The organism is Amycolatopsis sp. NPDC000009 (genome assembly GCF_055563465.1).
In genome coordinates, this window is sequence record NZ_JBVHDI010000011.1 from 113,354 (window position 1) to 226,990 (window position 113,637).

Genomic DNA, 113,637 nt, shown 5'->3' on the forward strand with positions numbered 1-113,637 from the left:
CGTGTAGTCCCGCGGGTCGTCGATCTCGCGGACGCGGACCTCGCCGTCGGAACCGCCGGAGAGCACCAGTTTGCCGTCCGCGCCGAAGGCCAGCGAGCGCACCACGCCGGTGTGCCCGGGGAAGACGAGGGCGGGATCGCCCTTGCGCCCCCACAACCGGACCATCTCGCCTTCGGCGGACAGCACCTGCTCGCCGTCGGCCGAGATCGCGACCACATGGACCGCTCCGGCGCCGCCGAATCGGTAGTGGGAAACGATTTCCCGGTCCCACAGCCGCACGCCACCGGCGTCGTCCCCGGCGACGACGACCCGGCCGTCCGGGGTCACCGCGACCGACTCGACCTCCGGACCGCCGGTGCGCAGGGCCCGTACCGTCGCGCCGTCCAGCCGCCGGACCTCGACGGTGCTTCCCGCGCCGGACACGGCGAAGTCCTTCGCCACCGCGACCGCCACCGTCCGCCTGGTGGTCTGGACCTCCGGGGGATGCGCGCCGGTACCGGTGATCCGCCAGCGCCGCACCGTCGCCCCATCGCAACCGACCACGTACTGACCCGAGATACCCACCGCGAGCACCGGCCGATCATGGCCGCTCAGTGCGAAACGCTGCTCTCCGGTCTCCAGGTCCCAGACCCGCACGGTCCGGTCCGCACCCCCGGTGACCAGCCGGTTTCCCTTCACCGCGACCGCGAGGATCGGTTCTTCGTGTCCGGTGAAACGCGCCGTCGTCATAACGGCACAGTCTTCCGGTCGCGTCAAGATCATGGTTAACGACAGGCGACTATCGGCGGGTACCCCGGCGACCTCGAAAGGTTCAGTGTCGACACTGCTCCGAAATTCCAGCACGCCTTAAACGCGAGGAGTTCAACGTGCTTCGACGTACCTTCGCCGCGGTGCTCACCGGCGCCGCGCTCTCCGTCTCGATGCTCTCGGCCCCCTCCGCCGGTGCCGCCGAGATCATGGCGACGACCCTGACCTACGACGACAGCCAGGCCGCGGAGTTCAAGGACGCGGTGGCCGCCGGCGTCAACGTCTGGAACACCAACGTCACCAACGTCCGTATCGTGAAGGCGACGCCGGGGCAGCGGGTCAACATCCGGGTCATCGCCGACAACGGCTGGCCGCGCGCCACGCTCGGCCCGGTCCGCCCAAGCGGCACGGTCACCGTGTGGATGGGCAGGCAGGCCGTCCAGCAGGGCTATTACACGCCGCGGATCGCTTCCCACGAACTCGGGCACAGCCTCGGCCTGCCCGACGTGAAGCCCGGCCCGTGCTCGTCGCTGATGTCCGGCTCGACCGGCGGGGTCAGCTGCAAGAGCGTGAACCCGAACGCGCAGGAGAAGGCCAGGGTCCAGCAGCTCTACGCCGGCACCGCGGTGCCGAGCGCCGACGCGGGCAAGGTCCTCGCGGACGTCGGCTGATCCCGTGCCAGGGGGTGCCCGCCCGGCACCCCCTGGACTGGGATCTTCACTCTTTCGCCGTGATCGCCGCCGCCGGGCACGACTGCACGGCGTCGCCGATCTCTGCCGGTTCCGGGTCCAGCAACCGGACCCGGCCGTCCACCTCGTCCTGTTCGAACACCGCGGGCGCGGTCAGCACGCACATTCCGGCGCCCACACAGCGTTCCCGGTCCACTTCGAGTTTCATCGCGATCAGTCCCAGGCCACCGGGAGCGCGTACACCCCGTAGATGTCGGAGTCCGTCCGCATCGGGATCTCGCCGGCCGGAACGGCGAGACGCAGCTTCGGGAACCTGGCGAGCAGCCCAGTGAAGGCGACCTTCATCTGGACCCGCGCGAGCTGCTGGCCGAGGCACTGGTGGACCCCGTGCCCGAAGGAGCCGTGCCCGGCGGCGTTCCGGCGGACGTCGAGCCGGTCGGGTTCCGGGAACTTCAGCGGATCACGGTTGGCGGCCTGTGCCGAAAGCGCGACCACCTCCCCGGCCTTGACGAGCTGCCCGCCGATCTCGACGTCCTCGAGCGCGGTGCGCGCGCCGGTGTGCGCGATGGTCAGATAGCGCAGCAATTCCTCGATCGCGCCTTCGACGCGTTCCGGGTCCTCGCGGATCGCCGCGAGCTGGTCCGGATGTTGCAGCAAAGCGAAAGTGCCCAGCGCGAGCATGTTGGCCGTCGTGTCCAAACCGGCGCCCAGCAAGAGGAACGCGATACTGGTGAGCTCCTCGTCGGTGAGCTCCGTCGTCGTCAGTTCACCGAGGATGTCGTCGGTCGGCGCGGCCCGTTTCGCCACGATGAGTTCGTACAGGTAACCCCCCAGCGCGTTGATCGCGGCTTCCTTCTCCTCGGCCGGCGCGTCCGGCAGGTTCAGTGGCAGGACGTTGCGGCGGAAGAACTCGTGGTCTTCGTAGGGCACGCCGAGCAGCTCGCAGATCATCAGCGCGGGAATGGGCTGCGCGAACGCCTGCACCAGGTCGGCCGACGTCCCTTGCCGCTCCATCGCGTCGAGATATTCGGTGGTCACCTGCTCCACCCGCGCGGAGAGCAGCCGCATCCGGCGGACGGTGAACTTGCCGGTGAGCAGCTTGCGGTACCGCGCGTGCTCCGCACCGTCCATTCTGATGAACATTCCCGGGGCCGCCGGCGGAATCTCCACCATCGCGGCCGCACCCGGCAGCGGCGAGTGCATCAGCTCCTGCCGGGCACTGAACCGCGGATCCGCGAGGACGGCGCGGACGATCGCGTGCCCTGTCGCAAGCCAGCCTTCATGCCCGTCGGGGAACGTCAGCCGGACGAGCGGATGCTCGTCGCGCAGCGCGCCGAGCTCGGCGGGCGGGTCGAACGGGCAGCCCCGCGGCCGATCGAGGGGAAGCTCGGTGAGTTGTGGGACCGAAGTGGTCATGTCTGTTCCTCCCAGTTTTTACCGATACCCAAAGGCTACGTTGCATTTACGTTCGCCTCAAAGCTATGGGCTGGCCTTTTTGCTGTTGTTGCTGGTAGATTTCCTGAGATCGTTGCAACGGTCGTGCCAGTGAACGCAACGTCTCGTTGCAATGATCTGCGCGTGAACGCACAGGAGGTGCCATGCCGGGCGGCAGGCTGACCCAGGAGGATCGACGGCTGATCGCGGCCTGGCTCAAGGACGGTCTCGGTTACGCCGAGATCGCCCGGCGGCTCGGGCGGCCGACGTCGACGATCAGCCGCGAGGTCGCGCGCAACAGCGGCCGTTCCGGCTACCGCGCCGAAGAAGCGAACCGCGTCACCGGCGAACGCGCGCGCCGCCGCAAACCGCAACCGCGCGCCGTCCCCGTCGTCGACAACGGCTACGGACGCGACCCGGAAGCCGTACGCGCCTTCGAAACCGACTTCGCCGAGATGATCGTGGCGACCGGATTGCCCCGGATGACCGCGCGGGTCCTCGCCTGCCTGGCCGTCAGCGACGACGGCGTGCTCACCGCCGCCGACCTCGCCCGGCGGCTCCAGGTCAGCCCGGCCTCGATCTCGAACGCCGTCGCCTACCTCGAAGCGCAGGCCATGCTCAAACGGGAACGCGACGGCCGCCGGGAGCAATACGTCATCGACGAGGAAATGCCCCAGCGGGTGTGGGCCGAAAGCGTCCGCTCGAACCAGGAATGGGTCAAGGTCTCCCGCCAGGGCGCCGAAGTCCTCGGCGTCGCGACCCCCGCGGGCGCCCGCATGGACGACCTCTCCCGATTCCACGCGCGCATCAACGAAATCATGCTGGACGACCGCGTCGCGGTCTTCGCCGGTGACGCGCTGACCGTGCTCGCCGCACTCCTGCACGCCGGACGAGGGCTGCCCGTTTCGGCTCTCGCGTCCGCGCTGGACTGGCCGTCCGATCGGGTTTCGGCCGCCTTGCGGGTGGCGCAGGAGCATCCGCACATCGCCGGACCGGTGAGGCTGGATTCTCGTTGTGGGGAGTATCGGGCGGTTCCGTTGGTGGAACGGCTGACGGCTGGGCAGTTGGCCGCGTTGGGATCTTGAGTGATTTCGGGTGGCTCGGGTGGTTCGCGTATGCGATGGCTGCGTCCGGTCTGGGGGCTCGGGGACATGCCGCCTGTGGCCGCTTTTCGGCGACGCGGACCTGATGAGGTGAGTGGTCAGCGGTAAGGCTTGAGCACCGATGCGGAACATGCCCGTCGCCGGTTTCCGGCAACCCGGGCCTGAAGACGGGACTCGACGACAGCAACGCTTCAGCGCCAAGGACGAAACACGCCCGTCGCCACGTTCCGGCAACCTGGGACTGGTCAGCGGCAGCCCTTAAGCCGAACACCGCCCGTTGCCGCTCACCGGCAACCCGGGCCTGAAGACGGGACTCGACGACAGCAACACTTCAGCACCAAGGCGAAACACGCCCGTCGCCACTTTCCGACAACCCGGGACTGGCCAGCGGCAGCCCTCAAACAGAACACCACCCGTCGCCGCTTACCGGCAATGAGGCTCAGAACGGTGGCGGTTCGTCGGCGAGCGGTGTCCTTGGGCGCGGTAGGTGAAGTGGCGGGGGTGAGCTGTCGTAGCTCTGCCCGGTGGGGGTGGTGATGGTGAGGGTGCCGTCGGCGGCGAGGCGGTAGGTCCAGCCGGGTTCGTCTTTGAGGCGGTGGTCTCGTCGGCAGAGATCGACCAGTTCGTCGGCGTTGGTGTGGCCGCCGTGCTGCCAGGGCACGGAATGATCGATGTCGCATGCTTGCGCGGGACGGTGGCAGCCGGGTCTTCGGCATTCGCGGTCCCGCACGCGGACGAACTCGTCCAAGCCGGCGGTGGGACGGTACCGGCCCCGCCCGAGGTCGAGGACCTGGCCGGAAAGCGGGTCGGTGATGATGCGGCGTAGCACGGTGTTCGGGCCGGTGGCGATGTGCCGGGCCAGTGCGGCGGGAACTGTGCCGTGTCCGGCCAGCTCCGCCGGGTCGTCGTTGAGGCCCAGATAGGTGAACAGGTCCATGTACAGGAACACTTCGGTGCGCTCGCTGGTGCCGCCTTGGCCGCCGAGCAGGAGGTCGAGCGCGACGTCGGCACGCAGTTGGTCCAGCGTGCGGGTCTCCTCCCCGGTCTTGAGCGTCCGGGCTTCCCGGTCGATACGCCGGTAGGCGGCGGTGACTTTCTCGACCGGCCCGTCTTCGATCTCGATCGACGCCACTCCCGTTTCACCTTGCCGCAAGGTCAGGCGACGGCCTTCGCGATGCCGTTCGGCCCGTGCTTCGGCGCCCTCGCGGTCGACGGTCGTCGCCGCGTGGTTCGCCGCTTTCCTGATCTGATCAGGGTTCCTGCCCGGCAAACGCTCCTCCAAGAGGGCATCGACGGCACGGGCGTCCTCGTCCGACAGCCACGCGGTGGCCGCGGCGACCTTCATCGCTCCGAAGCCGCTCACTTCTCCTTGGTCCATCAAGGACAGAGTGCGAGGCAGGCGGGTGGTCAACGCATCGGCCGCGGCGACCATCGCACCGGCATGATTGTCGTTGGCAGACAAGGCGAAGGCGACCTCCTGCGTGACGCTTGATGCCCCGTCGCGATGCCGGTTCAACTGGGACAGCGCCCGGAACCGGACCGCTTCCAGCCGTGCGATCCCGGCCGACGCCGCTTGCGCGACCGCGACGGAATCCTTGTCGTCCAAAGAAATGACCGAAGCGTTCACCGCTTTCAGCACCTCGGGGTCGGTGAGTCTTTCCAGTAGCGCCACAGGCGCGGATTTTGTGTCCACCGCACGACCATACGACCGGCCACCGACAGTTTCCGGCCTTGCGCGTGGGGCAGGGCGTTGCCGATTTTCGGCAACGAGGAAAGACCACCCAAGCAGCATCACCGACTACCGACAACTAGGACACGAAGCGGGCCGCCCGTGCGGCATCGCCGATGTCCGGCAACGAAGGTCTCAACGGACGCATGCCGTCAGCGACCTCCAAGCATCATCACCGACTAACGACAACGAAGCATCCGGCGCGACCATGTATGGCGGCGAAAGTCGCGTCGCCGATTCTCGGCAACAAGGTTTCAGCAGAGACACGCTGGCAGCGGCGCCGTTGCCGAATTCCGGCAACAAGGTCCCACCAGAGACCCGGCATCTGCAACCACCCGGTCACGTAGCCGATTCCTGGCAACGAAGGCGGCCACCAACCAGCATCGCCGACGGAACCGCCACCCGACCCCCCGGCAACAACCGAACAAGCCCTACATCACGTCCCGCACGACCATCCGCTCCGAAGCCCGCTCGATAGCCGCCTCGACCGCCCCCACCCGGTCCGCCAGCAGGCCCATCGCGCCGACCGCGCGGCTCATCGGGTCCTCGTCGTCGCCGCCCAGCGCTTGGGCACGCAGGTAGGCCGCCTTCACGTCAGCCCACCGTTGCGCCTCCGCGGCGCTCAGCCGTCCGCGCAGTTCGGCCAGTTTGAGCAGGTTCGCTTCGGCTCCCGAGGTGAGTGTCTGCGCTTCGCCGGCGTAGTGGTCGTCGATCAGCGCTTCCAGTTCCGCGTCGTTCATCGCTGGCACGATCCGGCCGGCGAGCTTGTTCATGTTCCGGTACGAGCCCTGGAGCTGGAACGGCGGTTCGACCCGGGACGAGTCCGCTTGCGCGGCCGAAGCGATGTACGCCTGGTTGTTCGTCAGGACGATCCGCTGCGCCTTGATCAGTTTCCGCAGCACGGCAAGGATCTGCTCGAGTTCGGTCGCCGAGTAGGCGTGCTTCAGCTGATCCGCCCGCACCGAACCGTCGCCGCGCGCCAGCCGCACGAGAATGTCCACATCGGACCGTTCGTGCGAGACGAGCGGGGCCAGCACGGTGTTCGCGGTGAGCGAGTTCTCGATGTAGCTCAGCGCGAACAGCTCTTCCTTGCCCGACAGCACGTCGCCGAGGTTCCACACGTCGGCACGGTTGGCGAGCATGTCCGGGATCCGGAACCGTTTGCCCTGTTCGGTGTACGGGTTGCCCGCCATGCAGACCGCGAACCGCTTGCCCCGCAGGTCGTAGGTCCGCGTCCGGCCTTCCCATACGCCTTCCATCCGCCGTTGCGCGTCGCACAGCGAGATGAACTTCTGCAGCAGTTCCGGCGAGGTGTGCTGGATGTCGTCGAGATACAGCAGCACGTTGTTGCCCTGCTCCAGCGCGAACGAGATCTTCTCGACCTCTTGCCGCGCCGTCGCGTTGGGCGCGTCCGCCGGATCCACCGAAGTGACCTCGTGCCCGAGCGCGGGCCCGTTCACCTTCACGAACACCAGCCCGAGGCGGCTGGCGACGTACTCCATCAGCGTCGTCTTGCCGTAGCCGGGCGGCGAGATGAGCAGCAACAGACCGGACTGGTCAGTACGCCGCGCGTCGCCGGTCGCGCCGAGTTGCTTGGCGAGGTTGTCGCCGATCAACGGCAGATAGACCTCGTCGAGCAACCTGTTGCGCACGAAGGCGCTCATCACCTTCGGCTTGTACTCGGTGAGCCGCAGCCTGTCCCGTTCGGCCGCCACCAGATCGTTGCGCAGCCGTTGGTACGCCCGGAAACCCGGCACCCGATCACGCCGGAACCGCAGCGTTCTGGCCAGCGTCTCGTCGAGCCGCAGCGCCAGGGACCGGTTCACGATCCGCGGATGCGAGCCGAGCAGACCGTCCACAGTGGCCGAAAGCTCCGCCGAGGAGTCGTACCGGGGCAGGTCGGCCAGTTCGATCGCGACGGCCTCCGCCAGCTCGTCGTCCGGCAACCCAGAGGAGTCCACAAAGGACCGTAACCAGGCTTCGGCGAGCTGGTGACGATCCGCGAGGCCTTCGAGGGCACGCAGGTCGTCGGCGAAGCTCCGGCGGTCGAGCCGGAACTTGTCGAGCAGTGCCCGCGCGCCACCACTGGTGACGAAACCCGGCGACGCGTCGGCCAGCTCTTCGAACAGGTACTCGCCGGCGAGTTCGAGCTCCAGCGTCAGCCCCGACGACGCGGCGAACGCGGTCATCGCCTCGGTGAGTTCCCGCGCCAGCGCGTCGATCGCCGTGGTGTGTCCGAACGCCTCCCGGACTCGCGCGAGCGACGCGGCGCGGGTCGTCCACGCGGACTTCGCCGCTTCTTCGGCACCGAAAGCCCAGAACAGCTGAGCGGCGGCACGAGCGGCGGGCGGATATCGCAGCAGCCCGGCGGCGGACCGCAGGCGCAGCAGCGCGGCCAGGATCGCGGCGGCGTCGTGGTCGTGCACGCCGCGCGCGTATCCCTCGTCGTAACGGTCGCCCGCGGCACGGCGGACGACCTCAAGGAGGTCGGCCTCGACCAGATCCGGCTGTTCGGCCAGGATCGACGTCGCCAGATACTCCGCGCGATAGACCTCGGGCGATTCCGAGACCAGCAGCTGGTCCCAGTACGGCCGCGTCTCCTCGAACGCGGAATCCCTTACCGGCGAACGGTAATCGGTGCCGGTGATGGCGAACTTCATCCCGCCGTCGTGCGGCACCAGGGTGAGGTCGATGTCCTGTGTGTTGACCGCGAAGGTGTTGCGGCCCAGGCGGATCGTCTCCCCGCCCTCGCCATAGAGGTCGAGCCGGTCACGCAGCGCGCGCCCGGCTTCCTGGCGGGCGGCCTTGACCCGGCCTTCCAGCTCTTCGGCACGCACCTGGTCGCCGAGGTCGCGCAGTTCGGCGACGACGCTGCGCAGCTTCGCGACCATCGGATCGGCGGCGAAGTAGGTGTTGATCTCGTCGACCGAACCGAGCGTGCCGACCCTGCGAGTCACACTGGCGAGGATCCGCTCGGCCGAATCGACCAGCCGGTCCGCGCGCCGGGCCCGCTCGTCGAGCAGCGCCTGCTTGCGCGAGGAGAACGCCTCGTAGACGTCGGTGCGCTTCTCCCCGAGCGAGACCAGGAAATCGTCGAACTCGCCGAACCGCGATTCGAGGTTTTCCAGCTGCAGCAGCAATCTGCCGAGCTGCTCGTCGCAGCGGTCCGGGGTGTCCGCGACCGCGAGACCGCCGGTGATCGCCTGCGCGAGCAGCGCGAACTCGGCGGCGAACTCCGCCCGGCCCTCGGTCTCCAGCAGCTCCTTGCGCCGCGCTTCGAGGGTGGCTCGTGCCCGGTTGACCGCGCCGACGACCTCGCCGACGCGTTCGAGGATCTTCGTCCGCACCACGGCGTCCGCGATCTCCAGGCCACCGACGACGTCGGTGAGCACTTCGAGCCCGCCGGACTGCTCGTCCAGCCGCTCGGCGACCGGGACGGCTTCGGCGACGGTGGAGATCGCGCCAGCGGCTTCGATCAGCCCGTCGACCTCGGCGTGGTAGCTCGTGAACGCGTCCTCACCCTGGAGGAACCGCACGGCGCGCTGAGCTGCCTCGCCGAATTCCGTGTCGAGGTCGGCGATCAATTTGTCGACACGGCCGGTGTCGACATACCGAAGTTCTCGCACGGTGACGAGATGGCCTCGCGCGCGGTGCATTTCGGCGAGCCTGCGCACCCATGCGTCGGCCGCGTTCAGCGCCTCACCCCGGACCCGCCGCACGAGCGACGCGGTCTCCGCGGCGGCCTCTTCGACGGCTTCGGCCGCCTGCGAGGTGAGTGTGGTGACCGTCTCGAACTCGTCGAGCACCTGCTCCGCGGTGACCCGGACGTCCGACAGCGGCGACCGCAGATCACCGAGTTCGGCCTCGCCGAGCCAGTGGTAGTGGTCGAAGACCCGTGCGCACGCGGCGATCAGGGCCTCGAACACCGCCGCCGACGGCGCCATCTCGTCGACCATCCGGCCGATCGAGAGGCAGTCGGAGATCCCGCGGACCAGATCGGCGTTGCCGACCCGCTCCAGCGGTCCGGTGCCAGCCGGCTGCGACGCGGCGAACGTGTCCGATTGGAACGGCGTCCGCCACACCTGCATCGGGTGCACACGGCTCGGCTCGTCGGAGAGCGCGCGGAACAGCACCATCGTGCCGTCGTCGAACAGCGAGAACCCGTGGCACGGGATCGGGTTCGAGACCTCCTTGCGGATCACGTTGTACGGCAGGAGCAGCGAGCGACCCTCGGCCCGCGCGTGGAAGACGTAGAGCACGTCCTCCCCGTTGGGCGAGCGGACCACGCGCTCGAATTCGAGCTCGTCCACGGTGGTGTCGAACGTCTTGCTGACACCCGTGTCGAGGTAGTAGCCGCCGGGGAAGATGATCCCGTGGTCCTCGGGCAGCCGCTGGCACGCCTGCCCGATCCCGTCGAGGCGCACCACGTCCCGCGTACGGGTGTTGAACACCAGGTACCGGTACACGGTCTCCTTGTAGGGCAGGATCCGCAGCAGGATCAGCGGGCCGATCCTGGCGTAGGAGACCTCGGCGTCGGCGAGGCTCTGCAACGGCTCGTCGACCGGTTCGGCGTAGACGCCCTCACCGGATTCGGTGTTGTTCTCGACCTTGATCGTCAGGTTGCCGCCGACGGTCTCGACGAACACGTCGTCCTCGATCGAGATGTGCGGATGCCGCCCGAGGACGTGCTGCTCGCGGCTGGTCTCGATCCATTCGAAATCGTGCGACGGCGGGAAGACGTGGTCGCGTTCCCCGCGGCTGTCCATATAGGACACCTTGCCGTCGGCGGCGATACCCCAGCGCAGCACCCGGATGTCCTCGGTCCGCGGGCCGATCTGGAACACCGCGAGCAGCTTGCCCTCGACCCGCCGCAACTGCAGCAGCCTCGCCTGCCGGTAGTACCGGTACAGCTCGGCGAAGTCACGGACGAACTGCTCGTCGCGCAACAGCTCCGGCAGCTCTTCGGCAGGCACGTCGTCGAAGCGGAAAGCCTCGTCGTCATGGCTGAAGCCATGCAGCGAAAAGACGTCGTCGACCGTCGTCTCGGGTTTGAGCCCGATGAAGACGTTGTAGCCGAACAACATCCGCCCGCCGACCGACACGACGTCCCGCGGCACGCAGTTGTTCGCGGTACGGATCCGCTCCGTGCCGATCAGCGCGAGCTGCGCGCTGCCGAAGACGCCGAGCCGCGCCGTGTTGAGCTCGTCCGCGCGTTTCGCCAGCTCGGCGGCCTGTGCGGCGAGCCGGGCGCGGAGCACCTCGTAGGTGCCCGCGTCCAGCTGCTCCGTTCCCGCCGCCGGTTCGGTCGTCGTCACTGCTTCGCGGGGGTGAGGGCGGCGACGGACTTGTCAGCGAGGCCGAGCCGCTGCGCCATGGCCAGCAACTCCTGCACCTTGCCGCTGTCCGGGCCGCCCGCCTGCAGCTGCTTGGCCAGGAAGGCCGACAGCGTCAGGTTCTTCACGTCCTCCGTGCTCACCGAGCCGACCAGTTTGGTCAGGTCGTCGGTGAAACTGCCCGAACCGTCGAGCCACGCCTTCCCGAGCGTCTGGACGACGTCCGAGTGCTCGACGAAGCCGTCCACGCTCTTGCCGAGCCCGATCGAGCCGATGACCTTCTCGAAGAACATCGTCTCGCCGCCGACGATGTCGATGTCGGCCTTCTCCAGCCCGATGCCCAGCACCGTGGCCTGTGCCTCGGCGACCTCGCGCTGCACGTTGAGCGCGGCGAGCCGGATCTCCTTCTCGGCCTCGAGGCGCAGGCGGTACTCCTCGTGCTGGCGGCTGGCGGAGTCGAGCGCGGCCATCGCGGCGGCCTTCTCGGTGAGACCTTCGGCCTCGCCCTTGAGCTTGTCGCGCATCGCGTCGGCGAGGACGATCGCCTTCTCGCGCTCGACGATGGCCTCGGCGCGGCCGACCTTCTCCAGCGCGTCGGCGTCGCGTTCCTTGACCTGCGCGGCGGCCAGCCCGACGGCGGCCTCCTCGGCTTGGATGCCTTCGGCCAGGCGGATCTTCGCCCTGGTCTCCAGCTCGGCGGCCTGCTGGCGAGCCTCGGCCAGCGTCAGCTCTTCGCGGGCCTTGTGCTTCGACGCGGCCTCGGCGGCTTCCGCGGCCTTGATGTCCTTGACGAGGTTTTCCTGCGCCTCCGCCTCGGCGCGGATGATGATGGCCTCGCGCTGACGCTGCGCCTCTTCGACGACGCGGAGCTTCTTGATGTTCTCTTCCTGCTCCGCGACGGTCTTCTCGACCGCGATCCGCTCGCGGATCACCTCGGCGATGGACCGCTTCTCGGTCTCGACTTCCTTGTCCTTGGCGATCCGGGACAGCTCGGTCTCGCGTTCGCGGCCGATGACCTCGAGCAGCCTGTCCTTCTCGATGCGCTCGCTCTCGATGGCGATCACGCGTTCGCGGTTCTTGCCCGCGACCTCGATCTCACGCTGCTGGTTCTGGTGCTGGATGCCCAGCTGCTCGTCGGTGCGCAGGCCGGCGGCCTGCGACTTCAGCCGCTCCTCGGCCTGGACCTTGGCGATCTCGGCCTCTTCGCGCGCCCGCATGGTCTCGACCTCGCGGCGCTGCTTGATCTCGGCGTCGGCCTGCCGCCGCTCCAGTTCGAGGATCGCCTCCTTGGCGTCCACGTTCTGGCGGGTGATCTCCTTCTCCTCGCTGCGGCGGAACTCGTTGGTCCGCACGTGCTCGATCGCGGTCAGCTCGGTGATCTTGCGGATACCCTGCGCGTCGAGGATGTTCGCGGAGTCGAGCTGCGCCATCGGCGTCTGCTCGAGGTAGTCGATGGCCGCGTCCTCCAGGCTGTACCCGTTGAGGTCGGTGCCGATGACGCGGATGATCTGGTCGCGGAATTCGTGGCGTTTGGTGTAGAGGTCCACGAAGTCCAGCTGCTTGCCGACGGTCTTCAGCGCCTCGGAGAACTTGGCGTTGAACAGCTCCTGCAGGGTCGCCTCGTCGCTGGCGCGTTCGGTGCCGATGGCCTGCGCGACCTTGATCACGTCCTCGACGGTCTTGTTGACCCGCACGAAGAACGAGATCCGGATGTCGGCGCGGATGTTGTCCCGGCAGATCAGGCCCTCACGGCCGGTCCGGGTGATCTCCATGGCCTTGACCGAGGTGTCCATGATCTCGGCCTTGTGCAGCACCGGCAGGACGATCGCGCCGGTGAACGTCACGTCGACGCGGCGGACCTTCGAGATGATCAGTGCCTTACCCTGCGGCACCTTCTTGAACAACCTGGTGATCGTGAAGAGCAAGACCAGGAGGATGACAACTATCACGGCGATCAGTACGCCGGCCCCCACGCTGATGGCACCCATAGTGTTCCTTTTCTGCTTCAGATGTCCAAAGACTCGACCCAGAAGAACTCGCGTTCGGAGTCGTAGTCGTAGAGAACTACGCGGCTGCCCGCCGTCAGGTTGCCTTCACCCGCCTGGCGAACGTCCACAATGGCCGTCGACCCGTCGGCGGCGGCGACCTCGGCCTGACCGAAGTCGTGCGTGACCGACGACGTGCGGATGACCGCTGTCCTTCCGACGAAATCCTTCCGGCTCGGTTCCCTCGCGGGACCGAATACCCGGCGTAGTGGCACCACGATCACCCTCGTCCCGAGTGTGCCGAGGACGAGCGCGACGGCGAGCACGCCGGCCCCGAGCCCGATCCTCGATGGTGTCGAAAGCTCAAGGTCATCGAGAAGAACCGTCCCTGCCAGGCTGGCGAACCAGGTGAATGCGATCAGCAACGAGAGCGAAATGGACAGTGGGACGCCGCCGAAGCCCGCCAGGAGCCCGTCGCCGCCGTCGAAGTCGCCGACATCGACCGCACCGAGCAGTGCCAGCAGCCAGTAGCCGATCACCACGATCAGCAGGAAGCTGAAGAGCACGGCCGGGAACCCCAGAGCCGCGGTGACGAACCCGCCCATCGCCGTCGTTCCCTCCCCCTTACCCCGGGTCAGGACTATAACCAGCGCGTGACGTCCGGCGGGCCGTTTTCGGCTACGAGTGGGTCACAGTCACTCCTCGCGAGGAGTGACTGATCGCGAGGGAGCGTTACGCCGACCGGCCGCCCGGAAGCCATCCGGTTGGACCTGTCGCACCCTCGGAGCGCGCCCTACTCTCCAGTATTGAGAGTGACACAGGACACACCACGGTCTTGGGAGGCTCCATGGGGTGGCACGTTCGCGAAACGATCGACGAGGATCGGCGCGAACGGCGGATCCGCCATGTCACCCGATGTCTGAGTTGCACGCTCACTTGTGTCCATTGTGGACTTCCCGCTAGATTCTCCGTTCCCCCAGGGCATCCCGGGCTCGGCGTCGTCGAACATCTCCCCGGCGTGACCACCCCCGGTCTACCGGATCTGGCTCTGCTGCACCGATTCTGCCGGGACAACCTCGCCGCCGAGCCGGGTATCGCGCTCAGGCGCGCCTACCTCGGCCTGGCGACCGAACTCTTCGAAACGGGACGGCGGATCCGCCGTCACCGCAGGCTCGGCGTGCATCCGCCACGGCCGGGACATCTGGAGGCCTACCGGAAACGGTGGCGAGTGGCCAAGATGCGGTACGCCTGCAAGGCGTGCCGGTACTACACCGGCTCTCACTGAGCCGATTCTCCCCCGGAGGACTCGTGCTCGTTCGTCTCATCCTCGGTCTGCTCATCACCGTCGCCGGCCTCGCCTTCGCCGCCCGCCGCGCCGCCTGGCTCGCCAAACTGATCCGCTCCGGCCAGCCGGACGAGAAGCGCTCCGACGTCATGGCCGTCCGCGCGAAAACGCATCTGGCCGAGGTCTTCGGGCAGCGCAAGCTGCTGAAGTGGTCCGTCCCCGGGCTCGCGCATCTGTTCACGTTCTGGGGTTTCGTGATCCTCGGATCCGTCTACGTCGAGGCGTACGGCGCCCTGTTCGACCACGACTTCCACATCCCGCTCATCGGGCACTGGGCGGTATTGGGCTTCCTCCAGGACTTCATCGCGGTGGCGGTGCTCGTCTCGCTCGCGGTCTTCGCGGTCATCAGGATCCGCCAGGCACCCGAACGGAAAGAACGTGCGTCGCGCTTCTTCGGCTCACACACCGGCGGCGCCTGGCTGATCCTGTTCATGATCTTCAACGTGATCTGGACGATGTTCCTCTTCCGGGGCGCGTCGGCGGCGGTCGGCGTCTTCCCGTACGAGTCGGGCGCGTGGGTTTCCCTCGGTGTGGGCGAACTCCTGGAGCCGCTCGGCCCCACGGTCACCGAGCCGCTGGAGACCGTCGGGCTGCTGCTGCACATCGGCGTGATGCTGGCGTTCCTGTCGATCGTGCTCTACTCCAAGCACCTGCACATCTTCCTGGCGCCGGTCAACGTCACGGCGAAGCGGCTCCCGGACGCGCTCGGCCCGCTGCTGCCGATGGAGTCCGGCGGCAAGCCGATCGACTTCGAGGATCCCGGCGAGGACGACACGTTCGGCCGCGGCAAGATCGAGGACTTCACCTGGAAGGGCATGCTCGACTTCGCCACCTGCACCGAATGCGGCCGCTGCCAGTCGCAGTGCCCGGCGTGGAACACCGGGAAACCCTTGTCCCCCAAGCTGTTGATCATGGATCTGCGCGACCATCTCTTCGAGAAGGCGCCGTACATCCTCGACCGCGAGGAAGCGCCGGAAGAACGTCCCCTGGTCGGCACCAAGGAGGACTTCGGCGTCATCGATCCGGACGTCCTCTGGTCGTGCACCACCTGCGGCGCCTGCGTCGAGCAGTGCCCGGTCGACATCGAGCACGTCGACCACGTCGTGGACATGCGCCGCTACCAGGTGATGATCGAGTCGGCGTTCCCGAGCGAACTCGGCGTGTTGTTCAAGAACCTCGAAACCAAGGGAAATCCCTGGGGCCAGAACAACTCCGACCGCCTCGCGTGGACGAAGGACCTCGGCTTCGAGGTGCCGGTCTTCGACGGCGAACTCGCCGACGACGTCGAGTACGTCTACTGGGTCGGCTGCGCGGGCGCTTTCGACGACAACGCGCGCAAGACCGTCCGCGCCACCGCCGAGCTGCTGCATCTCGCCGGGGTGAAGTACACGATCCTCGGCACCGACGAGTCGTGCACCGGCGACCCGGCGCGCCGCTCCGGCAACGAGTTCCTCTTCCAGATGCTCGCGCAGCAGACGGTCGAGACGCTGAACGCGGTGTTCGAGGGCCGCGAACCGGGGACCCGCAAGATCGTCACCACCTGCCCGCACTGCCTCAACACCCTCGGCCGCGAGTACCCCCAGCTCGACGGGAACTACGAGGTCCTGCACCACACGCAACTGCTGAACCGGCTCGTCCGCGCGGGCAAGCTGACCCCGGTCAAACCGGTGGACGCCGGCCCGGTGACCTACCACGACCCGTGTTACCTCGGCCGCCACAACAAGGTCTACGAGCCGCCGCGCGAACTCGTCGGCGCGACCGGGGCCACGCTCAGCGAGATGCCCCGGCACGCGGACCGCTCGCTCTGCTGCGGCGCCGGCGGCGCGCGGATGTGGATGGAGGAGCAGATCGGCAAGCGCATCAACCTCGAACGCGTCGACGAAGCGCTCGGCACGGACGCCGAGACCATCGTCACCGGCTGCCCGTTCTGCCGCGTGATGCTGAACGACGGCCTCGTGCAGCGGCAGAGCGAGCAGCGTGGCGAGAACGTCACCGTGCGCGACGTCTCCCAGCTCCTGCTGGAGACGGTGAAGGAACGCGACCGGAGCAACACCGAGATTTAAGGCACACGAGAGTTGGAAGTTCGGCGCACCGAACTCTAAACTCGCGGTATGGCGAATCTGCGCAAGACCGTGTGCGCGCTGGCGGCGTCCGCACTCGTCCTGTCCGCTTGCGGCGGTCCCGCCGGAGGGACGGACGACAAGCGGCCGGTCGTGCTGACCACGTTCACGGTCCTGGCGGACATCGCCTCGAACGTCGCGGGCGACAAGCTCCGGGTCGAGTCGATCACCAAACCCGGCGCCGAAATCCACGGCTACGAGCCCACTCCGGACGACATCAAGAAGGCGGCGAAGGCCGACCTGATCCTCGACAACGGGCTGAACCTGGAGGCGTGGTTCGCCCGGTTCGTCAAGGAGATCGACGCGCCGCACAAGGTGGTCAGCGAGGGCGTCCAGCCCATCGCCATCGGTGAGGACGCCTATCAGGGAAAGCCGAACCCGCACGCGTGGATGTCTCCGACGAATGTGGGTATCTACGTGGACAACATGGTGAAGGCGTTCAGCGAGCTCTCCTCCGGTGACGCCGCCGTGTTCAAGGCCAACGGAGACGCCTACAAGGCGAAGCTGAAGGAGGTGCGGGACGAGATGACGGGCGCGCTGAGCGGCCTGCCGCAGAACGAGCGGGCGCTGGTCACCTGCGAAGGCGCCTTCTCCTATCTCGCGCGCGACACCGGCCTCACCGAGCGGTACATCTGGGCGGTCAACGCCGAACAGCAGGCCACCCCGCAGCAGATCACCCGCGCCATCGAATTCGTCAAGCAGAACAAGGTCCCCGCGGTGTTCTGCGAGTCGACCGTCTCCGACGCCCCGATGCAGCAGGTCGTCTCCGCGACCGGCGCCGCGTTCGGCGGCGTCCTCTACGTGGATTCCCTGTCCGGCCCAGAAGGCCCGGTGCCGACCTACCTCGACCTCATCCGCCACGACTCGAAGACGATCGTCGCCGCGCTCACCGGAGCGAAGCCGTGACGGCCGCGATCCGCGTCGAAGCCGTCACGGTCCACTACGGCGACGTCCTCGCGCTCGACGGTGTCGACGTCACGCTCGAACACGGTCACGTCTGCGGGCTGGTCGGGATGAACGGCTCCGGCAAGTCGACGCTGTTCAAGACCATCATGGGCATGGTCCGGCCGGACACCGGCACGGTGTCGATCGACGGCGGCACCCCCGCCCGGGCCCGCAAGACCGGCGTGATCGGCTACGTGCCGCAGAGCGAGGACGTCGACTGGTCGTTCCCGCTGTCGGTGCGGGACGTCGTGATGACCGGCCGCTACGGACGGCTCGGCTTCACCCGGCGGCCGCGCCGCGCCGACCACGAAGCCGTCGACCACGCGCTGGAGCGGGTCGAACTGACCGAACTCGCCGGACGCCAGATCGGCCAGTTGTCCGGCGGACAGCGCAAACGCGCGTTCGTCGCGCGCGGTATCGCGCAAGGCGCCCGTGTCCTGCTGCTGGACGAGCCGTTCGCCGGTGTGGACAAGCGGTCCGAAGCCACGATCACCCGGCTGCTCAAGGAACTCGCGGCCGACGGCGCCGCGGTCCTGATCTCCACGCACGACCTGCACGCGCTGCCCGGGCTGGCCGACGAGGCGATCCTGCTGATGCGCAAGGTGCTCGCGCACGGCTCCCCCGGTGAGGTGCTCCGGCCGGAGAACCTCGCGCTGGCCTTCGGACTCGATGTCCTGCAACGGGAAGAAGAACCCGCGTGAGTCTCTACGACCTCTTCCTCGAACCGCTGAGCTACGACTTCATGGTGCGGGCGCTGGCGTCCACGGTCATCGCGTCGGCGGTCTGCGCGGTGCTCTCCTGCTGGCTGGTGCTGATCGGCTGGTCGCTGATGGGCGACGCGGTCTCGCACGCCGTGCTGCCCGGCGTCGTGCTGGCGTACGTCCTCGGCGCGCCCTTCGCACTGGGCGCCGTCGTCTTCGGTTTCCTCGCCGTGGCGCTGATCGGGGTCGTCCGCGACACCAGCCGTGTCAAGGAGGACGCCGCGATCGGCATCGTGTTCACCACGCTGTTCGCGCTCGGGCTCGTGCTGATCTCGGTGACCCCGAGCCAGACCGACCTGAACCACATCATCTTCGGCAACCTGCTGGGCGTCGACACCTCGGACCTGATCCAGATCGGCGTCCTCGGCGCGATCACGCTCACCCTGCTGGTGCTCAAACGCCGGGATTTCACCTTGTACGCCTTCGATCCCACGCACGCGCACGCCATCGGGCTGAACCCGCGGGTGCTCGGCGCCGCGCTGCTCGGCCTGCTCGCGCTGACCGCCGTGGTGGCGCTGCAGGTGGTCGGCGTGATCCTCGTCGTGGCCATGCTGATCATCCCCGGTGCGACGGCGTACCTGCTGACCGACCGGTTCGGCCGGATGCTCGTGATCGCGCCGTCGTTCTCGGTACTCGCGGCGGTGGCCGGGCTGTACCTGAGCTATCACCTCGACACCGCGTCCGGCGGGATGATCGTGCTGGTGCAGGGCGCCGGGTTCACGCTGGTGTACCTGTTCGGACCGCGGCACGGGATCGTCGGGAAGCGGCTGGCCAAGCGCCGGCGGGAGCTGTCCCGGGCGGCGTGATCAGACGGCGTTCTCGCGTGATCAGACGGACGACACGTGTGATCAGGCGGACGACACGCGGCGGAGTCCGCCCAGTCACGCGTAACCGGACAATCACCCCGCGCGCTGTGTCTCTCGTGACATGGGTCCGAGCCTTCTCTTAGGTTAGGCTCCCCTCATGTCTACGGAAGACGCGCTGCTCACCGGCCATGACCTGGTGCTCGCGCACCAAGAGCGGGCCGTGGTGGACGGGGTGTCCCTGTCCCTGCGCGCCGGCCTGGTGACCGCGCTGGTCGGGCCGAACGGCTCCGGCAAGTCGACGCTCCTGCGTTCGCTGGCGCGGCTGCACAAGCCCCGCGAGGGCGGTGTCCGCCTCGGAGAACGCGCCGTCTGGGGCGGGAACGCGTTGTCCGGCAAGGAATTCGCCCGGCGGGTCACGTTGCTGACCCAGCACCGGCCCACGCCGAGCGGCGTTTCGGTGCGCGACGTCGTCTCCTACGGCCGGTACCCGTACCGCTCGGGCTGGCGCGGGGTCGACATCGACGGCGCGGCCGCGATCCGCCGCGCGATGGAGCTGACCGGGGTGACACCGATGGCCGAACGCGGCGTCGACGAGCTCTCCGGCGGCGAACTCCAGCGAGTCTGGCTCGCGTCCTGTCTCGCCCAGCAGACCTCCGTGCTGCTGCTCGACGAGCCCACCAACCATCTCGACCTGCGCTATCAGGTCGAGATCCTCGACGTCGTCCGCGATCTGGCCAACGAAGGCGTCGCGGTCGGCGTGGTGCTGCACGACCTCGACCACGCGGCGATCATCGCCGACGAGGTCGTGCTGCTGAGCGAGGGAACCATCGTGGCCACGGGTGACATCGGGCAGGTGCTCACCACCGAGCACCTCTCCCAGGCCTACGGCGTCACCGTCCACGTCGCGAACGACCCGGTGACGGGCGCGATCCACTGCAGGCCACTCGGGCGGCATTCGCCCCGGCCCGCCTGAGAAATCCAGGAAGAACCATGCGTTTGCTGACCCCTGCCGCCCTCGTCGCGGCGACGGCCCTGCTGCTGTCCGCCTGCGGCACCACCGAGAACACCGCGACCGCGCCGAGCGACACCGCCGCCGCGAGCGGGCCGGTCACGGTGACCGACGCTCGCGGAAAGGCCGTCAACCTCAAGGCCCCGGCCAAGCGGGTCGTCGCGCTCGAGTGGGGCGAGGCCGAGATGGTCGCGTCGCTCGGGGTCATGCCGGTCGGCGCCGCGGACGTCGCGGGCTACAACGTCTGGGACAAGGCCGTCCCGCTGACCGCCGAGGTCAAGGACGTCGGCAAGCGCAACGAGCCCAGCGTCGACGCGATCGTCGGGCTGAACCCCGACGTCGTCATCATGGCCGAGGAGCGCGACTCGACGCTGGTGCCGCAGATCGAGAAGTACGTGCCGGTCGTGGTCACCAAGTCCAGCGACGCGAGCCGCAACTTCGACCGCCTGCGCGAGGACTTCAAGCTGATCGCGAAGACGGTCGGCAAGGAGTCCGAAGCGGACCAGCAACTGTCCGAAATGGACGCCAAACTCGCCGAGGGCAAAAAGGCCGTCGAGGCCAAGGGCGCCGCGGGCACCCCGTTCCTGATGGCCGACGGCTACCTCGAAGGCAGCACCGTCAGCATCCGCCCGTTCGGCAAGGGTTCGCTGGTCTCCGACACCGCCGAGGCCGTCGGCCTGAAGAACGCCTGGACCGGCAAGGTCGACCCGCAGTGGGGCCTCGGCCAGACCGACGTCGAAGGCCTCACCGCGCTCACCGACCCGAAGACCGTGCTGTTCTACAGCGCGGCCGAAGAGGACGTCTTCACCACCGGGCTCGCGCAGAACCCCGTCTACCAGCGCCTGCCGTTCGTGGTCTCGAAGAAGATCCACAAGCTCCAGGCCGGGACGTGGACCTTCGGCGGGCCGAAGTCGATCATCATGACCGCCGACCAGATCGTGAAGGCAGTCACGACCTGATGCGTGCCCGCACCATCGCGGTGTCGGCGGGACTGGTGCTGCTCATCCTCGTCCTCGCCGGCATCCACCTGACCCAGGGCACCTCGACGTCCGGCCCGCTGGACGTGGTGAAGGCGATCTTCGGCCAGGGCGACGCGCAGACCCTCGCGGTACTCGAGGGTTCGCGCGTCCCCCGCCTGCTCGCCGCCTTGCTGCTCGGGGTCGCGCTCGGCGTCGCCGGCGCGGGAATGCAGTCCGTGGCACGGAATCCGCTCGCCTCGCCGGACACGCTCGCGGTCAACGCGGGCGCGCATTTCGCCGTGGTGGCCATCTCCGCGTTCGGGCTTTCGCTGCCGCTCGTGCCGGTGGGCGGGGCGGCGTTCGCGGGCGGGCTCGTCGCGGCCGTCGTCGTGCTGAGCCTGGCGGGCGGCGGTTCGGCGAGCCCGCGGCTGGTGCTCGTGGGCTCGGCGATGCTGCTGGCGCTCCACTCGGTGACCATTCTGCTGCTGCTCCTGTTCGAGCAGGAGACGAATGGGTTGTTCGCCTGGGGCAGCGGCTCGCTCACCGTCTCCGATCTGCGGGCGACCGGCCAGATGACGCCGATCGTGGTGATCGCCGTGGCGGCGCTCATCGCGATGGGCCGCAAACTCGACGTCCTCGCCCTCGGCGACGACAACGCGACCCTGCTCGGCCTGCGGGTCCGCCGCACCAGGGTCGGCGCGGTCGTGCTGACCGTCGCGCTGACCGCGGCGGCGGTGACCGTCGCCGGACCGGTCGGGTTCGTCGGGCTGAGCGCGCCGGTGATCACGCGGCTGCTGCTGCCGATCGCCAAACACCGCGCGCTGCTGCCGGTGTCCGGGCTGGTCGGCGTCGTGACGGTGCTCGGCGCCGACGTCGTCCTGCGGGCGATCATGGGTTCGGCCGAGGCCGTGCGGGTGCCGACCGGGGTGGTGACCACGCTCGTCGGCGCCGTCGTGATGGTGTGGCTGGCGCGGCGCGGCCGGGGAAGCGGCTCGCGCCGCCCAGCTCCGGCCGGCCGCGTCGGGGTCGCCGGATCGACCCGGCGGCTCGTGACCATTTCCGTCGCCCTGGTGGCGCTACTGGCCGTCGTCCCGTTGGTGGGCCTGATGCTGGGCGACCGGATGGTGCTGCTCGGCGACCTCGCGAACTGGGTCACCGGCAACACCGGGACGGCGCTGACCTTCGTGCTGGACCAACGGCTTCCGCGGGTGCTGGCCGCGCTGCTCGCCGGTGCCGCGCTGGCGGTCGCGGGCTGCGGGATCCAGTCGGTCAGCCGCAACCCGCTCGCCGAACCCGGGTTGCTCGGCATCACCGCGGGCGCCGGGCTCGGTGCGATCGCGCTGATCACGATCGTCCCCGCCGTCGGCGCCTGGTCGATCGCCGGTGCCGCCGGTCTCGGCGCGGCCGTGGTGTTCGTGCTGGTCTACGGGCTGGCTTGGCGTGCGGGGCTGGATTCGGACCGGCTGGTGATCATCGGCATCGCGGTCTGGTCGGCCGGGATGGCGCTGATCAACCTGCTGATCGTGGTCTCCGACCCGTGGAACTCGGCCAAGGCGCTGACGTGGCTTTCGGGGTCGACCTACGGCCGCACGCTGGAGCAGGTCGCGCCCGTGGCGCTGGCACTCCTCGCGCTGATGCCGTTGCTGTGGGCCAAGCATCGCGAACTTGATCTGCACGCCCTCGACGAGGACACCCCACGCGTGCTCGGGATGCGCATCGAGCGGTCCCGGCTGCTCGTGCTGGGTGCTTCCGGGATCCTGGCGGCCACCGCGGTGTCCGCGATCGGCGTGGTCGTGTTCGTCGGGCTGGTCGCGCCGCATCTGGCGCGGTCGCTGGTCGGCGGACGGCACGGCCGGGTGCTCCCGGTGGCCGCCGCGCTCGGGGCGCTGCTGGTGAGCGTCGCGGACACCCTCGGACGGACGGTCATCGCGCCCGCCCAGATCCCGGCGGGTCTGGTCATCGCGATGGTCGGGACGCCGTATTTCGTGCTGGTGCTCTGGCGGACCCGGCCGTAGCTGTCCGTGAAGGCCTCCTTCCCTACTTTGAGGGTAGGGAAGGAGGCCTTCACGGAACTACAGGGTCTTCTGGAGGTGCGTGGCAAGCAGCTTCGTGAAGCGGGCGGGGTCGCCCAGTTCACCGCCTTCGGCGAGCAAAGCCATGCCGTACAACAGTTCCGCGGTCTCCGCGAGGCCCTCGGACTCGCCCTGCGAGGCGAACGAGGACCGCAGCCCGGACACCAGCGGATGGCCGGGGTTGAGCTCCAGGATCCGCTTGATCTGCGGCATTTCCTGGCCCATCGCGCGGTACATCTTCTCCAGCGTCGGGGTGACGTCGTTCGTGTCGCCGACGATGCAGGCCGGCGACGTGGTCAGCCGCGACGAGAGCCGGACCTCCTTGACCTGGTCGGAAAGGGTCTTCGTCAGCCAGGTCAGCAGCCCGGAGAACTCCTCCTTCTGCTCGTCGGTGGTGTCGGAGTCGAGTTCGACCTCGCCCTTCGCGACCGACTGGAACTGCTTCTCCTCGAAGCCCGGAACCGCGTCGACCCACATCTCGTCGATCGGGTCGGTGAGCACGAGCACCTCGTACCCCTTGGCCTGGAAGGCTTCCAGATGCGGCGAGTTCTCGATGCTCTGCCGCGATTCGCCGGTCAGGTAGTAGATGTGCTCCTGGCCGTCCTTCATCCGCTCGACGTACTCACGCAGCGACGTGAGCTTCTCGGGATCGTTCGTCGAGGCGAACGAGCAGATGTCGAGGATCGCGGTGCGGTTCTCGTGGTCGTCCAGCAGGCCTTCCTTGACGGCGCGGCCGAACTCCTTCCAGAACGTCTCGTACTTGTAGGGGTTCTCGTCGGCCATCATGGTCTTGACCGTCGAGAGGACCTTCTTGACCAGGCGACGGCGGATCAGCTGGATCTGCCGGTCCTGCTGCAGGATCTCGCGCGAGACGTTGAGCGAGAGGTCCTGCGCGTCGACGACGCCCTTCACGAAGCGCAGGTACTCCGGCATCAGCGCTTCGCAGTCGTCCATGATGAAGACACGCTTCACGTACAGCTGGACGCCGCGTTTGCGCTCCCGCATGAACAGGTCGAGCGGCGCGTGGCCGGGCAGGAACAGCAGCGCCTGGTACTCGAAGGTGCCCTCGGCCTGGAGCCGGATCGTCTCCAGCGGGTCGTTCCAGTCGTGCGCGACGTGCTTGTAGAACTCGTTGTACTCGTCTTCGGTGACGTCGCTCGACGAGCGGGCCCACAGCGCCTTCATCGAGTTGACCGTGACGGTCTCTTCGCCTTCGGCCATCCGGATCGGCCAGGTGATGAAGTCCGAGTACTTCTTGACGATCTGCTTGATCTTCGTGGCCGAGGTGTAGTCGAAGAGCTGGTCTTCGGCGTCCTCGGGCTTGAGGTGCAGGACGACCGACGTGCCCTGCGGCAGGTCGGGGACCGTTTCGATGGTGTACGTGCCCTCGCCCTCGGACTCCCAGCGGACGCCCTCGTCCGATCCGGCGCGGCGGGTCAGCAGCGTGACCTTGTCGGCCACCATGAAGCTGGCGTAGAAGCCGATGCCGAATTGACCGATGAGATCCTGCGAAGCCGCGGAATCCTTGGTCTCCTTCAGTTTCTTCAGGAATTCGGCGGTGCCGGATTTCGCGATCGTGCCGATCAGCGCCACGACGTCGTCCCGGCTCATCCCGATTCCGTTGTCGCGCACGGTGAGGGTGCGGTTTTCGGGGTCGGTCGCGATCTCGATGTGGAGATCGCCGGTATCCGCCTGGAGGTCCTTGTCGCGGAACGCTTCGAGGCGGAGTTTGTCCAGTGCGTCGGAGGCGTTGGACACCAGTTCCCGCAGGAAGGTGTCCTTGTTCGAGTAGATCGAGTGGATCATCAGCTGAAGCAGCTGACGTGCCTCCGACTGGAACTCGAGTGTTTCGGCAGAGGTTGTCACGCACCGATATTACCCAGCGTCGAACGGGCTCAGGCCAGCCTCTGCCGGGCCACCTCGGCCAGCCCCTCCCCGGTGGCCTGTTCGATCGTCGTGACGGCTGATCGGCCGTCGGTCTCGACGGTCGCGATGACATTGCCGAAATGCGGTCCCGACGTCTTCCGCCATTCGAGAGGAAGAGGTTCGACACCGCCGCGCTCGGCCCAGCGGCGCGCCAGCGACGCCAGCCGGGCTGACCACGTGGCGCCGAAGGCCAGCCGGAGCGGCCGCGGCATCGCGTTGTGCACCGGCGAGCAGGTGAGCTGGTAAACCGCCGAGGTCACCGGCTCCGGGTACCGCGCCTCGGCGATGTAGGCGTGGTGGACGTCGCCGGAGAGCACCGCGATGGTGGCGGGCGGATCGTCCCGGCGTCCCTCGCGCGCGATCATCGCGGCGAGCCGGTCGAACGACGCGCGGAACGACGCCCAGTGCTCGAGGTCGCCCGCCTGCCGGATCTTCTCCGCGAGCCTGCCCCGCCAGCCGGGGCGTGCACAGGCGCGCTCGTTCAGCGATTGCAGGTGGGAGATCACCGGCGGCAGCAGCCACGGCAGCGAGGAGCCGATCAGCAGGTGATCACAGGGTGACGCGGCGTTGTTCTCGATCCAGTCGAACTCGTCGTCGTCCACCATGCACCGGGCGCCGCCCGCCAGGATCCGCCCGGCCCGGCTGTCGATGACCAGCAGCCGCACGGAGCCGAAGTCGCGGCGGTAACTCCATCGCGCGCCCTTGGTGCCGTCGCGGTCGTCGTCGGCTTCGTCGGCGAACTCGGTGAGCAGGCCGGCGTTGTCCCCGCCGGAGGCGATGGCCTTCTGGAAGGTCGGGTCCTCGGCGAGCTCGGCGGGGCCGAGGTTCCCGAGATGCTGGTAGACCCAGTACGACATGATCGCCCCGCGCAGGCGCTCCCGCCACCACGGCTGCGCGCGCATCTGCTGCCGCCAGGTGTGGGAGGTGTTCCAGTCGTCGCGGACGTCGTGGTCGTCGAAGATCATCGACGTCGGCACGGTGGACAGCAGCCAGCGGATCGACGGCTCGCCCCACGCTTCGAGGTAGAGGTGGGTGTACTCCTCGAAGTCCGTCACCTCCGTGCCCGGCGGTTTCGAGGTGTCGCGACGCCGCTTCAGCCATTCCTGCGTCTCGTCGGTGGTCTCGTCGGCGTAGACCTGGTCGCCCAGCATCAGCAACGCCTGCGGCCACCCGGTTTCCTCGCCGTCGGCCATCCGGCGGGCGTACGCGGCCAGCGCGTCCGGGCCGAAGGCGTCGTCTTCGTGCGGTTTGCGGCAGGAGCCGAACACGAGCCGGACCCGGGACTCCTCCGGGGGCAACGTCCGGATCCGGCTGGCCGGGAACCCGGAATCCTCCGGCGGCCATACCTTTTCGCCGTCCACACGCACGTCGTACTCGTGGGAGGAGCCGGGTTCGAGGCCCGTCAGCACCAGCAGGGCGTAGTGGTGGCCCCGGATCTCGAACGTCCTCGCGGAGGTGCCGAGGACCTCGACCTCACTCGCGGTGGCGGTCTCGACCCACACCGTCGCCGACACGTCGTCGACGTGCCGCAGCAACGGGCCCAGGAGCAGACTCATTCCTGAAACGGTGCCACAGCGGCGCCAAGATCGTGCGCTGAGCGGACTTCCTCAGCCGAGCCGCGCGAAGATCTCGCGGACCTCGGCCAGCGCCTTCTCCCGTTCGGCGTCGTCCTCGTACCAGCCGTCGGCGGCCCGGCCCTCGACGATCAGCTCGGGCGTGAACTCCTCGCCGAACCGGTAGTCGCCGAGGCAGTAGACGAACCCCGACTCGCACAGCGGGTCCAGCCCCTCCCGGCGGCAGTGGGCGAGGAAGCCTTCGGCCTGTGCCCACCTCGTGCCGTCGAACCAGAACACGCCGCCGGCGTAGAGGATCTTCGCCCCCGACTCCGGATCGACGATGTTCAGGGACTCGTAGTTCTCGGGCCGGTTCCGCACCAGCGCGACGAGGTCTTCGGGGACGCCGCCGTAGAGCGCCTCCTGCACCGAGTAGTCGTCCTCGGCGTACAGGTTCAACGCCGATTCGTGATCGAAGGTCAGCAGCAGCGCGCGCCCGTCCGGGGTGAAGTACCAGACCGCCGACTGGCCGCCGCCGTCGTTCCAGGCGTACCGCACCGCGCCGTCCACCTCGACCGGCTCGATCTCGGTGACCGCGTCGATCACCGCGGCGCGGCGCCGCACCTCGTCGAGGGACGTCGCACCGAGGGCCACCCAGATCTCTTCGCTCACCCGCGCAGACTACCGGTGCGCACGTGCCCGATCCGAATGCGCTGCGGGTGGTCGCCGACCGGGACCGACTTCACCTTGGCACCGGTCGCGAAGTCGATCGCGGTCACCTGGTCCGATCCGCTTTCCGAGATGACGCAATGCTTTCCGTCGCCGCTCACGGTCGCCCAGTACGGCTTCGCCGCGGTCACGAGCGGTCCCTCTCGCAGGCTCTCGCGGTCCACAATGGTCGCGTAGTCGTCCATCGTCCCGGCGACGCAGAGCTTGTCACCCGCGGGACTCATCGAAAGACCGTGGTGGCGCGAGTCGTTGACCCAGGTGGTGCGATCCTCGCTGGTGTCCGGGTTCTTCGGCAGCGTCTTCGACCGCGTGATGCGATCGGAGGCGACGTCGTATTCGAGGAGACCGTTGAAGAAGGACACCTGGAAGTACAGCTTCGACTCGTCCGGGGTGAAGGCCACCGGCCGGACCGAGTCGGAGAGGTCCTTGCGGCCGAAGGCGTCCAGGCGCGGGCGCATGTCGATCACCTTGACCTGCTGGAAGGTGGTCGCGTCGACCACGGTGAGCCGCCGGTCTCCCTTGGTGAAGTCCTGCCACGGCGCGTCGAGCGCGGTGTTCACCTCGCCGATCGAGCTGTTCCAGAGGTACCGGCCGCCGTCGGTGTAGGTGTTCTCGTGCGGTTTGTCGCCGGTCTTGAACGAGCCGAGCTGCCGTCCGGTCTCGATGTCGAGCACGTGGACGGTGTTCGACGTCGAAGCGGAGACCGCGATACTGCGGCCGTCCGGCGACACCGCCATGTGGTCGGACCGGAAACCCGACACCGGGAACCGCCAGTTGACCCGGCCGGTGGCGAGGTCGATCGACACGACGTCGGCGAAGCTCGGCCGGGACGCGACGACCGCACGGCCGTCCGGGGTCGTGTAGAGGTCGTCGACGAGCTGGTCGTGCCCCTCGCCGACGCCGTTGCGGATGCCGAGGAAGAACGCGAGTTTGATCGGGTTCAGGTAGATCTCGGTGAGCCGTTCGTCCTTGTCCGGCACCATGTTCACGCGCGCGATCTTCGCGTAGTCGCCGGAGGGCGCGATGACGTCCGCCGTCCCCTCCCAGTTGTTGCCCACGAAAAGGACCTGGCGCAGGCTGTCGTCAGCCGCGGCGGCGGGGACCGAGCCCAGCGCCGCGGCCAGGCAGGTCACGAGGACGGTGTTCAGCAACCGGCGTTTCCGCATCGGGCGCACCTTTCGGCGAGGGCCTGTTACCTTTCGGTAGCTCACAGGAAACCAACCGGCCGGACACCCTCGGTAGGGGACGGTCGCCAAGGACCGCCGGCTTCGTTGTGCACCGCGCACAATCCGCGCGGGAAGGCGGTGGCGATGGCGCACCGGTCGCTCCACGACCTGCTGGCCGAGATGGCGGCCGACGCCGAGGTCGTCGACGAAGTGGTCCGGGCCGCCCGCACGGAATCGCCCGAAGTGGCGCGGCTGCCGGTGGGCGAGAACCGGCGGCACGTCGCGATCGTGCTCGCCGCCGGGCTCGCGTCGTTCGACCGGCCGGGCGGCGCCGGGGAGCAGGACTACGCGGCGGCCGCCGACCTGGGTGCGGACCGGGCCGCGCAGGGTGTGCCGCTCGCCGCGCTGCTGCGCGGGGTGCAGGCGGGCCGCAGCCGCGCGGTGGAGATCGCCGTCGAACGCGGCAAGGCGGCCGGGGTGCCGGACGACGTCATGCTCGCGGCGCTGGTCGATTTCGACCGGAACACCCGTGCCCTCGAACGCCAGGTCATCGCCGGGTATCACGAAGCCGAACTCGAACTCTCCCGCACGGTGCACGACAGCCGCGCCCGCGTGCTGCGGCGGCTGCTGGGCGGCGACCCGACGGCGCCTTCGGCCGAGGAGGTCGCGAACGCCGGGCTGAACCCGGGCGGGCGCTATCACTGCCTGCTCACCGACGTCGGCGATCCGTACCAGGCACGGGTCGTCGAGCGACGGCTCGGCGCGACGGGTGGCGTCTTCGGCCTGGTCGAAGGGCGGCTGGCCGGGTTGGCGCCGCGGCTGCCCCTCCCGTCCGCGCTCGGGGACGACGTGCTCATGGTGGCCTCCCCCGCCGTCCCGCTCGCCGAGGTCCGGGGCACCCACGCCCTGTGCGTGATGGCCCTGCCGACGGCCGCGGGATCACGCGGCCTGCACGCGGTGGCGGATCTGGCGGTGGAGACCGCGCTCGCCGCCCAACCGGGGCTCGCCGCGCTACTCGAAGGCACCCTGCTGAACGCGCTGACGCCAGGCGATCCTTTCCACGAACAACTCGTCTCGACCGCGCTGGCCTACCTCGACCACGGGCGGCGGCTCGACCAGACGGCCGCCGCGCTGCACGTCCACGCGAACACCGTCCGATACCGGCTTTCCCGGCTGGGCGAGATCACCGGAACGTCACTCGACCCGCCGGAGGACGACGGCGGTACCCACGTGCGGCACACCGTCGGCTGGTGGTGGGCGCTGCGCACGTGGCGGTCGGGCTGAACCGCCGGGGCCCGTCGTCCGTGTATCCCGATGAAGGCAGTCCACCCCGGAAGGAACCCGCCTTGTCGGTTTTCCCGCGTCCCGCACTGGCCGGCCTGCCCGGCGACCGGACGACAGCCCGCGAAATCGCGTCCAGCGCGGCGACGACCGCGTCCGCGGTACTCGTGCTGTTCGCCCTGCTCGCGCCGGACGACCTCGGCGGGCTGACGCCGGAGGCGTTCGTGCGGCTGCCGGTGGAGGCGTTGCTCGGGGTGGCGGTCGTGCTCATGCTGCGTGATGGTGCACGACGCATCGTCGCGTTGTCGGCCGGCGCGGTCCTCGGGATCCTGACCGTGCTCAAGGCCATCGACATCGGATTCGGGCTGGCGCTGAACCGGCGGTTCAACCCGGTGTTCGACTGGGGTGTGCTCGGCAACGGTGTCGACCTGCTCGGCACGTCGATCGGCCGGGCGGGCGCGCTCGCGTCGTTCGCCGGGCTGACGCTGCTGGCCGTGGTCGTGATCGTGCTGATGGCGCTGGCCGTCCTGCGGTTGAGCCGGGTGGTGGCCGGACGGCGCACCGCGTCGACCCGGGTGACGGCCGTGCTCAGCGTGCTCTGGATGGTGTGCGCGGTCTCCGGTGCGCAACTCGCTCCGGGACAGCCGTTCGCGTCGCGCAGCGCGGTCGCCTTCGCCTACGAAGACCTCCGCGAGGTGCGGGCCGGTATCCGGGACAGGGAGGCCTTCGCCGAGGAGATCGCCGTCGACGCTTTCCGTGACTCCCCGGCCTCCGGGCTGTTGAACGCGTTGCGCGGCAAGGACGTGCTTTTCACCTTCGTCGAGAGCTACGGGCGGGTGGCCGTCCAGGACTCGGACATCGCGCCGAAGGTCGACGCGGTGCTCGACGCCGGGACGGCGCGGCTGAAGAACGCCGGATACGGCTCGCGCAGCGCGTTCCTCACCTCGCCGACGACGAGCGCGGGGAGCTGGCTGGCGCATTCGACGTTCCAATCCGGGGTGTGGGTCGACAGCCAGCACCGCTACGACGACTTCGTGAAGACCGACCGGTTCACCCTCGGTGGCGCGTTCAAACGCGCGGGCTGGGAGACGGTCGGCGTCGTCCCGGCGCATACCGAAGACTGGCCGGAAGGCAAGGTTTACGGCTACGACCGTTACTACGATTCCCGCACCATCGGGTATCACGGCCCGCCGTTCTCTTACGCCACGATGCCGGACCAGTTCACGCTTTCGGCTTTCCAGCGCGCCGAACGCGCTGGGGATCGCCCGCCGCTCATGGCGGAGATCGACCTCGTCACCAGCCACTGGCCGTGGACGCCGCTGCCCCGCCTGGTCGACTGGAACGCCATCGGGGACGGGTCGATCTACAATCCCATGCCCTCGCAAGGGAAAACGCCCGACGAGGTGTTCACCGACCCGGCCAAAGTGCGCGGCGCGTACGGCGACTCGATCGCTTACTCGCTGAACTCGCTCATCTCGTACGTGGAGACTTATGGGGACGACGATCTCGTGCTCGTGTTCCTGGGCGATCACCAGCCGAACCCGATCGTCGCCGGCGCGGGCGCGGATCACGACGTCCCGATCACCGTGGTCACGCGGGACGAGGCGGTGCTCGACAAGATCGCCGGCTGGAACTGGCAGGACGGCCTGAACCCGGACCGGAACGCGCCGGTGTGGAGGATGGACGCGTTCCGGGACCGCTTCCTGACCACCTTCGCCCGCTGACCCCCGCACTTAGCCGACTAAACGCGGGTGCCCTCGCCTTCCCGCATTTAGGGGTCCTAACAGATTGAGTGGGCTTTGAGTCTGCGCCAGCAGATGATGGCGCAGCCGAGGGTGAGGAAGGCTTCGTGGATGTCGTCACGGATCTCCCATCGGATGCGTAGCCGCCGGAACCAGTGCAGTAAGGCGAAGGCGCCCTCGACGACCCAGCGGTGAACGCCGAGGCCGGAGCCGTGTTCCTGGCCTCGGCGGGCGATGAGAGGCGTGATTCCGGCGGCGCGGACAAGGTTGCGGTACTTGTCGTGGTCGTAGGCGCGGTCGGCGTAGAGCCGTTGTGGCCGTCGCCGCGGGGACCCGGGCCGGCCTCGCACTGGCGGGATCGCGTGGATCAGCGGCATCAGCTGGGTGACGTCGTGCCGGTTCCCGCCGGTCAGGGTGGCTGCGAGCGGGATGCCGGTACCGTCGGTGATCACATGGTGTTTCGACCCGATGCGGGCTCGATCTACCGGGCTGGGGCCGGTTTTCGGCCCCCTTTTAACGCCCGCACATGCGATCCGTCGACCGACGCACGTGACCAATCCAGCTGATTCGCCGCGTGCAGCTCCGCCAACAGCAGCTCGTGCAGCTGCTGCCACACCCCGGCCTCGGTCCAGTCCCGCAGCCGGCGCCAGCAGGTCATGCCTGAGCCATACCCCAGCTCCTGCGGCAGGAACTCCCACGGAATCGCCGTGTAGAGCACGAACATGATCCCGCACAACGCCTTACGGTCATCCAGCCGCTTACGCCCCGGATGCCGAAACCGACGCTCCACCCGCGGCAACAACGGCTCAATCCGCTCCCACAGACCGTCATCGACCTCCCACGGACGCCGCTGCCCCACCAGCCCACCCCTCACAGACAATCACCGAGACACGACATCAAACCACACCCCGCGATCATTCTGTTACGACCCCTTAGAGGACTAAATGCGGGTCGCGTCGCGATACCGGTCGGCCAACTCACGCAAGTAGTCGACCAACCGCGGGGGTTCGGTGACCCGGAACGGAAGGTTGAGGAGTCCTAAGTGGACGGCCATCGTCTCGATGCTGTCCGCGCCGGTGTGCAGGACGCAGGTGTTCGCGTCGACGGCCTCCACCGTCCCGACGGCCGGGTTGATCCGCGCGGTCACCTCCTCGGCGGACGCGTGCACGGTGACGTCGGCCCGGTAGCGCCACGCGGCGGACGAGACGCCGCGCCGCACCCGGTCCGTGACGTCCCCGGGCAGTTCGCGGGCGGTGAACCGCGGGCCGGTCGGGACGCGCGGGGTCAGCCTGTCGACGCGGAACGTGCGCCAGTCGCCGCGGTCGAGGTCCCACGCGACGAGGTACCAGCGACGACCCCAGTTCACCAGGCGATACGGCTCGACCTTGCGGACGCTTTCCGAACCGTCGTGGGTCAGGTAGCCGAACCGCAGCACCTCACGGTCCCGGCAGCACGCCGTCAGCACGGTGAGCGTCTCGGCGGCGACGCGTGGGCCGGGTTCGTCCCTCGGCACCGGGACCGTGTACGCCTGCAGGGCGTTCACCCGGCGGCGCAACCGGGACGGGAGCACCCGCTCCAGTTTGGCGAGCGCGCGCAACGACGTCTCCTCCACGCCCGCGATGGTGCCGCCCGCCGCGGTGCGCAGGCCGATCGCGACGGCGACGGCTTCCTCGTCGTCCAACAGCAACGGCGGCAGATCGGCGCCCGCGCCCAGGCGGTACCCGCCGACCGATCCCCGGGTGGCGTCCACCGGATAGCCGAGCGCGCGCAGCCGCTCGATGTCGTTGCGGATCGTCCGGGCGCTGACCTCCAGGCGTTCCGCCAGTTCGGTACCGGTCCAGTCACGGGGAGTCTGCAGGAGGGAGAGCAAACGGAGTAGTCGCGCCGAAGTTTCCAACATTTTTTCAGGATGCTCCTCCATTAGGAACGGGATGTTCCTAATGGAATCCTATCTTGGTCTCATGAACGCAAACACCGAGATCAAGCCCTTCCGCGTCGAGGTCCCGCAGGCGGAGCTGGACGACCTGGCCGACCGCCTGGCCCGCGTCCGCTGGGCGAACGAACTGCCCGCCGACCAGGTGACCGACGGGGTGCAGCGCGGACCGGTCACGCCGGGCTGGGAGTACGGCGTGCCGCTGGAGTACGTGCGGCGCCTGGTCTCGTACTGGCGCGAGGGCTACGACTGGCGGAAGTGGGAGGCGAAGCTCAACGAGTACCCGCAGTTCACCACGGAGATCGACGGGCAGAACATCCACTTCCTCCACGTCCGTTCGCCGGAGCCGGACGCGAAGCCGCTGATCCTCACCCACGGCTGGCCGAACTCGGTCTTCGAATACCTCGACCTGATCGACCAGCTGACGGATCCGCGGGCGCACGGGGGCGATGCCGCCGACGCGTTCCACGTGGTCATCCCGTCGCTGCCCGGGTTCGGCTTCTCCGGCCCGACGCGGGAGAAGGGCTGGAACCGGTACCGCACGGCCCAGGCTTGGGCCGAGCTGATGCGCCGCCTCGGCTACGAGCGCTACGGCACGCACGGGAACGACGCCGGTTCGTTCGTCGCCCCCGAGGTCGGCCGCGTCGACGCGGAGCACGTGATCGGCGTGCACGTCACGCAGCTGTTCTCGTTCCCCAGCGGCGACCCGGCGGAGTTCGAAGGCATGACCGAGAAGGAACTGGAGTACATGCAGTTCCTCCAGTCCTTCAACGACGACATGTCCGGCTACGCCAAACTCCAGGAGAGCGCGCCGCAGAACCTCGCGCACGCGCTGGCCGACTCGCCGACCGGGCAGCTGGCGTGGAGCGCGCAACTGCTGGCGGCCACGAGCGACGACCACGTGCTCACCAACGCCACGCTGTACTGGCTCACCAACACCGCGGCCTCGGCGGCGCGGTTCTACTACGAGGACAAGCACACGGAGCACCCCACCGAGCCGACGACCGCGCCGACCGGGCTGGCAAGTTTCGCCTACGACTTCCGGCCGCTGCGCCGCTTCGCCGAGCGGGACCACGCGAACATCGTGTCCTGGCAGGAGTTCGACCGCGGCAGCCACTGGGCGACCCAGGACGCGCCGGATCTGCTGCTGGGCGACATCCGGGCGTTCTTCCGCGAGCTGGCGTGACCCTCGCAGGCCGCCGTTGATGAGGGATTCGGGACATTCAGTGTCCCAAATCCTTCATCAACACGGGGCCATCACCGCATCAGGCCCCTTCGGGCAGCACCGACCGCACGGCCTCCGGGGTCCGCGCGACCACGGTCGTGCCGTCGTCGGCGGTGATGATCGGACGCTGGATCAGCTTCGGATGGGTGACCAGCGCGTCGACCCAGCGATCGCGGTCGGCCGGCGTGCGCCCCCACGTCTTCAGTTCGAGTTCCTTCGCGATCGGCTCGGCGGTGCGGGTGATGTCCCACGGCTCGAGCCCGAGCCGCTTGAGGACGGCCTTCAGTTCCTTCGCCGTCGGCGGCTCTTCGAGGTACTTCCGCACGGTGTACTCGGCTCCCGCCTCGTCCAGCATCGACACCGCGGACCGGCATTTGGCGCACGCCGGATTCACCCAGATCTCCATCCGGGCCACCTCCTTTCGAAAAGCGCTCACTCGGTGAGCACTTTGCATCCGATGATGGTCACAGACTCCTACGACGAAAGGAACCCGGCCATGGACGAGACCACCTTCAGCGCCGCCTCCCCCGCCGAGTGGCGCGCTTGGCTCGCCGAGAACGCCGGGACCGCGAGGGAGATCTGGCTGGTCATCCGGCACAAGGGCAGCGGCGTCCCCAGCATCCGGATCGAAGAGGCGATGGAGCAGGCCCTGTGCTTCGGCTGGATCGACGGGCTGCACCGCAAACACGACGCCACGAGTTCCCGGCTGCGGTTCACCCCGCGCGGCCCCCGGAGTTCGTGGAGCCGCGTCAACCGCGAGCGGGCCGCCCGCCTGATCGCCGAGGGTCTGATGACCGAACGCGGGCAGGCGATGATCGACCTCGCCAAGGAGAAGGGCCGCTGGCAGGTCGTGCCGGACGGCGAGGGTGTCCCCGAGGACCTGCGTATCCGGCTCGACGCGGACGAGGCCGCCCGCACCCATTTCGAGAAGTTCCCGCCGTCGTCGAAAAGGCTGATCCTGGAATGGATCCTGACGGCGAAGAAGCCGGAGACCCGGGAACGGCGGATCGCCAGGACCGTCGAGCTCGCGGCCTTGAACCGCCGCGCCAATCACCCGGCCCGGTGACTCAGTTCCGTTCGCATCGGGCCACGAGGAGAGCGATGTCGTCCTGCGCCGGGGTGGCGCCGACGAGCGCGGCCATCACCCGGGCGCAGACCATCGAGGGCGGGTCGGCGGTGACCACGCCGGCGAGCCGGTGGAGGCCGACGTCGATCAGCTGGTCCCGGCGCTCCACGAGACCGTCGGTGTAGAAGGCGAGCACGGCGCCGGCCGGCAGCTCGATCTCGACTCTTCGGCGCCCCGGCCCGGTGACCCCGATCGGCGGATCGACGGGAGCGTCGACGAACACCGACGGCACACCGGGCGCCGCGAGCACCGGGGGCAGATGCCCGGCCAGCGAGATCGCGATGCTCTCCCGCGAAGCCGACACCGACCCGTACACGACGGTGGCCAGCGCTCCCGGCTCGAAATACTGAACCTTCCGGTCCAGTTTGGACAGCACCTCGGCCGGGTCGTCCGAATCGAGCGCGTAGGCGCGAAGGGCGCTGCGCAGCCGCCCCATGATCACCGCGGCGTTGAGGCCGTGCCCGGCGACGTCACCCATCACGATGCCGAGACGGCCGTCGGGCAACGGGAACAGGTCGTACCAGTCACCGCCGACACCGGGCTCGGTCCCCGGCACGTACCGGGCGGCGAACTTCATCCCGGGGACGGCGGGCAGCCGGGCGGGCACCAGGCTCCGCTGGAGCGCCGCCGCCGCCGCGCGATCGCTGGCGGCGACCTCGATCTGCACCTCCAACGCGAGCCGCCCGGCCACCAGCCGCAGCAGTTCGACGTCGGTCTCGGAGAACTCCCGTGGCGTCACCGACCCGACGTGCAGGACGCCGACGAGGTCGTCTTCGGCCATCATCGGCACGCCGAGCAGGGTACGCAGCCCTCGTTCCCACAGGAGCGCGTTCACCACCGTGGTCGCGTCGACGTGGTCGATGATCACCGGCTGCCGCTGCTCGGCGACCCGCCCCGCGAAACCGGCTCCGACGGGGATCCGGACGTCCTGGTAGACCTCCTCCTCGATCCCGGAGGCGGCGATGGCCTGCAACTGCTGCGCCGTCGGGTCGAGCCGGAGCACCGTGGCCGTGTCCACCCCGAGGACCTCGCGGACTCGCGCGAGGAGCGTGGCCATCACCTTGTCCTGGCCGAGTTTCCCCAAGGACGTATCGGTGATGGCTTCGAGCACCTGGAGCCGATCGTCGGCGGTCGGGGTCTCGGACATGCGCAGAGCCTATCCAGCCCGCCCGGCCCGCACCGCCCAGCCCGCCGCGAGTTCGTCGAGGTCCTCCGCCAGTGCGGCACTCGGCGGAATGGCGTCCCGTGGCACGCGGGAGGCGAGCGCCGTGCCGAGCCCCGCCATCCGGATGACGGCGTCGATCAGCGCCTCGGGTTCCTCCGGCCAGTCGAAGCCCGGCTGGGCGATCAGCAGGCTCACGCAGCCGTGCATCGCCGACCAGAGCCCCATCGCGAGGACCTCCGGCTCACCGTGCAGGATCCCGGCCCGCACGCAGGTGGCCGTCGCGTCGGCGAGATACCGGAAACAGGCGACCGCGCCGGGGGACGAACCGCCGGAGGGACGCATCAGGAGCACCCGGTACTGCACCGGATGGTCGAGCGCGAACCGCGCGTACACCCGCGCGCACCGGCTGAGCGCGCGCATCGGATCGGCGACCTCGACGGCGTGTTCACGCATCCGGTGCGCTAGTTCGTCCCACACCCGCAGGCAGACCGCCTCCAGCAAGGCGTCGCGGCTCGGGAAGTGCGCGTAGACCGACGGCGTGGAGACGCCGGTCCGGCGCGCGACGGCACGCAGCGTCAGCGCCTCGTCGGTCCCCGCCTCGCCGAGCAGGGCGTCGGCGGCGCACAGGATCTCGCCCCGCAGCTTCTCTCCTTCGCCCGGCCGCGCCTTCGTCCGCTTCGCGCCCATGCCGTGATGCTGCCAGCATTGACTTGACACCGTCAACTTGACGGTGTCAGCTTGAGTCATGGCGCCTTTTCAGACCGCGACCGCCCTCGTCCGCCGGGACGAGGGCACGGTGTTCGACACCGAACTCGATCCACAGTGGACGATCGGGACGAAGCTGCACGGCGGCTATCTGCTCGCCGTGCTCGCCAGGGCCGCCGCCGAGGTCTCCTCGCATCCGCATCTGACCGCGATCAGCGGCTCGTTCTCCGTGGCCCCGGAACCCGGCCCGGCGGTCGTCGAGGTCGAGGTGCTGCGCGAAGGCCGCGGCCTCACCCAGTTGCGCGCGCGACTGAGCCAGCACGGCAAGCCCTGCACCGAGGCCCTGATCACGCAGGGCGTCCTGAGCGACGGTGACGCGTGGTGGTCCGGAGTGGACCCGGTCGAGATCCCGCCGGAGCAGGACTGCCTGCCCGTACCGGCCGACGGCGGGGGCGGCTTCCGGATCGGCCTGATGGACGTCGTCGAGCAGCGGATCGACCCGTCCGCGGCGGGGTTCGCGGTGGGACAGCCGTCCCGGAAGGGCGTCATCTCGTCCTGGCTGCGGCTCGCGGACGGCACCGACTGGGATCCGGTGAGCCTGCTCGTGGCGCTCGATCCGGTGCCGCCGATCTCCTACGACCTCGGCATCGCGGGCTGGGCGCCGACCGTCCAGTTCACCGCGTACCTGCGCGGGATCCCGGCGCCGGGCCCGGTGCGGGTGCGGATGCGCGCGGGCGAGATCGGCGGCGACCGGATGGACGAGGTCGCCGAACTCTGGGACGAGAAGAACAGGTTGATCGGGCAAGCGACGCAGATCGCCGCCGTACGCGTCCCCTGAACCACCCGAAAGCAGGACCATGACGCGGCGCCGGGAGTTAAGATCCGGCGTCGACGTCATTGTTCTGGGGGCAGGACCATGGAAGTGGAACCGCGTCGCGCGGACGGCTCCGGCGGGGCCGAGATCACCCGGCTCTGCCGGACGCTGGTGCCGCTGGCGGCCGCCGGCAAATACGCCGAGGCCGCGTCGACCTACCGATGGGTGACCAGGGCGTCGGCCGGGGATCCGCTCCGCTACGGCGATCACGCGCTGCGCCTGGAGTTCTGCGCCCTCACCGGCAACGAGCACACCGGTGTCGATCTTCTGTCGCTTTTGGACGGTGTCGGCGATCATGCGGACGCCGTGGACAGGCTGGAGTTCTTCGCCTCGGCCGCGCTGCTCACCCGCCGGTTGACGGAAACCGGATACGGCGGGATCCCGTTCGTTCTCGACGGACCGTACGACGGTGTCCCCCTGAGCAGGCTCCACCGGCGCATGCGGGCGGCGGCGCTCGTCGAAGCCGAAGAACTCGACGAACGCGATGACGCCGGCTATTTCACCGCGTACGCCGAACGGAAAATGGCCGCGAACCCGGTCGCGGAATTCGTGCCGCTCCTGCCTTCCGCACTCCCCCGGGCTCCGATCGCGCCCCCGCCGGGGTTGTCCGCGGAGGAGCTGGTCGTCCGCGCGGAGATCCACAATCACCGGTGCGAGCCGGAGGAGGCGCGAGCCTGTCTCGCGGCGATCGAGACCGTCCCGGACGAAATCGTCCCGCGGCTGACCGAACTGCGCGCGATCTTCTTCCAGGGCGACGACACCGAGGAACGACTGCGCCGCGCCGCCGCCGGATTCCGGCTTCGGAACGACGAAATCCGGTTCCTGCTCAACCAATGCTGGCTCGGGCTGTGGCTCGTCTTCGACGATCAGGCCGAGACCGGGGTCGCGCTGACGACGGTGGCCGCGGCGCGGTTGCGTGCCGGAACGGACGATCACGCCGCCTGCTGGGGTGAATATTGGCTGGCGCACGTGCTTTCCGGGCAGGGCCGTACTTCCGAGGCGTACGAGGTCTTGCGACGGGGTGCCGCGCGGGCTCGCGAAGCGGGCGATCCCTTGCTCCACGGCACACTTCTGTGTCTGGAAGCGACGCTGCGCAACGGCGACGGCGAGGATCCGCTGGTCGCACTGGAACTCGCCCGGGCGGCGACGGACGCCTTCATCGTCGGAAACGTCGGCGAGAAGGCCGTCGAGGCCGTCGAACAGGTCCGGATCGCCTACGAGCGCATCGGATCGCTCGACGAACTGGACGTCTTCGTCGAGCACATGCTGTCGACGCTGCCCGTGGGCGGTCCGGAACGGTTGCGCGGGCATCTCCGTCATCTCCGGGCACTGTCGCTGATCGGCACCGGCCGGTTCGCCGAGGCCGTCGACGACGCCTACGCGGCCCTCGGTGCCGCCGCGGCGAAAGGCAAGGACACCGCGGAACAGTGGTATGTCCTCGTCACCGCGCTGCACGGCGCGGGCCGGTACGACGACGTGCTCGACGTCGCGCCCCGCACCATCACCCTGCTCCCCGCGTCACCGGACTGGGCACACCGCTGCCGGTGGATGTACGCCGACAGCTACCGCGCGCTCGGCGAATCCTCACGCGCCTTCGACGAATACGCCGTCCTCGCCGAAATACTCCAGGATTCGGGTGAAACCGGGCATTCCTACATCTCGGTGAGCATGGCCGCCGCCGAGCAACTCGACCTGCTCGGCTACGGCGCGAACGCCGCCGACTTCTACGCGCGGGCCGCCGACGCGGCCTCGGCGATCGGCGGCGGCTACGTGGCCGCCACCTGCCGCAACGCCGCGACGCTGGCCCGGCTGCGGTCCGGCGACCTCGACGCGGCGCTGACCGCGCTCGACGCCGCGGAAACCGCCGTGCACGCCGTGGAAACCGAAACCGCGCCCGTCAGGGAGCATCTCGTCGCCCAGCTCGACCACGTCGCCGCCCACGTGCTCAGCGCCGCGGGCCGGGTGCGGGAGGCCGCCCGCCGCGCGCTCCGTGCCGCCGAAACGTTCCACCGGATAGGCGAAGCCGAGTCCGCCCGGGACGTGGACCTGCTGCTCGAACAGATCCTCCTGGGTGAGCAGGGCTGAAGCGCCCTTGCCACCCGTCCCACCCAGGAGAAAGATTCCCGGCATGCCCGAAGGAACCAGCGGTACCCGCGGCCCGCTCGCCGGCTCGATCGTGCTGTGGGTCGTGCGCGTCGCGCTCGCCGCCGAGTTCCTCTACAGCGGCTACCTGCTGTTCGCGGGCGGCCACACCGAACAGACCTTCGCCGAGATCGGGCTCGGACAGTGGCTCCGGTACGTCACCGGCGTCCTCGAAGTCGGCGGCGCGATCGGGCTGCTCATCCCCCGCTTCGGCGGTCCGGCGGCCCTCCTGCTGGCCGGGGTCATGGTCGGCGCGAGCATCACGGAGCTGTTCATCCTCCCCGACGGCGGCCCGGTTCTGCCCCTCGTTCTGCTGATCGCCTGCGCGACCCTGGCGTGGTTCCTCCAGGATCAGACGCGCGCGCTGCTCGGCATCAAGCCGCCTGCCGAGGACGAGGACATCCGCTAGCGCCCCGCTCGGCGAACGCGAGCACCACCTTCGTCCGAACGGCTCAGCAGCCGCCCGCCGAATGCCCCGGTCACCGGTACGGACAAAGAAAAACCGCATGTCAACGTGCCTCGCGAGGCCCTGACGACGACGCCGAAATCCGATCATCAGGGTGATCACGCGCTCACTCAAGGTGAAAGATTGCGGCTCGTTTACAACGAACCGGCCACCTGCTTGACAGTCGGAGTGGTACGTACCACGCTGCCCGCATTGGTCTACACCATTTTGTGGGAGCCCGGCATGGTGGCCGGGCATCGAAAGGACGGCACGAGTGAAGCGCTGGCTCAAGATGGCTGCGGGCGCCGCCGCCATCACCCTCGCGACGGCGGGCTGCGCCGGTTCCGGCAGTGGCGACAGCACGAATTCGAGCGCTCCGGCCTCGAACGGCACGCTCACGGTCTGGCTCATGACCGGAACCGCCCCGGAAGCCCTGACGAACTCGCTCCACAAGGAATTCGAAGACGCGCACCCGGGCGTCAAGGTCAAGTACGAGATCCAGCAGTGGAACGGCATCCAGCAGAAGCTGACCACCGCGCTGGCCAGTGACAACCCGCCGGACGTGATCGAGCTGGGCAACACCCAGACCCCCGCGTTCGCGAACCAGGGCGTGCTCGCCGACCTCACCTCGAGCGTCGGCGACTTCAACGGCGCCCAGTGGCTCCAGGGCCTCAAGGCCTCGGGCGAATTCGACGGCAAGACCTACGGCGTCCCGTTCTACGCGGCCAACCGTGAGGTCATCTACCGCAAGGACATGTTCGAGCAGGCGGGCATCACCGCGACGCCGAAGACGCGCGCGGAGTGGCTCGACGCGATCACCAAGCTCAAGGCCAAGTTCGGCAGCGACCCCGAATTCCAGGCCCTCTACCACCCCGGCCAGAACTGGTACGAGCTGCTGTCCTACATCTGGGACGAGGGCGGCGACATCGCGCAGGCAAACGGCAAGTCCTTCAAGTCGACCCTGGACACCCCGCAGGCCAAGGCCGGGCTCGAGTTCTACAAGCAGCTCACCGAGGCTTCGGGCACCAAGGCCCCGAAGGACGCCGACGAGGCCACCCCGCAGCAGGCCGGTATCTACGGTGCGGGCAAGGTCGCGATGATGATCGGTGTCCCGGGTGAGGCCGACACCGCGGCCAAGACCGACCCGTCGATCAAGGAGAAGTCGGGCGCCTTCCCGATCCCGGGCAAGACCGCCGACAAGTCGGCGCCGGTCTTCCTCGGCGGCTCGAACCTGGTCATCCCGGCCAACAGCAAGAACTCGGCCGCGGCCAAGGACTACATCAAGCTGTTCTCCACCCCGAAGTACCAGACCGAGCTGGCCAAGGCCGGTTACGTCCCCGGTACCTCGACCGACGTGTCCGCGCTCGACGCGAACCCGCTCACCAAGGTCATGGCCGAGGCGTCCAAGAACGGCCGCGCAGTGCCGACCAGCCCCAAGTGGGGTGACGTCGAATCCGGTCAGAACCCGATCAAGGACATGCTGACCGCCTACCTGACCGGAACGAAGACGCTCGACCAGGCGACCGCCGACGCCAACGCAGCGCTCGACAAGCTCATCGGCGGATGACCACGACCAAAGATGTGACGATGCCGGCGGGGGCCACCCCGCCGGCATCGCCGCGCATCAAGCCGCCGAAGTCCACCCGGCGTCTCCGTCTCGGCGAACGGACGGCGCCGTACCTGTTGATCCTTCCCGCGCTGGTCGCGATCCTCGCCCTGCTGGGGTGGCCGACGCTGCAACTGGTCGGGATCAGTTTCCGCAAGCTCGACCTCCGTGAGCTGGTCTCCGGAGAGATGGTCTGGGTCGGGTTCGAGAACTTCTCCGCGATCCTGTCCGACCCCGAATTCTGGGAGATCACCGTCCGGACGCTGGTGTTCACCGCCGCGGTCGTGATCACCACCCTGCTGCTCGCGCTGTTCATGGCGTTGCTGATGCGGCACCTCAACCCGGTGGTCCGGGTGATCCTGCAGGTCGCGCTGATCCTCGCGTGGGCGACGCCGGTGGTCGCGACCACCACGGTCTTCCAGTGGATCTTCGACCAGCAGTACGGCATCCTGAACAAGACGCTCGCGAAACTCGGCTTCGAACAGTTCATCGGGCATTCCTGGTTCTCCACCGGCCCGAGCACGCTGACCGTGATCGGCCTGCTGGTCGTCTGGCAGGCGGTGCCGTTCGTGGCCTTCACGCTGTACGCCGGGCTTCTCGGCGTCCCGAAGGAGCAGTACGAGGCCGCGGGCATCGACGGCGCGAACGCCTGGCAGGCGTTCTGGGCGGTCAGCTGGCCGGCGATCCGGCCGATCCTGACCATGGTCACCTTCCTGTCGGTCCTGTGGGACTTCAAGGTGTTCGCCCAGGTGTGGGCGATCCGTCAAGGCGGGCCGGACGGCGCCAGCACAACGCTGCCGGTCTACATGTACCTCAAGGGCCTCGCGGGCAACCACTTCGGCCTGGCGGCGACCGCCGCCCTGCTGATGATGCTCGTGCTGATCCTGCTCACCGCCCGGTACGTCCAGCTGCTGGTGCGCACGAAGGAGGCCGACCTGTCATGAGGAAGACCCTGACCCAGCGGATCGGCCTCGGCACGCTCGGCGTGGTCGTGGCCCTCCTGTTCGTCTTCCCGACGTACTGGATGATCACCTCCTCGCTGAAGACACCGGGCCAGGTCCTGTCACCGGACTACGACCTGATCCCGCTCTCGGCGACGTTCGAGAACTTCGTCTCGGCACTGACGAAGCCCGGCTTCGTCACCTATCTCACCAACAGCCTCATCGTCACGATCGGCGCGGTGCTGTGCTCGCTCGTCGCGGGTGTGCTGGCCGCGGTTCCCTTGTCTCGCATGCGTTTCCGCGGCCGCAAGGGGTTCCTGCTGCTGGTGCTCGTCGCTCAGCTGGCACCGTTCGAAGCGCTGCTGATCCCGATGTACCTGCTGATGCGCGACGCCGGGCTGCTCAACCAGCTTCCTTCGCTGCTGCTGGTGTACTTCGCGGCGACACTGCCCTTCACGTGCTGGATGCTCTACGGCTTCGTCAACGGCATCCCGTACGACCTCGAAGAGGCCGCGATGATCGACGGGTGCAGCCGGGCGGGCGCCTTCCGCCGGGTGACGCTGCCGTTGCTCGCGCCGGGGCTGGTGACCACCTCGGTGTTCAGTTTCATCACCGCGTGGAACGAGTTCCTGTTCGCGTTCGTGTTCATGCGCGACCAGAACAAGCAGACGCTGCCGGTGTGGCTGTCGTCGTTCCGCACGGCGTTCTCCGTGGACTGGGGCGGCATCATGGCGGCATCGGTCATCTACGCCGTGCCCGCTCTGGTGTTCTTCATCATCGTCCAGCGCAAGCTCGTGTCCAACCTGACCGCAGGCGCAGTGAAGGGATAATCCTTGTCTTCACCGGAAAAGCTCGCCGCATCCGTGCTCGTACCGGGCTTCGACGGCACGACCGCGCCGGATTGGCTGCGGCGCAAGGTGGCCGACGGCCTCGGCGGCGCGATCCTGTTCGGCCGCAACGTGGTCGACGACGAGCAGGTGGCCGCGCTCAGCGCGCAGCTGCGGGCGGAACGGCCCGACGTGCTCGTCGGTATCGACGAGGAGGGCGGCGACGTCACCCGGCTCGACGTGGCCACCGGCTCGTTCGTCCCGGGGCCGCTCGCACTCGGCGCCGCGGACGACGTCGAGCTGACGACCTCGGTCGCGGCGGCGCTCGGCGAACGGCTCGCCGCGTGCGGGGTCACGATCAACTTCGCCCCGTGCGCGGATCTGACGCTGGCGGCCGAGGATCCCTCGATCGGGGTCAGGGCGTTCGGTTCGGATCCGGTCAAGGCGTCGCCGCATGTCGCGGCGTACATCACCGGTCTGCAGAAGTACGGCGTGGCCGCGTCGGCGAAGCATTTCCCCGGGCACGGGGCGGCCACCGACGATTCGCACCACGCGCTGCCGGTGCTGCCCAGGACCGAGGCCGAACTGCACGAGCTCGAACTCGTCCCGTTCAAGGCGGCGATCGCGGCGGGGGTGCGCGCGGTGATGACCGGGCACCTCGTCGTGCCCGCGTGGGGTGACCTGCCCGCGACGCTCAATCCGAAGGCGCTCACCGACGTCCTGCGCGGCGAACTCGGCTTCACCGGCGCGGTGATCACCGACGCACTCGACATGGGCGCCGTCGCCGGCGAACTCGGCAAAACCGAGGGTGTCGGCCGGGCGTCGGTGCGGGCGCTGATCGCCGGTGCCGACGCGCTCTGCCTCGGCGGGGTGTCGTTCGAAGAGGACGAGCTGAACCGGATCGCGGCGGTCATCGCGGCCGCCGTCGAAGCCGGCGAGCTGCCGCTGGAGCGGCTGGCGGAGGCGTCGGAACGGGTCGCCGCGCTCGGCACTCCCCCGGTTTCGACGCCGATCTCGCCGGTCGATCACCGGCTCGGCCTGGAGGCGGCGCGAAAGGCGTTGCGAATCCAGGGTTCGCCGAAGCTGGCCGGACCGCCGCTGGTCATCGACATCGAGACCGAGCCGATCATCGCGGCCGGACCGATGCCGTGGGGACTCGGCTCGCACCTGGCCGGACTCGTGCCCGGCACCCGGGCGCTCAAGGTCACCGGGGACGAGATCGCGACCGCGATCGACGCCGTCCGCGGTGCCCGCGACCTGGTGGTCGTGACGCGTGAGGCGCACCGGCACCCCGAGGTGCGCGAATTCCTCGGCTGGCTGCGCGAGTCTTCTGTGGAGTACATCCGGGTCGAGACCGGCGTGCCGGGGCCGGACTCGGGCGACGGCCCGCGGATCGACACGTTCAGCGGGTCCTACGTCAGCCTCCGCGCCGCCGCGGAGTACCTGGCCTGACCCCCCTCTCGCATTTCGTCCTCTGAATGCGGTACTTGCGTGTGCATGTACCGCATTCAGAGGACGAATCGCGTTATTCGGTTGCGACGCCGAAGCGGGGGTGCTGTAGTCGGGAAGATCGGTTCCCGGCTCAGGAGATGATCGTCTTGGTGTCACGGCTCGGAGTCAGGATCCCGCGCGAACTGCCCGCAGCCCGGCTGAAGAGCCTGGCCCAGCGAGCGGAACAGGAAGGCCTGGACGAGGTCTGGATCGTCGAGGACTGCTTCTACGCGGGCGGGATCGCGACGGCGTCGGCGGTGCTGGCGGCGACCGAGAAGATCACCCTCGGCATCGGCATCATGCCCGCCGTGGCACGGAATCCGGCCATCGCGGCGATGGAGATCGCGGCGCTGGCGGAGCTGCACCCGGGGCGGCTGATCGCCGGGTTCGGGCACGGGGTGCCGAGCTGGATGCGGCAGATCGACGCGTGGCCGAAGTCGGCGCTGGCCGCCTTCGAGGAGACGCTGACGGTGCTCCGGCGGCTGCTGGCGGGTGAGCGCGTTTCCTTCGAGGGCAAGCATGTCCGGCTCGACGAGGTCGAGCTGGAGTTCCCGCCCGCGCTGCCGCCGAAGCTCATCGCCGGCGTCCGCGGCCCGAAGTCGCTCGCGGCGGCGGGCCGGGTCGCCGACGGGACGCTGCTCGCCGAACCGGCCACACCCGAGTACGTCCGCGCGACGCGGGACCTCATCGGCGTCGAAGGTCATACGATCGCCACCTACAACTGGCTCGCCCTCGACGCCGATCCCGAACGGGCCCGCGAGCGCGCCAGGGCCGACGTCGCTTCCGCGATCGGGCCGAACTCGGGCCCGGCACTGGAACCGCTGGACTTCGGCGCCGAACTGCTGGCCGAGGTCAAGGCCTCCGCCGACCGGAAGGACCTGGCGCGGCGGCTGCGGCCGGAGTGGATCGACCGGCTGAGCATCAGCGGCCCGCTCGACCGCTGTGTCGAGCAGATCCGCGCGCTGTACGCGGCCGGGACCGAGTCGGTCATCCTGCTCCCCCTGCTCGGCGAGCCGGAGGAGGAGTCCTTCGCCGCCGCGGGCCGGATCGCGGCGGCCCTGCGCGGTTGACCTTTGCCCGCATTTCGTCCTCTGAATGCGGATGGCGCCTGGGTGAAGGGGACTTTCCCCACATCCAATGCGGCGAAAGTTCCCTTCACAACACCCGACCCCCTTCGCCTCGCCCCTCAAGTAGCCCGAAGCGCCACTCAAGACCGTGAACCCACGCCGGCGTCGTCGTGAAGGCCTCCTTGCCTACCCTGACGGTAGGGAAGGGGTCCTTCACCACTCGCCGGTGTGATCCCTGGTGCCACTCGGACAGTTGTGACGTCCGCCTCCGGCCCTGGGGTCCGTGAAGGCCTCCTTGAGGGACTCAGAGTCCCTCAAGGAGGCCTTCACGGACTTTACCGACTCGGACACGTTTGCCTTACCCCTCAAATAACGCCCCAAGACACTCACGACCCCTCCACCAACCGCATTTAGTCCTCTGGATGCGGTCGCGCTTCGAGCGCTTTGACGACGGCCACCATGTCCTCCGCACCGAAACCGAGCCGCGCGGTCTCGGCGTAGAGCGCGCGGGACGCTTCGATCAGCGGCAGGTCGAGGCCCGCCTCCTTCGCCGCGGCCGCGATCAGCTCGACATTCGCCAGGACGTTCGCGATCGAGGCCTGCGGCGCGAAATCCTTCTCGACGAGTTTGGGCACCTTGACCCGCAGGATCGGACTGGCCAGCTGTCCCGCGCCGAGAACGTCGGCGAGCAGACCGGGATCGAGGCCGTGGGACCGGGCGAACCGCATGGTCTCGGCCAGCGAAGTCACGACCGCGGTCAGGTGCACGTTGACCGCCAGCTTCATCAGGAGCCCGTTGGGCACCGGCCCGCAGTACACGGTTTCCCGGCACATCGGCCCGAACAGCTCACGGACCTCCTCGACCGCTCCGGGGTCGCCCGCGAGCATCGCGACCAGTTCCCCCGCCTCCGCCGGGACGCGCGAACCCGAGACCGGCGCCTCGACGTACTTCGCCCCCGCCGCGACGAGATCCGCCTCCAGCGCGCGGGAATGACCCGGCGCCGTCGTTCCCATGTGGACGATCGTGCGACCCGCCACCCGCCCGGCGAACCCGGGCCGGCCGCGGCCCAGCACGGCGTCGACGGCGTCCGCGTCCTTGAGCATCAGGATCACGACGTCGCAGCGCGCGAAGAGTTCGGCGACGTCGGCCACCTGGTCCGTCTTGCCCGGCGTGCGGTTCCACCGGAGCACCGGGATCCCGGCCCGCGCCAGGTTCCGTGCCATCGGCTCGCCCATACTGCCCAGCCCGGCGAAACCGACTCGTTCGAGGTCCATGGCATCCACTCTGCGGTACCGGCGGGCGACGCCGGGCCCGGTGCGACGATTGCGGCGGAAATCGCGAGGAATGGCACCGGCCGTCCGGTTCAGCTCTCGCGGCCAGGTTGCGAAAGCCACTTTCGCAACCTTCAACGTTGCGAAAGTGGCTTTCGCAACCTCGTCGCAGCCCGTCCCGCCCACGAGCCGCTCAGAACGGATGCTCCATCCACACGTTCGCCTCCACGTAGACCCCGCAGTCCCGTTCGACGTTCGCGTGCACCGGCGCGATCCCGCCGGGGATCACGTTGTCGCCGTCGGCGAGTTTGACGCCGGTCCACTCGTGCCAGTCCGCGATCGAGCCCGAGATCGTCACCGCGAACGGGCACACCTTGATCATCCGCGCGCCGAGCCGTTCGTGGGTGCGCAGCCAGCGGTCGGCGAAAAGCCCGTCCTCGCGCCGCCGGACGGCGTAGGACTCCATGGGCACGTCGGGTTCGTCCTCCTTGCCGATCGGGCGCACGGAGACGATCAGCCGCTTCAGCCCCGTCTCGGCCGCCCGCGCCTTCAGTGCCTTCAGCATCGGCGTGGACAGGCCCGTCCCCCGCATCCGTGGCGCCACAACGACTTCGAGGGCGCACAGGGTATCCGGCGCGCGGCCGTCCATGACATCCTGCGCCGCCCACTGGATCGCCTCGTCCCAGCCGTGCGCCGGCAGTTCGCGGCGGTCCGCGGCCGGATAGGTCAGCGGGACCGACAGCGCCCGCGCGATCGGTTCGCCGTCGTCGTCCAGCGCGATCAGGAAGTACCGGGACCAATGGCGCAGGAACCGTTCCGGGGAGATCATCTTGCCGCTGGACCCGGCGTAGATGAACTCACCGCCGACGTCGCCGAGGTTCAGCGCGGGCTTGAGCAGATCGGGACGGGACGCAAGATCGACGATTCGCATACCGCCAAGTCAAGCGAGCCGGTGACCCGACCGATAGCTGCTTCCGGGCGATGATCAAACAGGCTGACGCGGCGCGGCCTGCAATCGGGAAAGGACGTCGGTGAGCCTGCCCGCGGCGACGTCCCATTCCTCCAGGACGCTGCTCCGCGCGAGCGCCGACGTCCGCAGGGAATGGCGGAGTTCGGCGTCGAGCGACCAGCGCAGCAACGCCGCCGCGAGCGCCGAGGGGTTGTTCGGCGGCACCAGCAGGCCGGGGACACCGCCGCCGGGAGCGGTGCCGAGCGCGTCGTGCGCGCCCGCGGTTTCGGTGGCCACCACGGGGATCCCCCGCGCGAGCGCCTCGGCGACGACCAGCCCGGACGTGCCGCCGCGAGCGGGCAGGACGAGCAGATCCGCGCCGTCGTAGACCAGGTCGAGGTCGTCCGGCGGCTGGATGAGGCTGATCCGGGAACCGAGCCCGAGCCGTTCCACCGTCCAGCGCAGCTCGTCGACGTACGCGGGATCGTGCTGTGTCGCGCCGGCGAACACGCATTTGAACGCCAGTTCGTCGACCATCGAAAGCGCGCGGATGAGCACGTCCTGGCCGTGGCGCGCGGTCATGGGCGCGAGACACAGCAGCCGGGAGACGCCGTCGGCCCCGGCGGCGAGCGGGGCCGCGTCCGTGCCGGGTGTCGCGACGTAGACCCGTGTCGGGTCGAGGTCGTGCCGGTCGATCAGCTGCCGCGCGAGCCACGGTCCGGTGGCGACGATCATCCCCGTCAGCCGCAGCGTCTCCCGTTCGCACGCGTCGAGTTCGGCGGCCTGCGCCGGATCGAGCGCGGGGTCGTCGGCGAGCGGCCGGTGGACCAGGACGGCCAGCCGCAGCCGCCGCGCGTGCGGGACCACGATCTCCGGGACCCCGCAGGCGACCGTGCCGTCGATCAGGACGACGGTGTCGTCGGGCAGCGCGGCGAGCGAACGGGCCAGTCTCGACCGGGACAGCGGACCCGGCGTCGGCCATTCGCCGGCGATCGGCAGTTCCAGCAGCGGGAGGCCGGTGGCCGGGAGGTTCTGGCACATCCGGCGGTCGTATTCACCGCTGGTGTCCTCGGTGTCCCCCGGCAGGACGAAGACGACCGGTTCGGTCACGGTTACCTCCAGATGCGGGCGCCTTACCGGTAGACACGGATGCGACGCCCGTCCGGTTCATTTCCGGCGGGACGAAGTTCAGCCCGCCGCGCGCGCGACCGCGGCGACGATCTCGTCACGCAGCCCGGCACCGACCGCGATCGTGGCCGCCGAACGCACCGTGTGGTCGCCGCCGTCGGTGTCGACGACCACTCCCCCGGCCTCCCGTACCAGCAGGACACCCGCCATCGTGTCCCACGGCTGGTTGGAGAGGATGACGCTCGCGTCGAGTTTGCCGTCCGCGACCCAGGCCAGGTCGATCGCCGCGGAGCCGAGGAAGCGGACTCGCTGCACGCGGCCGCCGAGTTCGGCCAGCAGTGCCATCCGGACGCGGTTCTTGGCCTCCGCGCCCTCGCCGACCGCGAAGTCGCCGAGACTCACGATCGCGTCGGACAGCTCCGTCGCCGTCGACGCCGTAAGACGCTCTTCGCCCGCGTACGCGCCTTGCCCCTCCGCAGCGGTGTAGGCGACGTCGAGGAACGGCAGGGAGATCGCCGCGACCGTGCTCTTGAGACCGTCGACGAGCCCGAGCGAAACGCCGCACAGTGGGATGCCGCGCGCGAAGTTCGCCGTGCCGTCGACCGGGTCGAGCGCCCACCAGAGGTCCTTGTCGCCCTCGTGCCCGCGTTCCTCGCCGAGGATGCCGATCTCCGGCGTCTCGCGGGCCAGGAATTCGCGGACGGCGTCCTCGACGGCGAGGTCGACGTCGGTCACCATATCGCGATCACCTTTGGCGGCAACGGAAAACGACGTCATCGAGCGGATGATCCCGGTCGCCTCGGCGACGGCCTCGCGGGCGACGGACAACAATGCGGCGTGGTCGGTCATATCGGTACCGTAGCCGGAATGGACCTGTTCCCGACGGCCACGACGGCCGACGAGCGTGCCCGCGGCGCCGAGGTCGCGGTGCTGCCGGTCGGCAGTTTCGAGCAGCACGGGGCGCATCTCCCGCTCGCGACCGACGCGGTGATCGCGACGACGATCGCCGGTGCCCTCGCCGCGGCGTACCCGGTGCTGCGGCTTCCGCCGATCACGATCGGCTGCTCGCACGAACACGCGGACTGGGCGGGCACGGTCAGCGTTTCGGCCGCGACCCTGTACGCCGTGGTGAACGACATCTCGGCCTCCCTGCGCCGTTCCGGCGTGCCGAAACTGGTGCTGGTGAACGCGCACGGCGGCAACTACGTGCTGTCCAACGTGGTCCAGGAGTCGACGTCGCCGATGGCGCTCTTCCCCGGCGTCGAAGGCTGGCAGGCGGCGCACGAGGCGGCCGGGCTGGAGACGTCGCTGGACAGCGACATGCACGCCGGGGAGCTGGAGACCTCCCTTCTGCTGCACGCACACCCCTCGCTGGTCCGGCCCGGTTTCACCGAGGCGGATCATCTCGCCGACGACAGGCGGCACCTGCTCACGGTGGGCCTGCGCCCGTATTCGGAATCCGGTGTCGTCGGGCGGCCTTCGCTGGCGACGGCGGAGAAGGGACGGCTGGTGCTGGAGTCACTGGTGGAGAGCTTCGGGGACACTCTGGCCGCTCTCGGCTGACTCGATCAGGTCCAGATGCGGCAGGAAGTGGTGCATCCGCTCCTGTTTCGTCCGCAGGTACCGCAGGTTCTCGTCGTTCGGCGTGACCAGCAGCGGCACCCGCTCGCTGATCCGCACCCCGTGCTGTTTCAGCTGGTCGACCTTCGCCGGGTTGTTGGACAGCAACCGCACCGATCGCACTCCGAGGTCGTTCAGGATCTCCGCCGCGGCGCGGTAGTCGCGCGCGTCCACCGGCAGGCCCAGCGCGATGTTCGCCTCGACGGTGTCGAGCCCTTCGTCCTGGAGCCGCATCGCCTTCAGCTTCGCGAGCAGACCGATCCCGCGTCCTTCGTGCCCCTGGGCGTACACGAGGACTCCGGCGCCTTCGTCGACGATCGCCCGCAGCGCGGCGGCCAGCTGGTCCCCGCATTCGCAGTGCATCGAGCTGAAGACGTCGCCGGTGAGGCATTCCGAATGGACCCGCGTCAGCGTGCCGGAGGTCGCGACGTCGCCGTGCACCAGCGCCATCTGTTCGGTGCCGTCGGCGTCCAGGTACCCAAACGCACGGAAAACGCCGTAACGGGTGGGCAGTCTCGTCTCCACGACCCTCTCGACGGTCATCGGGCTTCTCCTGTCTGTTCGGTGACTCTTGACAGAACGCGCGAGCAGGACGCCCGCACCGGGAAGGCTGGCGAAGAGCGCGAGCACGCCGTAGACGACGGCCACGGTGACGCCCTGCGCCGAACCGAGCCCCGCCGCGCCGAACAGCAGCGCGCAAACCCCTTCGCGCGGGCCCCAGCCGCCGATGTTCAGCGGCAGGCCCATCGCGAGCAGGGCGAGGATCATCAACGGCAGCAGGTCGCCGACCGGCGCGGTGACCCCGGCCGCGCGCGCGGCGACGACGAACAGCGCGAGATGCCCGGCCAGGGTGGCGGCCGAAAGCAGGCTCACCCCGGGCCAGGTCTCCTTGGTCAGCAGACCGAGCCGGACGTCGGCGAGGCTGACGGCGAACCCTCGGCGCCATTTCGATCCACTGTGGATCCACCGCTTCCCGGCCGTCAGCCCGGTGACGATCAGGGTGAGGGCGAGGGCGACCACCACGATCCCGGCGCCCGTGACGACGCCGTCGATCGGCGGAGGCACCACGGATGGCGCGCTGAGCACGACGGCGACCGACGCGCCGACGACCGCGATCTGCCCGGCCGTGCGCTCCAGCACAACCGCGCGGACGCCGCGCGGGACGTCACCGGCTTCGCGGCCGTGCTGCACGGCCCGGTTGACGTCGCCGAGGACGCCCGCGGGCAGGACACCGTTGAGGAACAACGCGCGGTAGTACTCGCCGACCGCGCTCGGCAGCGACAACCGCAGGCTGAGCCGCCGCGCGACCAGGCACCAGCGCCAGGCACTGAAAACCGTGGTGGCGAAACCGATCCCGAGCGCGGCGGCGATCCCGCCGGCGTCGACCTCGCGCAGCCCGGCCAGGAACGCGCCCGTCCCCAGTTGCCAGACGAGCACCCCGAGGATGCCGAGCGCGCCGAGGATCCGAAGCCACGGCCAGAACCGTTTCACGCGGGCACCACCAGGAGGTCTTCGTGCTGGATCACCGCGTCCAGCTCGCCCGCCGCGCACTGCGCGAGCCGCCACCGCAGGTACGCGTCCCCGTCCGCCGCCAGCTCCGGCCGTTGTTCGCAGGCGGCACCGACCCAGCCGGTGAGCCATTCCGCGGTCAGCGCGGCCTGATCGGCCCCGAGCCGCCACGGGCTGGGAGCGCGCCGCACGGTGGCGCCGAGCCGTTCGAAGACGCCGAACGCGACATCCACCGCGTCCGGACCGAGCAGCCACCGGCCGTCGGTCACCCGGCGCTGGTGCGCGTTGAAGGCGTCGGAGATCTCGATGTCGAACTTGTCCTTCGGCGACAGCACCACCCGGCCCGAAACGCTCAACGTGAACAGCACCGCGCAACCCGCTTCGACGCAGGCCTCCGCCAGCCGGGACATCTCCTCGGCGGTGAGCAGGTCGAGCAGCGCCGACGCGGCCACGAGCGAGGTCCCGGCGAGGTCCTCCGCGCGTAACTCGGTGATGTCACGCTGTTCGGTGACGACCGTGACCTCGCTTCCGTCCAAAGCGTGGTCCGGACGGCTGGTGCGTGCCCGCGCGTGGGTGAGCAGGCCGGGGTCGCGGTCGTGCAGGATCCAGCGCTGGCGGCCGGGCAGCCGCGGCGCCAGCCAGCGGCCGAGCGAACCGGTGCCACAACCGAGATCCCGGACGACGGTTCCGTCCCGCCCGCGCAGGTACGCACGCACCGGCTCGATCAGCTCGGTCGCGCGGGCGGCGGCATCGGCGTCCTCACGCAACTGGAGCCAGCTGGGGGCGTACTTGGTCATGCCGCCGTCCTCTCGCTCAGCAGGACGGCGGCGACGCCGCGGGCCGTCTCGTCCCAGCCGGTCAGCGTCTCGCGGCGAAGGCGGGCGGAGGCGCGAAGACGGTCACGCAGTTCAGGTTCGGTGAGCCAGCGGCGAAGGGCCGCGGCCAGCGCGTCGACGTCCTCACCGGGGACGAGTATCCCGGGCACACTGCCGTCGGCGGCCTGGCCGAGAGTGTCCGGCAGAGCGTCGACGGCGGTCGACAGCACGGGAATGCCGTGGGCGAGCGCCTCGGTGACGACCATCCCGTAGGTCTCCGCGCGCGACGGCAGCACGAGAAGGTCCGCGGCCGCGTACGTCGCTTCGAGCGCTTCGCCGGAGCGCGGGCCGGTGAGAGTGAACCGATCACCGAGTGTGTGTCGCCGCAGGCGTTCGACGTAGCGGGTCTCGCGGGGGATGGCGCCGACGCACTCACAGCTCCACGGCAGGTCCTTGAGCGACTTCAACGCGGCCGCGAGCAGGCCCTGCCCCTTGCGCGGCGTCACGTTGGCGACGCAGACCAGCCGCGTCCCGTCCAGGCTCCCAGAAGCGACTTCGGCCCTGTCCACCCCGGGCGGCACCACGTGTACGCGATGCGGGGCGAGGTCGTGATGCTCGATCAGCCGTCGCGCCGCCCAGGCGCTGGTCACGACCACGGCCTCGACCGTGGCGAGCGTCTCCCGCTCCAAGCGGTCCAGCTCGGCGGCCAGCGATGGCGACAGCCCCGTCTCGTCGGCCAGCGGGAGATGCACCAGCACCGCGATCGACAGCCGCCGCGCGGCGGGCCCGATCACCTCGGGCACCCCGCAGGCGACCAGCCCGTCGAGCAGGACGGCCGAACCGTCGGGCAGTCCGGCGAGTTCGCGCGCCAGCACGGTGCGCGCCGCGGTGCCGGGCCGCGGCCAGTTCCCGCGTACGGCGATCTCGTGGACCTCCATCCCCGCCGCGACGAGGCCGTCGCACAGCCGCCGGTCGTAGACGTTGCCGCCGCTGGGCGCGCTCACGTCGTCGATGTCGTTGGGCAGGACGACGTGGAGGCCGGTCACAGCGCACGCTCGTAACTGGCCCACGCGACGTGGGATTCGTGGAGCGAGACGGTGAGGCTTTCGAGCCCGCGCGCCCCCTCACCGAGCGCTCCCGTGTGGACGCGGTCGGCGAGCCGGTCCGCGATGACCTTGGCGAGGAACTCGGTGGAGGTGTTGATCCCGGCGAACTCGGGCACGTCGTCGAGGTTGCGGTAGTTCAGGTCGGCGAGCACCGCCTTGAGCTCTTCGGTCGCCTTGCCGATGTCGACGACGATGTTGTCGGCGTCCAGTTCGGACCGGCGGAACGTCGCGTCCACCAGGAAGGTCGCGCCGTGCAGCCGCTGCGCGGGGCCGAAGACCTCGCCTCGGAAGCTGTGGGCCACCATGACGTGGTCGCGGACGGTGATACTGAACAACGGACCTCCCGGATCGAGCCCTTAACGCGTTTCCTCCATCTGATAGGTCACACGGAGGCAGAGCGTTCCTGGTTCATTCGCGGCCAGACGCGGCAAGACGTCCGGTAGTTCACCGAAGTGACATTGCCCGCTGACCAGCACTTCGAATCCTGGATCGGCGAGAAGACGCAAAGCGAGCGCCAAGCGGTCGGCGTAGCTCCGGTTCAGGCGGCGGGACGGCGAGACCATGCCGACCTGGCTGCTGCGGATCGTCAGCCGCCGTGAATGGAAGTTCTCGCCGAGCGGGACGCTGATCCTCCGGTCGCCGTACCAGCTCAGCTCGATGACCTCGCCCTCCGGCGCGAGCAGCTCCAGCGACCGCGCGAGCCCCGCCTCGCTCGCGCTGGCGTGCACGACGAGGTCGCAGTCGCCCAGCGCGTCCTCCGGTGTCGAGAAGTCGACACCGAGCGCCTCGGCGATCTTCGCGCGCTCCGGGTCGACGTCGATCAGCTGGACCCTGGTCGCCGGGAAGCCCGCCAGCAGTTTCGCGACGCTGCTTCCCACCATCCCGGCGCCGACCACGGCGATCCGGTCGCCGAGTTTCGGCGACGCGTCCCAGACGGCGTTGACCGCGGTCTCGATCGTCCCCGCGAGGATCGCGCGCTCCGGAGGCACCCCGGGCGGCACCGGCGTGACGGCCGACGCCGGGACGACGTAGCGCGTCTGGTGCGGGTAGAGGCAGAAGACGACCTGCCCGACCAGGTCTTCCGGACCACGTTCGACCACGCCGGCATTGAGGTACCCGTACTTCACGGGCCCCGGGAAATCGCCCTCCTGGAACGGCGCGCGCATGGCCGCACGTTGACTCGGTGGGACCTCGCCGCGGAAGACGAGCGTCTCGGTGCCCCGGCTCACGCCCGTGTACAGGGTGCGGACCAGCACTTCCCCGTCGCCGACCGGAGGGAGCGAGACCGGCCTGAGCTCACCGTCACCGGAACCACTGAACCAGAAGGCGCGTTCCATCGTGTCCTCTCATGTCGGACCCTGGAAGCGGGGTCACCGCCACCATAACGAGGAGGCCTCGTGATCAACCCCGGAGTTTTCCTGGGGGTCCTCGTCCAGCTGGCGTTGCTGGGGACGCTGGACGCCGTCGCCGGACTGGGCCCGCTGGGCTGGCTCGCCGGAGCGGCCTACGGCCTCGCCGTGGGCGGATTCCTGACCTACGGCCTGAACCGGAGCACCGCGCGCTCCCTCGGCCCCGCCGACGCCGTCACGCTCGCCCGGTCCGGGCTGGTCGGCTGCGTGACCGCGCTCGTCGTCGACACCGCGGGCCGGGAGATCGTCGCGATGGTCGTCCTCGCGTCGGTCGCGCTCGCCCTGGACGCCGTCGACGGCCAGGTCGCGCGCCGCACCGGGACGGCGTCGACGCTCGGCGCGCGGTTCGACATGGAGGTCGACGCGTACCTGATCCTCATCCTGAGTGTGGTCGTCGCGCAGTCGCTGGGCCCGTGGGTGCTCACGATCGGCGCGATGCGCTACGTCTTCGTCGTCGCGGGCAGGCTGTGGCCGTGGCTGAACACGCCGCTTCCGCCGAGCATGGCGCGCAAGACGGTCGCGGCGGTCCAGGGCATCGCGCTGGTCGTGGTGGCCTCGACGGTCCTGCCGCTGTGGGCCGGTTTCGTGGTCACGCTGGGCGCGCTGGCGCTGCTGACCTGGTCGTTCGGGCGCGACACATGGTGGCTGCTGGAGCAGCACGCCTTCACCGCCGCGCCCGCGTGATCACGCGTACTGCGCTTCGCCGTTCCCGATCGACCAGTCGATGGGATCGTTCTCGGTGATCGTGACGAGCACGTTCCGCGGCTCGGTCCCCGCGTACTCCTCGGCGAGCTCCGCGATCCGCCGGTACAGCGACTTCTTCTGCTCGCCGGTGCGCCCCCGCCGCATGGTGATCGCGACGTACACGACCCCCTCGTCACGGTGGATCCCCAGGTAGTCGTCGTATTTCAGGGTGCTCCGGCCGTTGAGGACCTGGAAGCGGTCGTCGTCCGGGATGCCGAGCGTCTCGACCATCGCGTCGTGGACGGCGTTGCCGAGGGCTTCGAGCTTGCCGGTCCCGATGGCGTCGATACGGACGAAGGGCATGTCAGTTCTCCTTGGTGGCGAGCAGGCCGAGTGCGCCGTCGACGGCTTTCGCGAACACGTCCGGCGAGTCCGCGGCACGGGCGAGGATGTAGCCGCCCTGCAGCACCGCGACCAGCGCGGTCGCCGTGGCGAGCGGGTCGAGCGCCTGGTCGAATTCGCCGGCCGCGCGCCCCTCTTCGAGCAGCTCGGCGAGGCGGCCGGTGAGCCAGCCGAAGAACTCCTCGACCGGCTTTCGCAGGTCCGCGTCGGCCATCACGTCGGGATCCTGGGCGAGCCTGCCGACCGGGCAGCCCTTGAGCACGGCGCGTTCGCGGCGCAGGTAGACGGTGAGGCGCTCGACGACCTTGCCGGGCCCGGAGAACTCGGCCTCCGCCCTGGCGCGCAGATCGTCGGCGCTGCGGGTGATCGCGGCGAGCGCGAGTTCGGACTTGCCCTGGAAGTGGTGGTACATGCTGCCCTGGCCGGCGCCGGACCGTTCCTGGATCGCCTTCGGGCTGGTGCCGACGTAGCCGCGCTCCCACAGGAGCTCGCGAGTGCTCTCGATGAGCCTTTCCCTCTTGTCCACGATCTGACCGTACATACTAGTAGGTACAGTGACAAGCCCACGCGGGGGAGCAAGGGACCTTTGCTACCACTTTGACGCTTCCCCGCAGGTCAGCGCCCACTTCCCGCATTTAGAGGACTAAACGCGCGGGGCCCAGGCGCTCCGCGATGGCCGCCGGTCCGTGAAGGCCTCCTTCACTACCCTCAAAGTAGGGAAGGAGGCCTTCACGGAACGCCAAATCAGCACAGGCGCCACAGAAACCTCAGGCCTCACAGCCAGCGCGCGTGAAGGCCCCCTTCCCTCGGCTCAGCCGAGGAAACTCGACCTTCACACCTTCCCCAAGTACCTGAAGGCCCCCTTCATGTACTTCAAGCATTGAGAGGACTAACTGCATCAAAGGACCACGTCCACAGTGGCCACCCGGTTCATCGCACGACGTGTTCGTACGCGCACTTCAGGTCGTCGACCCGGCCCGGTGGCGCGACCAGCGGCCCCTTCGCCCAATCGCAGCCGAGTTCGTGCAGGACCTCCAGCTGCCGCGCGGTTTCGACGCCTTCGGCGACCACCACGAGGTCGACGGCGTGCGCCATCGCCATGATCCCGGCGACGATCGGCTCGGCGTCACTCGACCTGCCGAGATCGGCCACGAACGAGCGGTCGATCTCGATCACGTTCAGATCGAGGCGGCACAGCTGGGCGAGCGAGGAATACCCGGCACCGAACCGTTCCGCGGTCACCCGCACACCGGTCTTCCGCAGCGCGTCGACCGCGTCGGCCGCGTCCTTCAGCGCCGTCTCGTCGACGTCGAGGCTCAGGTCCTGCGGTCCCAGCCCCGCGGCCTCCAGGGTTGTCTGAACCACTTGCAGCAACGCGGGATCGCCCAGTTGGCGGACCGAAAGACTCACATTCACATTACAGTGCACACCATGATCGGCACGCCATCGAGAGATCTCGCGGGCGGCCTTGGCGAGGACCTCCGCCCCGATGACCGTCATGAGATCGCCTTCGTCGGCGATCTCGGTCAATTCCGCCGGATCGATCGGTCCGCGTTCCGGGTGATCCCACCGGGACTTCGCCTTCACCGCGACCATGGCACCGGTCCGCAAATCGACGACGGGCTGATAAACGGTCTCGACCAGGCCTTCGGCGACGGCGTTGCGCAGATCCTGCTCCAGCGCGAAACGGTTTTGTACTCGTTTCCGCATGATCGGCGCATAGAACGCATAACGGCCGGGCCCGAATGTCTTCGCCTGATACATCGCCAGATCGGCGTCTTCCAGCAATTCGTCGGCACTGCGCCGATCGCCCGGTTCGGCGATCACTATTCCAATACTCGTATTTATATGCAGTTCTCGGCCGTGCACGGTGAGCGATTCGGCGAGCCGCCGCTGAAGATGGTCGGCCAGCGCCCGCACCTCGGCGGCTTCGGTATAACCGGTGGTGATGACCAGGAACTCGTCCCCGCCGAGCCGTCCGACCAGGTCGGCGGGCCCGGCGGCGGCCCGCAGCCGGTCGCCGATGATGCGCAGCACCTGGTCGCCGACGGTATGACCGAGCGAATCGTTGATGATCTTGAACTTGTCGAGGTCGATGAACAGCACGGTGGTCGTATGCGCCGGGTCGGCGTTCGTGCGGCGCAGGTGGTTCAGCGCGAGCGTGCGGTTCGCGAGCCTGGTCAGCGGGTCGTGGGTGGCCTCGTAGGCCAGCCGCTCGCTGATCGCCCGTCGCTCGGTGATGTCCGCGAAGGACGTCAGCACGGACGGCACGCTCTGCCCTGGCGCCATCAGCGGGCCGGAGGTCAGCGAAAGCCATCGGTGCGCGCCGTCGCGCCGCCGCACCTGCACGACCCGGCCGGTCTCGACCCTCCCGGACCGCCGCACCCGCGCGGACGGCAGATCGTCGACGGGCACCGGCACGCCGTGCTCGTCGTGCAGCCGCAACGTCCGGCTTTCCAGGCCGACCAGGGAGCCCGGCGGCACCCCGGCGATGCGGTGCGCCGCGGAATTCGCCAGCTCGATCCGTCCGCCGGGGCCGACCAGCAGCACTCCTTCGTCGAGCGTCTCGACGACGGTGGCGAATTCGGCCTCGGCCCGGCGCTGCGCGGTCTCGTCGGCGCACAGCAGCACGTAACCGTCGAACATCTCGGCCGCCGAGACCCGCACCGCCAGCGCGGTTCCGTCGGCGCTGTAGTGCGTGGCCTGCACGACACCGCCCGCGGCGACGACCTGCCGCGGGCTCATCGGCGCGCCGACGACCTCGGCCACCGGAACCCCGATGACCTGGTCGAGATCATGGCCGTACACGGCCTCCGCCGCCGGATTCCAGCTGGTCACCAGCCCGTCGGGAGACGTCGCGATGATCGCGTCGCTCGCGTGGCCGACCAGCGCGGCCTGGAACCGCAGACCGGCCTCGGCCGCCTTCTGCGTGGTCAGGTCGCGCATGATCACCTGATACGCGGGTTCACCCTCCCACGTCGTGAGCACCGCCTGCGATTCGACGGTGACACGCCCGCCCTGCAGGGTCCGCAGCGTCATCTCCGTCGGCTCGCTGAACGAGCCCGGCGAGACCAGCGAACCGATCCGCGCCAGCAACGCGTCCTGCGAGCCGGCGTCGACCAGATCCGTGATGTGCATCCCGATGATCTCGGTCGACACGTTCGCGCCCACGAAGCGCATCGTGGCCGAGTTCACGAAGACGACTTTGCCCCGCTGATGGACACAGATCCCGTAAGGACTCGCCTCCACCATCGTGAGGTATTGCGTTCCCAATGCGCCGCCGTCGGAATTTTGCTCCAAAAGGCGGTACCCCTGACCGAGAAAGGCGAGCGCGGGTTCGCCGCGCTGATCCCTCTCGGCGGACAACTCGGTCAGCAGACGGACGAGCGAAGCGTGCCGGTGAGGTTTTCCCACCGTGCGGGTCGCGGTGCCGTTCGCTGGCGAGGAATCCTGATCCGAGGGCCGGTGGGTGTCGGGAGTCCCACCGTCGAGATCGTCAGGATCCATCTGATCCAAACCCCCTACTCGACTGATGTAGCTTCCGATTAGATCACTAAATCGACGTAGCCGTCCTCCCCGGACAGCTGTTCGGTGCGGCTATTCCACCCCAGCGTTGACTGAATGTAGTTGAAGGGAAACACGTGCGGAGCAAAACAGACATCTGCGGCATCGGCGCCGTAACCGCCTACGGCTGGGGGCGCGAAGCACTGTGGGAGGGCCTGGCGAGCGGCGTCCCCTGCGCCCAATTCGCCGACGGCTTCGGGGAAACCCCGGACCAGCCGGGCTGGGTCGCCCACGTCCCCGAGGGCGGACGGGCCAGAGACGGCAGCCTGCACGCGCGCGCCCTGCTCGCCGCGGCACGGGAAGCGATCGAAGACGCCGGAGCGCGGGGCTGGACGCCAGGCCGCCGGGTCGGCGTCATCTCCGGCGGCGTCCGCGAGGACCTGCGCACCTGGGACCGGCTCACCGAGATGGGCGAGCAGCTCATGTACCGGCGCGAATTCATCGGCATGATGCCCTCGACCCCGATCGCGACCCTCATGTCGGAGTTCGGTTTCCACGGCCCGTCCATGGCCACGTCCGCCATGTGCGCGACCGGCAGCGCCGCGGTGCTCACCGCGAAGATGTGGCTGGACGCCGGGATGGCCGACGACGTGGTCGTGGTCACCACGGATCTGTCCGCGACCAGGCCGATGGTGCGCAACTTCGTGCACTGCGGGGTGGCGATCACGGACGTGCCCCCGCTCGACGCGTGCCGTCCTTTCCAAGAGGGCACAAGGGGTTTCACCTTCTCCGAGGCCGCGGTCGCGGTGGTGCTGACCCAGCGGAAGACCGAGTCGTACGCGACGCTGCGAGGCGGCGCCATGACGCACGAAGCGCACAACGCGATGGCGCTCGACCCCGATCCGGCGAACGCGGTCGCGGCGGTGACCGGTGCGCTGGAGAACGCGGACGCCGCACCGTCCGACGTCCGCTACCTGAACGCGCACGGGACGGGGACGAAACTCTGCCACCGCACGGAATCCCAGATCCTCGAAGCGGTCTTCCCCCGGGAGACCGAGATCTACTCGATCAAACCGCTGACCGGGCACAGCCAGTCGGGCAGCGCGCTGACCGAGATCGCGACGATCTGCCTCGCGGCCGAGCGGGATCTGGTCCCGGCGCCGAAACCGGTGGCGGACGGGCATGCGCAGCTGATGGACGGGCCGTCCCGGCCGGAGAGCGGGCTCACCGTCAAGACGTCGATCGGGATGGGCGGCTACGTCGCGGCTGTCGTGTTGGAGAACGCCTAGCGAGCAATTCGATAACACACCGTCTCAACGTCGTCACGAGCTGTCAATATGTAGCGACAGCGCACTGAGCACGGAGGCGACCATGGGCCCGCGAACGGCGACCGACAACCTCGTCCACAACTACCTTTTCCTGCGGCGTGCCATCGGTTTCCTCGGCATCGGACTGCCCTTCGTGCTGATCTTCGGGAAGCTGCTCGTCGACGGCGGCGGCCTGCTCAACTCGATCAGCGGGTACTACTACTCGGGAATGCGGGACGTCTGGGTCGGTGTCATGTGCGCCATCGGCGTCTTCCTGTTGTCGTATCGGGGTTACGGCCGGGTCGACGACATCGCCGGGAACATCGCGGCCGTGGCCGCCGTCGGGGTGGCGCTCTTCCCCACGACCCCGGCGAACGGCGACCGCACGGACGAGATCATCGGTTTCCTGCACCTCGGCTTCGCCGCGGTCTTCTTCCTCACCTTGGCGTTCTTCTGCATCGTGCTGTTCACCAAGTCGGACAAGGAAATCCCCGGCGCCCGCAAACCCGAACGGAACCGGCTGTACGTCGCCTCCGGCGTGATCATGCTGGTGTGCCTGGCGTTGATCGTGCTGTGCGGGCTGGTCTTCGACGAGCTGACGAAGGATCTCTACCCGGCGCTGTGGCTCGAGTCGGTCGCGATCCTCGCGTTCGGTGTCGCGTGGCTCACCAAGGGCGGGACGCTGCTGCCGGACAAGCCGGTGACGGCGGGGACCCGGGTGACCGCCTGACCTGCGCCGCCGAAGGTAAAGGAACCTTTGCCATCGGCCGGGTCGTTGACGCCTTATGACCGATCGCATCGCATTCCGCCTCGGCCACCGCGACCTGCTGGTGGTCGCGGGGATTCCCGGGGCCGGCAAGACCACCCTGCTCTCCCGGGCGGCGACCGGCGCCCTCCCGGTGCTCGACTCCGATCAGGTCCGCGCGCGGCTGCGCGAACGGCTGCCGCCCGCGCTGCCGTACCGGTTCTACCGGCCGGTGGTCCACCTCTGGCATCGTGCGCGGGTCGTCCGGTTCGCGCTGGCCGACGGCGGCCCGCTCGTCGTGCACGAGCCCTCGACCAGGGCGACGACCCGCGGGCTGCTGGCCGTGCTCGGCCTGGCGAGCCGCCGCCCGGTCCGGCTGCTGTGGCTCGACGTCACCCCGGAGGACGCCCGCGCGGGCCAAGTCGCGCGCGGGCGCGTCATCCGGCGGCACTCGTTCGCCCGCCACGTCAAAAGGGCCGAGAAGGTGCGTCGTGACCTGCGCGACGGCTGGGTGCCGTCGGGCTGGCACAGCGCGCGGATGGTGACCCGCGAGGTCACCGGCGCGCTCCGATTCGTCTCCGAGGAGGAGCCGGGAAGAGACCGCTCAGGCGACGTCCGGCTCCTTCGCGTCGAGCGGCCCGCGACACCCGCTGTCCGCGCCGGCTAGCGGTTCGGGCTCGGGTTCGTCGGCGGGCACGGGACGGTTCGGGTGCGGGTTCAGCGGCGTCCAGCGGATGCGTACCGGCATCGTCGTTCGTCCTTTCCCTCTTGACCGGGATACGGATACGACGAGCGATCGGTTCAGATACCCACGTAGTTCTCGGCGAAGAAGTCTTGGTGCGCACGGGAAACCCGCAGGCTCTCCAGCCGCGCGTCCCGCAGTGCCCGCTGGAAGACGGCCTCGTCGTCGTATCCGGCGGGGCCGTGCAGAAGGTTGATCATCCAGAGGGAGAACTCCTGCGCGCGCCAGATCCGGGGCAGGCAGTCGGCGGAGTAGCGCTCGAGTGCCGTCGTGTCCCTCTCGATGAGGGCTTCGATCAACGCGTGCGCGAGGATCTCGGCCTCCATCAGCGCGAGATTCGCGCCCTTCGCCGCGGCGGGGCTGATCAGGCTCGCCGCGTCCCCCGCGAGGAACAGGTTTCCCCGCTGGATCGTGTCCATCACCCGCGACGCCATGTCCACGATCCGGCGCTCGATGATGGCACCGCGTTTGAGCTCGCCGTAGCGATCGGCCCGCATCCGCAGGTGCAGTTCGTCCCAGATCCGGTCGTCTTCCCAGTTTTCGGGGTCCTCGCCGCGCGGTACTTCGAGGTAATACCGCGTAACCGTCGACGTCCTGGCCATATGCCCGGCGAATCCGCGTTCGTGGATCGCGTAGCCGATCGCGGACATGCTCGGCGGCGCCTCGGCGAGAATCGCGAGCCACGAGATGTCGTGGTCCCGCCGGAAGACCCGGGCGGGCACGGATCTCAGCGAGATCCCGCGCCTGCCGTCGCAACCGGCGATGTACTTGGCACGCAAGAGAAGATCGTCGGCGATGACCGTCGCGTCCATCCCCGACACCGAGCTGACCTCGGCCCCGAACCTGATCTCCCCGCCACGGGCGAGGAATTCCGCGATCAAGTCGGTGACCAGGAACTGCTGCGGGTAGACGGTGTGCACCTCGCCGTTCCCGAGTTCGCTGTACCTGAGCTCGAATTCGGCCTGATCATTGCGAAAGGCACAGGTGTCGTGCCTCAGGCCCTTTTCGAGCAGCCCGTCGGCGAGCCCGTTCTCGGTGAGCACGCGGACACTGTTCGCGGCGAGAAAGCCAGCCCTGGCCCGGTTTTCGACATGCTCCCGGCTCCGGCGCTCCAGGATCACGCAGTCGATTCCGGCGGCCCGCACCAGGTTTCCCAGCACGAGCCCCGCCGGACCGGCCCCCACGATCACCACGTCGGCATCGATCTTTCTCACGAAAGCCCCCAGTACCTTCGCCCGCCCCCAGTGCGGTCCAAGGTACACAAAACGCCGTGGCGCCGTGGGCGTTCAGTCCTCCCGGGCGCGCGCCCTCGCCCTGCGTTTCCCTTCGTGCATCGCCACGACGCGGGCGATCGGGATGGTGTGCCCTTGCTCGACGAGGTCGGCGGGCAGCGTCTGCGGTTCCGGCATCGACTCGGCCCACGGATCCTTGTCCCCGAGGAGCCCCGGCGCCGTGTGGACGGTGAAATCGGCGGGGACCACGTTTTCGAGTTCCGTCCAGGCCACCGGGAACGACACCGTCAGCCCCGGCCGCAAGCGGGGGCTGTACGCCGCAGCGACCGTGTTCCCGCCCGCCCGCGTCGAATCGAGGAACACCTTCCCCTCGCGGTCTTCCACGATGTACGCGGTCGTCGCGACCGCCGGGTCGACCTGTTCCGCGCGGGCGGCGAGGGCGCGGGTCGCGGCCGCGACGTCTTCGAAGCCTTGTCCCGGCGTCAGCGGGACGAAGATGTGCACGCCCTTGGAACCGCTGGTCTTCACCGCCCCGGCGAGCCCGGAGTCGGCGAGGGCCCGCCGCACCAGCATCGCGGCCTTCACGACGTGCGCGAAATCGTCTCCCGCCGGCGGGTCGAGGTCCAGCACAAGGTGGGTGGGGCCCGCGTCGACGTCCGCGGTCATCAGCGTCGGGTGGTATTCGACGGCGCGCTGGTTCGCGAACCACAGCAGCGTCCGGCGGTCGTCGCAGAGCGCGTACGACACCTGGCGTTTCGACGTCTCCGCCCACATCCCGTACCGCTTGACCCAGTCGGGCGTGTACTTGGGCAGGTTCTTCTGCATGAACGGGTCCTGGCCGCGGAGGATGCGGATGACCGAAAGCGGCCTGTTCTCCAGAACCGGGAGAATGCGGTCCGCGACGGCGTCCAGATAGTCGACCAGGTCGCGTTTGGTCGCCCCCTCGGACAACGGCTGGTCGAGGTTGGTCAGCTTGACGCCGTCACGCTCCTCATCGCTCATGAGGTGAGCGTTGCACAAAAAATCTCGTGAGTGGTAGTGACGGCCTCACTACCACTCACGAGAGTCGGCACCTAGCTGATGTTGGCGTCGATGCAGGCGTAGAACGCGTTCGCCGTGTCGTAGACGTTCCAGCGGGCGAGGATCTTGTGCCGCCCGCTCTGCTGCAGGTTCACGCTGTGGGTGACCGTGGCACCCGGCTGCGCGCCACCGTCGTTGAAGCTGGCGACCTTGGCGCCGTCGACGAAGTACTCCCAGGTGCTGGTGCGGTGGCGAGCCGTCAGCGTCCACCGGAACGTGGTGGTACGGCCGAGGGAATGCACCTTCCAGCCCTTGCTGTCGTCGTTGAGGTCCGCGAAACGGCCGACGCCGCCGTTACAGCTCATGAGCCCCTTGGGGCCCTCGACGCTTTGCGGCTCCCATTTGATGGAACCACAGGAAACGGTGTTCTGCGCGCACTGCGCCTGCCTGCTCGCAGGCGAGGAAACGTAACCGTGCGCGCTGGCGGTGCCCGCCGGGATCGCGACCAGGGCCGCCGGCACCATCGCCGCACCGGCCGCCAGGGTCAAAAGCCGTCGTTTGAAGCTCATGCCTACCCCTTTCCCATCTCTACACCCACCGCGGACTCGAGATTTCTGGGTCACAGCGAGCGAAATACCAATGAAGGTCGGGACACATCCGCCGAAACGCCGAGCGAGCGAATGTGGTCTAGACCATAATTGGTTCAGACGACTCGGTCAAGAGTAACCAACCGGGCACTTGGAGTCGTGAAGATCGAACAGGGGTTGTCAAGCCGGACGTTCAGCCCGCACCCAAACAGACGAACGGTCGCCGGAACGGATCAACGGCGATGGTGTCCGCCAAGGCCGTCGCCGGTCCGGCCCCTTCGGCGAGTCCGCGGTGGTAATCGTCCATCGCGGCCGCCGCGGCCTCGTCACCGACTCGGCTCAACGGCGCGATCACCGTCCGCGAACCGCTCGCGAGCAACGCGCTGGCGAAACCGAGCACCTCGTCGCCGGGCCGGATCCGGTTCAACGCCAGCTCACAGGCCGCGAAGACGACTTGCGCCGGAGGCTGCGCGAGACCGGCCATCTCGTGCGCGAAGAGCGCGCCGTCGGCCAGTTCCAGCCGGGAGAACAAGGCGTTCTCGGGTTCGTGCGCGCCGTGCGCGGCGATATGCGCGAGCTTCGCGCCGTCCAGCGCGCGCAAGACGGAGGACACGGTCGCGTCGGGTCCGGCCAGCGTATGCGCGGCCCGGTAATGCGTGGCGAGTTTGTCCAGCTCACCCCTGGTCCCGACGAGGCCGGGCCCGCGGACCAGGACCACCTTCCGCGCGCGGGGCATCGCCGAGCGCTCCGCGCCCAGCCACGCCGTCGCCGAGGGCGCCACGACGATCGGCCGCGACCGCAGCGCCGGCAGCACCCCCCAGGGAACGGCGAACAACGGGCCGGTCGGCACGACCACCAGACCACGGTCCCCCAGCAGCGCTTCGAGCGGCCGGATCAGCTGGTTGTCCAGCCGTTCGGCCTGTTTGCGCGCCGAAGCCAGCACCGACCGCACCAACGGCGCCGGCAACCCGTCCGGAGCGAGGGCGTCGAGATCGATGTTCAGCGTCCGCGCGGACTCCGCCGCCCGCTCGGCCGAACCGAGCCGCACCAGTGCGCACCGCCCGCCGACGACGACCATCGCCACCAGGTCGTCCCCCGACGACGCGAAACTCACCAGCGCGCGTTCGCCCAGTTCCCCGGCCACCTCCGCGAGCCGCGCGACCGGCCGCGGCCTGCCCCAGCGCCCGGTATGCCAGCCCAGCCGATGCGCCTCGCGCAACCGCTCGGCGTGCTTCGAACGCAAGGCCGCCGTCGGATGCCCGTCGTGCTGCGCCTGGTGGATCGCCTGATCCAGCCCCCGGAGCTCACCGACCCGCTCGGCGAGCTCGGGATCGGCGGCCACGACGGGTTCGTACCGGTAACTCTGGGCACGGGTCCGCTCCGTCCAGCCGAACAGCCGGGCCGCGTCGGCGCGCTCCAGCACGATCTTGACGGCCAGATCCGCCAGCTCCCTGCCGTGCAGCGCCGTCCCGGACAGCAGCTCGATACCGCCCATCCGATCGCGGACGCGGTCGAGTTCGGTGAGCCCGGCCCGGATCTCGGCCAGCGCCCGGCGTTTGTCCCCCTCGGCCACCGCGAGTTCCGCGCGGCAAAGCCTGCGCAACATCCGATAGTCGACGGAGGTCAGCCGCCCCGGCCGCGGAATCCACTCGAGCAGCTCGGCGGCACGCTTGCGATTTCCCTTGCGCAGCTCGACCCGGACGGCCAGCATCCGCGCCAGCGCCGCCTGATCGGCGAGCCTCGGCATCGGCATCCCGTTCGCCGCGCGCAGCGCGCGTGACGTCAACGTCGGCGGGATGATGTTGGTGCGCAAGGCTTCCTGCACGTCGGCACGGAGGCCGACGATGGTCGCGTTGGCGACGCAGGTCTGGCAGCCCCACCGCAGCATCCGGCGGCGTGCGGACGCGGCGTACGAACGGGCGAGTTCGAGATCGTCGCTCATCAGCGCCGCCGACGCGCGGAAGAGCTCGCCATACGCCAGCTCACGGGTGACCGTCCGTTGCGCACGCATCACTGGAAGCGCCTCGTCGAGAAATCCACCCGCCTCGTCGGAGAGGCCCGCGGTCAGCAACGCCTGCGCCTGATCCAACCGCAGCAGCGGAGGAACCTCACCTCTCAGGGATCGGTAGATCCGCTCACTTTCCTGATAGAGCCGCAGGGCGGCCGGGACATTGCCGATCCTGAGCTCCAAGGAGCCCAAGGGCCTTCGGACATCACCGGCCGTCAGGCGCAGACCATGCCGGTCGGCCAGCGCGATCGCTTCGACCAGGTCTTCGCGAGCTCGCCTGACATTACCCAGCCTGGTGAATGCGAGACCTCGCGTCGCCATGGTGTTCACCAACGGGTCGAGCTGCGAATCCCGGTCTTCGGCGGTCTCGAGGCTTTTCTTCTTGTGCACCAACGACGAGTCGAAGTACACGATGCTCTCTTCATTCCGCCCGGCGGCCATGAGCAGCAGGGCGTAGTTGTGGTCCACCGAGCCGCTCAGTTCGGCCCGAAGCGCAGGGTCGGGTACGGCTTCGAGCAGAAGCCTGACGTCGTCCAACCCGGCCAGGCCCGCGGCCACCCCACCACTGGCCTCCGAGGAGAGCGCGGCGAGCGAGTTGGCCAAGCGAATCCGCACCACAAGCCAGTCGGAACGGTTTTCGCCCTCGACCGGATGAATCGAATCGAGCAACGTCATTCCGCGGCGAAGCAGCCGGTAGCCCTCGTGGGAGCGTGCCGCACACGCCGCATCGACCCCTGCCCGGTGGAGGGCGCGGGCCTCGCGGATGACCTCGGCTTGAGCTGACTCCGTCACAACCACAGGTCTATGACAGCACAGTCCGTAGCCGGAGGAAGCCCGCCCTCGGGCTTTGCCCGATCGGGCGGGCCAGAACTCCCGGCCGATATGACCTCAGGAAGTGGGCGGGGGCGTCTGGATACAGCCACCACCACAATCGAAACGAGGGTTTCGATTGTGCTCACAATCGGGGCCGTGCTGGTGTTCTCCCTGGTCGGGCCTGGGCTGGGCCGGGTCGACCGGCTCCTCTTCGCCGATGGGGTCCTTGACGTCCGTAGGCGTCGACATTTGACGATCTCCTCCCCTGATGATCTTTCTTTGTCGTAACCAGGCAGCCTCGATTTACGACGGCCCCCTCTGTCGCAGGCCCTCTTCCTGCGAACGGGGCAATAGTGCCACAACGGAGCAGTGATCGGGAGTTTTTACCTACACTGAGTCATCGTCGGCACCCGAACGAGGGACGCCTATTTAGCGAGCCTCACGACCTCCGCCGAATGGCCGCACCGGCCCGCGAGCGTGCGGCGAATCGAGCTCATGCCACTGCGCCATCCGGCCTAAGATCCAAAACTTCTTGCGACACAAGGGTTTCCGACCGAAGAACCGGGGAACTCACGGCCTGTCGGGGGTTGACCGGCGAAACATCCGGAGGAGATAACGATGCCCACGTGGTTGGTCATCATCATCGTCATCGCCGCGATCCTTGTGGTGGGCGCGGCCGCTTGGTTCGTCGTCGCGGAACAGCGCAAGCGGCGATTACGAGAGACGTTCGGACCGGAATACGACCGTGCGGTCGAGGAACACGAAAGCCCGAGGGAAGCCGAACGTGAGCTTTCGTCGCGGGTGAAACGACATTCGGATCTCGACATCCGTCCGCTGCCCGAGACCACAAAGGACCGGTACGCCCAGGAATGGGCGCTGATCCAGGAACAGTTCGTCGACCGTCCGTCCGGCGCCGTAGTCGAAGCGGACCGGGTGCTGGTCTCCTTGATGGCCGAGCGCGGCTACCCGACCGAGGGGTACGACCAGCAGCTCGCGGATCTGTCCGTCCGGCACGCCAACGCGTTGCGGCACTATCGCGCCGGACACGACACACTGGTGCGCCACAAGGAATCCGAAATGTCCACAGAGGACATGCGCGAAGCGATGAAGCACTACCGCGAAGTGTTCGAAGAGCTGTTGACCGATGCCGGCGAAGGAGCGGAAAGCCATGGAAAGCAGGCCCCTGGAAACCGAGGGAACGGAACGCGTCGCGGGGACGACGGATCGGCCCGGCGAGGAACTGACCGCTGACGGGCAGGCTTTGAGCACCGAAGACCTGGTGGCCACCGAACCCGAGCGCACCGACGAGGACGAGGCGCAGACGTTGTTCGCCGACGCCGACGTCGACCGGTTCCGCGACAGCTGGCAAGGCATCCAAACAGCCTTTGTGGACGATCCGCGGCGGGCGGTCAAGGAGGCCGACGAGCTCGTCGCCGTCGTGATCCAGAACCTGGCCACGACGTTCGCGGACCACAAGAAGGAACTCGAATCCGCGTGGAGCCAGGGCGAACCGGCGACCGAAGACCTCCGGATCGCGCTGCGCCGCTACCGGTCGTTCTTCAACCAGCTGCTGAGCGCCTGACCAAATGCCTCGTAAGCGGTCCAGTACATGCGCACCCGCTGGCGCTGATGGCGCGCGTTTGGTCGACTGCTTGCGGAAGTGGTCCGGGTTCAAGCGGGCCAATAGATACCTGGGACACGGTCGTCTTGACGACCCGAAACGCCTGCCGCGGACCAGCGGCGCCCGGGTGAAGGGGACTTTCCCCGCATCGGATGCGGGGAAAGTTCCCTTCACCCCACCCGGTTTCAGGCGCCGGTGGTCGATCCGGGTCGCACGATCATCAGCACCGTCACCACGACCCAGAGCAGGTTGAACATCCCCGTGTACATCGCCACCCGCCCGGCCGTGACCGGCTCCGACGGCGGCTCCGCGCCCAGCGCGGCGAGGATCGCGTTCTGCCCCGGCAGGACGAGCGACGCCAGCACCCCGGCGGCGGCCGCGGTGAGCACGATCGACACGATCACCCACATGTCGCCGAAGACCCGCATGCTGCCCGCGGTCGCCAGTCCGAAGAACGGCACCGCGATCCCGAAGACGGCGTAGACCCGGCAGATCCGGTTGAGCGCGCGAAGCACGGACAGTCCGGAACCCGGTTCGGCGAAGGCTTTGCGCGCGGCGGCGGGGAACATGCTCGCCGCGACGGTGACCGGACCGACCGCGATGACGGCGGCGAGCACATGGAGGATCAAGAGGACTTTCGACACGCCACCGAGCCTATGATCGTCAACCCGGCCACCGGTACCGGTGTTTTCGACAGATGTCGCAGGATTCCGGCCATCCGGCTACGTCCGCCGACGTACGCGCGGTGCCGCCTGTGAACGGATGTGGTGACGGCCTCTCCCGGGACACCATTCGAAACCATGAACCTTCCCGTGGACACAGACGAACTCACGAAACGGTACGGCGAGCAGCTCGCCGTCGACCGGATGAAGCTGACCGTGCTGCCCGGCGAGATCTACGGCTTCCTCGGCCCGAACGGCGCGGGCAAGACGACGACGTTGCGGATGCTGCTGGGGCTCGTCCGGCCGACTTCCGGCAGCGTCCGGCTGTTCGGCAGGCCACCCGGCGATCTCGACGGTGTCGGCGCCCTGATCGAATCGCCGGGCTTCTACCCGTATCTGTCCGGATCGGACAATCTCAAGGTGCTGGCCCGGTACAGCGGAACGGATCCGCTCCGCGTCGGCGAAGTGCTCGCGATGGTCGATCTCGCCGATCGCGGCAAGGACCGGTACTCGACCTACTCCCTCGGTATGAAGCAGCGGCTCGGTGTCGCCGCGGCGCTGCTGAAGGATCCGCGATTGCTGATCCTCGACGAGCCGACCAACGGGCTCGACCCGGCCGGGATGGCCGACATGCGGGTGCTGATCCGCAGGCTCGGCGCGGAGGGGTGCACCGTGCTGCTTTCGAGCCATCTGCTGGGCGAGGTCCAGCAGATCTGCGACCGGGTCGGCGTCGTCTCGCGCGGGCGGCTGATCGCGGAGAACACGGTGGCCGAACTGCGCGGCGGCACGGTGCTGCACATCGAAACCGACGACATCATGCGCGCCGCGGACCTGGTGCGGCACTGGATCGGCGCGGAGAACGTGCGCGCGAGCGGGACCGGCCTGGACCTGACCGTCGACCCGGACCGCGCGTCGTGGCTGAACCGCGAACTCGTCACGGAAGGGGTCGCGGTGCGCGAACTGCACGTCCGCGAACGGGATCTGGAACAGGTGTTCTTCGAGCTCACCGGAGAGGTGGCAGGTCATGTGGGGTAGCTGCACCGCCGAGCTGGCGAAACTCGTCCGGCGTCCGGCGAACTGGTTCATGCTGGGGATCGCGGTCGTACTCGGGCTGACCTTCACCTACCTGCTGCCGCTCGCGGGCGCGGCGGGTTCGTCGAGCGGGGCGCCGGGGACGGACCGCGGGCTGGCCGCGACCCTTCCGGCGAATCTGGTCGGCAACTCGATCGGCGGGCTGCCGGTGTTCCTCGGGGCGATCCTGCTCGTGCTCGGGGTGCTGGCCGTCGGCACCGAATACGGGTGGAGCACGTGGAAGACCGTGCTGACACAAGGTCCTTCGCGGCTGACTGTCTACAGTGGAAAGCTGTTCGCGCTGGCCGTCGCATCACTGACGGTCGTGCTGACGAGCTTCGCGACCGGCGCGGTCACGAGCGCGCTCATCGCCTCGTCCGAGGGCGAGCCGATGAACTGGCCGTCGTTCGGCTCGCTGCTGACGGGGATCGGCGCCGGCTGGCTGATCGCGATGACCTGGGCGGCACTCGGCGCGGCGCTCGCCATCGCGATGCGCGGGGTGGCGCTGCCGATCGGGCTGGGCCTGGTGTGGCTGCTGGTGATCCAGAACCTGCTGTTCGGCGTCGCGGCCCCGCTGGTGGACTGGGTCGGCACGCTCCAGCTGGCGCTGCCGGGAGCCAACGCCGGTTCGCTGGCCGCGTCGCTGGGCGCCTCGGGCGCGACGCCGGGCATCGGGGAACTCGTCGGTGTCTCGCAGGCGACGCTGGTCGTGGCCGGCTACCTGGTGGTCTTCGCCGGGCTCGGCGGCTGGCTGCTGCGGCGCCGGGATGTCCTCTGAAAGTCCGTGAAGGCCTCCTTCCCTACCCTCAAGGTAGTGAAGGAGGCCTTCACGGACCGCTAGGCGAGCGCGTCGAGCTCCGCGACGACGTCCGCCGGCAGCTCGAGTTTCGCGGCGGCGACGTTCTCGTGCAGGTGCAGCAGCGACGACGTACCCGGGATCAGCAGGATGTTCGGCGACCGCTGGAGCAGCCACGCGAGCGCGACCTGCATCGGCGTCGCGCCGACCCGGCGGGCGCAGTCGTCGAGGACACCGGACTGGAGCGGCGTGAACCCGCCGAGCGGGAAGTACGGCACGAACGGGATGTTGATGGCCGCGAGGGCGTCGAGGAGGCCGTCGTTGGCACGGTTCGCGACGTTGTACTCGTTCTGCACGCAGACGACCGGCGCGATGGCGCGGGCTTCCTTGACCTGTTCCGCCGAAACGTGGCTCAGGCCGAGGTGCCGGATGAGTCCCTGCTGCTGGAGCTCGGCGAGCACCTCGAACGGCTCGGTGATCGAAACCGGGATCGGGAAGACGCCGTGCTCCCCCGCGAGCCGCAGGTTGACGACGTCGAGCACGTCGAGGCCGAGGTTGCGCAGGTTGTCGTGGACCGCGGAGGTCAGCTCCTCGCGCGAAAGGGCCGAAGGCCAGCCCTTGTCCGGAGTCCGCTTCGCGCCGACCTTCGTGACGATGTGCAGGCCGTCCGGGTACGGGTGCAGCGCCTCGCGGATCAGCTCGTTGGTCGTGTGCGGACCGTAGAAGTCGCTGGTGTCGATATGGGTCACCCCCAGCTCGACGGCCTCGCGGAGGACGGCGATCGCGGTTTCGCGGTCGCTCGGCGGCCCCCAGATGCCGGGGCCGGACAGCCGCATGGCGCCGTAGCCCATCCGGCTCACGGTGAGATCGCCGAGGGTGAGGGTGCCGCCTGGGCTCATGGTCGCTCCTTGTGCAAGTGGGTTCGGCTCACCTTATGCAGGCTCGCCCGTCCTGGCGCGTGCGGGAAGGGAGCAAGGGACCTTTGCTACCACTCGGGGCTCTGACCTGCGCGAACGGCCAGACCCACCAGCTGGTTCGCCAGCCCTTCGGTGAGCCCGTCGACGAACAACGCGTGGCCGGCGGGCATCCCGCGCTCGGCCATGACCGTCGCCACGGCCTCCCCTGGGTTCGCGTAGGGCCACAGCCCCGCGACGAGGATGAAGACGGCCTTCGCGAAGTACCCGGCCGCTTCGGCGTCCAGCGGGGCTTGGGCGCGGACGAGGCCGGCGAGCCGTTCGGTCCGTTCACCCGCCCGGGTTTTGAACGTCCGGGCGGTCTCCACGGAGATGTTGCGTTCGAGCACGGCGGCCATCGTGCTGATCAGCTCGCACAGCAGACGCTGCCGCGAGATCGACGTCGCGATGACGGCCGCGACACGCTCGTAGCCGGGGCCGTCGAGGGCGTTCAGTTCGCCTTCGAGCTCGTCGAGCCACGAGACCCAGACCGAGTCGAGGACCTCCAGGAAGACCGCCTCGCGGCTGTCGAAGTACCGCAGCACGTTCGACTTCGCCAAGCCCACCCGGTCGCTCAGTTCTCGCAGGCTGATCCGGGAGACGGGCCGCTCGGCCAGGAGTTCGCGCGCCGCACCGAGGATCGCCGCGCGCCGGGCCTCGACCTGTTCCGGCCGCCGGGCGCGCTGGAAGTCGGGGGCCACGCGCCGCACGGTACCAGACCACCCGGCTGTTATTCGGTCTTCGCGGCTCTCCTGGCCTGCACCCGCTTGTAGCTCCAGATCAGCAGCGCGAACAGGATGAGCCCGGACAGGATCAGGCTCGACCCGGTGCTCCAGCCCCCGAGCGGCAGACCCGGCACGAGTCCCCAGACGATCCCCGCGGCCAGCAGGCCCAGCCCCGCCAGCACCGAACCCGCGATGCGCAGCGGCGACGAGACGCTGTCCTCGGCCGCCTTCATCGCCCTGTCGCGGATCGGATCGACGTACTTCTCCACCACGGGGAACTCCGAGGCCAGTACGAGCAGGCCCGCGAGCACGAGCAGCAGACCGGGTCCGGGCAGCACGAGGAGCGCGATGCCGACCAGCAGCAGAACGCCGCCCGCGATCAGGATCAAGACCTGCTTCACGGGTTTTCCGATGCCCACCGTCTTCTCCTCGCCGTCGTCCCTTTCGTCGATTGTGCCGGTCGCGCCGGGAACGCGCTGGTCCTGACATGGTCTGTTTCTGCCGAACCCGTTCGTCGGGGTGATGAACAGTTCAGCCCAAGGAGGACAGATGCGCTACATGTTGCTGATCTGCGGAAGCCCGTATCCCGGCGCGGACGACAGCGAAGACTCGCTGGACGAGAAGACGCAGGCGTGGGTCGACGAGATGACCGCTCGCGGGGTCCGGCTGTCCGGCAGCAGGCTCCGTTCGGCGGCCACCGCGACCACCGTCCGGCACCGCGACGGGGAACTGCTCGTCTCGGACGGGCCGTTCGCGGAGACGAAGGAACAGATCCTCGGCTACGACCTGATCGAGTGCGCCGACCTCGACGAGGCGATCGAGGTCGTGTCGAAGCATCCGGTCGCCGAGTTCGCGACCATCGAGATCCGGCCGCTCTGGGCGACCCCCTGAAGCGCGTGAAGGCCCCCTTCCCTCGGCTGAGCCGAGGGAAGGGGGCCTTCACGCGCAGATGCCGCTTCTGACCTGCGGAGTGGTAGCAAAGGTCCCTTGCTCACTCCCCCGCGCGCAGCAGCTGCTCGAACGGCACGAACCCGCTGTCCGGAGCCGCGCTCGCCCCCTCCGCCGACAGCCGGGAGGCGAACTCCCGCCCCGCCCGCGAAGCCCGCGTGTCGAGATCCCCTGGAGACGCCCAGTCCGACGAAGCCGCGTACACCGCCGTCGCGACAGGCTCAGCGCGAAGGTAGGCGAAGAGCGGGCGCAGCGCGAAGTCGAGCACCAGCGAATGCCGTTCGGTTCCGCCGGTGGCACCGATCAGCACGGGCTTCCCGTCAAGCGCCTTCTGGTCCAGCACGTCGAAGAACGACTTGAACAGTCCGCTGTACGACGCGGTGAACACGGGCGTCACGGCGATCAGGCCGTCCGCGGCGGTCACCGTGTCGATGGCCGTCCGCAGGGCGGGCGACGGGAACCCGGTCAGCATGTTCTTCGTGACGTCGACGGCCAGGTCGCGCAGTTCGATCACCTCGATCCGCACGTCCGGCAGCACCGAACGCGTGGCCGCGGCGAGTTTGTCCGCGAGCAGCCGCGTCGAGGACGGCTGGCTCAACCCCGCGGTCACCACTGCGATCGTCGTCATGCCAGCACCTCCAACCGGGAAGCGTGGGTGGGAGCCTCGGGCACGTGCGCCGGGCGGAGCGAGTCGAGTTCCTTGCGCAGCACCGGAATCACGTGCTCGCCCAGCAGGTCGAGCTGTTCCAGCACGGTCTTCAGCGGCAGCCCGGCGTGATCCATCAGGAACAGCTGACGCTGGTAGTCGCCGAAGTGCTCGCGGAAGGTCAGCGTCTTGTCGATCACCTCTTGCGGGCTGCCGACGGTCAGCGGCGTCTGCTCGGTGAACTCCTCCAGCGAAGGCCCGTGCCCGTACACCGGCGCGTTGTCGAAGTACGGCCGGAACTCCCGTACCGCGTCCTGCGACTTCGGCCGCAGGAACACCTGGCCGCCCAGACCGACGATGGCCTGGTCCGCCTTGCCGTGCCCGTAGTGCTCGTACCGCTCGCGGTAGAGGTTGATCAGCGCCTGGAAGTGCTCCTTCGGCCAGAAGATGTGGTTCGCGAAGAACCCGTCGCCGTAGTAGGCGGCCTGCTCGGCGATCTCCGGGCTGCGGATCGAACCGTGCCACACGAACGGCGGGACACCGTCGAGCGGCCGCGGTGTCGAGGTGAACTCCTGCAGCGGCGTCCGGAACTTGCCGGACCAGCTGACCACGTCCTCGCGCCACAACCGGTGCAGCAGGTGGTAGTTCTCGATGGCCAGCGGAATGCCCTGGCGGATGTCCTGCCCGAACCACGGGTACACCGGGCCGGTGTTGCCGCGCCCCATCATCAGGTCGACGCGGCCGTCGGCCAGATGCTGCAGCATCGCGAAGTCCTCGGCGATCTTCACCGGATCGTTCGTGGTGATCAGCGTGGTCGAAGTGGAAAGGATGATCTTCGACGTCCGCGCGGCGATGTAGCCGAGCATCGTCGTCGGCGAAGAAGGCACGAAGGGCGGGTTGTGGTGCTCGCCGGTCGCGAAGACGTCGAGGCCGACTTCTTCGGCCTTGAGCGCGATGCGCACCATCGCCTTGATCCGCTCGTACTCGCTGGGCGCCTCCCCGGTGGTCGGGTCGGTCGTCACATCGCCCACCGTGAAGATTCCGAACTGCATGACCTGCTCCCTGGGCCGGGGTTACGTTGCTTGAGCGTTCAACCTCACGCGCGCGAGAAGTATTCCAGACCATCGGCGCGAGCTGAAAGGGTGACTTGATCGGCCCGGGAAGTGGCCGCGTCCACACTCGAATCCATGTGGCTCACCTCCCTGCTTGTGACAACGTTGACATTCGCTCTTACACCGGCCACCACCACTCCCGAAGCCGCCGTCGCGGCGACGATCTGCGCCAAATACTGCGACAGCCGCGACCCCGCGCTTGCCGTCGGCGAAAGAAGACCCGGCACCGCGTCCGTCTGGGGCCGCGACATCACGCTGCACCTCTCGGACGGCGACAACATGGGCTGGGGCAGCATCGGCAACGGCGACCCCGGCGACGAAGTCTGGCTCGACCGTTCCTTCGACGGCGGCCGCACCTGGGCCGGCGACAGCCGGATCGGCGACACGAAGATCCCGTCCGGTCAACGCGGCTGGCGGACCCTGATGTTCAACGTCGACGATCCCGCCACCCACCGTTTCGGCGCCCTGCGCGCCTGCGGGAAGGCCGGCAACCGGCCGGAAATCGCCTGCACGCCGTGGTTCCGCACGACAGTCGCCGCGAACGACCGCACCGAAGCCGCCGCCACCGCGCTCATGCAGTTCTACGACAACGGCACCGGGCTCTGGCAGACCACGGGCTGGTGGAACTCGGCGAACGCGCTCACCGCGATCCTCGACTACAGCACCCGCACCGGCTCGCAGAACTACCGCTACGCCATCGGCAACACCTTCGACCGTAATCGTGGCGACAACTTCACGAACGAATACATCGACGACACCGGCTGGTGGGCGCTCGCCTGGATCCGCGCCTACGACCTGACGAAGGACCGCCGTTACCTCGACACCGCCGTGATCGCGGCGAACTACATGTACTCCTACCGCGACGGGACCTGCGGCGGCGGGCTCTGGTGGTCGACGGCGAAAACGTACAAGAACGCCGTCACCAACGAGCTGTACGTCAAGGTCGCGGCGTCGCTGCACAACCGGCTCCCCGGCGACACGCTCCAGCTCGCGCGGGCACGCGAAGTCTGGGACTGGTTCCGCGCGAGCGGCATGATCAACGGCGCCGGTCTGGTCAACGACGGCCTGAACTCCTCCTGCGCCAACAACGGGCAGGCCGTCTGGACTTACAACCAGGGCATCGTCCTCGGCGCGCTGGTCGAACTGAACCGCGCGACCGGTGACGCCGCCCTGCTCACCACTGCCCGGCGTCTGGCGGACGCCTCCACGACGACGTCGCTGCTTCACTCGAACGGGATCCTGCGCGACCCGTGCGAGTCCGGTGACTGCGGCGCCGACGGGCCGTCCTTCAAGGGCGCGTACGCCAGGGGCCTCGGCGAGCTGGACCGGGCGCTGACGGGCAGGCCGTACCACGCTTACCTGACGCGGCAGGCGAACTCGACGATCGCGAACAACCGCACGTCGCTCGATCAGCACGGCCTGCGCTGGGCCGGGCCGGTCGACAGGATCGACGCAGCCCGCCAGCACAGCGCGCTGGAGGTCCTCACCGCAGCTCTCTGAGCACCGGATCCGGAACGTGAAGCCAGGCGCGGACCTCGGTCTCCTTCTCGTGCACGAGCACCTGCCGGTAGCTCATCGTGTCGAGACCGGGGCCGCCCTGGTCCTGGACGTCCTCGTGGAACCGGTCGGAGACGAGCACCACCACGGGCGACCCGTCCGGCGCTTCGGTGAGCGCGTTCCGCAGGACCTGTGAGTCGAGCAGCCGCGCGAGGAGCACCTTCGGCCGTCCCGTCACGCCGTACTCGTCGAGCGCGATCTCGCCGGCGTGGATCGCCACCCGCACCCGGATCCGCAGGCCGGGCTCGGTGGCGACGTTGTACCTGGCCAATTCCGCGGTCAGCCGCGAGAGGAGCGGGTACACCAGGCGGAACTTCGGGAAATGCGGCGGGACGACGACGATCATTCCGTCCCCAGTGTCGCGTTTCAGGCAGGCGTCCCAGGCGATCCCGCTGGTCTCGAAGGCTTCGGCCAGCATGCCGAAGAGCATCCTCCGGACCTGGACGAAGACTTCGCTGCTGCGCCCGACCTGGCCGAAGCCGGCGACGTCGATCGAGAACAGCCCGCAATGCATACCGGACTCGACCCACGCCGTCGGCGGCGGATAGAGGATCCTCCTCCGCAGCAGGGCGAGGTGGACGCAGGTCCCGGCGATGAACAGGATCGTGCCGAAAAGCCAGGCGAACGAGAGCACCGCCTCCGACTCGCCCTCCGCCGCCGCCCGTTCGAGCAGGAACGTCATCCCGACCGCGATACCGCCATAGCCCAGCACGAACAGCCACAGGACGGCACGCCGCAACCGGATCGCGGCGTGCGCGACCGGTAACAGCGCGAGCATGCCGAACGACCCGACGACCACCACGAAATACCAGAGACTCACGACGCGTTGTGCGGTCGAGACGCGTGTGGGACCGGTTCCGACGGTCACCTTCTTCCCCCCGTCACCCTGTGACACCGGGAACGATAACGCCTCATCCACGCCGGGTGGAAGCCGCTTTCCCCAGCCGTGACCCGGCCATCGGGACGGCGTGATGCGCCACACCGGAGGCTCGGGAGGACGAAGCTGTCGGAGGGGACGGATATCCTCCAGTACGGTGTCGCGTTGAACACCACCTCCACGAGCTAGTTCGCGAGCCATGACTCCAGGAGAAGTACCCAGTGACTGCTGAGACCCTGTACGGGGCCGACGACCTGACGCATCTCGAGGGTCTGGAAGCGGTCCGCAAGCGCCCCGGGATGTACATCGGTTCCACCGACAGCCGCGGCATCAACCACCTGTTCTCCGAGGTCGTGGACAACTCGACCGACGAAGGTGTGGCGGGTCACGCCACGAAGATCGTGGTCACCCTGCACGCCGACGGCAGTGTCCAGGTCGACGACGACGGCCGCGGCATCCCCACCGGCACGCACGCCAAGTCCGGTTTGTCGGGCGTCGAGCTGGTGCTGACGAGGCTGCACGCGGGCGGCAAGTTCGGCGGCTCCGGCTACAAGACCTCCGGTGGCCTGCACGGCGTCGGCGCCTCGGCGGTGAACGCGCTGTCGCACCGCTTCGACGTCACGGTGAAGCAGAGCGGCAAGGTCCACCAGATGTCTTTCGCGCACGGCGTCCCCGGCGTGTTCGACGGGCCCGGCCCGAAGGCGAAGTTCACCCGCAAGTCGGGGCTGAACATCACCGGCAAGATGAAGCGGGGCGAGCGCTCCGGCACGTCGATCCGGTACTGGTACGACACGCGCTACTTCGAAAGCGGCGCCGCGCTCGACGTCGAGGGTGTCCGCGCGAAGATGCGCAACACCGCCTTCCTCGTCCCCGGCGTGACGTACGTGCTGCGCACCGCCGTCGACGATTCGATCAGCGAAGAGACCTTCCACTTCCCCAACGGCCTCGCCGACATGGTCGACTTCCTCGCCCCGGACAGCGAAAAACCCGTCTGCGGCACGCTGATCATCAACGGCGAAGGCACGTACAAGGAGAACGCGGCCGACGCCAGCGGCGTCATGCAGTCCAATGTGGTGCGTCACGCGGAGGTCGAGGTCGCGCTGCGCTGGGGAACCGGTTACGAGCGCACGGTGGAGTGCTTCACCAACACCATCCGCAACGTGCACGGCGGCACCCACCGCCGCGGTTTCGACCGCGCGGTGCTGAAAGCCTTGCAGGACGCCATTTCCAAAACCCGCGGGCTGCTCAAGCCCAAGGAGGACATGCCGACCGTCGAGGACGTGCTCGAAGGAATGACGGCGGTCGTCCACGTCCGGCTGCCCGAGCCGCAGTTCACCTCGCAGACCAAGGACGAGCTGTCCACCGCCGGGATCACCCGCGTCATCCAGGGCATCGTCGACAAGCACATCCGAGCCTGGACCGAAGAGCGCAAGACCAAGTCCGAGGCGAAGATCGTGCTGCAGAAGGTGGTCGACGCGGCACGCGTCCGGCTCACCCAGAAGCAGCAGAAGGACGCGGCCCGGCGCAAGACCGCGCTCGAAGGCGCGGCCATGCCGCCGAAACTGGTCGACTGCCGCACCACCGGCGTCTCCCGCAGCGAACTGTTCCTCGTCGAGGGTGACAGCGCGCTCGGTTCGGCGCGGATGGCGCGCGTGTCGGAGTACCAGGCGCTGCTTCCCTTGCGCGGCAAGATCCTCAACGTCCAGAAGGCGTCGCTCGGCGACACCCTGAAGAACGCCGAGATCGCCTCCATCGTGCAGGTCCTCGGGGCGGGCAGCGGGCGCACGTTCGACCTGTCGACCATGCGCTACGGCCGGGTGATCCTGATGGCCGACGCGGACGTCGACGGTTCGCATATCCGCACACTGCTGATCACCCTGTTCGCCAAGTACATGCGGCCGGTCATCGAGGACGGCAGGCTCTACGCCGCGATGCCGCCGCTGCACAAACTGGTCACCAAGGGCCGTAACCCGGAAACCCATTTCACCTTCACCCAGAAGGAGATGGAGACCAAGTACGCGGAGCTGGAGCGGGCTGGCAAGCAGATCGTCACGCCGGTGCCGCGCTTCAAGGGTCTCGGCGAGATGGACGCCGACGAACTGTGGGACACCACGATGAATCCCGCCACCCGCTCGGTCCGCCGTATCACCCTCGACGACGTCGAAGCCGCGGAGAACGCGCTCGAGCTGTTGATGGGCGAGAAGGTCGAACCGCGCCGCAACTGGCTGGTCGAATCCTCCGACCGGGTCGACCGCGAAGCCATCGACGCCTGATTTCGTTGCTATTCAAGGAGCTTTGAGCAATGGCACGCCGTAAGGGCACCACCACCAAGGTCGACCCCTCCGCGTTCGACAAGCCCGGCGCGAACGTCTTCGACAACTCGCTGAAGACGGAGATCGAGGATTCGTACCTGGAGTACGCCTACTCGGTCATCCACTCGCGGGCGCTCCCGGACGCGCGGGACGGGCTGAAGCCGGTGCACCGCCGGATCATGTACTCGATGAACGAGAACGGCTACCGGCCGACGCACGCCTACGTGAAGTCGTCCCGCGTGGTCGGCGACGTGATGGGCAAGTACCACCCGCACGGGGACACGGCGATCTACGACGCCATGGTCCGGCTGGCGCAGGACTTCTCGCTCAACGTCCCGCTGGTCGACGGGCACGGCAACTTCGGCTCCCCCGACGACGGCCCGGCCGCCTCGCGGTACACAGAAGCGCGGCTGTCCCCGGAGGCGATGCTGCTGGTCGGTGAACTCGGCGAGGACACCGTCGACTTCCGGCCGAACTACGACGGCTCGCTCGAAGAGCCGTCCGTGCTGCCGGCGGCGTTCCCGAACCTGCTGGTCAACGGCACTTCCGGGATCGCGGTCGGGATGGCGACCAATATGATCCCGCACAACCTGACCGAGGTCATCGGCGCGGCGCGGTGGCTGATCAACCACCCGAACGCCACCCTCGACAAGCTGATGGAGTTCGTCCCCGGCCCCGACTTGCCGACCGGCGGTTCGCTGCTGGGCCTCGACGAGGTCCGCCGCGCGTACGAGACCGGCCGCGGCGTCGTGCGGATGCGCGCCAGCGCCGAGACCGGGCCGCTGGAGGGCAGCCGCGGCCGCCAGGCGATCACCGTCACCGAACTGCCGTACGGCGTCGGCCCGGAGAAGGTGATCGAGAAGATCACCGACGAGGTCAACAAGTCCAAACGGCTCACCGGCATCGCCGACGTCAAGGACCTCACCGACCGCGAGAACGGCACTCGGCTGGTCATCGAATGCAAGGTCGGGGTGAACCCGCAGGCGCTGCTCGCGGATCTGTACCGGCTCACGCCGCTGGAGCAGTCGTTCGGCATCAACAACCTCGTGCTGGTGGACGGGCAGCCGCAGACGCTGGGGCTCAAGGCGCTGCTGGAGGTCTTCCTCAGCCACCGCTACGAGGTCGTCACCCGCCGCACGCGCTACCGGCGCCGCAAGCGCGAAGAACGCCTGCACCTGGTCGACGGTCTGCTGATCGCCTTGCTCAACATCGACAAGGTGATCAAGCTGATCCGCGAGAGCGAGAACGCCGCGGCCGCGAAGGACGGCCTGATGAAGCGGTTCAAGCTCTCGGAGATCCAGGCGACCTACATCCTGGACACCCCGCTGCGGCGGCTCACGAAGTACGACCGGATCGAGCTCGAAGCCGAGCAGGACAAGCTGCGCGAGGAGATCGCCGAGCTGTCGAAGATCCTCGACGACGAGTCGGTGCTCAAGAAGGTCGTCTCGGCCGAGCTGGCCAAGATCGCCAAGGACCACCCCACCGAACGCCGCACCGCGCTGATCGACGGTGACCTCAAGGAGGTCCTCGCCGCGTCGAAGCCGTCGGGTCCGCTGGAGGTCGCGGACGACCCGTGCCAGGTGATCCTGTCGGCCACCGGGCTGGTCGCGCGGACGGCGGCGGAATCGGAGGAGGCGTCGGAAGTGCGGCGCCGCAACGGCCGCGTCAAACACGACTCGGTGTCCGCGGTGGTCCATTCGACCGCGCGCGGTCAGGTGCTGCTGGTGACCAACCGCGGCCGCGCGTTCAAGACCGACGTGCTGCCGCTGCCGGTGCTGCCCGAGCAGGCGGGCACGGTGTCGCTGCGCGGAGGGATGGCCGCGAAGGAACTGGTGCCGCTGGAGAAGGGCGAGCGCGTCATCGGGCTGGCCCCGCTCGGCGACCAGGCGGCCGGCTCCCCGGGTCTCGCGCTCGGCACGAAGCACGGTGTCGTGAAGGTGTGCTCGCCGGAGTGGCCGGTCCGCTCGGACGAGTTCGACGTGATCAGCCTGAAGGACGGCGACGAGGTCGTCGGCGCCACCTGGCTCACCGACGGCGAAGAGACGCTGGCGTTCCTGTCGTCCGAAGCGTCACTGCTGCGCTACCCGGCTTCGCTCGTGCGGCCGCAGGGTCTCAAGGGCGGCGGCATGGCAGGCATCACCGTGCGCGGTGAAGCCGAAGTGGTCTTCTTCGGCGCGATCCGCACCGACGACGCCGAACACGGCGAGCCGATGGTCGTCACCGCGACCGGCGCGAGCGTGAAGGTGACCCCGTTCAGCGAGTACCCGGCCAAGGGCCGGGCGACCGGCGGTGTCCGGGCTCAGCGGTTCCTCAAGGGCGAGACACGGCTGGTCGTGGGCTGGATCGGCCCGCGTCCCGCCGGCGCCTCGCGCACCGGTGACCCGGTGGAGCTGCCCGAAGTCGACATCCGCCGCGACGGCTCCGGCCACGCCCACCCCGGCCCCGAGGTCGTCGGCCACCTCATCGAACGGGACTGACCCCGCACCACCCGTGCTTGGGGGCGTAACTCGCGTGACGGAAGCCGTAACTCGCGTGCTTGGAGCCGGAACTCATCCACCACCTGAGTTACGCCTCCAACCACGCGAGTTACGCCCCCAATCACGCGAGTTCCGCCTCCAATCTCGCGAGCTGGCCACTCAATCACACGTGTCGTCCGTCCAATCACACGTGTCGTCCGTCCAATCACGCGTGTCGTCCGTCTGATCACACGTGTGAGGTTCCCCCTTGGGGCCGGACACCTTGGTTCCAGACATGGGTCTGGAGGGAGGATGTCTTGGTGTCGCGTTCGTCGAAGTATCCGGAGCAGTTCCGTCGGGATGCGGTGGAGTTGGTTGGCTCGAGTGATCGTCCGTTGCGGCAGATCGCCCGTGAGCTGGGGGTTAACCATGAGACCTTGCGGTCGTGGGTGAACGCGGCGAAGCAGGCCCAGGCTGAGCCGCCGGAGGACCCGGGGGTCTCGGATGAGGTGCGGGCGTTACGGAAGCGGGTCGCTGAGCTGGAGAAAGAGAAGGAGATCCTGCGTAAAGCGGCCGCTTATTTTGCCAAAGAGATGGATCGATGATCTACCGCTACCGGTTCATCTCCGAGCATCGCGCCGAGTTCGGTGTGAAGCGGTTGTGCCAGGTCCTGGGTTTGCGCCGGCAGGGCTATCACGAGTGGGTCGCCGCGCGGAAGGTCCGTGAGGCGCGGGAGGACGCGGAGCAGGACCTGGTGCTGCTGATCACCGCGATCCACGCCGAGCACAGGGAGGCCTACGGTGCGCCGCGGGTCACCGCGGAACTGCACCGACGTGGGGTCGGTGTGAATCACAAGCGGGTGGAACGGCTCATGCGGGAACATCGGATCGCCGGGATCACCCGCCGCAAACGCCGGTCGCTCACCAAGGCCGATCCTTTGCCGGTCGCGGCGGTTCAGGATCTGATCCGCCGCGATTTCACCGCCGAGCACCCTGGTCAGCGGTTCGTCGGGGACATTACCTGCCTGCCCACGTTCCAGGGCTGGCTCTACCTGGCCACGGTGATCGACCTGCACACCCGCGAGGTGGTCGGGCACGCGATGGCCGATCACCTGCGCGCAGACCTGGCCTGCGACGCGATCACCCTGGCCACCGCGCGCGGCCTGATCGACCATGACGCGGTGTTCCACTCCGACCGCGGGGTGCAGTACACCTCGGGCCAATTCCGCGCGGCGCTGGCCAAGTCCCGGATCCGCCCGTCGGTCGGACGGGTCGGATCCTGCTACGACAACGCCGTCGCCGAGTCGTTCTTCGCCACTCTCAAAACCGAGATCGGCACCACGATCTGGCGAACCCGTGACCAGGCACGACACGACATATTCCGTTATCTCCACTACTACAACCACGACCGTCTACATTCGACAGTCGGCCACCACACACCAGCCGAAACCCGTCTCGACTACGCTCAAACCCACGCAGCCGCGTGAAAACCCCGTGTCCGCACCCCGGGGGGAACCTCACACGCGTGTCGTCCGTCCGATCACGCGTGCTGGCCCATCGGTCACCGGGCAGCCGACTCCCCAAGTGGTAGCAAAGGTCCCTTGCTCCCCCGCCGCCCGCGCCCACCGCATTCAGAGGACTAAACGCGAGGTCCCAAGAGGCCCTTCGCGATGTGCGTCACCTGGATCTCGTTGCTTCCCGCGTAGATCATCAGCGACTTCGCGTCCCGCGCGAGCTGCTCCACCCGGTACTCCGCCATGTACCCGTTCCCGCCGAACAGCTGCACGGCCTCCATCGCCACCTCGGTGGCCGCCTCCGACGAGTACAGCTTCATCGCCGAAGCCTCGGCCAGTGTCGGCATCTTGCCCGCGCGCAGGGTCTCGATCAGCTGGAAGACCATGTTCTGCACGTTGATCCGCGCGACCTCCATCTTCGCCAGCTTGAGCTGGATCAGCTGGAACCGCCCGATCTCCTGACCCCACAGCTTCCGGTTCTTCGCGTAATCCACGCAAAGCCGGTGGCACTCGTTGATGATCCCGAGCGCCAGCGCCGCGACGCCGATCCGCTCGACGGCGAACCCGGACTTCACCTCGGCCTTGCTGTCGCCGTCGCGGCCAGTCTCGGATTCGCCGAGCAGCCTGTCCCGCCCGAGCCGCACGTCGCTGAAGAACAGCTCACCGGTCGGCGAGGACATCATGCCCATCTTCTTGAACGGCTTGCCCTGTGTGAGCCCGGGCATCCCCTTGTCCAGCACGAACGTCAGCACCTTGCGATCCCGCACGTCCGAGCCGTCGTCGAGCTTCGCGTACACGATGATCGTGTCGGCGTATGGCCCGTTGGTGATGAACGTCTTCTGTCCATTGAGGACGTATTCGTCCCCGTCGCGCCGCACCGACGTCTTCATCCCGCCGAAAGCGTCCGAGCCGGAGTCCGGTTCGGTGATCGCCCACGCGCCGACCTTCTCGAAGGTCGCCAGCCCGGGCAGCCACCGCTCCTTCTGCGCCTGAGTGCCCTTGGTCAGGATCGTCTGCGCGGTCAGCCCGATGCTCACCCCGAGCGAAGCGACGATGCCGAGGCTGACGCCGGCCAGTTCACTCACCGCGATGAGCGCCATCGCCTCCTGCCCACCGAACGCCAAGCCACCGCCACCGCCTCCGGACCCGCGATCCCCAGACAGCAGTTTCGACACCGATTCCCGCGCGAGCGCGTCGATGCCGAAGGACGCGAACATCTTCCGGATGATGTCGTACGGCGGCAGCGTCCCGCTTTCCAGCGCGTCGAGGTGCGGCCGGATCTCCTTGTCGACGAACTCGCGGATCGCGTCCCGGATCAGCAGTTCGGTCTCGGACCACTCGATCACGGCAGCCTCGCGGCGATGTCGTCGATCTCCCAGGCCGCCTCGGTTTCGATCACCTTGACGTCGTGCCAGCCCGCGAGTTCGGAGATCGCGCCGCCCTGTACCGCGAACACCTTGCCGGTGAGCGGGCATTTCTCGGTCGCGAGGTAGGCCACGAGCGGCGAGATGTTCGCCGGGGAGAACGCGTCGAACTCCCCTTCCTCGACCTCCTGCGCGAAGATCGCGCCCATGCCCGGCGTCGCCAGGGTGAGCCGCGTGCGCGCGATCGGCGCGATCGCGTTGACCCGCACGCCGTAGCGCTCCAGCTCCTCGGCGGCGACCAGCGTCAACGCCGCGATGCCCGCCTTCGCCGCGCCGTAGTTCGCCTGTCCCGCGTTCGGCAACGTGGTCCCGGACGCCGAGGCGGTGTTGATCACCGAACCCGCCACCGGCTCACCGGCCTTGCTCGCGGTCTTCCAGTACGCGGCCGCGTGCCGCAGCACCGCCGCGTGCCCCTTCAAATGCACGGCGATCACGGAATCCCACTGGGACTCTTCCAGTCCCGCGATGAAAGCGTCGCGCAGGATGCCCGCGTTGTTCACGACGACGTCCAACCTGCCGAACTCGCCCACCGCCTGCGCGACCAGTTCCTCGGCGCCCGCCCAGTCGGCGACGTTGGCCGTGTTCGCCACGGCCTTGCCACCGGCCGCGCGGATTTCGTCGACGACTTCCTGCGCCGGGCCCGTGTCGGCACCGCTGCCGTCGTTGGCGCCGCCGAGATCGTTGACCACGACGCTCGCGCCCTCCCGCGCGAACAGCAGCGCGTGCTCGCGGCCGATCCCGCGTCCGGCGCCGGTGATGACGGCGACCCGCCCGTCGAGTGCTCCCATGGCTTTGCTCCTACTCCGCGAATTCCGCGAGGCCGTCTTTGATCACGACGGTTTCGCCGACGGTGGTTTCGAACGCGTAGCTCCCGGTGCCCGCGCTCCAGATGGACGTCGTCAGGTCCTGTCCGGGCAGCACCGGTTTGGCGAACCGGACGGCGAACCGCTTCAGTCTGTCCACATCGGACCCGGCGACCTCGGTCAGCAGCGCCCACGAGGTGAACGCCATGGTGCACAGGCCGTGCGCGATGATCCCCGGCAGTCCCGAATCCTTCGCGACCTCTTCGTCGAGATGGATGGGCATGGGGTCACCGGCGGCGGGCGCGTACCGATACGTCTGGTCGTCGTCGACATGCTGGCTGACCTTCGCCACCGGCGCCTGCGAACGCAGGCCTTCGTCGAACTTGTGCTCCGGCCCGAGTTCGCCCCGCGTCTCGCCGGTGTCGAACCCGCGCACGAACAGGGTCACGTACTGCTCGTTGACCAGGTCGCCGTCCTCGGTCCGGCATTCGAGGTGGATGGTGCCGCGTGTGCCGTTCTTCAGCCCTTCGTAGCCGGTCATCCGCGCCCGCGACACGAGCTTGTCGCCGGGACGGATCGGCCGGTGGAACCGGAATTCCTGTTCCCCGTGCACGATCCGGCCGAACAGGCCGACCGGGACGACCTCCAGCGCGGGTTCCATCAGCGACTCGAACACCGGCACGATCGCGAACACGGGGCTCGCGACGTCCCCCGCGAGATGCGCCGGGATCGGGTCGTTGGTGGCCTTCGCGTACTCGATCAACCGCTCGCGCGTGACCTCGAACCGGGACTCGTCGGTCCACTTGCCGAGCCCGCCGGGGTCGAACCGCTCGGTCACGAGACCAGCGCCTTGAAGTTCTCCAGGGAGGCGTCGAGGTTCTTCTTGCCGTCCTTCTCGACGGCCTTGCCGAGCGCGCCGACGATCATCTGGCCGGCGAACTCCGCGTCGATGCTGGCGAGCGAACCTTCGCCGGACGCCTCCACCGACAGCTCGAACTTGACCTTCACCCCGGCCATCCCGGTCCCGGAGATCGCCAGCTTCGACGGCGCCTCGAACTCGTCGACGGTCCAGGTGATGGTGTTCGGCATCCCGAGCATCGTGACGACCTCGGAAGCCTGGGCCCCCTTGGAGAATTCGGCCGGGACCTCGCCCTTCCACTTGGTGTGGATGGTCAGCCACTTCTCGAAGTTGTTGGGGTTGGAGAACTCCGCCCACACCTTGCCGGGAGCGGCGGGGAGTTCGACGGAGGCACTGATCTTGCCCATGGTTCTTCCTTCCGGGATCAGCGCTCGGCGCGCTGGTAGGCGGTGACGACGGCGGCGCCGCCGAGTCCGATGTTGTGCTGCAGGGCGGCCTGGACGCCGTCGACCTGGCGTTTGTCGGCGGTTCCACGCAGCTGCCAGGTCAGTTCGGCGCACTGGGCGAGGCCGGTGGCGCCGAGCGGGTGTCCCTTGGAGATCAGCCCGCCGGACGGGTTGACGACCCACTTCCCGCCGTAGGTGGTGTCTCCGGAGTCGACGAGCTTCCCCGCCTCACCCTCGGCGCAAAGCCCGAGCGCTTCGTAGAGCAGGAGTTCGTTGGCGGAGAAGCAGTCGTGCAGTTCGATGACCTGGAAGTCCTCCGCGCCGAGCCCGGCCTGGTCGTACACCTGGCGGGCGGCCTGGACGTTCATGTCGTAGCCGATGATGTTCTTCGCGGTGCCGTCGAAGGTGCTGGCGAAGTCGGTGGTCATCGCCTGCCCGACGATCTCCACGGCTTGACCGGCCAGCCCATGCGAATCCACAAAGGACTCGCTGGCGAGGATCGCCGCGCCCGAGCCGTCGGACGTCGGTGAGCACTGGAGCTTGGTCAGCGGGTCGTAGATCATCCGCGAGTCCAGGATGTCCTGCAGCGAATAGCTTTCCTGGAACTGCGCGTACGGGTTGTTCACCGAGTGCCGGTGGTTCTTCTCGCCGATCTTGGCGAAGTGTTCGGCGGTGGTGCCGTAGGTCTTCATGTGCTCACGGCCCGCCGCGCCGAACATCCACGGCGCCGGCGGGAAGAGCACTTCGGAGATCTCCGCGAGCGCCTGGATGTGCCTGCCCATCGGCTGCTCGCGGTCGTCATAGGTCGAGCCGAGTGATCCAGGCTGCATCTTCTCGAAACCCAGCGCGAGCGCGCAGTCCGCGCGCCCGCCCCGGATCGCCTCCGCGGCCAGGTACAGCGCGGTCGACCCGGTCGAGCAGTTGTTGTTGACGTTCACCACCGGGATCCCGGTCATGCCCAGTTCGTAGACCGCGCGCTGCCCCGAGGTCGACTCGCCGTAGACGTAGCCGACGTAGGCCTGCCGCACCTCGTCGAAGGAGATGCCGGCGTCTTCGAGCGCCTTGGTCCCGGACTCCTTGGCCATCTGCGGGTAATCCCAGTCCTCGCGGCGTCCGGGCTTCTCGAACTTCGTCATGCCCACGCCGACGACGTACACCTTGTTGGCCACCACGACGCTCCTTGTCGTTGCCGGGTCGCTGCTGCCACTGAAGATACAGACAGGATTGTATTTATCAACCCCTTACATACAGGCCTGCACGGATGTTACTTACGGCACCCTGGGTGTCAGGTGACGCAGACGAGCGCCCCGCGCCCCCGCTAAACAGGGCGAACACCACTCACAGGGGGTATTCGATGAAACGAACGAGCATGGTCCTGGCCGCGACCGTCGTGGCCGGACTGCTGTCAGCGGGCACCGCCTCGGCGAGCGACTGGACGATGAGCTACCTGCCGTTGCCACCCGGCGGCAGCGGCACGGCGCGGGTGGCAGGCACGAACGGCGCCGGGGGCTACGCGGGGACCTCCGACGGAAAGCTGATCACCTGGGACGGCGGGACCTTCGCGGACCACGGCATCCCGGCGGGCTACACCTCGGTCGAAGCGGTGGACGAGAACGCGTCCGGCTCCGTCCTCGGCAACGCCGTCTTCTACTCGGAAGGGAGCCGCTACCCGAACAAGCACGCCTTCGCGTTCGAGAACGGCGGCTTCCGGTTTCTGGGGAAGGTACCGGGTTACCACAGCACGCAAGCCCTCGGCACGAACGACCGCGGCGACGTCGTCGGCACGGTGTTCAACGACATCCGCTACGGCTCCACCGCCGCGTTCTGGCCCTCCGGCGACCGCGAGCACCCGGTGAAGCTGGACGTCCCGCCGTTGCTCACCCCCGTCGACATCGACCAGGACGGCACCATCCTGCTGAACGAGCAGTTCGGTGGCACCTGGCTCTGGAAGGACGGGGTGCTGCGCCAACTCGTTCTTCCGGAGGGTCTCCGCGAATCACGCGGGATCGCGATTCGGAACGGGAAAGTACTGGCCTCGACCCAACTGGGCGACCGGCTCTGGACGGCGTTCGACAGCTCCGAGCAGGTGCCGGGCAACATGTACACGATGGCGCTCAACGGATCCGGCCTGGTCACGGGGTGGGTTTCGCCGAGAACCCCCACGGTGTGGTCATCGGGCGGTCCGGTGGCGGCGCTCCCGTCCCCGGGCAGCGCGTACGGCACCGTCGTGGGCGACAACGGCGAGATCGCCGGAACGCTGGAGGGCGGCGGCAACGACGGCATCCCTGTGGTGTGGCGCCGCGGCCAGGCGGCGTCCGGTAAGTCTGACTTACCGGAAACTGCCTAAAGTCGGGGTATGGATCCCGAGGAGCTTCGGCAGCGGTTCTCCCTGCTGACCACCGCGCATCTGACCGACGGCTGCGTCCGCGCCGGCGTCCCGGTCCGGTGCGCGCCCGCCGGTACGCACGCGGTCGTGCCCGATGGCCGCGTCGCCGGGCGGGTCACCCCCGCACGGCACGTCGGCAGCGTCGACGTCTTCCTGGAGGCGTACGAAACCGCGAACCCCGGCGACGTCCTCGTCGTCGACAACGGCGGCAGGCTCGACGAGAGCTGCGTGGGAGACCTCGCGGTGCTCGAAGCCGAGGCGGCCGGGCTGAGCGGCGTGGTCATCTGGGGACTGCATCGCGACACCGCGGACATCAAGAAGATCGGGCTGCCGGTGTTCAGTCTCGGCTCGATCCCGACCGGTCCGCTCTCGGTCACCGCCCGCCCGGACGACGCGCTCGAGTCGGCCGTCGTCGGCGAGTGGACGGTGACGCGGGAGGACCTCGTGTTCGGCGACGAGGACGGCGTCCTGTTCGTTCCGGGCGACCGGGCGGACGAGGTCCTGGACCGAGCCGAGGGCATCCGTGACACCGAGCGGCTCCAGGCCGACCGGATCCGTGCCGGAGAGTCGCTTCGCGAGCAGGTGCGCTTCGCCGACTTCCTCGCGGAGCGCGCGAAGTCGCCTTCGCTGACGTTCCGGCAGCACCTGCGGGCGGTCGGCGGCGCCATCGAGGAGTAGCAAGGGACCTTTGCTACCACCGGAGGCCCTGACCAGGGAAAACGTGCCCCGGCCGGGCCTCCGGCACCGGGCTTACGACGTCTTCGAGCCGCCCAGCCACAGCAGACCGTCGATGACGAAGCGGTTCTGCACCTCACTGCCGAAGGTCGACGAAAGTGGCTGGTTCGTCTCGTAGTTCATCTTGTTGTGCCCGAAGTTGGCGTACAGCATCTTGTACTTGGCGTTGGTCCAGAGGATCGGGTAGTACCCGCTGTACCAGGACTGGTTCGGATCGGTCCCGAGCGGGAAACTCACCGGATCCACCGAGGCGAGGATCCGGATGTCCGGGTTCCCGCGCAGGTCCCTGTTCCAGGCGTACCACTCGCTCACCGACGAGGTGAAGGTCGCGGGCAGCCGCGCGGTCGACGGATGCGGCCGGTTCTCCACCTTCAGCGTCGCCGTCGTCGGCCCCCAGGTATTGGACTTGAACGCGCCCGTGCCGAGGAAACGGTTGTGATACCAGTCCCAAGTGGACGGATTGGTGTTGAACGCCGCCACATGGAAGCCCAAGAAGGCGCCGCCCGCGTTCATGTACCGCTCGAAGCCCGAACGCTGCGCCGAGGTCTGCGGAAGGTCGTCCAGGAACAGCACGACCTGGTACCGCGAGGGCTGCAGCGAGTTCAGCCGGTTCCAGTCGTTGGTCGCGGTGTAGCCGAAGTTGTTCTGTGAAGCGGTTTTCGGGAACCACTGGTTGGCTTCCTTGACGAAACTGATGTGCGCCGCGTCGTAGGTGCCGTTGTAGAAGGCCAGCACCTGGAACGCGGGGGCCGCCTGTGCCGTCACCGGCGCCAACGCCAGTGCGAGACAGGAAACGAACAGCAGAGCGAGCCGGACCGCGAATCTCCTCATAACTCACCACCCATGCCGAAAGTGCGTAAGTTCATATCTTGAATTAACACATGACAAAGCGCCAGACCTGCGAAAAAGACGGTTCCCGCTGACCGGCACCGCTCCATATCGATAACCTGGGCATTATGGAACTGCGGGACATCGAGATCTTCCTGGCGCTGGCCGACGAACTGCATTTCGGCCGCACCGCGGAACGCCTGCACGTCTCGCAGGCACGGGTGAGCCAGACGATCAAGCAGGTGGAACGCCGGATCGGCGCGCCGCTGTTCGCCCGCACCAGCAGGCGGGTCCGGCTCACCCCGATCGGTGAACGGCTGCGGGACGACCTCGGCCCCGCCTACCGTGCGCTGCACGAAGGCATCGACCGCGCGATCGCGGCCGGACGCGGGATCGGTGGCGTGCTGCGGCTGGGTTTCGAAGCACCCGGCGTCGCCGACCTGATCGAAGACCTCCTGGACCGGTTCCGGCAGCGCTACCCGGACACGGAACTGCTCATCCGCGAAGCCGATTTCGCCGATCCGATGGCGATGCTTCGGTCGGGTGAGATCGACGTGCTGGTGACCCTGCTTCCGGCCGACGAGCCGGATGTCACGACCGGACCGGTCGTGTACACCGAACCGATGGTGCTCGCGGTGTCGTCGAAACACCCGTTCGCGCGGCGGAAGTCAGTGACCCTCGACGACCTCGCCCGCGACACCGTCCTTCGCGCGGCTCATCCGCCGGAGCCGTACTGGATCGAGGAACCCCGGCAGTGGCTGACGCCGGCCGGGCACCTCGTGTCCCGGGGCAAGCCCTTCGCGACCTTTCAGGAGCTGCTCGCCGCGATCGCCACCGGCGCCGGCATCTGCCCGCTCGCCGCGCACGCGCGGGAGTACTTCAGCCACCCGCGAATCCGCTTCGTGCCCTTCGCCGGCTCACCCGACGTCGAGTGGGGCCTCGTCTGGCCGCGCTCCGCGGAGACGGCTCGCGTACACGCCCTCGCGACCGTCGCGTCCGCTTCGCGCCCCTGACCTGCGAAAAGGGAGCAAGGGACCTTTGCTACCGCCTGGGGGGTGTGGAAATAGGGACGTTGAGTGTCCCTATTTCCACACACCCCGCACTCCGCGTAGCGATGCACCCTGACCGTGTGGATTCCGGGACGTCGGATGTCCCGAAACCCACACCGTGACCTGCCGAAAGAGAGCAAGGGACCTTTGCTACCACCCGGCCGCCCCCACCGACCCCGAACAGCGTGAAGGCCCCCTTCCCTCGGCTCAGCCGAGGGAAGGGGGCCTTCACGGGAGAAACCTAGCTGACGACCTTCTGCACCCAGTCCTGCTCCAGCTTCACGACCTGCCCGTTCGCCGTCACGGTCGGCGTGCCGAAACCGGGGCCGTTGCCGAAGTCCTGCTGCAGCGACGGGTCCGTCGAGATCTTCTTGTACGCGTCCTGGATCTCCTGCTCGTAAGCGCCGCTGTTGACCTTGAGCGCGAAGGCCGGGTCGGTGATGCCGACGTCCTGGCCGAGCTTGATCAGCTGCGCCTTGTCGAACCCGCGTCCGCCTTCCTCCGGCTGGTCCTTGAACAGCGCGTCGTGGAAGGCGAGGAACTTGCCCGCGTCGGCCGCGGCGAGCGAGGCGTTGGCGGAGTCCAGCGAGTAGCCCGGCGGGTCGGAGCGCTGGTTGAGCATCGGCAGCATGTGGTACCGGACCTGCAGGGTCCCGTTGTTCACCTGCTCCTCGATCTGCCCCTTGAACGACTCTTCGAACTGCTTGCAGACCGGGCAGAGGAAGTCGGCGTAGATGTCGATGGTCTTCTTCGCCTCGGGCTTGCCGACGACCACGGCCGCCCCCTCGCGCTTCTCGACGACACCGGGCGCCGAGGTGGTCGGCTGCGCCCCGATCACCTTGCCCTCGGTGCTGTCCTTGCTGGACGTCGTCCAGATCACGCCACCGATCACCAGCGCGGCGAGCACGACCACCGCGACGGTGATCGCGACGACCTTCTTCTTGTCGCCGCCCGCGACGCCCCTGGCCTGTGCCACCGAGCGCGACGCGGTCTGCTGCTGCTTGCGTTTCCGAGCGTTGCGCTCAGCTCCACCCACGATTATTCGTTCCCTTCAGCGATACCCACATAGTCGTCGTCGGCGGGGGCTTGAGAGTTCCCGAGCCAGCCGTCCACGGACAGCCAGGTCCGCGGCCGCACGATCAGCCAGACACCCAGTAGCGCGAACCCGAGGTCTCTGGCGATCTCCTGCGGATACCTCGTCTGATCCGCGGCGATCTGACCGCCACCGCCGAAGCAGCCACAATCGATGCTCAGCCCGCGCGCCCAGGATTGGGCGATCGCGGCGATGAGCACCGCGAGCAGCAGCACCGACAGCACCGACACCCACCGGGTCACGAATCCGGCGAGCAGGAACAGGCCGAGCGCCAGTTCGACGAGCGGCATCCCGATCGCGACCGGGCGGACGAGCCCGTCCGGCAGGACGTCGAAAGCCTGGACCGCGATGTAGGTCTGTCCCGGATCGCTGATCTTCAGCGCTCCGGAAACCAACCAGACGGCGGCCAGTCCGAGCCGGGCGAGTGTGCCCACGGCGTCGAGTACGACTTGGGGCGGTCTACGCACGGGCCTAGGCTAACCGCCGACCCTGAGAACAATGTGAGGCGGCGGACGGAGGCACCCGATGAGGGGACGCGCCCTGCTGGTGGCCTGCTTGATGCTGGTCACAGCGGCGGCCTGCGGCGAAGAGGCCGGTCCATCGGATTCTCTCGTCGCGCGCGCCGTCGCCACCAACAAACTCACCATCGGCATCCGCTTCGACCAGCCGGGGCTTTCCAAACGGACGGTCGACGGCCGCTACGTCGGCTTCGACGTCGACGTGGCGAAGTACGTCGCGAGCGAATTGGGGGTCGACGAGGATCACATCACCTGGCACGACAGCAGGCCGTCGTCCCGCGAGACGGACATCACCTCGGGGATCACGGATCTGATGGTGGCGACCTACTCCATCACCGAAAAACGTAAACAGGTCGTCGGTTTCGCCGGGCCCTATTTCGACGCGGGCCAGGATCTGCTCGTCCGCCTCCGGTCGACCGACATCACCGGCCCGGAGAACCTCAACGGCCGCAAGCTGTGCGCCGTGGGCGGCACCACTTCCGCCGAACAGGTGCGCGACAAGTTCGCGCAGGCCGTCCAGCTCGTCGAGTACCCGCGCTACCAGGATTGCGTCACGGCGCTGCTCGCCGGTCAGGTGGACGCGGTGACCACCGACGACGTCATCCTCGCCGGTTACGTGGCGCAGAACCCGGAGTTGCTGCGCGTCGTCGGCAAGCCGTTCTCGGAGGAGAAGTACGGCGTCGGCCTGCGCAAGGAAGACGCCGAAGGCCGAGCGGCGGTGGCCAAGGCGATCCAGAAGATGATCTCGTCGGGGGAATGGCTCGAATCGCTGAACCGCAACATCGGCCCGTCCGGCTACCGGATCCCGCCCGCGCCCGAGGTCACCGAGAAGTGACCCTTCCCGATCTGCCGGTTCGCGCCGTCCTGCCCGAACTCGAAGCCGCGCTCGACGCCCACGGCACCGCGGTGCTCGTCGCACCCCCGGGAACCGGCAAGACCACGTTGGTGCCGCTCGCGCTGGACACCGGCGAAGGCCGGGTGATCGTCGCCGAACCGAGGCGGCTGGCGGCGCGGGCCGCGGCGGCCCGGATGGCGTCCCTGCTGGGGGAACGGATCGGTGAGACGGTCGGCTATTCGGTCCGCGGCGACCGGAAGGTGTCTTCGTCGACGCGGATCGAAGTGGTGACGTCGGGCTTGCTGGTCCGGCGGGTGCAGGGCGATCCCGAACTCGCCGGAGTGTCGACCGTCCTGCTCGACGAATGCCACGAACGCCATCTCGACGCGGATCTGCTGCTCGCGCTCCTGCTGGACGTGCGCGCCGGGCTGCGCGACGATCTGCGCCTGCTCGCGACGTCCGCCACCGTGGCGTCCGGACGGCTGGCGGCCCTGCTCGGCGACGCGCCGGTGATCACCGCGCACGCGAGGACGTATCCGGTCGACGTCTCGTACTCCCCGCCGGCGCGCGGCGAGCGGATCGAGGCGGCCGTCGCCAGGGTGATCCACAAAGCACTGTCCGAAGGGGACGGTGATGTGCTCGCCTTCCTGCCCGGGGCGGGAGAGATCGCCAGGGTGAGCGGCCTGCTCGGCGGCCTAGACACCGACGTGCTGCCCTTGCACGGGCGGCTGTCGGCGGCACACCAGGACGACGCGCTGCGCCCGCGCGCCCGCCGCCGCGTGGTGCTCTCGACGTCGGTCGCCGAGTCGAGTTTGACCGTGCCGGGCGTGCGCGCGGTCGTGGACTGTGGCTTGTCCCGCGTGCCTCGTGTCGATCACCGGCGCGGCCTGCCGGGGCTGGCGACGGTCCGCGTATCGGCCGCGGTCGCGGAACAGCGCGCCGGCCGGGCCGGGCGTGAGGCACCTGGCCGCGCGTACCGGTGCTGGGCGGCGCACGAACAGGGCTCCCTGCCCGCGTACCCCGAGCCCGAGATCCGGACGGCCGAGCTGGCGCGGTTCGCGCTGGAGCTCGCGTGCTGGTCCACACCGGACGGTTCCGGCCTCGCCTGGTGGGATCCACCCGGCGAGGGCGCGCTGGCCGCCGGGCGCGCGTTGCTGACCACGCTCGGAGCGACCGCGGAAGACGGCACGGTGACCGAACGCGGCCGGAAGATGGCCGGGCTGGGCCTGCATCCGCGGCTGGCGAGGGCGTTGCTGGACGGCGCGGCGCGGACCAACGCGCGTTCGGCGGCCGAGGTCGTCGCACTGCTGGACAGCGGTGGCACGCTGACCGACCTCGAAGCCGAGCTGCGGCGAGTTCGCGGTGACGAGCGCTGGAAACGCGACGTGCGAAGGCTTACCCGGCTGGTTCCCGACGGTGGCAATGCCTCTGATCCGGCACTGGTGGTGGCGCTGGCGCATCCTGAGCGGCTCGCGCGACGGCGTTCCGCGGGGACACCGGTTTACCTGATGGCCGGTGGTACGGCCGCCGAACTTCCGCGTGGAAGCGGGCTTGCCGACGTCGAATGGCTGGCGGTGGCCGAAGCGACCCGCGATCCCGGCCGCGCGCAGGGCATCATCCGGCTCGCCGCGCCCGCGGACGAAGACCTCGCCGTGCGGGCCGCGCCGAATCTGGTGTCCTCAGTGGACGAAGTGCACTGGGCTTCGGGCGACGTCGTGGCACGGTCGGTGCGACGACTCGGCGCGATCACGCTCTCGGAGAAGCCTTTGCGCTCGCCCGCACCGGACGCGATCCGCGCCGCCCTGCTGGACGGGTTGCGCACCGAAGGGCTCGGCCTGCTGCGCTGGACCGAGGACGGCAAGCGGCTGCGCGAACGACTGTCCTTTCTGCACCGAGTGACGGGTTCGCCTTGGCCTGACGTCTCCGACACCGCATTACTGTCCACTCTGGACACTTGGCTCGATCTCGGTTCCGCTCGCCGCCGATCGGAACTGGCCGCACTGGACGCGGGCGCCGCGCTGCGCGGACTGCTGCCCTGGCCGGAGGCGTCACGTTTGGACGAGCTGGCGCCGGACCGGCTGGAAGTGCCGTCGGGTTCGCGGATCAGGGTCGATTTTTCGGGTGAACAGCCGGTACTCGCCGTCAAATTGCAAGAGACGTTCGGCTGGCTCGCGACGCCGGAGCTGGCGGGAGTCCCCGTCGTGCTCCATCTGCTCTCCCCGGCGGGACGGCCCGCCGCGGTCACCGCCGATCTGGAATCGTTCTGGCGCAATGGTTACGCGGCCGTGCGTGCCGATCTTCGCGGGCGCTACCCGAAGCATCCGTGGCCCGAGGACCCGCTGAAAGCCCCTCCCACCCGGCGCACCTCACGAGGTCAGTCCATCAGCTGATGCTGAGGCGTGGTCGGCAACCGCGCCGCCAGCTCCTCGTCGTCCTCGCGCTCGTTCAACCCCAGCTGCACCGCGCTGCGGATCTGCTCCCGGTTCTCCCGCACCACATGTGCGAAGAACTCGTCGATCCGCGGGTCGGTCAGCACTTCGAGGATCACGCGCATCGCGGTGTCGATCACCGAACGCACCACCTCGTCGTGGAACGGCAGTTTCGAAAGCCTCCCGGCCTGCGGATCGTTCTTGAGCTTCTCCGCGATGATCCCCCGCAGCAACGTCTGGTTCTCCCCGAGTGAGCGCGCGAGGTTCTGCGGATAGTTCCCGGTTTCCAGCACCTTCACGACCTCGTCGAGCACCGCGATCGTGATCGGCTTCTTGATCGCGAGCACGATCGGCCGGGAAAGCCGTTCGACCAGCCGTTGCGTGAACCGCTCCCCGAACGCGCGGTCCGCGGTGCGCGCGAGCCGGACGAGCACCACGACGATCCGCAGCAGCCGGAACCCGCGCAGCGCCGGATGCGCGATGGGGATCATGCCGAGGATCTCGTACCAGTTGCGCAGCGGGAACCACTTCTCCCAGCCGCAGCGCCGCCACCGCCAGAGGAATTCCAGCGCGAAGATCCCGCACACCGTCGTGTCGATGACGAAGACACGATGCGCCGTCTCCGCCGAATGAGGGAAGAACGTCACGTAGGCGAGCAGCCCGACGGAGAACACGGCGAGGGCGAGCATCACCAGGTCGAGCGGATTCACACGCCGTTGTTCGCGGGTGGTCATGGCGCCGATTGTGCCTTTCCGCGGCGACTCGTGCCGAGCGGCACCTGCCGAAAGTAAGGGGTGGCCGATGACTTCGGGGCAATGCCCTCGGCTGCCCTCGCGCCGGAGGATTCAGGGACACGAAGGAGGACGCGGATGATCACGCTTCGAGGACTCACGAAGCGCTATGGCGAGAAGACGGTCGTCGACGGGCTGACCTTCGCCGTCGAGCCGGGCAAGGTGACCGGTTTCCTCGGTCCCAACGGCGCGGGCAAGTCGACGACCATGCGGATGACGCTCGGCCTCGACGCGCCGAGCGCGGGCGAGGTCCGCATCGACGGCAAGAGGTACGAGGACCTGCGGTTCCCGCTGCGCGAGGTCGGCGCGCTGCTGGAGGCCAAGGCGCTGCATCCCGGCCGGAGCGCGGGCAAGCATCTCCTGGCGATGGCGCGCAGCAACGGGATCCCGGCGAGCCGGGTGGACGAAGTGCTCGCGACGGTGGGCCTCACCGACGTCGCGGGCAAACGCGCCGGGACGTTTTCCCTCGGAATGGGGCAACGCCTCGGGATCGCCGGCGCACTGCTGGGTGACCCGGGTGTGCTGATGTTCGACGAGCCGGTGAACGGCCTCGATCCCGACGGCGTCCGCTGGGTGCGGCAGCTGATGCGCCTCCTCGCGGAGGAGGGCCGCACGGTGTTCGTGTCGAGCCACCTGATGAGCGAAATGCAGCTGACCGCGGACCGGCTGGTCGTCATCGGCAAGGGAAAACTGCTCGCGGACGCGCCGGTCGACGAATTCATCGCGGGCAATTCGCGGACGTCGGTCGTGGTGCGGGTGCCCTCGCCCGCCGACCTGCGTGTCCTCGAACAGCGCCTTCGCGCACTCGGCGCGACCACGGAATCCGACCAGGACGAACTGGTCGTGCACGACCTGCCCGTCCACCTCGTCGGCGACGCGGTGCACGAACTCGGGATCCGGGTGCACGGACTGGCCGAACGGACCGCGTCACTGGAACAGGCGTACATGGAACTGACCGCGTCGTCGGTCGAATACGGAACGGGAGTCGCGGCGTGAAGTCACTCATGGTCCTGGTGGCGGTGATCGCCGGCCTGCTGGGGGTGCCGGCGGCCGCGTCGGCGGCACCGCAACTGTCGCTGCCCGCGCCGGGCGGCCCGCTCCCGATCGGGTTGCGCACGCTGCATCTCACCGATCAGCAGCGAGCCGACCCGTGGATGCCCGAAAAGCGCCGCGAACTGATGGTCAACGTGTGGTACCCGGCCGTGCCGATCGGGCGCGCGCCGCTGTACATGTCCGAGGCCGAGTCGGCGGCGGCGATCGCCGGACGGAAACTCGACCTGCCTCCGGACGCCCTGAGCAAGGTGCGGGTCCACTCGCGCGAGAACGCGCCCTCGCTGCCGGGACGGCGTCCGCTGGTGGTGCTTTCGCCGGGCGCGGGCAACAACCGGATCACCCTGACCTCGGTGGCCGAACACCTTGCCTCGCAAGGCTTCGTGGTCGCCGGGATCGACCACGCCTACGAAGCCTGGGCGACGGAGTTCCCCGACGGGCTGCGCCAGTGTGTCGCTTGTGGACTCCCCGGTGAGCCGTGGCCCGCCGCGATCGCGAACCGCGCGATCGACACGACGTTCGTCGTCGACACGCTGCTGAAGGACCGTCGGTGGTCGATCGACGCGACGAAGATCGGGATGGCCGGGCACTCCGCCGGCGGTTCGGCGACCGCCGCCGCGATGGTCGCCGACCGGCGGATCAAGGCGGGCGTGAACGTCGACGGCCCGTTCTACGGCAACGTCTCGCTCGGCCGGCCGTTCCTGCTGCTGACCAGCCCGACCGGCGAGAAGTACTTTCGCGCGTCCTGGGACGAGACCTGGCCGCGGCTCACCGGCCCGAAGAGGCAGGACCTGGTCGAGAACAGTGGCCATTCGTCGGTGACCGACGCGGCGATCCTGATCGACCAACTAGGGCTGCGGCCGCAGCTCCCGCCGAACGAGATCGAAAACCAGTACGGCTCGATCGGCTCACGGGAGGCGCTGAAGTTCTTCCGTGACGAACTGACCGGCTTCTTCAAGCAGTGGAGCGCACGATGAACGCGATCTCTTCGGAATGGACCAAGTTCTGGTCGGTCCGGTCGACCTGGTGGTGCCTGATCAGCGGGCTCGCCCTGATGCTCGCCTATTCGGGCGCGCTGGGCCTGATGTCGCACACGGGCACCGAACGGCAGGTTGCGCCGCACGCCGTCGTGGCCGGGGCGGCGTTCTACCTCACGCAGTTCGCCGTGGTCGCGCTGGCGACGCTGTTCATCACGAGCGAGTACGCCAGTGGCAGCATCCGCTCGACCCTGCAGTGGATCCCCGTGCGAAACCGCGTCCTCGCCGCGAAATCGGCCGTCCTGCTGCCGGCGCTGTTCGGCTACGGCGTCCTGAACACCCTCGCCGGCGTGGCGATCTCGGCACCGCTGATCACCGACCGGGACTCTTCGGTGGGTGACGTCCTCGCCACCGCGGCGGGGATGGGCGCCTACTTCGCGCTGCTGGGCCTGCTCTGCCTCGGTCTGGGGACGGCGCTGCGCTCGACGGCGGGGACGATCGTGACCATGTTCGTGCTGCTGGTGATGATCCCCATGTTCGCCGGTTCGCTGGGCGGGGAGGACCTCGTGAACTACTTCCCGGGCTTCGCGGGCGTCAACGCGATGGTCACGCCGGGGCAGCCGAACCCGATCTTCGGCGGTGTCGCGCCCTACGCGCCCTGGGTCGGCGTCGCGCTCTGTGCTGCTTGGGCGGCGGCTGGTCTGGTCACCGGTTCCACTGTGCTCAGGCGCCGGGACGCCTGAGGGGGAGCAAGGGACCTTTGCTACCGCTTGGGCGCCCAGGCACGTCGCGAAAGCCACTTTCAGGACGTCAGATGTCCCGAAAGTGGCTTTCGGGACATCCCCGTCTGGGCCGCGGGCGGCGCGGTTGTCTCAACATTGAGAGAGCGGTAGCAAAGGTCCCTTGCTCCCTTTCCGCAGGTGACCGTGTGGATTTCGGGTCACCCAACGCACCAAAATCCACACAGTCACTACACGGCGTGCAGGGTGTGTGGAAATAGGGACACTCAACGTCTCTATTTCCACACACCCTCAGGCGGTAGCAAAGGTCCCTTGCTCTCTTTCCGCAGGTCAGAGCCTCAAGCGGTAGCAAAGGTCCCTTGCTACCCCGCCACCCCGAGCCCAGCCAAAACCTCCCCCGCCCCTCGCGTCAGCTCCTCCAGCCCCGGCGGCCGCAGCGAGCCAGTCCCGGCCAGCGCGTCGAAGACCGTCCCTTCCAGCCAAGCGACGAGCACCCGCGCGTGCCGCTCCGGCTCCGCCGATCCGCACGCGGCGAGCACCTCCGCGCACCGCCGCCGGATGACCAGCCCACCCCGGTCGTAGGCCTCCCGCAGTTCCGGCCGCCGCGTCGCCTCCAGCGCGAATTCGTACCGCGCGAGCATCCGCGTCCGCCCGGTCGTGATCGCCGCGTGGGCGAAGCCCGCCACGTACTCGGCCAGCCGTCCGGGTGGCGGATCGAGGGTGACCTCGTCGAGTTCGACCATCCGCGAGATCGCCAGCTCCAGCAGCGCCGCCCGCGTCCGCGCGTAGTACGAGGTCGAACCCGGCGGCAGCCCGGCGAACCGGTCGACGGCGCGATGCGTCAGCCCCCGCATCCCTTCGGCCGCGATGACCTCGATGGCCGCGTCCCCGATCGTCGCCTTTCGCACTCTACAAGTGTAGTAGTACTCTACAGCCGTAGAGGAGGTCGACATGCGCAAAGCGATCGTGATCGGCGGGGGAATCGGCGGACTGAGCGCCGCCATCGGGCTGCACGGCATCGGCTGGGAGGTCACCGTCCTCGAACAGGCGCCGGAGCTCACCGCCGTCGGCGCGGGCATCTCCCTGTGGCCGAACGCCCTGCGCTCACTCGAAGCACTGGGCGTCCACCCCAAAACCCTGAAGGAACAATCCTCCGGCGGCCTCCACGACCGCGAAGGCCGCCGCATCACCCGTTGGGACGCCGAGGCGTTCCGCCGTCACCACGGCCGCCCGCTCGCCGCCATCCACCGCGCGGATCTCATCGGCGCGCTCCACGACGCCCTCCCCGACGGCTGCGTCCGCACCGGTGTGGAAGTCACCAGCCTCGACGATCTCGACGCCGACGTCGTCGTCGCCGCGGACGGGATCCACAGCATGGCCCGCAAAGAACTCTGGCCGCGCCATCCCGAGCCGGTGTACAGCGGAAGCACGGCCTTCCGCGCGGTGACCACCCTCCCTCGCCCGGCAGAGCTCAGCACGAGCTGGGACGACGGAGCCGAGATCGGTGTCATCCCGCTGCACGACGGCCGCGTCTACTGGTGGGCGAGTTACGTCGCCGAACCGGGCGTCCGGCACGAGGACCCGAAATCGTATCTGCGAAACCGCTTCGGCGGCTGGCACGAACCGATTCCCGAGCTCATCGACGCGACGACGCCCGAGACGCTGCTCCACCACGATCTCTACCTGCTCGGCACTCCCCTGCCCACCTACGTCAGAGGCCGCGTCGCGCTCCTCGGCGACGCGGCCCACGCGATGCCGCCGTTCCTCGGCCAGGGTGGCTGCCAGGCGATCGAAGACGCCGTCGTCCTCGCCGCCGCGCTCAGTACCACCGAAGACGTCGACGCGGCGCTGAAGAGTTACGACGAGCAGCGCCGCCCGCGCAGCCAGAGTGTCGTGAAAGCGTCGGTCCAGGCGGGAAAAGCCGGGCCGCAGCTGCGTAACCCGCTCGCCGTGGCCGTCCGCAACGGCGTGTTCCGGCTGCTTCCCGGCGCGCTCACCGCCCGTATCGGCGCCGGCGTCAGCGGCTGGACCCCGCCTGTCCCCCGCCGACCAGCCCCGCCTCGTACGCGGTGATCGCGGCCTGCACCCGGTTCCGCGCGCCGAGCCGGTTCAGGATCGTGCTGACATAGGCCTTCACCGTGCCCTCGACCACGAACAGCTTCGCGGCGATGTCCGCATTGGACAGTCCGGAACCGAGCAGCGCCAGCACTTCCTGCTCACGCGGGGTCAGTTTGCCGATCAGCGCCTTCGCCTCTTCGGCGCGGGAGACCTGATTGCCGGAGAAGCGGGCGATGACGCGCTGCGCGACCTTCGGCGAAAGGAACGCCGCGCCACCCGCGACCGCGTGGATCCCGCCGAGCAGTTCGCGGGGGTCACCGGATTTCAGCAGGAAACCGCTCGCGCCGAGGCCGAGCGCGCGTTCGATGTAGGCGTCCTCGCCGAACGTGGTCAGCATGATCACGCCCACCTCGGGCAGCAACCGGCGGATCTCCTCGGCCGCCTTGAGCCCGTCCATGACCGGCATCCGGATGTCGAGGAGCACGACGTCCGGCCTGGTCGCGCGGGCCTGCTCGACGGCGGCGCGACCGTCCTCGGCTTCCGCGACCACCTCGATGCCGGCGTCCGCGGCCAGGATCGCCGAGACGCCGGCGCGGATCATCGCCTCGTCATCGGCCAGCACCACCCGGATCATCCGGGTCCCCCCTTTGCTCGTCTTCACTGATCAGGTCCTTCGCCACGAGTCTCCCCTCGGCGAAGCACAGCCGGTAGGCCTCGTAGTTCAAGTTGAACACGCTGCGCTCGGTGCCGTAGTACTCGCAGGTCGCTCCGCCGGGTACCGGCGGTTCCACCGCGCGCGGCCGCGCGATCCGCTGACCGTCGGGCAGGAGGGACGCGATCTCCGCGCGCGTCTGTCCGATCCGGATGCGGTCGTAGTCGCCGCCGTCGAGTTCGGAGCGGTACCACTGGACGAGGAACACCGCACCGCTGATCCCGACCACCAGGCCGAACAACCCGATCGGCACGACGATCGCCTGGATCAGGCTGCGCCGCACGTCCCGGCGCGCGCGCTCGAGCTCCCTTGCCGACGTCGACTGCCCCACCTCGGCGTCCATCGCCGCCTGGCTCTCCGGCGATTCCTCCGACGGCGCGGCGTCGTGCGGCAGGGTCGCGCCGACCTCGAATCCGCCGTCGTGCGGACCGGCCCGCAGGGTCCCGCCGACCAACCGGACCCGCTCGCGCAGGCCGATCAGCCCGCGCCTGCCCGAAGCCCGGCCCGGCAACGGTCCCGCGGGCGGCGCGGTGTTGGTGACCACGACGTCCGTCCGCCCCGCCGATCGCACGACCCGGACGGTGACCGCCGCACCCGGCGCGTGTTTCACCACGTTCGTGACCGATTCCTGGACCACGCGATACGCGGCCCGGTCGACCATCTGCGGTTCGCCGTCGAGCGGTGCGTCCACAGAGGACTCGATCAGCACGCCCGACGCCCTGGTGCGGTCGAGCAGTTCGTCGATGCTCTCGTGCACCGGCTCGGTCGGCGCGTCGTCCTCGCGCAGGACCCCGATGATCTCGCGCAGCCGTTCGGTCGCCGTCGCGGCGCTCTGCCGCAACTCGCCCGCCGCCTGCCGCTGTTGCTCGTCGAGCCCGCCCGCGACCTCCAGCGCCGCCGCGCGCACCGCGATCAGGCTGAGCTCGTGACCCAGCGAGTCGTGCATGTCGCTGGCGATCCTCGTCCGCTCGCGCAGCCGCGCGCGGTCGGCGACGAGCCGCTGACGGCTCTCCATCTCCTCGGCGCGCCGCCAGCCATCACGTGCCATGTCCTCGCGCTGCCGGACGTACCTGCCCAGCAGCCAGGGCGTCACCCCCGCGAAGACCAGGACACCGACCAGCGCACCCCACGACGCGAACCCGTCCTTGCTCCACACCAGCGCCACGGGGACCGCGATCACGGAAACGACGGCGAACAGGCGCAGCATCGGTTTCGCGACCGGCCGCCGGTAGCCGGCGAGGTAACCCACCGCGACGAGGACGAAGCCTTCCCAGATCGGCACCCGGCCGCCGAAGCTGCCCATGACGACGAAACCGGCGATCATCGCGATGCCGAGCGAGACCAGCGGGTACCGGCGCGACACCGCGATCGCGGCCGTGGTCGTGGTGAGCCCGAAGAGCAGCTCCCAGTGCCTCGTGCTGGATCCGGCGTCGATGACCACCCAGCCGCAGAGCCCGAGCCACAGCGCGACGTCCATGACCAGCCGCCGCCCGCGCCGCACGGGTTCCTCAGGATCCTTCACACGACAGGACGCTACAAGCCGTGACGAGCGGTCCGCCATGGACGAAAGTAAAGGTCCCCTGCTTCCCCCCGCCGATGAGGCATGATGATCGACCATGGCCGAGCGCACACTCTCCGGTCAGCTAGGCGGTCCTGTCCCGGCAGGCATCGAAGCGCTGGCCGACAACGAGAAGCAAGACCTCTCCGACGCGCTGCGCGACGCGCGCCACCGCCAGGCCAAGGCATTGGCCGAAGCGGGCGAAGAGGGCCTGAAGTACGTACCCGCGCTTCTGCGCGGCGCCGTACGCAAGGTGGTGGGCCTGTGACCACCGAAAACTTCGCCGCGCAGGCGGAGATCCTCAAACTCGCCCGTGTCCTCGGCACGCCCCCGGAGCGGCTTTCGTACCTGGAGCGCGTGGACGCCGCCGAACTCCAGGCGTTCCGCGAACAGGTCACGGACACGCTGTTCGACGCCAACCTCGCCGCCCTCGAGCGGATGGCGATGGCGAGCAAGCTCGTCCCGAGCCCGGTCCTCGCGAAGATCGCCGAGAAGGTCTTCGGCCCGCTTCTGTGCGCGCGGATCGCCGGGCTGGTGGACGTCTCCCGAGGCGTCGACGTCGCGAAGCGGCTGAAGCCGCCCTTCCTGGCCGACGTCGCGGCCGAACTGGACCCGCGCCGGGCGAGCGCGATCATCGCCAGGATCCCGCTCGAAACCGTCGTCGCGGTCGCAGGCGAGCTGGTACGCCGCGAGGACTGGATCACCGTCGGCCGGTTCGTCGGCCACCTTCCCGATCCGACGGTGCGCAGGGCGCTGGCCGTCATCGGCGACGACGCGCTGATCCGGATCGCGTTCGTCCTCGACGACAAGAGCCGGATCGATCACGTCCTCGGGCTGCTCTCCGAGCCCCGGTTCCGCGGCCTCCTCCAGGTCGCGGCCGCCGATGAGGAGCTGTGGGCACCGGTGCTCGACCTGCTCAGCCACCTGAGCGAAAAACGGGTCGAGCAGTGGTCCCACCTGCTCGGCGAACTCCCGCCCGCCCTGCGGATCCGCGTCGAAGAGACCCTCCGGTAGCGCGCTTCTCAGTACGCTCCACGCCGGGGTGATGCGACGTGAACAACGTTTCGGTGATCTCCGCGGTGGTCTCGGTGACCGGCGCGGTGCTGACCGCCGTACTCGGCGGGGTGTTCGAGGCACGCAGGCGGCGGACCGACCGCGAACAGCTCCGCCGGGATCTGGTCAGCCGGTACCGGGATCCGCTGCTGCAGTCGGCGGCGTCGCTCGCCGCGCGGCTGCGGAACGCGATCCGCTTGCTGTCCGGCGAGGAGGTCCACCAAGCGGCGCCGGACACCGAGCGCCAAGACGACTACAACCGCTACGACAGCCTCTACCGGCTTTCCGCTTACCTCGGTTGGGTGCAGATCCTGCAGCAGGAGGCCCACTTCCTGGACATGGGCAGCCGGGGCCGGAACCGGCGGCTGATGCGCCGTCTCGGCGAGGTCAAGGGCGCGCTGTCCGGCCACACCGAGCCGAGTGACGCTCGCGTGTTCCTGCTCCTTGGCGGCGAGCAACAGGCCATCGGGGAACTGATGATCGACCCGGACAGCCCGGATCGCCCCCGGTGCCTCGGCTACGTCCAGTTCCGCCGCAAGTACCGGGACGACGCCGAGTTCGCCGGGTGGTTCGCCCCGTTGCTCGAAGAAATCGCCAAGGTCATGGCACATCGAGAACAGGGCGTCGCGCGGCTCACCACCGTCTACAACGCCCTGATCGACCTGATCACCTATCTCGATCCCAAGAAGGTCTGGATTCTCGGGCCGAACCGCAAGTTCGAACGCGCGCTCACCAGCGGATCCCCCGACGCCACACCGACGACGTGAGCGGAACTCCCGGCCGGTACGCGAGGTGCGTCGTCGAGGGCGCCTCCAGCACGTGAAGGTCGGCACGCGCCCCCGGCCGCACGAAGCCCACATCGTCCCGCCGCAACGCGCGAGCCCCGCCCGCCGTCGCCGCCCACACCGCTTCGTCGATCGTCATCCGCATCTGCAGCACCGCGGTCGTCACGCAGAACGCCATCGACGTCGTGTACGAGCTGCCCGGGTTCGCGTTGCTGGCCAGCGCGACCGTCGCCCCCGCGTCCAGGAGCCGCCGCGCGGGCGCCAGCGGCTGCCGGGTCGACAGGTCGCACGCCGGCAGCAAGGTCGCGACGGTGTCCGAAGCCGCGAGAGCCTCGACGTCCGCTTCGCTCAGGTACGTGCAGTGGTCGACACTCGCCGCCCCCAGCTCGACGGCGAGCCGCACGCCCGGTCCCTCCCCCAGCTGGTTCCCGTGCACCCGCAGCCCGAGCCCGCGTTCCCGCGCCGCCTTGAGCACCCGCGCGGATTGCGCCTCGTCGAACGCGCCGGTCTCGCAGAACACGTCGGCCCACCGCACGAGCGGCGCGACGGCGTCGAGCATGTCGCCGCATAGCAAGTCCACATAGGACTCCGCGTCCGCGCCGGGCGGCACCAGATGCGCGCCGAGGAACGTGACCTCGTCGGCCACTTCGGCGGCGATCCGCGCCGAACGAGCCTCGTCGCCGACGTTGAGCCCGTAGCCGGTCTTCGTCTCCAGGCAGGTCGTGCCCTGCCTCGCCGCTTCGTCGACGTGCCGCCGCAGATTCGCCGCCAGCTGCTCGTCGGACGCCGACCGCGTCGCGTCGACGGTCACCGCGATCCCTCCGGCGCTGTACGCCTTCCCGGCCATCCGCGCCTCGAACTCGGCCGTCCGGTCCCCGGCGAAGACCAGGTGCGTGTGACTGTCCACCCAGCCGGGCAGCACCGCGCGGCCCTCGACGTCGACCCGCTCGTCCGCGTCGGGCGCGTCCGTCGCCGAACCGACCCACGCGACCGCCTCGCCGTCGATGACGACAGCCGCGTCACGGAGCTTTCCCAGCTCGGGGTCGTTCGTCGTGAGCTCGCCGATTCCCGTGATCAGGACTGCCACAATGCCTCGATCTCCTTGGCCAAGACCGTTTCCGGCCGGTCGATCAGCTGATGCGCGCCGTCGCGGACGATCTCCCGCCCGGCGACGACGACGTTCCGGACGTCCGCGCCGGAAGCGGCGAAGACCACCCCGGACGGCTCGATCCCCGCGGTCCGCACCGAACCGAGACCGATCGTCACCAGGTCCGCGCCGGCGCCCGGAGCCAGCTCGCCGACCTCGTCCCAGCCGACCGCGCCGTGATCCGTCGCCGCCGCGAGCAGTTCCTCCGCGGTGAACCGGCCGCGTTTCTCGCTGGCGAGCCGCTCGTGCAGTTCCAGCGCCCTGGTCTCCTCGAACGCGTCGACGACCGCGTTGCTGTCGCTGCCGAGCGACAGCCGCACGCCCGCGTCCAGCAACGTCCGCGCGGGCCCGATGCCGTCACCGAGATCCCGTTCGGTTGTCGGGCAGAAGCAGGCCCGGCTCTCCGCCTCACCGAGCCATTTGATGTCGCCCGGGGTCAAGTGCGTCGCGTGCACCGCGGTGAGCCGCTCGGTGAGCACTCCGTTGTCCCAGAGCAGCCCGGTCGGAGTCCAGTGATAAGCCGCCATGCACTGTTCGTTCTCGGCCCGCTGCTCGGAAAGATGGATGTGCAGTGGTCGATCCTCGGGCGTTCCGTTGTCCACTTCGGACAATTCATCCTCAGGAACGGCGCGCACGGAATGGATCGCGCCACCCACCCGGAAGGTCTCGTCCTCCCGCATTTCGCCGGCTCGTTGCGCCCACTTCGTGGCCGTCCCGTCGGAGAACCGCCGCTGGACTTCGTCGGGTTCGACGCCGATACCACCCGCGAGATAACACGTGTCGAGCAACGTCATCCGGATCCCGGCGTCCCTGGCGGCCTGCCGCAGCGCCTCGCCCATCGCGTTCGGCTCGGCGTAAGGCTTTCCGCCCGGCGCGTGGTGCAGATAGTGGAACTCGCCGACGCTCGTGTAACCGGCCAGCACCATCTCCGCGTAAACCCCACGCGCCAGGCGGTAGTACGTATCCGGGTCGAGCCGTGACGCGAGCGAGTACATCCGCTCGCGCCACGTCCAGAAGGTTCCGCGATCGTGATGCGTACGGCCACGCAGCGCCCGGTGGAACGCGTGCGAGTGCCCGTTGGCGAACCCCGGCAAGGTGAGTCCATTGAGGATGGTTCCCTCGCGAGGCACGTTGGCCGTCACCGAGGTGATCGTGCCACCGTCGACCTCGATCCGGACGGCATCCGCGATCCCGTCCGGCAGCCAGGCACGTTCACACCAATATGTCGTCATGTCGACAGCTTTTCCAGGACGTCCGCGAGCGCGCGGGCACCGTGGTCGACGTCCGCCGCCTCGGAGAACTCCTCCGGCGAATGGCTGATGCCGGTGGGATTGCGCACGTAGAGCATCCCGGACGGGACGAACCCGGCGAGGATCGCGGCGTCGTGCCCGGCGCCGGTCGGCAGTTCCGGCGGCCCGCCCAGCCAGGTGCCCAGGTCACGGCGCAACGCGTCGTCGAAGATCACGTCGTCGGAGTACGACTCCCTGGTGACCTCGACGCGGCAGCCTTCCTGCGCGGCAGCCTCTTCGGCCAGCTTCGCGATCTCGGCGACCAGCTCGGGCGTATCCGCGCCCGGCACCCGCGCGTCCAGCCACAAGTCCACAGTGGACGCGATGACGTTGGTCCCGCCGGGAATCGGCACGAGCCTGCCCACGGTAGCCCTCGCGTCGGCGGTCGCCCTGGCCAGCTTCCGCACGGCGAGCACGGTCTCGGCCGCCGGGATCATCGGGTCACGACGATCGCCGATCAGCGTCGCACCGGCGTGGTTTCCCTGGCCCTGGAAGGAGAATCGCCACCGGCCGTGCGCGATCACCGTGTTGCCGACGGCGACCGGCGAGCCGAGGTCGATCAGCCCGCGCCCCTGCTCGACGTGCAGTTCCAGGAACCGCCCGATCAGCCCGAGCCGCTCGGAGTCGCGGCCGACTCGCTCAGGATCAAGGCCGGATTTCGCCGCCGCTTCGGCGAACGTGACGCCGTCCGGGTCGCGCAGGCCCCGCGCCTTGTCCGCGTCGATGGTCCCGGTGAGCAACCGCGAGCCGAGACACGGCACACCGAATCGGCCGCCCTCCTCCTCGGCGAAGACCACGACGGCGAACGGCTTCGCCGGGCGGAATCCCTTGGCCTGCAGGATCTCCACCGCGTCGAGCGCGCTCGCGACGCCGAGCGGGCCGTCGAAGGCGCCCCCGCCCGGCACCGAGTCGAGGTGGCTGCCGGTGACGACAGCGTCCGGACCGGGTGTGCCCCACCAGGCCCAGATGTTGCCGTTCCGGTCGGTCTCGA

103 protein-coding genes (2 of these 103 only partly in view) are annotated in these 113,637 nt (G+C 68.8%); 49 read left to right on the forward strand and 54 right to left on the reverse strand.

Features of this window, described 5'->3' with window-relative positions:
• Positions 1–729 carry the 5' portion of a P-loop NTPase fold protein gene (locus ACZ3HL_RS26830; protein WP_465534500.1) on the reverse strand. Its footprint begins 1,893 nt before the window's first position, so the window shows 729 of its 2,622 coding nt (coding positions 1–729); its start codon is at positions 727–729; the stop codon falls past the left edge of the window.
• A gap of 137 nt (positions 730–866) precedes the next feature.
• On the opposite strand from ACZ3HL_RS26830, the gene ACZ3HL_RS26835 reads away from it, so the two are divergent.
• Entirely contained in the window at positions 867–1,418 is a 552-nt protein-coding gene (locus ACZ3HL_RS26835; RefSeq protein ID WP_465420021.1) for a snapalysin family zinc-dependent metalloprotease, read from the forward strand.
• Positions 1,419–1,464: 46 nt separating this feature from the next.
• Here the strand turns inward: ACZ3HL_RS26835 and ACZ3HL_RS26840 are convergent, their stop codons facing one another.
• Together ACZ3HL_RS26840 and ACZ3HL_RS26845 are read right to left on the reverse strand one after the other, a co-directional pair.
• The gene (locus ACZ3HL_RS26840) at positions 1,465–1,644 is read right to left on the reverse strand and encodes a ferredoxin (protein ID WP_465420019.1); all 180 of its coding nucleotides are present in this window, start codon (positions 1,642–1,644) and stop codon (positions 1,465–1,467) included.
• A 5-nt stretch (positions 1,645–1,649) separates the two neighbouring features.
• A complete protein-coding gene (locus tag ACZ3HL_RS26845) occupies positions 1,650–2,852 on the reverse strand; it encodes a cytochrome P450 (protein WP_465534501.1) in 1,203 nt (400 codons plus the stop codon).
• A gap of 182 nt (positions 2,853–3,034) precedes the next feature.
• Between ACZ3HL_RS26845 and ACZ3HL_RS26850 the strand changes: the two genes are divergently transcribed.
• Positions 3,035–3,955: a helix-turn-helix domain-containing protein gene (locus ACZ3HL_RS26850; RefSeq protein ID WP_465534502.1), complete on the forward strand. Its 921-nt coding sequence runs from the start codon at positions 3,035–3,037 to the stop codon at positions 3,953–3,955.
• A gap of 457 nt (positions 3,956–4,412) precedes the next feature.
• On the opposite strand, the gene ACZ3HL_RS26855 is transcribed toward ACZ3HL_RS26850, so the two are convergent.
• The 4 genes from ACZ3HL_RS26855 to ACZ3HL_RS26870 form a co-directional block, all read right to left on the reverse strand.
• Positions 4,413–5,645 (reverse strand): HNH endonuclease signature motif containing protein, encoded by a 1,233-nt coding sequence (locus ACZ3HL_RS26855; protein ID WP_465534593.1) that lies wholly within the window; start codon positions 5,643–5,645, stop codon positions 4,413–4,415.
• A 488-nt stretch (positions 5,646–6,133) separates the two neighbouring features.
• Positions 6,134–11,017 (reverse strand): DNA repair ATPase, encoded by a 4,884-nt coding sequence (locus ACZ3HL_RS26860; protein WP_465534503.1) that lies wholly within the window; start codon positions 11,015–11,017, stop codon positions 6,134–6,136.
• Entirely contained in the window at positions 11,014–13,023 is a 2,010-nt protein-coding gene (locus tag ACZ3HL_RS26865; protein WP_465534504.1) for a flotillin family protein, read from the reverse strand. The genes ACZ3HL_RS26860 and ACZ3HL_RS26865 overlap by 4 nt, the downstream gene beginning before the upstream one ends.
• Positions 13,024–13,040: 17 nt before the next feature.
• Positions 13,041–13,625 carry a hypothetical protein gene (locus ACZ3HL_RS26870; protein WP_465534505.1) on the reverse strand — a complete coding sequence of 195 codons (585 nt, stop codon included), beginning with the start codon at positions 13,623–13,625 and terminating at the stop codon, positions 13,041–13,043.
• A gap of 413 nt (positions 13,626–14,038) precedes the next feature.
• Here ACZ3HL_RS26870 and ACZ3HL_RS26875 point away from each other — a divergent pair, with 413 nt between their 5' ends.
• From ACZ3HL_RS26875 to ACZ3HL_RS26910, 8 genes are all read left to right on the forward strand, one after another.
• The gene (locus ACZ3HL_RS26875; protein ID WP_465534506.1) at positions 14,039–14,305 is read left to right on the forward strand and encodes a hypothetical protein; all 267 of its coding nucleotides are present in this window, start codon (positions 14,039–14,041) and stop codon (positions 14,303–14,305) included.
• 23 nt (positions 14,306–14,328) lie between these two features.
• On the forward strand, positions 14,329–16,428 hold the full coding sequence (locus tag ACZ3HL_RS26880) for a heterodisulfide reductase-related iron-sulfur binding cluster (protein WP_465534507.1): 2,100 nt from the start codon (positions 14,329–14,331) through the stop codon (positions 16,426–16,428).
• Positions 16,429–16,476: 48 nt separating this feature from the next.
• On the forward strand, positions 16,477–17,391 hold the full coding sequence (locus tag ACZ3HL_RS26885; RefSeq protein WP_465534508.1) for a metal ABC transporter substrate-binding protein: 915 nt from the start codon (positions 16,477–16,479) through the stop codon (positions 17,389–17,391).
• Positions 17,388–18,131, forward strand: a complete 744-nt coding sequence (locus ACZ3HL_RS26890) for a metal ABC transporter ATP-binding protein (protein WP_465534509.1) — start codon at positions 17,388–17,390, stop codon at positions 18,129–18,131. Before ACZ3HL_RS26885 ends, ACZ3HL_RS26890 begins: the two co-directional genes overlap by 4 nt.
• Positions 18,128–18,997, forward strand: coding sequence for a metal ABC transporter permease (locus tag ACZ3HL_RS26895; protein WP_465534510.1), 870 nt, complete (start codon positions 18,128–18,130; stop codon positions 18,995–18,997). Before ACZ3HL_RS26890 ends, ACZ3HL_RS26895 begins: the two co-directional genes overlap by 4 nt.
• A 157-nt stretch (positions 18,998–19,154) precedes the next feature.
• Positions 19,155–19,970 carry an ABC transporter ATP-binding protein gene (locus ACZ3HL_RS26900; RefSeq protein WP_465419997.1) on the forward strand — a complete coding sequence of 272 codons (816 nt, stop codon included), beginning with the start codon at positions 19,155–19,157 and terminating at the stop codon, positions 19,968–19,970.
• A gap of 17 nt (positions 19,971–19,987) precedes the next feature.
• A complete protein-coding gene (locus tag ACZ3HL_RS26905) occupies positions 19,988–20,965 on the forward strand; it encodes an ABC transporter substrate-binding protein (RefSeq protein ID WP_465534511.1) in 978 nt (325 codons plus the stop codon).
• Positions 20,965–22,980: an iron ABC transporter permease gene (locus tag ACZ3HL_RS26910; protein ID WP_465419993.1), complete on the forward strand. Its 2,016-nt coding sequence runs from the start codon at positions 20,965–20,967 to the stop codon at positions 22,978–22,980. Before ACZ3HL_RS26905 ends, ACZ3HL_RS26910 begins: the two co-directional genes overlap by 1 nt.
• A 57-nt stretch (positions 22,981–23,037) precedes the next feature.
• Here ACZ3HL_RS26910 and htpG read toward each other — a convergent pair whose 3' ends face one another.
• The 4 genes from htpG to ACZ3HL_RS26930 are packed head-to-tail and all read right to left on the reverse strand — an operon-like array spanning position 23,038 to position 28,411.
• Complete coding sequence (htpG, locus tag ACZ3HL_RS26915) at positions 23,038–24,903, reverse strand: molecular chaperone HtpG (RefSeq protein WP_465534512.1); 1,866 nt, start codon at positions 24,901–24,903, stop codon at positions 23,038–23,040.
• 29 nt (positions 24,904–24,932) lie between these two features.
• A complete protein-coding gene (locus ACZ3HL_RS26920; protein ID WP_465534513.1) occupies positions 24,933–26,519 on the reverse strand; it encodes an alkaline phosphatase D family protein in 1,587 nt (528 codons plus the stop codon).
• A 51-nt stretch (positions 26,520–26,570) separates the two neighbouring features.
• Positions 26,571–27,188, reverse strand: coding sequence for a hypothetical protein (locus tag ACZ3HL_RS26925; RefSeq protein WP_465534514.1), 618 nt, complete (start codon positions 27,186–27,188; stop codon positions 26,571–26,573).
• The gene (locus tag ACZ3HL_RS26930) at positions 27,185–28,411 is read right to left on the reverse strand and encodes a YncE family protein (protein ID WP_465534515.1); all 1,227 of its coding nucleotides are present in this window, start codon (positions 28,409–28,411) and stop codon (positions 27,185–27,187) included. Before ACZ3HL_RS26930 ends, ACZ3HL_RS26925 begins: the two co-directional genes overlap by 4 nt.
• Positions 28,412–28,555: 144 nt before the next feature.
• Here ACZ3HL_RS26930 and ACZ3HL_RS26935 point away from each other — a divergent pair, with 144 nt between their 5' ends.
• Complete coding sequence (locus ACZ3HL_RS26935) at positions 28,556–29,695, forward strand: PucR family transcriptional regulator (RefSeq protein ID WP_465534516.1); 1,140 nt, start codon at positions 28,556–28,558, stop codon at positions 29,693–29,695.
• A 62-nt stretch (positions 29,696–29,757) separates the two neighbouring features.
• Positions 29,758–31,416 carry a sulfatase-like hydrolase/transferase gene (locus ACZ3HL_RS26940; protein WP_465534517.1) on the forward strand — a complete coding sequence of 553 codons (1,659 nt, stop codon included), beginning with the start codon at positions 29,758–29,760 and terminating at the stop codon, positions 31,414–31,416.
• A gap of 56 nt (positions 31,417–31,472) precedes the next feature.
• Here ACZ3HL_RS26940 and ACZ3HL_RS26945 read toward each other — a convergent pair.
• Positions 31,473–32,293 (reverse strand): IS5 family transposase gene (locus ACZ3HL_RS26945; RefSeq protein ID WP_465534518.1). Its coding sequence is split into 2 segments (ribosomal slippage): positions 31,473–31,939 and positions 31,939–32,293, totalling 822 coding nucleotides; the frame shifts between segments, so codons are not numbered across the junction.
• Positions 32,294–32,374: 81 nt separating this feature from the next.
• Positions 32,375–33,334 (reverse strand): helix-turn-helix transcriptional regulator, encoded by a 960-nt coding sequence (locus ACZ3HL_RS26950; RefSeq protein ID WP_465534519.1) that lies wholly within the window; start codon positions 33,332–33,334, stop codon positions 32,375–32,377.
• Positions 33,335–33,395: 61 nt separating this feature from the next.
• Here ACZ3HL_RS26950 and ACZ3HL_RS26955 point away from each other — a divergent pair, with 61 nt between their 5' ends.
• Positions 33,396–34,553 carry an epoxide hydrolase family protein gene (locus ACZ3HL_RS26955; protein ID WP_465534520.1) on the forward strand — a complete coding sequence of 386 codons (1,158 nt, stop codon included), beginning with the start codon at positions 33,396–33,398 and terminating at the stop codon, positions 34,551–34,553.
• 79 nt (positions 34,554–34,632) lie between these two features.
• Here the strand turns inward: ACZ3HL_RS26955 and ACZ3HL_RS26960 are convergent, their stop codons facing one another.
• Entirely contained in the window at positions 34,633–34,998 is a 366-nt protein-coding gene (locus ACZ3HL_RS26960) for an arsenate reductase family protein (protein WP_465534521.1), read from the reverse strand.
• Positions 34,999–35,088: 90 nt separating this feature from the next.
• Here ACZ3HL_RS26960 and ACZ3HL_RS26965 point away from each other — a divergent pair, with 90 nt between their 5' ends.
• Entirely contained in the window at positions 35,089–35,658 is a 570-nt protein-coding gene (locus tag ACZ3HL_RS26965; protein ID WP_465534522.1) for a YdeI/OmpD-associated family protein, read from the forward strand.
• A gap of 1 nt (position 35,659) precedes the next feature.
• On the opposite strand, the gene ACZ3HL_RS26970 is transcribed toward ACZ3HL_RS26965, so the two are convergent.
• Positions 35,660–36,865, reverse strand: a complete 1,206-nt coding sequence (locus tag ACZ3HL_RS26970; protein ID WP_465419965.1) for a PP2C family protein-serine/threonine phosphatase — start codon at positions 36,863–36,865, stop codon at positions 35,660–35,662.
• A gap of 9 nt (positions 36,866–36,874) precedes the next feature.
• Positions 36,875–37,570 (reverse strand): TetR/AcrR family transcriptional regulator, encoded by a 696-nt coding sequence (locus ACZ3HL_RS26975; RefSeq protein ID WP_465534523.1) that lies wholly within the window; start codon positions 37,568–37,570, stop codon positions 36,875–36,877.
• Between the two features lie 58 nt (positions 37,571–37,628).
• Here ACZ3HL_RS26975 and ACZ3HL_RS26980 point away from each other — a divergent pair, with 58 nt between their 5' ends.
• The 8 genes from ACZ3HL_RS26980 to ACZ3HL_RS27015 all read left to right on the forward strand — a co-directional run bounded on the left by ACZ3HL_RS26980 (position 37,629) and on the right by ACZ3HL_RS27015 (position 46,984).
• Positions 37,629–38,426: a thioesterase family protein gene (locus tag ACZ3HL_RS26980; RefSeq protein ID WP_465534524.1), complete on the forward strand. Its 798-nt coding sequence runs from the start codon at positions 37,629–37,631 to the stop codon at positions 38,424–38,426.
• Between the two features lie 78 nt (positions 38,427–38,504).
• The gene (locus ACZ3HL_RS26985; RefSeq protein ID WP_465534525.1) at positions 38,505–40,547 is read left to right on the forward strand and encodes a hypothetical protein; all 2,043 of its coding nucleotides are present in this window, start codon (positions 38,505–38,507) and stop codon (positions 40,545–40,547) included.
• A gap of 43 nt (positions 40,548–40,590) precedes the next feature.
• A complete protein-coding gene (locus tag ACZ3HL_RS26990; RefSeq protein ID WP_465419957.1) occupies positions 40,591–41,013 on the forward strand; it encodes a DoxX family protein in 423 nt (140 codons plus the stop codon).
• A gap of 310 nt (positions 41,014–41,323) precedes the next feature.
• Positions 41,324–42,616: a sugar ABC transporter substrate-binding protein gene (locus ACZ3HL_RS26995; RefSeq protein WP_465419955.1), complete on the forward strand. Its 1,293-nt coding sequence runs from the start codon at positions 41,324–41,326 to the stop codon at positions 42,614–42,616.
• Positions 42,613–43,599, forward strand: coding sequence for a carbohydrate ABC transporter permease (locus tag ACZ3HL_RS27000; RefSeq protein WP_465534526.1), 987 nt, complete (start codon positions 42,613–42,615; stop codon positions 43,597–43,599). Before ACZ3HL_RS26995 ends, ACZ3HL_RS27000 begins: the two co-directional genes overlap by 4 nt.
• A complete protein-coding gene (locus ACZ3HL_RS27005; protein ID WP_465419951.1) occupies positions 43,596–44,426 on the forward strand; it encodes a carbohydrate ABC transporter permease in 831 nt (276 codons plus the stop codon). Before ACZ3HL_RS27000 ends, ACZ3HL_RS27005 begins: the two co-directional genes overlap by 4 nt.
• Before the next feature lie 3 nt (positions 44,427–44,429).
• Positions 44,430–45,875 carry a glycoside hydrolase family 3 protein gene (locus ACZ3HL_RS27010; protein ID WP_465534527.1) on the forward strand — a complete coding sequence of 482 codons (1,446 nt, stop codon included), beginning with the start codon at positions 44,430–44,432 and terminating at the stop codon, positions 45,873–45,875.
• A gap of 137 nt (positions 45,876–46,012) precedes the next feature.
• Positions 46,013–46,984, forward strand: a complete 972-nt coding sequence (locus ACZ3HL_RS27015) for an LLM class flavin-dependent oxidoreductase (RefSeq protein ID WP_465534528.1) — start codon at positions 46,013–46,015, stop codon at positions 46,982–46,984.
• Positions 46,985–47,391: 407 nt separating this feature from the next.
• On the opposite strand, the gene ACZ3HL_RS27020 is transcribed toward ACZ3HL_RS27015, so the two are convergent.
• The 4 genes from ACZ3HL_RS27020 to ACZ3HL_RS27035 all read right to left on the reverse strand — a co-directional run bounded on the left by ACZ3HL_RS27020 (position 47,392) and on the right by ACZ3HL_RS27035 (position 51,178).
• Positions 47,392–48,438 (reverse strand): NAD(P)-dependent oxidoreductase, encoded by a 1,047-nt coding sequence (locus tag ACZ3HL_RS27020; protein WP_465534529.1) that lies wholly within the window; start codon positions 48,436–48,438, stop codon positions 47,392–47,394.
• 7 nt (positions 48,439–48,445) lie between these two features.
• Positions 48,446–49,183, reverse strand: a complete 738-nt coding sequence (locus tag ACZ3HL_RS27025; RefSeq protein ID WP_465534530.1) for a GNAT family N-acetyltransferase — start codon at positions 49,181–49,183, stop codon at positions 48,446–48,448.
• Between the two features lie 54 nt (positions 49,184–49,237).
• A complete protein-coding gene (locus ACZ3HL_RS27030; RefSeq protein WP_465534594.1) occupies positions 49,238–50,242 on the reverse strand; it encodes a glycosyltransferase family 4 protein in 1,005 nt (334 codons plus the stop codon).
• Positions 50,243–50,389: 147 nt separating this feature from the next.
• Positions 50,390–51,178: an inositol monophosphatase family protein gene (locus ACZ3HL_RS27035; protein ID WP_465534531.1), complete on the reverse strand. Its 789-nt coding sequence runs from the start codon at positions 51,176–51,178 to the stop codon at positions 50,390–50,392.
• A gap of 18 nt (positions 51,179–51,196) precedes the next feature.
• Between ACZ3HL_RS27035 and ACZ3HL_RS27040 the strand changes: the two genes are divergently transcribed.
• Positions 51,197–51,892, forward strand: coding sequence for a creatininase family protein (locus ACZ3HL_RS27040; RefSeq protein ID WP_465534532.1), 696 nt, complete (start codon positions 51,197–51,199; stop codon positions 51,890–51,892).
• Here ACZ3HL_RS27040 and ribA read toward each other — a convergent pair.
• From ribA to ACZ3HL_RS27065, 5 genes are read right to left on the reverse strand one after another with little or no spacing between them, the layout of a single operon-like run.
• On the reverse strand, positions 51,848–53,440 hold the full coding sequence (ribA, locus tag ACZ3HL_RS27045; protein ID WP_465419937.1) for a GTP cyclohydrolase II: 1,593 nt from the start codon (positions 53,438–53,440) through the stop codon (positions 51,848–51,850). The genes ACZ3HL_RS27040 and ribA overlap by 45 nt on opposite strands.
• Positions 53,437–54,255, reverse strand: a complete 819-nt coding sequence (locus ACZ3HL_RS27050; RefSeq protein ID WP_465534533.1) for a methyltransferase domain-containing protein — start codon at positions 54,253–54,255, stop codon at positions 53,437–53,439. The genes ribA and ACZ3HL_RS27050 overlap by 4 nt, the downstream gene beginning before the upstream one ends.
• Positions 54,252–55,319, reverse strand: a complete 1,068-nt coding sequence (locus ACZ3HL_RS27055) for a glycosyltransferase family 4 protein (RefSeq protein ID WP_465534534.1) — start codon at positions 55,317–55,319, stop codon at positions 54,252–54,254. Before ACZ3HL_RS27055 ends, ACZ3HL_RS27050 begins: the two co-directional genes overlap by 4 nt.
• Positions 55,316–55,714 (reverse strand): 6-pyruvoyl trahydropterin synthase family protein, encoded by a 399-nt coding sequence (locus ACZ3HL_RS27060; protein WP_465534535.1) that lies wholly within the window; start codon positions 55,712–55,714, stop codon positions 55,316–55,318. The genes ACZ3HL_RS27055 and ACZ3HL_RS27060 overlap by 4 nt, the downstream gene beginning before the upstream one ends.
• Before the next feature lie 21 nt (positions 55,715–55,735).
• The gene (locus ACZ3HL_RS27065) at positions 55,736–56,716 is read right to left on the reverse strand and encodes a dehydrogenase (protein ID WP_465534536.1); all 981 of its coding nucleotides are present in this window, start codon (positions 56,714–56,716) and stop codon (positions 55,736–55,738) included.
• 60 nt (positions 56,717–56,776) lie between these two features.
• Between ACZ3HL_RS27065 and ACZ3HL_RS27070 the strand changes: the two genes are divergently transcribed.
• A complete protein-coding gene (locus tag ACZ3HL_RS27070; RefSeq protein ID WP_465534537.1) occupies positions 56,777–57,472 on the forward strand; it encodes a CDP-alcohol phosphatidyltransferase family protein in 696 nt (231 codons plus the stop codon).
• Here ACZ3HL_RS27070 and ACZ3HL_RS27075 read toward each other — a convergent pair whose 3' ends face one another.
• The 3 genes from ACZ3HL_RS27075 to ACZ3HL_RS27085 form a co-directional block, all read right to left on the reverse strand.
• Positions 57,473–57,835, reverse strand: coding sequence for a tautomerase family protein (locus tag ACZ3HL_RS27075; RefSeq protein ID WP_465534538.1), 363 nt, complete (start codon positions 57,833–57,835; stop codon positions 57,473–57,475).
• Between the two features lies 1 nt (position 57,836).
• Positions 57,837–58,400, reverse strand: coding sequence for a TetR/AcrR family transcriptional regulator (locus ACZ3HL_RS27080; RefSeq protein WP_465419923.1), 564 nt, complete (start codon positions 58,398–58,400; stop codon positions 57,837–57,839).
• Positions 58,401–58,804: 404 nt separating this feature from the next.
• A complete protein-coding gene (locus tag ACZ3HL_RS27085) occupies positions 58,805–61,381 on the reverse strand; it encodes a sensor domain-containing protein (RefSeq protein ID WP_465419921.1) in 2,577 nt (858 codons plus the stop codon).
• A 134-nt stretch (positions 61,382–61,515) separates the two neighbouring features.
• Between ACZ3HL_RS27085 and ACZ3HL_RS27090 the strand changes: the two genes are divergently transcribed.
• The 3 genes from ACZ3HL_RS27090 to ACZ3HL_RS27100 all read left to right on the forward strand — a co-directional run bounded on the left by ACZ3HL_RS27090 (position 61,516) and on the right by ACZ3HL_RS27100 (position 64,097).
• A complete protein-coding gene (locus tag ACZ3HL_RS27090; RefSeq protein WP_465534539.1) occupies positions 61,516–62,667 on the forward strand; it encodes a beta-ketoacyl synthase N-terminal-like domain-containing protein in 1,152 nt (383 codons plus the stop codon).
• Between the two features lie 82 nt (positions 62,668–62,749).
• Positions 62,750–63,415, forward strand: coding sequence for a DUF998 domain-containing protein (locus ACZ3HL_RS27095; protein WP_465419917.1), 666 nt, complete (start codon positions 62,750–62,752; stop codon positions 63,413–63,415).
• A gap of 55 nt (positions 63,416–63,470) precedes the next feature.
• The gene (locus ACZ3HL_RS27100; protein ID WP_465534540.1) at positions 63,471–64,097 is read left to right on the forward strand and encodes an AAA family ATPase; all 627 of its coding nucleotides are present in this window, start codon (positions 63,471–63,473) and stop codon (positions 64,095–64,097) included.
• Between the two features lie 134 nt (positions 64,098–64,231).
• Here ACZ3HL_RS27100 and ACZ3HL_RS27105 read toward each other — a convergent pair whose 3' ends face one another.
• The 4 genes from ACZ3HL_RS27105 to ACZ3HL_RS27120 all read right to left on the reverse strand — a co-directional run bounded on the left by ACZ3HL_RS27105 (position 64,232) and on the right by ACZ3HL_RS27120 (position 69,694).
• Positions 64,232–65,386: a 4-hydroxybenzoate 3-monooxygenase gene (locus tag ACZ3HL_RS27105; protein ID WP_465534541.1), complete on the reverse strand. Its 1,155-nt coding sequence runs from the start codon at positions 65,384–65,386 to the stop codon at positions 64,232–64,234.
• 72 nt (positions 65,387–65,458) lie between these two features.
• Positions 65,459–66,406: a DNA polymerase domain-containing protein gene (locus ACZ3HL_RS27110; RefSeq protein ID WP_465534542.1), complete on the reverse strand. Its 948-nt coding sequence runs from the start codon at positions 66,404–66,406 to the stop codon at positions 65,459–65,461.
• A 71-nt stretch (positions 66,407–66,477) separates the two neighbouring features.
• Positions 66,478–66,993, reverse strand: a complete 516-nt coding sequence (locus ACZ3HL_RS27115; protein ID WP_016331699.1) for a lytic polysaccharide monooxygenase auxiliary activity family 9 protein — start codon at positions 66,991–66,993, stop codon at positions 66,478–66,480.
• 211 nt (positions 66,994–67,204) lie between these two features.
• On the reverse strand, positions 67,205–69,694 hold the full coding sequence (locus ACZ3HL_RS27120; RefSeq protein ID WP_465534595.1) for a CHAT domain-containing protein: 2,490 nt from the start codon (positions 69,692–69,694) through the stop codon (positions 67,205–67,207).
• A gap of 756 nt (positions 69,695–70,450) precedes the next feature.
• Between ACZ3HL_RS27120 and ACZ3HL_RS27125 the strand changes: the two genes are divergently transcribed.
• Entirely contained in the window at positions 70,451–71,083 is a 633-nt protein-coding gene (locus ACZ3HL_RS27125; protein ID WP_465419909.1) for a hypothetical protein, read from the forward strand.
• 10 nt (positions 71,084–71,093) lie between these two features.
• Complete coding sequence (locus tag ACZ3HL_RS27130) at positions 71,094–71,414, forward strand: hypothetical protein (protein WP_465534543.1); 321 nt, start codon at positions 71,094–71,096, stop codon at positions 71,412–71,414.
• A 224-nt stretch (positions 71,415–71,638) separates the two neighbouring features.
• On the opposite strand, the gene ACZ3HL_RS27135 is transcribed toward ACZ3HL_RS27130, so the two are convergent.
• The gene (locus ACZ3HL_RS27135; protein WP_465534544.1) at positions 71,639–72,097 is read right to left on the reverse strand and encodes a hypothetical protein; all 459 of its coding nucleotides are present in this window, start codon (positions 72,095–72,097) and stop codon (positions 71,639–71,641) included.
• Between the two features lie 156 nt (positions 72,098–72,253).
• On the opposite strand from ACZ3HL_RS27135, the gene ACZ3HL_RS27140 reads away from it, so the two are divergent.
• Positions 72,254–73,150, forward strand: a complete 897-nt coding sequence (locus tag ACZ3HL_RS27140) for an ABC transporter ATP-binding protein (protein ID WP_465534545.1) — start codon at positions 72,254–72,256, stop codon at positions 73,148–73,150.
• The gene (locus ACZ3HL_RS27145) at positions 73,140–73,964 is read left to right on the forward strand and encodes an ABC transporter permease (RefSeq protein ID WP_465534546.1); all 825 of its coding nucleotides are present in this window, start codon (positions 73,140–73,142) and stop codon (positions 73,962–73,964) included. The genes ACZ3HL_RS27140 and ACZ3HL_RS27145 overlap by 11 nt, the downstream gene beginning before the upstream one ends.
• 59 nt (positions 73,965–74,023) lie before the next feature.
• On the opposite strand, the gene ACZ3HL_RS27150 is transcribed toward ACZ3HL_RS27145, so the two are convergent.
• The 3 genes from ACZ3HL_RS27150 to ACZ3HL_RS27160 all read right to left on the reverse strand — a co-directional run bounded on the left by ACZ3HL_RS27150 (position 74,024) and on the right by ACZ3HL_RS27160 (position 76,079).
• Positions 74,024–74,881: an oxidoreductase gene (locus ACZ3HL_RS27150; RefSeq protein WP_465419899.1), complete on the reverse strand. Its 858-nt coding sequence runs from the start codon at positions 74,879–74,881 to the stop codon at positions 74,024–74,026.
• A gap of 86 nt (positions 74,882–74,967) precedes the next feature.
• On the reverse strand, positions 74,968–75,645 hold the full coding sequence (locus ACZ3HL_RS27155; protein ID WP_465534547.1) for a TetR/AcrR family transcriptional regulator: 678 nt from the start codon (positions 75,643–75,645) through the stop codon (positions 74,968–74,970).
• A gap of 20 nt (positions 75,646–75,665) precedes the next feature.
• Positions 75,666–76,079: a PGPGW domain-containing protein gene (locus tag ACZ3HL_RS27160; protein WP_465419894.1), complete on the reverse strand. Its 414-nt coding sequence runs from the start codon at positions 76,077–76,079 to the stop codon at positions 75,666–75,668.
• A 130-nt stretch (positions 76,080–76,209) separates the two neighbouring features.
• On the opposite strand from ACZ3HL_RS27160, the gene ACZ3HL_RS27165 reads away from it, so the two are divergent.
• Positions 76,210–76,551 carry a YciI family protein gene (locus tag ACZ3HL_RS27165; protein WP_465419892.1) on the forward strand — a complete coding sequence of 114 codons (342 nt, stop codon included), beginning with the start codon at positions 76,210–76,212 and terminating at the stop codon, positions 76,549–76,551.
• A gap of 100 nt (positions 76,552–76,651) precedes the next feature.
• On the opposite strand, the gene ACZ3HL_RS27170 is transcribed toward ACZ3HL_RS27165, so the two are convergent.
• Complete coding sequence (locus ACZ3HL_RS27170) at positions 76,652–77,236, reverse strand: FMN reductase (protein WP_465419890.1); 585 nt, start codon at positions 77,234–77,236, stop codon at positions 76,652–76,654.
• Positions 77,233–78,306, reverse strand: a complete 1,074-nt coding sequence (locus ACZ3HL_RS27175; protein ID WP_257488901.1) for an LLM class flavin-dependent oxidoreductase — start codon at positions 78,304–78,306, stop codon at positions 77,233–77,235. The genes ACZ3HL_RS27170 and ACZ3HL_RS27175 overlap by 4 nt, the downstream gene beginning before the upstream one ends.
• A gap of 135 nt (positions 78,307–78,441) precedes the next feature.
• Here ACZ3HL_RS27175 and ACZ3HL_RS27180 point away from each other — a divergent pair, with 135 nt between their 5' ends.
• The gene (locus ACZ3HL_RS27180; protein ID WP_465534548.1) at positions 78,442–79,866 is read left to right on the forward strand and encodes a glycoside hydrolase family 76 protein; all 1,425 of its coding nucleotides are present in this window, start codon (positions 78,442–78,444) and stop codon (positions 79,864–79,866) included.
• Here ACZ3HL_RS27180 and ACZ3HL_RS27185 read toward each other — a convergent pair.
• Positions 79,850–80,791 (reverse strand): hypothetical protein, encoded by a 942-nt coding sequence (locus ACZ3HL_RS27185; RefSeq protein ID WP_465419886.1) that lies wholly within the window; start codon positions 80,789–80,791, stop codon positions 79,850–79,852. The two genes, ACZ3HL_RS27180 and ACZ3HL_RS27185, sit on opposite strands and share 17 nt — an antisense overlap.
• Before the next feature lie 230 nt (positions 80,792–81,021).
• Here ACZ3HL_RS27185 and ACZ3HL_RS27190 point away from each other — a divergent pair, with 230 nt between their 5' ends.
• The 4 genes from ACZ3HL_RS27190 to ACZ3HL_RS27205 all read left to right on the forward strand — a co-directional run bounded on the left by ACZ3HL_RS27190 (position 81,022) and on the right by ACZ3HL_RS27205 (position 87,054).
• A complete protein-coding gene (locus ACZ3HL_RS27190) occupies positions 81,022–83,073 on the forward strand; it encodes a DNA gyrase/topoisomerase IV subunit B (protein ID WP_465534549.1) in 2,052 nt (683 codons plus the stop codon).
• 29 nt (positions 83,074–83,102) lie between these two features.
• Positions 83,103–85,589 (forward strand): DNA gyrase/topoisomerase IV subunit A, encoded by a 2,487-nt coding sequence (locus ACZ3HL_RS27195; RefSeq protein WP_465534550.1) that lies wholly within the window; start codon positions 83,103–83,105, stop codon positions 85,587–85,589.
• A gap of 299 nt (positions 85,590–85,888) precedes the next feature.
• Positions 85,889–86,173, forward strand: a complete 285-nt coding sequence (locus ACZ3HL_RS27200; protein WP_465534596.1) for a transposase — start codon at positions 85,889–85,891, stop codon at positions 86,171–86,173.
• Complete coding sequence (locus tag ACZ3HL_RS27205) at positions 86,170–87,054, forward strand: IS3 family transposase (protein ID WP_465534551.1); 885 nt, start codon at positions 86,170–86,172, stop codon at positions 87,052–87,054. Before ACZ3HL_RS27200 ends, ACZ3HL_RS27205 begins: the two co-directional genes overlap by 4 nt.
• A 152-nt stretch (positions 87,055–87,206) precedes the next feature.
• Here ACZ3HL_RS27205 and ACZ3HL_RS27210 read toward each other — a convergent pair whose 3' ends face one another.
• Genes ACZ3HL_RS27210 through ACZ3HL_RS27230 form a run of 5 tightly spaced genes read right to left on the reverse strand, consistent with a single transcriptional unit; the run spans position 87,207 to position 91,785 of the window.
• Positions 87,207–88,427: an acyl-CoA dehydrogenase family protein gene (locus ACZ3HL_RS27210; protein ID WP_465419878.1), complete on the reverse strand. Its 1,221-nt coding sequence runs from the start codon at positions 88,425–88,427 to the stop codon at positions 87,207–87,209.
• Positions 88,424–89,293 carry an SDR family oxidoreductase gene (locus ACZ3HL_RS27215; protein ID WP_400943397.1) on the reverse strand — a complete coding sequence of 290 codons (870 nt, stop codon included), beginning with the start codon at positions 89,291–89,293 and terminating at the stop codon, positions 88,424–88,426. Before ACZ3HL_RS27215 ends, ACZ3HL_RS27210 begins: the two co-directional genes overlap by 4 nt.
• Positions 89,294–89,303: 10 nt before the next feature.
• Complete coding sequence (locus ACZ3HL_RS27220) at positions 89,304–90,146, reverse strand: MaoC/PaaZ C-terminal domain-containing protein (RefSeq protein ID WP_465534552.1); 843 nt, start codon at positions 90,144–90,146, stop codon at positions 89,304–89,306.
• On the reverse strand, positions 90,143–90,574 hold the full coding sequence (locus ACZ3HL_RS27225) for a type II toxin-antitoxin system Rv0910 family toxin (protein ID WP_219145707.1): 432 nt from the start codon (positions 90,572–90,574) through the stop codon (positions 90,143–90,145). The genes ACZ3HL_RS27220 and ACZ3HL_RS27225 overlap by 4 nt, the downstream gene beginning before the upstream one ends.
• A 17-nt stretch (positions 90,575–90,591) precedes the next feature.
• A complete protein-coding gene (locus ACZ3HL_RS27230) occupies positions 90,592–91,785 on the reverse strand; it encodes a lipid-transfer protein (protein ID WP_340684257.1) in 1,194 nt (397 codons plus the stop codon).
• Between the two features lie 182 nt (positions 91,786–91,967).
• On the opposite strand from ACZ3HL_RS27230, the gene ACZ3HL_RS27235 reads away from it, so the two are divergent.
• Positions 91,968–92,960: a hypothetical protein gene (locus tag ACZ3HL_RS27235; RefSeq protein WP_465534553.1), complete on the forward strand. Its 993-nt coding sequence runs from the start codon at positions 91,968–91,970 to the stop codon at positions 92,958–92,960.
• Positions 92,961–92,969: 9 nt separating this feature from the next.
• Entirely contained in the window at positions 92,970–93,677 is a 708-nt protein-coding gene (locus ACZ3HL_RS27240; RefSeq protein ID WP_465534554.1) for an RraA family protein, read from the forward strand.
• A 72-nt stretch (positions 93,678–93,749) separates the two neighbouring features.
• Here ACZ3HL_RS27240 and ACZ3HL_RS27245 read toward each other — a convergent pair whose 3' ends face one another.
• Positions 93,750–94,565 (reverse strand): ThuA domain-containing protein, encoded by an 816-nt coding sequence (locus tag ACZ3HL_RS27245; protein WP_465534555.1) that lies wholly within the window; start codon positions 94,563–94,565, stop codon positions 93,750–93,752.
• A 125-nt stretch (positions 94,566–94,690) separates the two neighbouring features.
• On the opposite strand from ACZ3HL_RS27245, the gene ACZ3HL_RS27250 reads away from it, so the two are divergent.
• Positions 94,691–95,575 carry a LysR family transcriptional regulator gene (locus ACZ3HL_RS27250; RefSeq protein ID WP_465534556.1) on the forward strand — a complete coding sequence of 295 codons (885 nt, stop codon included), beginning with the start codon at positions 94,691–94,693 and terminating at the stop codon, positions 95,573–95,575.
• 277 nt (positions 95,576–95,852) lie between these two features.
• On the opposite strand, the gene ACZ3HL_RS27255 is transcribed toward ACZ3HL_RS27250, so the two are convergent.
• Together ACZ3HL_RS27255 and ACZ3HL_RS27260 are read right to left on the reverse strand one after the other, a co-directional pair.
• Complete coding sequence (locus tag ACZ3HL_RS27255; protein ID WP_465534557.1) at positions 95,853–96,647, reverse strand: DsbA family protein; 795 nt, start codon at positions 96,645–96,647, stop codon at positions 95,853–95,855.
• Positions 96,648–96,649: 2 nt separating this feature from the next.
• Positions 96,650–97,138: a MauE/DoxX family redox-associated membrane protein gene (locus tag ACZ3HL_RS27260; RefSeq protein WP_465422063.1), complete on the reverse strand. Its 489-nt coding sequence runs from the start codon at positions 97,136–97,138 to the stop codon at positions 96,650–96,652.
• Positions 97,139–97,229: 91 nt separating this feature from the next.
• Here ACZ3HL_RS27260 and ACZ3HL_RS27265 point away from each other — a divergent pair, with 91 nt between their 5' ends.
• The gene (locus tag ACZ3HL_RS27265) at positions 97,230–98,057 is read left to right on the forward strand and encodes a glutamate ABC transporter substrate-binding protein (RefSeq protein ID WP_465421994.1); all 828 of its coding nucleotides are present in this window, start codon (positions 97,230–97,232) and stop codon (positions 98,055–98,057) included.
• Positions 98,054–100,447 carry an ATP-dependent helicase HrpB gene (gene hrpB, locus ACZ3HL_RS27270; protein ID WP_465534558.1) on the forward strand — a complete coding sequence of 798 codons (2,394 nt, stop codon included), beginning with the start codon at positions 98,054–98,056 and terminating at the stop codon, positions 100,445–100,447. Before ACZ3HL_RS27265 ends, hrpB begins: the two co-directional genes overlap by 4 nt.
• Here the strand turns inward: hrpB and ACZ3HL_RS27275 are convergent.
• On the reverse strand, positions 100,432–101,220 hold the full coding sequence (locus tag ACZ3HL_RS27275; protein WP_465534559.1) for an ion transporter: 789 nt from the start codon (positions 101,218–101,220) through the stop codon (positions 100,432–100,434). The two genes, hrpB and ACZ3HL_RS27275, sit on opposite strands and share 16 nt — an antisense overlap.
• A gap of 135 nt (positions 101,221–101,355) precedes the next feature.
• Here ACZ3HL_RS27275 and ACZ3HL_RS27280 point away from each other — a divergent pair, with 135 nt between their 5' ends.
• The 3 genes from ACZ3HL_RS27280 to ACZ3HL_RS27290 are packed head-to-tail and all read left to right on the forward strand — an operon-like array spanning position 101,356 to position 104,047.
• A complete protein-coding gene (locus ACZ3HL_RS27280) occupies positions 101,356–102,273 on the forward strand; it encodes an ABC transporter ATP-binding protein (RefSeq protein WP_465534560.1) in 918 nt (305 codons plus the stop codon).
• Positions 102,270–103,304, forward strand: a complete 1,035-nt coding sequence (locus ACZ3HL_RS27285; protein ID WP_465534561.1) for an alpha/beta hydrolase family protein — start codon at positions 102,270–102,272, stop codon at positions 103,302–103,304. Before ACZ3HL_RS27280 ends, ACZ3HL_RS27285 begins: the two co-directional genes overlap by 4 nt.
• Positions 103,301–104,047, forward strand: a complete 747-nt coding sequence (locus ACZ3HL_RS27290; protein ID WP_465534562.1) for an ABC transporter permease — start codon at positions 103,301–103,303, stop codon at positions 104,045–104,047. Before ACZ3HL_RS27285 ends, ACZ3HL_RS27290 begins: the two co-directional genes overlap by 4 nt.
• Before the next feature lie 359 nt (positions 104,048–104,406).
• On the opposite strand, the gene ACZ3HL_RS27295 is transcribed toward ACZ3HL_RS27290, so the two are convergent.
• A complete protein-coding gene (locus ACZ3HL_RS27295; protein WP_465534563.1) occupies positions 104,407–104,952 on the reverse strand; it encodes a TetR/AcrR family transcriptional regulator in 546 nt (181 codons plus the stop codon).
• 43 nt (positions 104,953–104,995) lie between these two features.
• Here ACZ3HL_RS27295 and ACZ3HL_RS27300 point away from each other — a divergent pair, with 43 nt between their 5' ends.
• Complete coding sequence (locus ACZ3HL_RS27300) at positions 104,996–106,117, forward strand: FAD-dependent monooxygenase (RefSeq protein WP_465534564.1); 1,122 nt, start codon at positions 104,996–104,998, stop codon at positions 106,115–106,117.
• Here ACZ3HL_RS27300 and ACZ3HL_RS27305 read toward each other — a convergent pair.
• Together ACZ3HL_RS27305 and ACZ3HL_RS27310 are read right to left on the reverse strand one after the other, a co-directional pair.
• A complete protein-coding gene (locus ACZ3HL_RS27305; RefSeq protein ID WP_465422011.1) occupies positions 106,062–106,736 on the reverse strand; it encodes a response regulator transcription factor in 675 nt (224 codons plus the stop codon). The two genes, ACZ3HL_RS27300 and ACZ3HL_RS27305, sit on opposite strands and share 56 nt — an antisense overlap.
• Complete coding sequence (locus ACZ3HL_RS27310) at positions 106,711–108,315, reverse strand: sensor histidine kinase (protein ID WP_465534597.1); 1,605 nt, start codon at positions 108,313–108,315, stop codon at positions 106,711–106,713. Before ACZ3HL_RS27310 ends, ACZ3HL_RS27305 begins: the two co-directional genes overlap by 26 nt.
• Before the next feature lie 115 nt (positions 108,316–108,430).
• On the opposite strand from ACZ3HL_RS27310, the gene ACZ3HL_RS27315 reads away from it, so the two are divergent.
• The 3 genes from ACZ3HL_RS27315 to ACZ3HL_RS27325 are packed head-to-tail and all read left to right on the forward strand — an operon-like array spanning position 108,431 to position 110,192.
• Positions 108,431–108,640, forward strand: coding sequence for a hypothetical protein (locus ACZ3HL_RS27315; protein ID WP_465422014.1), 210 nt, complete (start codon positions 108,431–108,433; stop codon positions 108,638–108,640).
• On the forward strand, positions 108,637–109,386 hold the full coding sequence (locus ACZ3HL_RS27320) for a hypothetical protein (protein ID WP_465534565.1): 750 nt from the start codon (positions 108,637–108,639) through the stop codon (positions 109,384–109,386). Before ACZ3HL_RS27315 ends, ACZ3HL_RS27320 begins: the two co-directional genes overlap by 4 nt.
• Before the next feature lie 38 nt (positions 109,387–109,424).
• The gene (locus tag ACZ3HL_RS27325; RefSeq protein WP_465422018.1) at positions 109,425–110,192 is read left to right on the forward strand and encodes a hypothetical protein; all 768 of its coding nucleotides are present in this window, start codon (positions 109,425–109,427) and stop codon (positions 110,190–110,192) included.
• Here the strand turns inward: ACZ3HL_RS27325 and hutI are convergent.
• The 3 genes in view from hutI to ACZ3HL_RS27340 are tightly spaced (each overlapping or abutting the next) and all read right to left on the reverse strand, a layout consistent with a single transcriptional unit that may run on beyond the window.
• Positions 110,155–111,297, reverse strand: coding sequence for an imidazolonepropionase (gene hutI / locus ACZ3HL_RS27330; RefSeq protein ID WP_465534566.1), 1,143 nt, complete (start codon positions 111,295–111,297; stop codon positions 110,155–110,157). The genes ACZ3HL_RS27325 and hutI overlap by 38 nt on opposite strands.
• Complete coding sequence (locus tag ACZ3HL_RS27335) at positions 111,285–112,589, reverse strand: formimidoylglutamate deiminase (protein WP_465534567.1); 1,305 nt, start codon at positions 112,587–112,589, stop codon at positions 111,285–111,287. The genes hutI and ACZ3HL_RS27335 overlap by 13 nt, the downstream gene beginning before the upstream one ends.
• Positions 112,586–113,637, reverse strand: partial view of an allantoate amidohydrolase gene (locus tag ACZ3HL_RS27340; protein WP_465534568.1) — the 3' portion only. Its footprint extends 145 nt past the window's final position; the window shows 1,052 of its 1,197 coding nt (coding positions 146–1,197); the start codon falls outside the window, past its right edge — the gene reads right to left on this strand; it ends in the stop codon at positions 112,586–112,588. The genes ACZ3HL_RS27335 and ACZ3HL_RS27340 overlap by 4 nt, the downstream gene beginning before the upstream one ends.

What these genes read in the sequence shown, in the direction of transcription:
- ACZ3HL_RS27250 (WP_465534556.1), top strand. Translation starts at nt 94,691, where the DNA reads ATGGAACTGCGGGACATCGAGATCTTCCTGGCGCTGGCCGACGAACTG.
- ACZ3HL_RS26910 (WP_465419993.1), top strand. Translation starts at nt 20,965, where the DNA reads ATGCGTGCCCGCACCATCGCGGTGTCGGCGGGACTGGTGCTGCTCATC.
- ACZ3HL_RS27115 (WP_016331699.1), bottom strand. Translation starts at nt 66,993, where the DNA reads ATGAGCTTCAAACGACGGCTTTTGACCCTGGCGGCCGGTGCGGCGATG.
- ACZ3HL_RS26990 (WP_465419957.1), top strand. Translation starts at nt 40,591, where the DNA reads ATGCCCGAAGGAACCAGCGGTACCCGCGGCCCGCTCGCCGGCTCGATC.
- ACZ3HL_RS27125 (WP_465419909.1), top strand. Translation starts at nt 70,451, where the DNA reads ATGCCCACGTGGTTGGTCATCATCATCGTCATCGCCGCGATCCTTGTG.
- ACZ3HL_RS27280 (WP_465534560.1), top strand. Translation starts at nt 101,356, where the DNA reads ATGATCACGCTTCGAGGACTCACGAAGCGCTATGGCGAGAAGACGGTC.
- ACZ3HL_RS27235 (WP_465534553.1), top strand. Translation starts at nt 91,968, where the DNA reads ATGAAACGAACGAGCATGGTCCTGGCCGCGACCGTCGTGGCCGGACTG.
- ACZ3HL_RS27095 (WP_465419917.1), top strand. Translation starts at nt 62,750, where the DNA reads ATGGGCCCGCGAACGGCGACCGACAACCTCGTCCACAACTACCTTTTC.
- ACZ3HL_RS27140 (WP_465534545.1), top strand. Translation starts at nt 72,254, where the DNA reads ATGAACCTTCCCGTGGACACAGACGAACTCACGAAACGGTACGGCGAG.
- ACZ3HL_RS27075 (WP_465534538.1), bottom strand. Translation starts at nt 57,835, where the DNA reads ATGCCCTTCGTCCGTATCGACGCCATCGGGACCGGCAAGCTCGAAGCC.
- ACZ3HL_RS26975 (WP_465534523.1), bottom strand. Translation starts at nt 37,570, where the DNA reads ATGGGCGCGAAGCGGACGAAGGCGCGGCCGGGCGAAGGAGAGAAGCTG.
- ACZ3HL_RS27040 (WP_465534532.1), top strand. Translation starts at nt 51,197, where the DNA reads ATGGACCTGTTCCCGACGGCCACGACGGCCGACGAGCGTGCCCGCGGC.
- ACZ3HL_RS27000 (WP_465534526.1), top strand. Translation starts at nt 42,613, where the DNA reads ATGACCACGACCAAAGATGTGACGATGCCGGCGGGGGCCACCCCGCCG.
- ACZ3HL_RS27175 (WP_257488901.1), bottom strand. Translation starts at nt 78,306, where the DNA reads ATGCAGTTCGGAATCTTCACGGTGGGCGATGTGACGACCGACCCGACC.
- ACZ3HL_RS26885 (WP_465534508.1), top strand. Translation starts at nt 16,477, where the DNA reads ATGGCGAATCTGCGCAAGACCGTGTGCGCGCTGGCGGCGTCCGCACTC.
- ACZ3HL_RS27150 (WP_465419899.1), bottom strand. Translation starts at nt 74,881, where the DNA reads ATGAGCCCAGGCGGCACCCTCACCCTCGGCGATCTCACCGTGAGCCGG.
- ACZ3HL_RS26935 (WP_465534516.1), top strand. Translation starts at nt 28,556, where the DNA reads ATGGCGCACCGGTCGCTCCACGACCTGCTGGCCGAGATGGCGGCCGAC.
- ACZ3HL_RS26920 (WP_465534513.1), bottom strand. Translation starts at nt 26,519, where the DNA reads ATGAGTCTGCTCCTGGGCCCGTTGCTGCGGCACGTCGACGACGTGTCG.
- ACZ3HL_RS27110 (WP_465534542.1), bottom strand. Translation starts at nt 66,406, where the DNA reads ATGAGCGATGAGGAGCGTGACGGCGTCAAGCTGACCAACCTCGACCAG.
- ACZ3HL_RS26970 (WP_465419965.1), bottom strand. Translation starts at nt 36,865, where the DNA reads ATGTCCGAGACCCCGACCGCCGACGATCGGCTCCAGGTGCTCGAAGCC.
- ACZ3HL_RS27240 (WP_465534554.1), top strand. Translation starts at nt 92,970, where the DNA reads ATGGATCCCGAGGAGCTTCGGCAGCGGTTCTCCCTGCTGACCACCGCG.
- ACZ3HL_RS26930 (WP_465534515.1), bottom strand. Translation starts at nt 28,411, where the DNA reads ATGCGGAAACGCCGGTTGCTGAACACCGTCCTCGTGACCTGCCTGGCC.
- ACZ3HL_RS27205 (WP_465534551.1), top strand. Translation starts at nt 86,170, where the DNA reads ATGATCTACCGCTACCGGTTCATCTCCGAGCATCGCGCCGAGTTCGGT.
- ACZ3HL_RS27195 (WP_465534550.1), top strand. Translation starts at nt 83,103, where the DNA reads ATGGCACGCCGTAAGGGCACCACCACCAAGGTCGACCCCTCCGCGTTC.
- ACZ3HL_RS27305 (WP_465422011.1), bottom strand. Translation starts at nt 106,736, where the DNA reads ATGATCCGGGTGGTGCTGGCCGATGACGAGGCGATGATCCGCGCCGGC.
- ACZ3HL_RS27300 (WP_465534564.1), top strand. Translation starts at nt 104,996, where the DNA reads ATGCGCAAAGCGATCGTGATCGGCGGGGGAATCGGCGGACTGAGCGCC.
- ACZ3HL_RS27120 (WP_465534595.1), bottom strand. Translation starts at nt 69,694, where the DNA reads ATGACGTTGCTCGATTCGATTCATCCGGTCGAGGGCGAAAACCGTTCC.
- ACZ3HL_RS27025 (WP_465534530.1), bottom strand. Translation starts at nt 49,183, where the DNA reads ATGCGAATCGTCGATCTTGCGTCCCGTCCCGATCTGCTCAAGCCCGCG.
- ACZ3HL_RS26985 (WP_465534525.1), top strand. Translation starts at nt 38,505, where the DNA reads ATGGAAGTGGAACCGCGTCGCGCGGACGGCTCCGGCGGGGCCGAGATC.
- ACZ3HL_RS27100 (WP_465534540.1), top strand. Translation starts at nt 63,471, where the DNA reads ATGACCGATCGCATCGCATTCCGCCTCGGCCACCGCGACCTGCTGGTG.
- ACZ3HL_RS27030 (WP_465534594.1), bottom strand. Translation starts at nt 50,242, where the DNA reads ATGTGCCAGAACCTCCCGGCCACCGGCCTCCCGCTGCTGGAACTGCCG.
- ACZ3HL_RS26960 (WP_465534521.1), bottom strand. Translation starts at nt 34,998, where the DNA reads ATGGAGATCTGGGTGAATCCGGCGTGCGCCAAATGCCGGTCCGCGGTG.
- ACZ3HL_RS26965 (WP_465534522.1), top strand. Translation starts at nt 35,089, where the DNA reads ATGGACGAGACCACCTTCAGCGCCGCCTCCCCCGCCGAGTGGCGCGCT.
- ACZ3HL_RS27275 (WP_465534559.1), bottom strand. Translation starts at nt 101,220, where the DNA reads ATGACCACCCGCGAACAACGGCGTGTGAATCCGCTCGACCTGGTGATG.
- ACZ3HL_RS27005 (WP_465419951.1), top strand. Translation starts at nt 43,596, where the DNA reads ATGAGGAAGACCCTGACCCAGCGGATCGGCCTCGGCACGCTCGGCGTG.
- ACZ3HL_RS27335 (WP_465534567.1), bottom strand. Translation starts at nt 112,589, where the DNA reads ATGACGACATATTGGTGTGAACGTGCCTGGCTGCCGGACGGGATCGCG.
- ACZ3HL_RS26840 (WP_465420019.1), bottom strand. Translation starts at nt 1,644, where the DNA reads ATGAAACTCGAAGTGGACCGGGAACGCTGTGTGGGCGCCGGAATGTGC.
- ACZ3HL_RS27180 (WP_465534548.1), top strand. Translation starts at nt 78,442, where the DNA reads ATGTGGCTCACCTCCCTGCTTGTGACAACGTTGACATTCGCTCTTACA.
- ACZ3HL_RS26865 (WP_465534504.1), bottom strand. Translation starts at nt 13,023, where the DNA reads ATGGGTGCCATCAGCGTGGGGGCCGGCGTACTGATCGCCGTGATAGTT.
- ACZ3HL_RS26870 (WP_465534505.1), bottom strand. Translation starts at nt 13,625, where the DNA reads ATGGGCGGGTTCGTCACCGCGGCTCTGGGGTTCCCGGCCGTGCTCTTC.
- ACZ3HL_RS26900 (WP_465419997.1), top strand. Translation starts at nt 19,155, where the DNA reads ATGTCTACGGAAGACGCGCTGCTCACCGGCCATGACCTGGTGCTCGCG.
- ACZ3HL_RS26905 (WP_465534511.1), top strand. Translation starts at nt 19,988, where the DNA reads ATGCGTTTGCTGACCCCTGCCGCCCTCGTCGCGGCGACGGCCCTGCTG.
- ACZ3HL_RS27145 (WP_465534546.1), top strand. Translation starts at nt 73,140, where the DNA reads ATGTGGGGTAGCTGCACCGCCGAGCTGGCGAAACTCGTCCGGCGTCCG.
- ACZ3HL_RS26950 (WP_465534519.1), bottom strand. Translation starts at nt 33,334, where the DNA reads ATGTTGGAAACTTCGGCGCGACTACTCCGTTTGCTCTCCCTCCTGCAG.
- ACZ3HL_RS27225 (WP_219145707.1), bottom strand. Translation starts at nt 90,574, where the DNA reads ATGGGCAAGATCAGTGCCTCCGTCGAACTCCCCGCCGCTCCCGGCAAG.
- ACZ3HL_RS26955 (WP_465534520.1), top strand. Translation starts at nt 33,396, where the DNA reads ATGAACGCAAACACCGAGATCAAGCCCTTCCGCGTCGAGGTCCCGCAG.
- ACZ3HL_RS27065 (WP_465534536.1), bottom strand. Translation starts at nt 56,716, where the DNA reads ATGGAACGCGCCTTCTGGTTCAGTGGTTCCGGTGACGGTGAGCTCAGG.
- ACZ3HL_RS27245 (WP_465534555.1), bottom strand. Translation starts at nt 94,565, where the DNA reads ATGAGGAGATTCGCGGTCCGGCTCGCTCTGCTGTTCGTTTCCTGTCTC.
- ACZ3HL_RS27315 (WP_465422014.1), top strand. Translation starts at nt 108,431, where the DNA reads ATGGCCGAGCGCACACTCTCCGGTCAGCTAGGCGGTCCTGTCCCGGCA.
- ACZ3HL_RS26850 (WP_465534502.1), top strand. Translation starts at nt 3,035, where the DNA reads ATGCCGGGCGGCAGGCTGACCCAGGAGGATCGACGGCTGATCGCGGCC.
- ACZ3HL_RS27265 (WP_465421994.1), top strand. Translation starts at nt 97,230, where the DNA reads ATGAGGGGACGCGCCCTGCTGGTGGCCTGCTTGATGCTGGTCACAGCG.
- ACZ3HL_RS27035 (WP_465534531.1), bottom strand. Translation starts at nt 51,178, where the DNA reads ATGACCGACCACGCCGCATTGTTGTCCGTCGCCCGCGAGGCCGTCGCC.
- ACZ3HL_RS27165 (WP_465419892.1), top strand. Translation starts at nt 76,210, where the DNA reads ATGCGCTACATGTTGCTGATCTGCGGAAGCCCGTATCCCGGCGCGGAC.
- ACZ3HL_RS27015 (WP_465534528.1), top strand. Translation starts at nt 46,013, where the DNA reads ATGATCGTCTTGGTGTCACGGCTCGGAGTCAGGATCCCGCGCGAACTG.
- ACZ3HL_RS27085 (WP_465419921.1), bottom strand. Translation starts at nt 61,381, where the DNA reads ATGGATCCTGACGATCTCGACGGTGGGACTCCCGACACCCACCGGCCC.
- ACZ3HL_RS27170 (WP_465419890.1), bottom strand. Translation starts at nt 77,236, where the DNA reads ATGACGACGATCGCAGTGGTGACCGCGGGGTTGAGCCAGCCGTCCTCG.
- ACZ3HL_RS26980 (WP_465534524.1), top strand. Translation starts at nt 37,629, where the DNA reads ATGGCGCCTTTTCAGACCGCGACCGCCCTCGTCCGCCGGGACGAGGGC.
- ACZ3HL_RS27050 (WP_465534533.1), bottom strand. Translation starts at nt 54,255, where the DNA reads ATGACCAAGTACGCCCCCAGCTGGCTCCAGTTGCGTGAGGACGCCGAT.
- ACZ3HL_RS26845 (WP_465534501.1), bottom strand. Translation starts at nt 2,852, where the DNA reads ATGACCACTTCGGTCCCACAACTCACCGAGCTTCCCCTCGATCGGCCG.
- ACZ3HL_RS27290 (WP_465534562.1), top strand. Translation starts at nt 103,301, where the DNA reads ATGAACGCGATCTCTTCGGAATGGACCAAGTTCTGGTCGGTCCGGTCG.
- ACZ3HL_RS27215 (WP_400943397.1), bottom strand. Translation starts at nt 89,293, where the DNA reads ATGGGAGCACTCGACGGGCGGGTCGCCGTCATCACCGGCGCCGGACGC.